The organism is Paralteromonas sediminis (genome assembly GCF_003820355.1).
GTDB classification, from domain to species: domain Bacteria; phylum Pseudomonadota; class Gammaproteobacteria; order Enterobacterales; family Alteromonadaceae; genus Alteromonas_F; species Alteromonas_F sediminis.
The window spans coordinates 346,030-461,372 of record NZ_RPOK01000002.1; the positions used below are offsets into that span (position 1 = coordinate 346,030).

Annotated in this window: 101 protein-coding genes and 3 tRNA genes (2 of these 104 only partly in view); 67 read left to right on the forward strand and 37 right to left on the reverse strand. The window is 45.7% G+C overall.

Going from position 1 to position 115,343, the window contains the following annotated elements:
- Both DRW07_RS06820 and DRW07_RS06825 read right to left on the reverse strand, forming a co-directional pair.
- Positions 1-809, reverse strand: partial view of a sigma-54-dependent transcriptional regulator gene (locus DRW07_RS06820; RefSeq protein ID WP_124027144.1) — the 5' portion only. 526 nt of this gene lie to the left of the window's left edge; 809 of the gene's 1,335 nt are visible here — the first part of the coding sequence; the start codon lies at positions 807-809; the stop codon falls past the left edge of the window.
- Positions 810-877: 68 nt separating this feature from the next.
- On the reverse strand, positions 878-1,861 hold the full coding sequence (locus DRW07_RS06825) for a DUF3080 family protein (protein WP_165870437.1): 984 nt from the start codon (positions 1,859-1,861) through the stop codon (positions 878-880).
- 159 nt (positions 1,862-2,020) lie between these two features.
- On the opposite strand from DRW07_RS06825, the gene thrS reads away from it, so the two are divergent.
- The 9 genes from thrS (at position 2,021) to DRW07_RS06870 (ending at position 10,502) form a co-directional block, all read left to right on the forward strand.
- The gene (thrS, locus tag DRW07_RS06830; protein ID WP_124027146.1) at positions 2,021-3,931 is read left to right on the forward strand and encodes a threonine--tRNA ligase; all 1,911 of its coding nucleotides are present in this window, start codon (positions 2,021-2,023) and stop codon (positions 3,929-3,931) included.
- A 61-nt stretch (positions 3,932-3,992) separates the two neighbouring features.
- Positions 3,993-4,544: a translation initiation factor IF-3 gene (gene infC, locus DRW07_RS06835; RefSeq protein ID WP_124027147.1), complete on the forward strand. Its 552-nt coding sequence runs from the start codon at positions 3,993-3,995 to the stop codon at positions 4,542-4,544.
- 113 nt (positions 4,545-4,657) lie between these two features.
- The gene (gene rpmI, locus DRW07_RS06840) at positions 4,658-4,855 is read left to right on the forward strand and encodes a 50S ribosomal protein L35 (RefSeq protein WP_044056810.1); all 198 of its coding nucleotides are present in this window, start codon (positions 4,658-4,660) and stop codon (positions 4,853-4,855) included.
- 18 nt (positions 4,856-4,873) lie between these two features.
- Complete coding sequence (gene rplT, locus DRW07_RS06845) at positions 4,874-5,230, forward strand: 50S ribosomal protein L20 (protein WP_124027148.1); 357 nt, start codon at positions 4,874-4,876, stop codon at positions 5,228-5,230.
- A gap of 457 nt (positions 5,231-5,687) precedes the next feature.
- Positions 5,688-6,668, forward strand: a complete 981-nt coding sequence (pheS, locus tag DRW07_RS06850; RefSeq protein WP_124027149.1) for a phenylalanine--tRNA ligase subunit alpha — start codon at positions 5,688-5,690, stop codon at positions 6,666-6,668.
- A 45-nt stretch (positions 6,669-6,713) separates the two neighbouring features.
- Positions 6,714-9,101: a phenylalanine--tRNA ligase subunit beta gene (gene pheT, locus DRW07_RS06855; RefSeq protein WP_124027150.1), complete on the forward strand. Its 2,388-nt coding sequence runs from the start codon at positions 6,714-6,716 to the stop codon at positions 9,099-9,101.
- Positions 9,102-9,104: 3 nt separating this feature from the next.
- A complete protein-coding gene (ihfA, locus tag DRW07_RS06860; RefSeq protein ID WP_124027151.1) occupies positions 9,105-9,404 on the forward strand; it encodes an integration host factor subunit alpha in 300 nt (99 codons plus the stop codon).
- A gap of 5 nt (positions 9,405-9,409) precedes the next feature.
- Positions 9,410-9,964 carry a hypothetical protein gene (locus tag DRW07_RS06865; protein WP_124027152.1) on the forward strand — a complete coding sequence of 185 codons (555 nt, stop codon included), beginning with the start codon at positions 9,410-9,412 and terminating at the stop codon, positions 9,962-9,964.
- A 13-nt stretch (positions 9,965-9,977) separates the two neighbouring features.
- Complete coding sequence (locus DRW07_RS06870) at positions 9,978-10,502, forward strand: DUF1993 family protein (protein ID WP_165870438.1); 525 nt, start codon at positions 9,978-9,980, stop codon at positions 10,500-10,502.
- 4 nt (positions 10,503-10,506) lie between these two features.
- On the opposite strand, the gene DRW07_RS06875 is transcribed toward DRW07_RS06870, so the two are convergent.
- The gene (locus DRW07_RS06875; RefSeq protein ID WP_124027154.1) at positions 10,507-12,795 is read right to left on the reverse strand and encodes a penicillin acylase family protein; all 2,289 of its coding nucleotides are present in this window, start codon (positions 12,793-12,795) and stop codon (positions 10,507-10,509) included.
- Between the two features lie 73 nt (positions 12,796-12,868).
- Between DRW07_RS06875 and nagZ the strand changes: the two genes are divergently transcribed.
- Both nagZ and DRW07_RS06885 read left to right on the forward strand, forming a co-directional pair.
- Positions 12,869-13,831: a beta-N-acetylhexosaminidase gene (nagZ, locus tag DRW07_RS06880; protein ID WP_124027155.1), complete on the forward strand. Its 963-nt coding sequence runs from the start codon at positions 12,869-12,871 to the stop codon at positions 13,829-13,831.
- Positions 13,832-13,875: 44 nt separating this feature from the next.
- Positions 13,876-15,192, forward strand: a complete 1,317-nt coding sequence (locus DRW07_RS06885) for an SLC13 family permease (RefSeq protein WP_240630549.1) — start codon at positions 13,876-13,878, stop codon at positions 15,190-15,192.
- On the opposite strand, the gene DRW07_RS06890 is transcribed toward DRW07_RS06885, so the two are convergent.
- From DRW07_RS06890 to DRW07_RS06905, 4 genes are read right to left on the reverse strand one after another with little or no spacing between them, the layout of a single operon-like run.
- On the reverse strand, positions 15,189-15,734 hold the full coding sequence (locus DRW07_RS06890) for a cob(I)yrinic acid a,c-diamide adenosyltransferase (RefSeq protein ID WP_124027157.1): 546 nt from the start codon (positions 15,732-15,734) through the stop codon (positions 15,189-15,191). The two genes, DRW07_RS06885 and DRW07_RS06890, sit on opposite strands and share 4 nt — an antisense overlap.
- Positions 15,731-16,891, reverse strand: a complete 1,161-nt coding sequence (locus DRW07_RS06895; RefSeq protein WP_124027158.1) for a CsiV family protein — start codon at positions 16,889-16,891, stop codon at positions 15,731-15,733. The genes DRW07_RS06890 and DRW07_RS06895 overlap by 4 nt, the downstream gene beginning before the upstream one ends.
- The gene (gene mfd, locus DRW07_RS06900) at positions 16,888-20,385 is read right to left on the reverse strand and encodes a transcription-repair coupling factor (protein WP_124027159.1); all 3,498 of its coding nucleotides are present in this window, start codon (positions 20,383-20,385) and stop codon (positions 16,888-16,890) included. Before mfd ends, DRW07_RS06895 begins: the two co-directional genes overlap by 4 nt.
- Positions 20,382-20,966: a PilZ domain-containing protein gene (locus tag DRW07_RS06905; protein ID WP_124027160.1), complete on the reverse strand. Its 585-nt coding sequence runs from the start codon at positions 20,964-20,966 to the stop codon at positions 20,382-20,384. The genes mfd and DRW07_RS06905 overlap by 4 nt, the downstream gene beginning before the upstream one ends.
- 92 nt (positions 20,967-21,058) lie before the next feature.
- Here DRW07_RS06905 and DRW07_RS06910 point away from each other — a divergent pair, with 92 nt between their 5' ends.
- Entirely contained in the window at positions 21,059-22,255 is a 1,197-nt protein-coding gene (locus DRW07_RS06910; RefSeq protein WP_124027161.1) for a lipoprotein-releasing ABC transporter permease subunit, read from the forward strand.
- On the opposite strand, the gene DRW07_RS06915 is transcribed toward DRW07_RS06910, so the two are convergent.
- Together DRW07_RS06915 and xthA are read right to left on the reverse strand one after the other, a co-directional pair.
- On the reverse strand, positions 22,256-22,897 hold the full coding sequence (locus tag DRW07_RS06915) for an energy-coupling factor ABC transporter permease (protein ID WP_124027162.1): 642 nt from the start codon (positions 22,895-22,897) through the stop codon (positions 22,256-22,258).
- A gap of 12 nt (positions 22,898-22,909) precedes the next feature.
- Positions 22,910-23,719, reverse strand: a complete 810-nt coding sequence (xthA, locus tag DRW07_RS06920; RefSeq protein ID WP_124027163.1) for an exodeoxyribonuclease III — start codon at positions 23,717-23,719, stop codon at positions 22,910-22,912.
- Positions 23,720-23,792: 73 nt separating this feature from the next.
- Between xthA and DRW07_RS06925 the strand changes: the two genes are divergently transcribed.
- Both DRW07_RS06925 and DRW07_RS06930 read left to right on the forward strand, forming a co-directional pair.
- A complete protein-coding gene (locus DRW07_RS06925) occupies positions 23,793-24,167 on the forward strand; it encodes a DUF2750 domain-containing protein (RefSeq protein WP_124027164.1) in 375 nt (124 codons plus the stop codon).
- Positions 24,154-24,558 (forward strand): SufE family protein, encoded by a 405-nt coding sequence (locus DRW07_RS06930; RefSeq protein WP_124027165.1) that lies wholly within the window; start codon positions 24,154-24,156, stop codon positions 24,556-24,558. The genes DRW07_RS06925 and DRW07_RS06930 overlap by 14 nt, the downstream gene beginning before the upstream one ends.
- On the opposite strand, the gene DRW07_RS06935 is transcribed toward DRW07_RS06930, so the two are convergent.
- Positions 24,541-25,695 carry a glycosyltransferase gene (locus DRW07_RS06935; RefSeq protein ID WP_124027166.1) on the reverse strand — a complete coding sequence of 385 codons (1,155 nt, stop codon included), beginning with the start codon at positions 25,693-25,695 and terminating at the stop codon, positions 24,541-24,543. The two genes, DRW07_RS06930 and DRW07_RS06935, sit on opposite strands and share 18 nt — an antisense overlap.
- Before the next feature lie 203 nt (positions 25,696-25,898).
- Between DRW07_RS06935 and DRW07_RS06940 the strand changes: the two genes are divergently transcribed.
- Entirely contained in the window at positions 25,899-26,744 is an 846-nt protein-coding gene (locus tag DRW07_RS06940) for an HDOD domain-containing protein (RefSeq protein ID WP_124027167.1), read from the forward strand.
- A gap of 7 nt (positions 26,745-26,751) precedes the next feature.
- Here the strand turns inward: DRW07_RS06940 and DRW07_RS06945 are convergent, their stop codons facing one another.
- Positions 26,752-27,567, reverse strand: a complete 816-nt coding sequence (locus DRW07_RS06945) for an acyl-CoA thioesterase (RefSeq protein WP_124027168.1) — start codon at positions 27,565-27,567, stop codon at positions 26,752-26,754.
- A gap of 102 nt (positions 27,568-27,669) precedes the next feature.
- Here DRW07_RS06945 and DRW07_RS06950 point away from each other — a divergent pair, with 102 nt between their 5' ends.
- Entirely contained in the window at positions 27,670-28,470 is an 801-nt protein-coding gene (locus tag DRW07_RS06950) for an alpha/beta fold hydrolase (protein ID WP_124027169.1), read from the forward strand.
- Position 28,471: 1 nt separating this feature from the next.
- Here DRW07_RS06950 and glgC read toward each other — a convergent pair whose 3' ends face one another.
- Complete coding sequence (gene glgC, locus DRW07_RS06955) at positions 28,472-29,758, reverse strand: glucose-1-phosphate adenylyltransferase (RefSeq protein WP_124027170.1); 1,287 nt, start codon at positions 29,756-29,758, stop codon at positions 28,472-28,474.
- 138 nt (positions 29,759-29,896) lie between these two features.
- On the opposite strand from glgC, the gene DRW07_RS06960 reads away from it, so the two are divergent.
- Complete coding sequence (locus tag DRW07_RS06960) at positions 29,897-30,439, forward strand: SRPBCC family protein (RefSeq protein ID WP_124027171.1); 543 nt, start codon at positions 29,897-29,899, stop codon at positions 30,437-30,439.
- On the opposite strand, the gene DRW07_RS06965 is transcribed toward DRW07_RS06960, so the two are convergent.
- Genes DRW07_RS06965 through DRW07_RS06990 form a run of 6 tightly spaced genes read right to left on the reverse strand, consistent with a single transcriptional unit; the run spans position 30,436 to position 37,319 of the window.
- Positions 30,436-31,338 carry a hydroxymethylglutaryl-CoA lyase gene (locus tag DRW07_RS06965; RefSeq protein WP_124027567.1) on the reverse strand — a complete coding sequence of 301 codons (903 nt, stop codon included), beginning with the start codon at positions 31,336-31,338 and terminating at the stop codon, positions 30,436-30,438. The genes DRW07_RS06960 and DRW07_RS06965 overlap by 4 nt on opposite strands.
- On the reverse strand, positions 31,331-33,334 hold the full coding sequence (locus DRW07_RS06970) for an acetyl/propionyl/methylcrotonyl-CoA carboxylase subunit alpha (RefSeq protein WP_124027172.1): 2,004 nt from the start codon (positions 33,332-33,334) through the stop codon (positions 31,331-31,333). Before DRW07_RS06970 ends, DRW07_RS06965 begins: the two co-directional genes overlap by 8 nt.
- Positions 33,335-33,337: 3 nt before the next feature.
- Complete coding sequence (locus DRW07_RS06975; protein ID WP_124027173.1) at positions 33,338-34,144, reverse strand: enoyl-CoA hydratase/isomerase family protein; 807 nt, start codon at positions 34,142-34,144, stop codon at positions 33,338-33,340.
- A gap of 10 nt (positions 34,145-34,154) precedes the next feature.
- Positions 34,155-35,762: a carboxyl transferase domain-containing protein gene (locus DRW07_RS06980; RefSeq protein WP_124027174.1), complete on the reverse strand. Its 1,608-nt coding sequence runs from the start codon at positions 35,760-35,762 to the stop codon at positions 34,155-34,157.
- 1 nt (position 35,763) lies between these two features.
- Positions 35,764-36,933, reverse strand: coding sequence for an isovaleryl-CoA dehydrogenase (locus DRW07_RS06985; RefSeq protein WP_124027175.1), 1,170 nt, complete (start codon positions 36,931-36,933; stop codon positions 35,764-35,766).
- A gap of 2 nt (positions 36,934-36,935) precedes the next feature.
- The gene (locus DRW07_RS06990) at positions 36,936-37,319 is read right to left on the reverse strand and encodes a MerR family transcriptional regulator (RefSeq protein WP_124027176.1); all 384 of its coding nucleotides are present in this window, start codon (positions 37,317-37,319) and stop codon (positions 36,936-36,938) included.
- A gap of 142 nt (positions 37,320-37,461) precedes the next feature.
- On the opposite strand from DRW07_RS06990, the gene DRW07_RS06995 reads away from it, so the two are divergent.
- Together DRW07_RS06995 and DRW07_RS07000 are read left to right on the forward strand one after the other, a co-directional pair.
- Positions 37,462-38,649, forward strand: coding sequence for a thiolase family protein (locus DRW07_RS06995; protein WP_124027177.1), 1,188 nt, complete (start codon positions 37,462-37,464; stop codon positions 38,647-38,649).
- A 109-nt stretch (positions 38,650-38,758) separates the two neighbouring features.
- A complete protein-coding gene (locus DRW07_RS07000) occupies positions 38,759-40,147 on the forward strand; it encodes a transporter substrate-binding domain-containing diguanylate cyclase (RefSeq protein WP_124027178.1) in 1,389 nt (462 codons plus the stop codon).
- 81 nt (positions 40,148-40,228) lie between these two features.
- On the opposite strand, the gene DRW07_RS07005 is transcribed toward DRW07_RS07000, so the two are convergent.
- Positions 40,229-41,887, reverse strand: a complete 1,659-nt coding sequence (locus tag DRW07_RS07005) for a DUF342 domain-containing protein (RefSeq protein ID WP_124027179.1) — start codon at positions 41,885-41,887, stop codon at positions 40,229-40,231.
- A gap of 89 nt (positions 41,888-41,976) precedes the next feature.
- On the reverse strand, positions 41,977-43,404 hold the full coding sequence (sbcB, locus tag DRW07_RS07010) for an exodeoxyribonuclease I (RefSeq protein ID WP_124027180.1): 1,428 nt from the start codon (positions 43,402-43,404) through the stop codon (positions 41,977-41,979).
- A gap of 84 nt (positions 43,405-43,488) precedes the next feature.
- Here sbcB and DRW07_RS07015 point away from each other — a divergent pair, with 84 nt between their 5' ends.
- The 4 genes from DRW07_RS07015 (at position 43,489) to DRW07_RS07030 (ending at position 49,499) form a co-directional block, all read left to right on the forward strand.
- Positions 43,489-44,535: an isoaspartyl peptidase/L-asparaginase family protein gene (locus DRW07_RS07015; protein ID WP_124027181.1), complete on the forward strand. Its 1,047-nt coding sequence runs from the start codon at positions 43,489-43,491 to the stop codon at positions 44,533-44,535.
- A 98-nt stretch (positions 44,536-44,633) separates the two neighbouring features.
- Positions 44,634-45,053, forward strand: coding sequence for a CBS domain-containing protein (locus DRW07_RS07020; RefSeq protein ID WP_124027182.1), 420 nt, complete (start codon positions 44,634-44,636; stop codon positions 45,051-45,053).
- Positions 45,054-45,243: 190 nt separating this feature from the next.
- Positions 45,244-49,089: an ATP-dependent RNA helicase HrpA gene (gene hrpA / locus DRW07_RS07025; protein ID WP_377923185.1), complete on the forward strand. Its 3,846-nt coding sequence runs from the start codon at positions 45,244-45,246 to the stop codon at positions 49,087-49,089.
- 107 nt (positions 49,090-49,196) lie between these two features.
- The gene (locus DRW07_RS07030; RefSeq protein WP_124027184.1) at positions 49,197-49,499 is read left to right on the forward strand and encodes a PilZ domain-containing protein; all 303 of its coding nucleotides are present in this window, start codon (positions 49,197-49,199) and stop codon (positions 49,497-49,499) included.
- 12 nt (positions 49,500-49,511) lie between these two features.
- Here DRW07_RS07030 and DRW07_RS07035 read toward each other — a convergent pair whose 3' ends face one another.
- Positions 49,512-50,699, reverse strand: a complete 1,188-nt coding sequence (locus DRW07_RS07035) for a class I SAM-dependent methyltransferase (protein ID WP_124027185.1) — start codon at positions 50,697-50,699, stop codon at positions 49,512-49,514.
- Positions 50,700-50,794: 95 nt separating this feature from the next.
- On the opposite strand from DRW07_RS07035, the gene DRW07_RS07040 reads away from it, so the two are divergent.
- A complete protein-coding gene (locus DRW07_RS07040) occupies positions 50,795-51,760 on the forward strand; it encodes an NAD(P)H-quinone oxidoreductase (RefSeq protein WP_165870439.1) in 966 nt (321 codons plus the stop codon).
- Here the strand turns inward: DRW07_RS07040 and rnhA are convergent.
- A complete protein-coding gene (gene rnhA / locus DRW07_RS07045; RefSeq protein ID WP_124027187.1) occupies positions 51,742-52,215 on the reverse strand; it encodes a ribonuclease HI in 474 nt (157 codons plus the stop codon). The genes DRW07_RS07040 and rnhA overlap by 19 nt on opposite strands.
- A gap of 49 nt (positions 52,216-52,264) precedes the next feature.
- On the opposite strand from rnhA, the gene dnaQ reads away from it, so the two are divergent.
- The 7 genes from dnaQ (at position 52,265) to DRW07_RS07080 (ending at position 56,761) form a co-directional block, all read left to right on the forward strand.
- Positions 52,265-52,987 (forward strand): DNA polymerase III subunit epsilon, encoded by a 723-nt coding sequence (gene dnaQ / locus DRW07_RS07050; RefSeq protein ID WP_124027188.1) that lies wholly within the window; start codon positions 52,265-52,267, stop codon positions 52,985-52,987.
- A 51-nt stretch (positions 52,988-53,038) separates the two neighbouring features.
- Complete coding sequence (locus tag DRW07_RS07055) at positions 53,039-54,358, forward strand: TIGR03503 family protein (RefSeq protein ID WP_124027568.1); 1,320 nt, start codon at positions 53,039-53,041, stop codon at positions 54,356-54,358.
- 155 nt (positions 54,359-54,513) lie between these two features.
- Positions 54,514-54,590, forward strand: a tRNA-Asp gene (locus DRW07_RS07060).
- 26 nt (positions 54,591-54,616) lie between these two features.
- A tRNA-Asp gene (locus DRW07_RS07065) sits at positions 54,617-54,693 on the forward strand.
- A gap of 17 nt (positions 54,694-54,710) precedes the next feature.
- Positions 54,711-54,787: transfer RNA gene (locus DRW07_RS07070), tRNA-Asp, on the forward strand.
- A 43-nt stretch (positions 54,788-54,830) separates the two neighbouring features.
- On the forward strand, positions 54,831-55,532 hold the full coding sequence (locus DRW07_RS07075) for an ABC transporter ATP-binding protein (RefSeq protein WP_124027189.1): 702 nt from the start codon (positions 54,831-54,833) through the stop codon (positions 55,530-55,532).
- On the forward strand, positions 55,532-56,761 hold the full coding sequence (locus tag DRW07_RS07080; protein WP_124027190.1) for a lipoprotein-releasing ABC transporter permease subunit: 1,230 nt from the start codon (positions 55,532-55,534) through the stop codon (positions 56,759-56,761). Before DRW07_RS07075 ends, DRW07_RS07080 begins: the two co-directional genes overlap by 1 nt.
- On the opposite strand, the gene DRW07_RS07085 is transcribed toward DRW07_RS07080, so the two are convergent.
- Positions 56,753-58,093 carry a dicarboxylate/amino acid:cation symporter gene (locus DRW07_RS07085; protein ID WP_124027191.1) on the reverse strand — a complete coding sequence of 447 codons (1,341 nt, stop codon included), beginning with the start codon at positions 58,091-58,093 and terminating at the stop codon, positions 56,753-56,755. The two genes, DRW07_RS07080 and DRW07_RS07085, sit on opposite strands and share 9 nt — an antisense overlap.
- Positions 58,094-58,210: 117 nt before the next feature.
- On the opposite strand from DRW07_RS07085, the gene DRW07_RS07090 reads away from it, so the two are divergent.
- Complete coding sequence (locus tag DRW07_RS07090; RefSeq protein ID WP_124027192.1) at positions 58,211-60,811, forward strand: Ig-like domain-containing protein; 2,601 nt, start codon at positions 58,211-58,213, stop codon at positions 60,809-60,811.
- Positions 60,812-60,880: 69 nt separating this feature from the next.
- Here the strand turns inward: DRW07_RS07090 and astB are convergent, their stop codons facing one another.
- Complete coding sequence (gene astB, locus DRW07_RS07095) at positions 60,881-62,218, reverse strand: N-succinylarginine dihydrolase (protein ID WP_124027193.1); 1,338 nt, start codon at positions 62,216-62,218, stop codon at positions 60,881-60,883.
- Positions 62,219-62,486: 268 nt separating this feature from the next.
- Between astB and topA the strand changes: the two genes are divergently transcribed.
- Complete coding sequence (topA, locus tag DRW07_RS07100) at positions 62,487-65,114, forward strand: type I DNA topoisomerase (RefSeq protein WP_124027194.1); 2,628 nt, start codon at positions 62,487-62,489, stop codon at positions 65,112-65,114.
- A gap of 9 nt (positions 65,115-65,123) precedes the next feature.
- Complete coding sequence (locus tag DRW07_RS07105; RefSeq protein ID WP_124027195.1) at positions 65,124-65,669, forward strand: DUF2058 domain-containing protein; 546 nt, start codon at positions 65,124-65,126, stop codon at positions 65,667-65,669.
- A gap of 64 nt (positions 65,670-65,733) precedes the next feature.
- Here DRW07_RS07105 and rne read toward each other — a convergent pair whose 3' ends face one another.
- The gene (gene rne / locus DRW07_RS07110) at positions 65,734-68,556 is read right to left on the reverse strand and encodes a ribonuclease E (RefSeq protein WP_124027196.1); all 2,823 of its coding nucleotides are present in this window, start codon (positions 68,554-68,556) and stop codon (positions 65,734-65,736) included.
- 431 nt (positions 68,557-68,987) lie between these two features.
- On the opposite strand from rne, the gene rluC reads away from it, so the two are divergent.
- Both rluC and DRW07_RS07120 read left to right on the forward strand, forming a co-directional pair.
- The gene (rluC, locus tag DRW07_RS07115) at positions 68,988-69,929 is read left to right on the forward strand and encodes a 23S rRNA pseudouridine(955/2504/2580) synthase RluC (RefSeq protein WP_124027197.1); all 942 of its coding nucleotides are present in this window, start codon (positions 68,988-68,990) and stop codon (positions 69,927-69,929) included.
- Positions 69,926-70,597, forward strand: a complete 672-nt coding sequence (locus tag DRW07_RS07120; protein ID WP_124027198.1) for an HAD-IA family hydrolase — start codon at positions 69,926-69,928, stop codon at positions 70,595-70,597. Before rluC ends, DRW07_RS07120 begins: the two co-directional genes overlap by 4 nt.
- On the opposite strand, the gene DRW07_RS07125 is transcribed toward DRW07_RS07120, so the two are convergent.
- Positions 70,580-71,197, reverse strand: a complete 618-nt coding sequence (locus tag DRW07_RS07125) for a Maf family protein (protein WP_124027199.1) — start codon at positions 71,195-71,197, stop codon at positions 70,580-70,582. The two genes, DRW07_RS07120 and DRW07_RS07125, sit on opposite strands and share 18 nt — an antisense overlap.
- A 65-nt stretch (positions 71,198-71,262) precedes the next feature.
- Here DRW07_RS07125 and yceD point away from each other — a divergent pair, with 65 nt between their 5' ends.
- The 14 genes from yceD (at position 71,263) to DRW07_RS07195 (ending at position 82,184) form a co-directional block, all read left to right on the forward strand.
- Positions 71,263-71,784, forward strand: coding sequence for a 23S rRNA accumulation protein YceD (yceD, locus tag DRW07_RS07130; RefSeq protein WP_124027200.1), 522 nt, complete (start codon positions 71,263-71,265; stop codon positions 71,782-71,784).
- 3 nt (positions 71,785-71,787) lie between these two features.
- Positions 71,788-71,958, forward strand: a complete 171-nt coding sequence (gene rpmF / locus DRW07_RS07135) for a 50S ribosomal protein L32 (protein ID WP_124027201.1) — start codon at positions 71,788-71,790, stop codon at positions 71,956-71,958.
- 21 nt (positions 71,959-71,979) lie between these two features.
- Complete coding sequence (gene plsX, locus DRW07_RS07140) at positions 71,980-73,017, forward strand: phosphate acyltransferase PlsX (protein WP_124027202.1); 1,038 nt, start codon at positions 71,980-71,982, stop codon at positions 73,015-73,017.
- A complete protein-coding gene (locus tag DRW07_RS07145; RefSeq protein WP_124027203.1) occupies positions 73,014-73,979 on the forward strand; it encodes a beta-ketoacyl-ACP synthase III in 966 nt (321 codons plus the stop codon). The genes plsX and DRW07_RS07145 overlap by 4 nt, the downstream gene beginning before the upstream one ends.
- A gap of 12 nt (positions 73,980-73,991) precedes the next feature.
- Positions 73,992-74,918: an ACP S-malonyltransferase gene (gene fabD / locus DRW07_RS07150; RefSeq protein WP_124027569.1), complete on the forward strand. Its 927-nt coding sequence runs from the start codon at positions 73,992-73,994 to the stop codon at positions 74,916-74,918.
- Positions 74,919-74,929: 11 nt separating this feature from the next.
- Positions 74,930-75,667, forward strand: a complete 738-nt coding sequence (gene fabG, locus DRW07_RS07155) for a 3-oxoacyl-ACP reductase FabG (protein WP_124027204.1) — start codon at positions 74,930-74,932, stop codon at positions 75,665-75,667.
- A gap of 188 nt (positions 75,668-75,855) precedes the next feature.
- A complete protein-coding gene (acpP, locus tag DRW07_RS07160; RefSeq protein WP_012518211.1) occupies positions 75,856-76,095 on the forward strand; it encodes an acyl carrier protein in 240 nt (79 codons plus the stop codon).
- Positions 76,096-76,173: 78 nt separating this feature from the next.
- Positions 76,174-77,412: a beta-ketoacyl-ACP synthase II gene (gene fabF, locus DRW07_RS07165; protein WP_124027205.1), complete on the forward strand. Its 1,239-nt coding sequence runs from the start codon at positions 76,174-76,176 to the stop codon at positions 77,410-77,412.
- 78 nt (positions 77,413-77,490) lie between these two features.
- Positions 77,491-78,291, forward strand: a complete 801-nt coding sequence (pabC, locus tag DRW07_RS07170; RefSeq protein ID WP_124027206.1) for an aminodeoxychorismate lyase — start codon at positions 77,491-77,493, stop codon at positions 78,289-78,291.
- Positions 78,288-79,304 (forward strand): endolytic transglycosylase MltG, encoded by a 1,017-nt coding sequence (gene mltG / locus DRW07_RS07175; RefSeq protein WP_124027207.1) that lies wholly within the window; start codon positions 78,288-78,290, stop codon positions 79,302-79,304. Before pabC ends, mltG begins: the two co-directional genes overlap by 4 nt.
- The gene (tmk, locus tag DRW07_RS07180; RefSeq protein WP_124027208.1) at positions 79,301-79,930 is read left to right on the forward strand and encodes a dTMP kinase; all 630 of its coding nucleotides are present in this window, start codon (positions 79,301-79,303) and stop codon (positions 79,928-79,930) included. Before mltG ends, tmk begins: the two co-directional genes overlap by 4 nt.
- A gap of 35 nt (positions 79,931-79,965) precedes the next feature.
- Positions 79,966-80,826 carry a DNA polymerase III subunit delta' gene (gene holB / locus DRW07_RS07185; protein ID WP_165870440.1) on the forward strand — a complete coding sequence of 287 codons (861 nt, stop codon included), beginning with the start codon at positions 79,966-79,968 and terminating at the stop codon, positions 80,824-80,826.
- 15 nt (positions 80,827-80,841) lie between these two features.
- Positions 80,842-81,618: a TatD family hydrolase gene (locus tag DRW07_RS07190; RefSeq protein ID WP_124027210.1), complete on the forward strand. Its 777-nt coding sequence runs from the start codon at positions 80,842-80,844 to the stop codon at positions 81,616-81,618.
- The gene (locus DRW07_RS07195) at positions 81,615-82,184 is read left to right on the forward strand and encodes a pyridoxamine 5'-phosphate oxidase family protein (RefSeq protein ID WP_124027211.1); all 570 of its coding nucleotides are present in this window, start codon (positions 81,615-81,617) and stop codon (positions 82,182-82,184) included. Before DRW07_RS07190 ends, DRW07_RS07195 begins: the two co-directional genes overlap by 4 nt.
- 12 nt (positions 82,185-82,196) lie before the next feature.
- Here the strand turns inward: DRW07_RS07195 and DRW07_RS07200 are convergent, their stop codons facing one another.
- From DRW07_RS07200 to DRW07_RS07215, 4 genes are all read right to left on the reverse strand, one after another.
- Positions 82,197-82,649, reverse strand: a complete 453-nt coding sequence (locus DRW07_RS07200; protein WP_124027212.1) for a YchJ family protein — start codon at positions 82,647-82,649, stop codon at positions 82,197-82,199.
- A gap of 5 nt (positions 82,650-82,654) precedes the next feature.
- On the reverse strand, positions 82,655-83,983 hold the full coding sequence (locus DRW07_RS07205; protein WP_124027213.1) for a DEAD/DEAH box helicase: 1,329 nt from the start codon (positions 83,981-83,983) through the stop codon (positions 82,655-82,657).
- Positions 83,984-84,090: 107 nt separating this feature from the next.
- Complete coding sequence (locus DRW07_RS07210; protein ID WP_124027214.1) at positions 84,091-84,750, reverse strand: CoA transferase subunit B; 660 nt, start codon at positions 84,748-84,750, stop codon at positions 84,091-84,093.
- Positions 84,750-85,463: a CoA transferase subunit A gene (locus tag DRW07_RS07215; RefSeq protein WP_124027215.1), complete on the reverse strand. Its 714-nt coding sequence runs from the start codon at positions 85,461-85,463 to the stop codon at positions 84,750-84,752. Before DRW07_RS07215 ends, DRW07_RS07210 begins: the two co-directional genes overlap by 1 nt.
- Positions 85,464-85,577: 114 nt before the next feature.
- On the opposite strand from DRW07_RS07215, the gene DRW07_RS07220 reads away from it, so the two are divergent.
- Positions 85,578-86,462, forward strand: coding sequence for a LysR family transcriptional regulator (locus DRW07_RS07220; RefSeq protein ID WP_124027216.1), 885 nt, complete (start codon positions 85,578-85,580; stop codon positions 86,460-86,462).
- Between the two features lie 38 nt (positions 86,463-86,500).
- On the opposite strand, the gene yfbR is transcribed toward DRW07_RS07220, so the two are convergent.
- From yfbR to DRW07_RS07235, 3 genes are all read right to left on the reverse strand, one after another.
- Positions 86,501-87,106, reverse strand: coding sequence for a 5'-deoxynucleotidase (gene yfbR / locus DRW07_RS07225; protein WP_165870441.1), 606 nt, complete (start codon positions 87,104-87,106; stop codon positions 86,501-86,503).
- Positions 87,107-87,160: 54 nt separating this feature from the next.
- Complete coding sequence (locus DRW07_RS07230; protein WP_124027218.1) at positions 87,161-87,925, reverse strand: hypothetical protein; 765 nt, start codon at positions 87,923-87,925, stop codon at positions 87,161-87,163.
- A 67-nt stretch (positions 87,926-87,992) separates the two neighbouring features.
- Positions 87,993-88,700, reverse strand: coding sequence for a sensor histidine kinase (locus DRW07_RS07235; protein ID WP_240630532.1), 708 nt, complete (start codon positions 88,698-88,700; stop codon positions 87,993-87,995).
- Between the two features lie 189 nt (positions 88,701-88,889).
- Between DRW07_RS07235 and cysB the strand changes: the two genes are divergently transcribed.
- Complete coding sequence (gene cysB, locus DRW07_RS07240; protein WP_124027219.1) at positions 88,890-89,864, forward strand: HTH-type transcriptional regulator CysB; 975 nt, start codon at positions 88,890-88,892, stop codon at positions 89,862-89,864.
- Between the two features lie 3 nt (positions 89,865-89,867).
- Here cysB and DRW07_RS07245 read toward each other — a convergent pair whose 3' ends face one another.
- The 3 genes from DRW07_RS07245 to pabB all read right to left on the reverse strand — a co-directional run bounded on the left by DRW07_RS07245 (position 89,868) and on the right by pabB (position 93,364).
- Positions 89,868-91,253: an L-serine ammonia-lyase gene (locus DRW07_RS07245; RefSeq protein ID WP_124027220.1), complete on the reverse strand. Its 1,386-nt coding sequence runs from the start codon at positions 91,251-91,253 to the stop codon at positions 89,868-89,870.
- A gap of 132 nt (positions 91,254-91,385) precedes the next feature.
- Positions 91,386-91,952: a CoA pyrophosphatase gene (locus tag DRW07_RS07250; RefSeq protein WP_124027221.1), complete on the reverse strand. Its 567-nt coding sequence runs from the start codon at positions 91,950-91,952 to the stop codon at positions 91,386-91,388.
- A complete protein-coding gene (gene pabB / locus DRW07_RS07255) occupies positions 91,949-93,364 on the reverse strand; it encodes an aminodeoxychorismate synthase component I (protein WP_124027222.1) in 1,416 nt (471 codons plus the stop codon). Before pabB ends, DRW07_RS07250 begins: the two co-directional genes overlap by 4 nt.
- Positions 93,365-93,444: 80 nt before the next feature.
- On the opposite strand from pabB, the gene DRW07_RS07260 reads away from it, so the two are divergent.
- Positions 93,445-94,971 carry a fumarate hydratase gene (locus tag DRW07_RS07260; RefSeq protein WP_124027223.1) on the forward strand — a complete coding sequence of 509 codons (1,527 nt, stop codon included), beginning with the start codon at positions 93,445-93,447 and terminating at the stop codon, positions 94,969-94,971.
- A 126-nt stretch (positions 94,972-95,097) separates the two neighbouring features.
- Positions 95,098-96,375, forward strand: a complete 1,278-nt coding sequence (locus DRW07_RS07265; RefSeq protein ID WP_377923184.1) for a DNA recombination protein RmuC — start codon at positions 95,098-95,100, stop codon at positions 96,373-96,375.
- A 37-nt stretch (positions 96,376-96,412) separates the two neighbouring features.
- Here DRW07_RS07265 and DRW07_RS18510 read toward each other — a convergent pair whose 3' ends face one another.
- Positions 96,413-100,366, reverse strand: a complete 3,954-nt coding sequence (locus DRW07_RS18510) for a S8 family serine peptidase (protein ID WP_124027225.1) — start codon at positions 100,364-100,366, stop codon at positions 96,413-96,415.
- 359 nt (positions 100,367-100,725) lie between these two features.
- On the opposite strand from DRW07_RS18510, the gene DRW07_RS07275 reads away from it, so the two are divergent.
- The 13 genes from DRW07_RS07275 to nhaC form a co-directional block, all read left to right on the forward strand.
- The gene (locus DRW07_RS07275; RefSeq protein WP_124027226.1) at positions 100,726-101,913 is read left to right on the forward strand and encodes a thiamine pyrophosphate-dependent dehydrogenase E1 component subunit alpha; all 1,188 of its coding nucleotides are present in this window, start codon (positions 100,726-100,728) and stop codon (positions 101,911-101,913) included.
- Positions 101,913-102,890, forward strand: a complete 978-nt coding sequence (locus DRW07_RS07280) for an alpha-ketoacid dehydrogenase subunit beta (protein ID WP_124027227.1) — start codon at positions 101,913-101,915, stop codon at positions 102,888-102,890. Before DRW07_RS07275 ends, DRW07_RS07280 begins: the two co-directional genes overlap by 1 nt.
- Before the next feature lie 10 nt (positions 102,891-102,900).
- The gene (locus DRW07_RS07285; RefSeq protein WP_124027228.1) at positions 102,901-104,484 is read left to right on the forward strand and encodes a dihydrolipoyllysine-residue acetyltransferase; all 1,584 of its coding nucleotides are present in this window, start codon (positions 102,901-102,903) and stop codon (positions 104,482-104,484) included.
- Between the two features lie 68 nt (positions 104,485-104,552).
- On the forward strand, positions 104,553-105,392 hold the full coding sequence (rlmJ, locus tag DRW07_RS07290; protein WP_124027229.1) for a 23S rRNA (adenine(2030)-N(6))-methyltransferase RlmJ: 840 nt from the start codon (positions 104,553-104,555) through the stop codon (positions 105,390-105,392).
- A gap of 5 nt (positions 105,393-105,397) precedes the next feature.
- Complete coding sequence (locus tag DRW07_RS07295; protein ID WP_124027230.1) at positions 105,398-107,266, forward strand: protein kinase domain-containing protein; 1,869 nt, start codon at positions 105,398-105,400, stop codon at positions 107,264-107,266.
- A 55-nt stretch (positions 107,267-107,321) separates the two neighbouring features.
- Positions 107,322-108,149, forward strand: a complete 828-nt coding sequence (locus tag DRW07_RS07300; RefSeq protein WP_124027571.1) for an acyl-CoA thioesterase — start codon at positions 107,322-107,324, stop codon at positions 108,147-108,149.
- 364 nt (positions 108,150-108,513) lie between these two features.
- Positions 108,514-109,227 (forward strand): SIMPL domain-containing protein, encoded by a 714-nt coding sequence (locus tag DRW07_RS07305; protein ID WP_165870442.1) that lies wholly within the window; start codon positions 108,514-108,516, stop codon positions 109,225-109,227.
- 13 nt (positions 109,228-109,240) lie between these two features.
- Positions 109,241-109,699, forward strand: a complete 459-nt coding sequence (locus DRW07_RS07310; RefSeq protein WP_240630533.1) for a GAF domain-containing protein — start codon at positions 109,241-109,243, stop codon at positions 109,697-109,699.
- Positions 109,696-110,007 (forward strand): hypothetical protein, encoded by a 312-nt coding sequence (locus DRW07_RS07315; protein WP_124027232.1) that lies wholly within the window; start codon positions 109,696-109,698, stop codon positions 110,005-110,007. The genes DRW07_RS07310 and DRW07_RS07315 overlap by 4 nt, the downstream gene beginning before the upstream one ends.
- Entirely contained in the window at positions 110,008-110,637 is a 630-nt protein-coding gene (gene proQ, locus DRW07_RS07320; RefSeq protein ID WP_124027233.1) for an RNA chaperone ProQ, read from the forward strand.
- Positions 110,638-110,641: 4 nt separating this feature from the next.
- Entirely contained in the window at positions 110,642-112,672 is a 2,031-nt protein-coding gene (prc, locus tag DRW07_RS07325; RefSeq protein WP_124027234.1) for a carboxy terminal-processing peptidase, read from the forward strand.
- 44 nt (positions 112,673-112,716) lie between these two features.
- A complete protein-coding gene (locus DRW07_RS07330) occupies positions 112,717-114,051 on the forward strand; it encodes a sodium-dependent transporter (RefSeq protein WP_124027235.1) in 1,335 nt (444 codons plus the stop codon).
- A 10-nt stretch (positions 114,052-114,061) separates the two neighbouring features.
- Positions 114,062-115,343 carry the 5' portion of a Na+/H+ antiporter NhaC gene (gene nhaC / locus DRW07_RS07335; protein WP_124027236.1) on the forward strand. Its footprint extends 167 nt past the window's final position, so the window shows 1,282 of its 1,449 coding nt (coding positions 1-1,282); its start codon is at positions 114,062-114,064; the stop codon falls past the right edge of the window.

Consider the following 115,343-nt stretch of genomic DNA (forward strand, 5'->3'; position numbering starts at 1 on the left):
ATCACTCTGCAGTTTACACTTATTGATTGTGTCCCGCCCACACGAGTCAGTTTTTTGCTCTCAAGCACTCTCAATAACGAGGGCTGCTGCTCAAGTGGCATTTCTGTGAGTTCATCGAGGAACAAAGTGCCGTTATTGGCTTGTTCAAATACGCCAATTTTCCGGCTTATTGCGCCGGTAAACGCCCCTTTTTCATGACCAAAAAGCTCGCTACTAATAAGATCTTTCGCTATCGCACCACAATTTGTAGCGACGAATGCACCACTGGCGCTTGATTGATTATGGATAGCCTGTGCAACAAGTTCCTTGCCTACGCCACTTTCGCCAAAAATCATCACATTGGCCTTAGTGTTGGCAACCCTTTCTATTTGCTGATAAAGATGCTGCATTGCCTCTGTCTCTCCGACGAGTGACCCAAAATGCTTGTTAATTGCGTTTTCACAGGCTGCTACATTATTGTTATTGTTGCCCAGCACGCGAGAGAGACTGTCTTTGTCAATTGGCTTGACCAAGTAGTTGGTATTGTCATCACACAGGTCTGCAATGATAGATTTGATAGCTGGATGACCGGTTATGAAAGTCACCTTTGGCGGTGAACTTATAGCCGTTATTTCATCCACAACATGCATACCACTGCCGTCAGGTAACATGAAGTCAATGAGTATGTGGTCAAAAGTCAGAGAACTGAGCCATTTTCGCGCTTCTGCCAACGTCGAAGCTACTTTCACATCGCAGTCCATGTGCTCTAACAGCAAGCATGCAATATGGGTGAATTCTGGATCGTCATCCACAAGTAAAACAGTCAGCACTTAACGCTCTCTCTTTAATAAAACCCGCGCATGCTACCACTATTTAATAACAACCCGAAAGGCATTGATTAAGCACAGTAAGCAAAAAGTGCTTGCCAGTTCATTTTGTGCTCATTTTTTGCGGTCTGTAGTGCCGTTTTTGCCATGTTTAATTTCCCTTGTAAAACTTCTGAATACGCAGCGTTCAAAGGCATCTCCAGCCATGTACTTAGGTGGTTATCAAGCCTCTCATGAATGGTTTGCATTTCATTGAGTTGTGGGGAGAGTGAATTAACATAGAAGTGCTCATACGAGGCGCTAAGTCGGGCAATGTCTGCCTTTACGCTTTGTTTGCTGCAATCAAGCGATGCAAGAGTATTCGCAAGGCCGGAATTAATGGCGGATAAGGTTTCGATACTTAGCTGATAGGAGCGCCAAAGTGTCGCGGGTAGCCTGACCTTGGCCAATAATTGTAATCTTTTTTCCAAACGTTCGGCACTATTTGTATTGTTTGCACCCAGCTTACGGAGTGAGGTGATATATGCGATATCAGTGAGGGCGTCATTATAAGCGTCTCGATCCTCCATCCTAAAATAGCCGTTCGCACGCGTTAACATGGCGTGGATCTCACCACTTTGCTGCACCAGATTGACCCATACCAGCGGAAATTGCGACATTTTGTGAGCTTTCCATTCTAACAAACGTGCAGCGGTGTCGGTATCCTGACCCTCTATCTGGTTAATACATTGGTCAAACGTATTCAAAAGTCTGAGCTCATATAAAAAGCGTTGTGATGGTAGGTGAGTTTTGCCCAAGGCCGTATTTCGCTCGGCGACTATCCCCGCCAACGGGCAGCTGTTGATTCTGTAAAAGACCCGAAGATTCATTTCTGTAGCGGGAATAGTGAGCTTTGTCTGTGATTTTTCGGGAAAAGACACACGCTGAAAACCAACGTTTGATGCGGAGACTTCAGGTAAACGAATGATTTGACTGATTTCTGACTTGTATTTATGCAACACCTCATCGACACCGGTGCGTTGACCACACCCGTGCAGGCCTATCAATAATGCCAAAACAACAGCAATTTTGCATGAGTAGCTAATTTTCATAGTGTTAGGTACGAAATAAGACGTCTTTTTGGTTTGTTTGTCACAATATTGCCGCTATAATCCGGCGCTTATTTTTGTTTTTCAAGTGGCACAGAGTAGGTGTCACCACTGTAAGGAATATTCATGCCTGTAATTACGCTCCCTGACGGTAGTCAACGCGCTTTCGAAAACCCGGTATCTGTACTGGATGTAGCAAACGATATTGGTCCTGGTTTGGCCAAAGCCACCATCGCCGGCAAGGTAAATGGTGAACTCGTTGATGCGGTAGATATGATTGAGTCAGATTCAGTGCTTTCTATTATTACCGCGCGGGATGAAGAAGGGTTGGAAATAATCCGTCATAGCTGTGCCCACCTGTTGGGTCATGCCATCAAGCAGCTTTTTCCTGACGTGAAAATGGCGATTGGGCCAACAATTGACAATGGGTTTTATTACGATATCGATTTGGACCATTCGTTGACGCAAGATGACTTGCAAGCGCTAGAGAAGCGCATGCTTCAGTTGGCGAAGACCAATTATGATGTTGTAAAGAAAAAAGTAAGCTGGCAAGAAGCACGAGACACCTTTGAAGGTCGTGGTGAGCCTTACAAAATAGAAATACTTGACGAAAATATCGACAGAGATGACCGCCCGGGTCTCTATCATCACGAAGAATACGTTGATATGTGTCGTGGTCCTCACGTGCCAAACATGAAATTCTGTCATCACTTTAAAATCATGAAGGTGGCGGGTGCCTACTGGCGCGGTGACAGCGACAATAAAATGCTGCAACGGGTTTATGGCACAGCGTGGGGAGATAAAAAGCAGCTCAAATCGTATCTCACACGTTTAGAAGAAGCGGAAAAGCGTGATCACCGCAAAATTGGTAAAGCACTCGACTTATTCCACTGGCAGGAAGAAGCGCCGGGAATGGTATTTTGGCACAACGACGGCTGGACTATTTACACTGAGCTAGAAAAATTCGTGCGTGAAAAGTTGCGCGAATACGGCTATGACGAAGTGAAAGGGCCATTGATGATGGATCGTTCGCTATGGGAAAAATCTGGTCATTGGGATAAATATGCAGAAAACATGTTTACAACCGAGTCAGAGAAACGCGAATACGCCATCAAGCCAATGAATTGTCCAGGGCACGTACAAATCTTCAATCAGGGCTTAAAGTCCTACAGAGATTTGCCTTTACGTATGGCTGAATTTGGTTGCTGTCACCGAAATGAGCCCTCAGGTGCGTTGCATGGCCTAATGCGTGTAAGAGGGTTCACGCAAGATGATGCTCATGTATTCTGTACTGAAGACCAGATACTGGATGAAGTAAGAGCTTGTATTGATATGGTGTATGACACCTATTCAGCATTTGGCTTCGAGAAAATTGTCGTGAAACTCTCTACACGACCAGAAAAGCGCGTCGGCAGTGACGAGATTTGGGACAAATCAGAAGCGGCACTGGCAGAAGCACTTAAATTGAGTAATATCGAATTTGATTACTTACCCGGAGAGGGCGCTTTTTACGGCCCCAAAATTGAATTTACCTTGCATGATTGTCTAGACAGAGCATGGCAGTGCGGTACGGTTCAACTGGACTTTTCTATGCCAGGTCGTTTGGGATCAACGTATGTTGCTGAAGACGGTGAGCGCAAAGTGCCCGTTATGATCCACCGTGCTATTTTGGGTTCATTAGAGCGCTTTATTGGTATTCTTACAGAAGAATACGCGGGTTTGTTCCCACTTTGGTTAGCGCCTCAACAAGTCGTGGTAATGAATATTACCGACAGTCAGGCCGAATATGTGCGAAATGTTGTACAAAAATTGAAAGAAATGGGTATTAGGGCCAAGTCTGACTTGAGAAATGAGAAGATAGGCTTTAAAATCCGCGAGCACACATTGAAGCGTGTACCATACATGTTGGTTGTCGGCGACAAAGAAAAAGAAGCCGGCGCCGTTGCTGTTCGTACAAGAGGCGGTGAAGATTTAGGCTCCGTTGCACTTGAAGACTTTATTGAAAAGGCTAAAAGTGAGATTGCGAACAAGCAGTAGGCTAGGTAGTAGGTCAAAAACAAAGCAACTACACCTAGTATGTTATTAATTGCTGGAGGAAATGCACATTAAAGGCACCAATAATAAGGCTCAGGGCAGCAAAGATAAGGCCCGGATTAACGAAGAAATTACGGCTAGGGAAGTTCGTTTAGTCGCTTTCGACGGATCACAAGTAGGTGTAGTAAGTTTACGCGAGGCGATGGACGCCGCTTTTGAAGCCAATGTTGATTTGGTAGAAATTAGTCCAAACGCAGAGCCGCCGGTGTGCAAAGTAATGGATTACGGCAAGTTCTTATTTGAGAAGAGTAAAGCTCAAAAAGAACAGAAGAAGAAGCAAAAGCAAATTCAGGTCAAGGAGGTGAAATTCCGCCCTGGCACTGATGAGGGCGATTACCAGGTAAAACTGCGCAACCTGCGTCGCTTCCTCGAAGGGGGTGATAAAGCCAAGGTCACAATCCGTTTCCGCGGACGTGAAATGGCCCACCAAGAAATCGGCATTGAACAACTAAACCGGGTCAAATCGGATTTAGCAGACATTGCCAACTGCGAGTCTTTCCCTAATCGGGTAGAGGGTCGTCAGATGATTATGGTGCTTGCCCCAATTAAGAAGTAGTAGCGGTCTAAAGTTTTCGAAACTGCACATCGAAACACCCTGCTGCACAATGTAACGAGCTCAGACTGACTGCACAGTTGAAGGCTCATATTAAACAATGCGGAGTTTTAGCAATGCCTAAAATGAAAACTGTTAGCGGAGCCGCGAAACGTTTTAAGAAAACGGGTTCGGGACGCTTTAAAAGCAAACAGTCTCACTTGCGTCACATTTTGACCAAGAAGAGCACTAAGCGTAAACGTCACTTACGTGGCAAAAAATTGGTCCATGACTCTGATACTAAATTAGTTCAGCGCATGTTGCCTTACGTTTAAGCTATAGGAGACTGAATAATGGCTAGAGTAAAACGCGGCACGATTGCTCGTGCTCGTCACAAGAAAGTCCTCAAGCAGGCAAAAGGTTATTATGGTGCACGCAGCCGTGTTTATCGCGTTGCTGTCCAAGCCGTAACTAAAGCTGGTCAATATGCTTATCGTGACCGTCGTCAGCGCAAGCGTCAATTCCGTCAACTGTGGATTGCACGTATTAATGCTGCTGCTCGTCAAAATGGTATGTCTTACAGCCGTTTCATTAACGGTTTGAAAAAGGCATCTGTTGAGATCGATCGTAAGATCCTTGCAGACATCGCTGTACACGACAAAGCCGCTTTCACTGCATTAGTAGATGCAGCGAAGGGCGCATTAGCATAAATTTGAAATAGCTTAAGTTCTTTATGAAAACGGCGGGCTCGGAAGCTCGCCGTTTTTATTTATGCAGTGTAAACTGCGTTGTTATTAGCTGGGTATTCAATTTTGAACCTACTGGTAAGGACCATGTCGCCAGACACGCCGTGAACCCATCCTTGGGGGCTCTGCTCAGGCATCCATGCCTTCGAAGGTCTACCGACATGGTCCTTACCAGTAAATTCCAAATTGATAGCCTACCACTTGTGAATTGAACTAAAGAAATTCAGTGAGCAATTGGTGGAAGTACCAATTGGACTATAGGAAGGAGGATTTATTTGTAGACTCTCTGAGGCATGGATGCCGAAGTGAAGCCCCCATGGATGGGTGCACGGCGTGTCTACAAATAAATCCTCCTTCCTATAGTCTAATTGGCACAGTGCTAAAACAACTAAACACGTCATAAAGAAGGGTTCAAACAACAATGGAACTTGACGCAATTGTCGAAGAAGCCAAAGTGCGGATCGACGCTGCAGAAGATGCGGCAACACTCGATGCAGTTCGAGTAGAGTTTATGGGTAAAAAGGGCAGGTTAACCGACCTGCTTAAAGGTTTGGGAAAATTGTCTGCAGAAGAGCGACCTGCTGCTGGCCAGAAAATTAATGTAGCCAAGCAGGCCATTCAGAAGGCAATCGGCGAAAAAGGCGATGCACTTAAGCGCGCGGCCCTGGACAAGCAACTTGCTGAAGAAGCTGTGGATGTCACTTTGCCTGGGCGTACTGAGTTTCCCGGTAATCTTCATCCGGTGAATCGCACCATTGAACGTATCGAAAAGTTTTTTGGTGAGTTAGGTTTTGCAGTGAAGACCGGGCCTGAAATTGAAGACGGCTTTCACAACTTTGATGCCTTGAATATACCGGCTAATCATCCCGCACGGGCTGATCACGACACCTTCTATTTTAACCCTGACATGATGTTGCGTACGCAAACATCTGGCGTACAAATCCGCACTATGGAAACTGAAAAACCACCATTGCGAATTATCTCTCCTGGTCGTGTTTACCGTAATGATTACGATCAGACCCACACGCCTATGTTTCATCAGGTCGAAGGCTTAATGGTCGATCGCAACGTGAGCTTTGCACATTTGAAAGGAATTCTGCACGATTTTCTGCACCACTTTTTTGAAGAGTCACTGCAAATCAGATTTCGTCCGTCTTATTTTCCATTTACAGAGCCTTCCGCTGAGGTAGATGTAATGGGCAAAAACGGTCAATGGTTAGAAGTACTGGGCTGCGGTATGGTCCATCCTAATGTACTTAAAGCGGTCAATATTGACCCTGAAGAATTTACTGGCTTTGCGTTTGGAATGGGCGTTGAACGTCTTACTATGTTGCGCTATGGCGTGACTGACTTACGCGCATTCTTTGAGAATGACCTTCGTTTCTTAAAGCAATTTAATTAACCCATTTTAAGAATCAACCAATAAGCAAAGTTTAGGTAATCAAGAATGAAATTCAGTGAAAATTGGTTAAGAGAGTGGGTTAATCCGGCTCTTAGTACAAATGAATTAAGTGAACAGCTAAGTATGGCTGGACTAGAAGTTGATGACCAGCTTCCGGTGGCTGGTGACTTTACCGGCGTTGTTGTAGGTGAGGTGGTAGAATGTGGACAACATCCTGACGCCGATAAGTTACGCGTAACTAAAGTTGACGTTGGTGAAGGTGAGTTGCTTGACATTGTCTGTGGTGCGCCTAACTGCCGACAGGGTATTAAAGTAGCAGTCGCCACTGTGGGTGCAGTGCTTCCAGGCAACTTTAAAATTAAAAAAGCTAAACTGCGTGGTGCGCCCTCTTTTGGCATGTTGTGCAGTTTTTCAGAGCTGGGTATTAGTGATGACCACGACGGTATTATCGAATTGCCCACTGATGCGCCTATCGGTAAAGATATCCGTGAGTATCTGAACTTAGAAGACACAACCATCGATATTGACTTAACACCTAACCGCGCTGATTGCTTGAGCATTCGTGGGATCGCGCGCGAAGTCGGTGTGCTCAATAAATTGGATGTGTGTGAGCCGCAAATATCGGCTGTTTCTGCAACCTGTGATGACAAGATCGCAATAGCGTTGTCGGCACCAGAGGCTTGCCCACGTTATCTTGGCCGTATCATCAAAAATCTAAATTTGAATGCAAGCTCACCCCTTTGGCTTCAAGAGAAGCTCCGTCGCAGTGGTATTCGCAGCATCGACCCTATCGTTGATGTAACTAATTACGTATTGATAGAGCTTGGTCACCCCATGCATGCATTTGATCTCGCGGCGATTTCTGGTGGCATTGACGTTCGTTTGGCTAAACCCGAAGAACAGATTACCTTGTTGGATGAGTCTACCGTGACGTTAAAAGAAGGTACTCTGGTCATTGCTGATGACGAGAAAGCCGTGGCAATGGCGGGTATTTTTGGTGGTCTCCACAGCGGTGTGACGGAATCAACCCAGTCTATTTTGTTAGAAAGTGCCTTCTTTTCACCCGACGCTATTGCTGGTCGTGCTCGTCAATACGGTTTGCATACTGACGCGTCCCATCGCTATGAGCGCGGCGTTGACCCGCAGTTACAACACGATGCCATGGAACGTGCTACTGCACTAATTGTAGAGATATGTGGCGGTGAAGTAGGGCCTGTGGTTGAAGCCGTATCCGATGCACATATACCTGTTAGGGAAACTGTCACTCTGCGCCATGATCGCTTAGAAAAAGTCATTGGCGATAACTACAGTGCTGAGACGGTAATTGATTGTCTGACTCGATTAGGTATGAATGTTGAGTATGACGGTGCTAACTACAAAGCTCAGGCACCAAGCTATCGCTTCGATATCGCAATTGAAGAGGATTTGATTGAAGAGGTTGCTAGAGTAAGCGGATACAACGGCGTACCGACTACTGCACCGTTAAGCCAGTTAAATATTATTGCGGGGCAGGAGGCTAGTAGATCGCTTTCTAATATCAAGCAAGTGCTTCTTACTAGGGGGTACGATGAAGCGATTACCTATTCGTTTGTCGACCCGGATATTCAAACACTGTTGTTTCCTGAAATGGAAGGCATAGTGCTGCCGCATCCAATCGCATCTGATATGTCAGCAATGCGCGTAAGTTTATGGACCGGGCTTCTGGCCGCCGCTTCATACAATCAAAAACGCCAACAATCGCGCGTTCGCCTATTTGAAACGGGTTTGCGATTCATTCCAGATAACAATGCTGTGCAGGGAATTCGCCAAGAGCCTGTTATCGGTGGCGTGTTAGCCGGTAATAGAAACAATATCCACTGGGATAGCAAAGAGTCTCCTATTGATTTCTTTGATGCCAAGGCTGACGTAGAAGCGTTGATAAAAGGAACGGGTAAGCTGTCAGACGTTACGTTCAAGAAGGCACAACACCACGCATTACACCCTGGAATGAGTGCCGAAATATTCATCGCTGACGCGTCAATTGGCTGGTTGGGTGCCATACACCCACAGTTTATGAAAAAGCTTGGCTTGAACGGTAAAGTGTTTGTCTTTGAATTAAGACAGGATGCACTCATTGACCGGTTGTTGCCTGATGCACAGCCAGTTTCACGTTTTCCGTCAAATCGCAGAGATATTGCAATTACCGTTAAACAAGACGTGGCTGTAGGTGATATGCTTTCTTACATAGAAAAATTTGGCGTAAATCAATTAGTTGGCCTAAACTTATTCGATGTATATACTGGTCAGGGAATCGACGCTGGTTATAAGAGCTTAGCGTTGTCATTAACCCTACAAAATGTGGAAAAAACATTGGAAGAGGCAGAGATTCAGGCTGCCGTTGACACTGTTTTGAAAGCATTGGCTGACAAATTTGGTGCATCGTTAAGAGAGTAAAGTATGGCATTGACCAAAGCCGAGATGGCAGAACACTTATTCGATAAGTTAGGGATGAACAAGCGTGATGCTAAAGATTTAGTGGAAGCGTTTTTCGAAGAGATTAAGCAGTCTCTCGAGTCCGGAGAACAGGTAAAACTGTCTGGCTTTGGTAACTTTGATCTTAGGGACAAGAACGAACGACCAGGGCGGAACCCGAAAACGGGGGAAGATATACCCATCAAAGCAAGACGGGTAGTTACTTTCAGACCGGGTCAGAAGCTCAAAAGTCGCGTAGAAAACGCAAAGCCAACTGATCACTAGTCACTATGAATAGATTTATTATAGCCGGACTGGCTTTTGTCAGTCTGGTTGTTGTGTTGTTACTTTTTCTAGCACCAAAGGCGCCAACACCAGCTCACACTTCAATTAGCAAATTCGACTTACTTCACGCTACAGACGTTATGTCTATCGCTATTACAGGCGTTGAACAGCAAAATAACGATATGATTAAGGATAAGTTGAATGATGTGGTGCGTGTAGCTGAAGAAATGGGGTTAGCAAGTGATGATCTTGACTATTTGGCGAGTGACCAGGCATTAAATTATCTGCGTTTTCACGCCAAACGGCGGTTATTTGATGAGGCTGTCGTAAATAGCTATCGAAACCTAACTTCAATTTCTCCCCATAAAGCACGTTATCCTGAGGCGAAAGACAGGTTTGCTAAGGCTGATGAAATTATTGCACAACGCAACCGTTTATTTTCAGAACTGGTTGCAACGCTGAAATCAGAAGGCATGGATCAGCAGCAAGCCGAACAAGGTGCTAAAGCCTTGTGGTTAGAGCGTTTTGCACAGGCTGATCTTGGTCAACTACTGGAATAAGGAGTGCTGGACCTTGTTAACATTATTTGAATTGACTGTTCCTAACTATCTTCGAGTAATTAACGCGACGATAAAAGTGATGGAAAAGGGCGCTGAATACCTGCAAGGCAAAGGGGTTGACTTGGATGAGATAGTCACTATGCAGCTCGCCGATGATATGCAACCGTTTAGCTTTCAGGTAACCATTGTTTATCATCAGGCTGTAAACGGGATGAAAGGTCTGCTTGAGGGCGAATTTAGCCCACCTCAACCTGTGGAAAAGATGAGCTATTCTGAACTCATTGATTATTTAAAGACCGGTGTAACTGAGTTGTCTGGGTTTTCTGAAGGGCAGATCAACGCACGTTCAAACCAGCCGATGTACTTTAAGTACGCTGACAAGTCCATTCCTTTTACTACAGAAAACTTTGTCTTAGCATTCACATACCCAAACCTCTATTTTCATGCTACCACTATATACGACATGCTAAGAATGAAAGGCGTTCCTCTAGGAAAGCCTGATTTTATGGGACGTTTGCCAATAGGATTACCTGAGTAGCGCGCTACTCTTGCGGATAAAAATGCAGTTCATGCACTATTTCCTGTGGCAACAAAGGCGTTGCATTGTGTTGGATGTAGTCGCTAAAACCCGCGGTGTAGAAAGGCGAAAGTGGGTGAGCTGACTGCCCACCTGGCAGGGTAAGAATTGCCTTGTCTAGGTCGCCAGGACGCACGAAAAGCCGTTGCGATGCACCAAATCTAGGAGCCTGGACGGCAGGCATGTAGCTGTCTCCATAGCCTGCTTGTGTGGGCATATTCAACCGAGTACCAATAAATGGAATGACAGAAGACAAAGGATGTTTGACTGCTAGACGATTTACTTCACCCCAAGCAAGCTGCTGCAAATTAGCGTTGTTGCCAAATTCGGCCTTCAATGAGGTCAGTGATTGTTCAAATGCACCGAGTAGAAATGCGTCCCAACTCCCATGACCCGGAGGAAGCCAGTCATCGGGCTTCTGGTTTAATACATCCCAAGTAGAAGGTTCAATATGACGCATTATGGGAGTAAAACGCACGTGTTCGGCGCTTAGCTTGGTTGCGATAGGATCAAAGAGCTCAGAGATAACCTGAGAGCGAAATCGTCTGACCAGCGTATAACCCACCGAATCCGGACAAGCACAGGAACGCCAGTTTTGCACATGTTCTAGTGCAATAGGGTGTACATCCTTATGTGAAGCCAATGTTTTGTAGAGCAATGCATGCCAGGGAATAAGAAAGCGGGCTTCATTGTCGAGTTGTATCGCGTAAAAATCGGATTCACCAAAGCTATTGTGTTCAAATAATCGATCGCGAATTTGTTCCCCTCTGGCTCCTATGGCATACCCCCCGTCGCCAAAGCGCTTTAAATCATGGCTTGAGATCACACGCGCATTGGCCGTCCATAGTCGATGATTGGCCGGATTTACTACATAGGGAAGCTCAGTTTCAAAATGACGCCAGTTGTCATCATAGTCCTTTTCATTTAGGGCAAGGTTACTCGGTGTTTTTCGCGCTGATACTGCACCGGCTGGTGTCCAGGCAATACTGCCTGCAGAATCAGCAAGCATTAGGTTTTGTACGGGGATGCCAAAACCACTGGCGACGGAGAGGGCGTCTTTCACTGACTTTGTTCGGGCCAGTTGCACTAGGTTTAAGTTAGTTGCATAGGGTTGTAATGCTGCCCAGCGCAGCGCGTAATTGATACCTTCAACGGTACGTACAGGACCAAACTGGCTTTGCTGTAATTCTATCTCTATCGGGTCTGCGTTAGCTACCTGAATTACGGCAGTTACAGGCTCAATATCGGTATCATTGTTCAGTTCTATCCAGTCGGTATTGTCCAGATTAGCGTTTGTAAATCCCCAAGCAATATATCCGTTAGTACCGACCACTACCCCTGGGATCCCCGGTAAACTTACTCCCGTAACCGATATTTGCTCGTCACCCTCGACGTAATTTAATTGGGTCCGGTACCATATGATAGGGACGCGCAAACTCAAGTGCATATCGTTGGCCAGCATGGCGCTGGTTGAGTCTGTAAGCTGGCCACTGACCGCCCAATTATTACTGCCAATATCTAGTGGCTCTTCCAGAATATGCCTAGAGCGTGCTACCTGTTGAGGCAAGCGGGGAACTTGCGCGCTGTCTACCACTCGGCTGCCGTCTAATGCTGCCTGATGATGAGAAGGCTGCAGAATAAAGTCAACCATATTGCGGCCAAAGTGATGCGCAATCCGCGTAAAAGCGAGATCGCGGTTTACCTGTCCAAGCTGAAGGTCTAAATACATACTGTAAATAACCAATAAACTATCTTTGGGTTGCCAAGGCTCGAAGGTACTTTGCGTAAGCAGGTATTCAAAGGGAAGAAAAGAAAGTTCATCAACGGCATCGTTTACCCCTGCTGAATAGTGCGCAAGAAGATTGCGTTGACTTTCGGGTAGCAGCTTTATGATTTCATTTGCTCGAGCTTCAAATTGAAAAAAGCGAGTCTGCTTGTCGATTTCTATAGTGGCTGCCCCTACAATTTCTGAAAGTCTGCCGGATGCTGCTCGGCGTTGCGTGTCCATCTGAAAAAGCCTGTCTTGGGCGTGGGCATAGCCGAGTAGATAGGCGGTATCCTCATTGGTTTGAGCGGTTATTACGGCGTGCCCCAGTCTATCTCGTGCAATCGTGCCGGGATAAGTTATCTCAACACTACTTTTTTGCCCGTCAAGGACAGGTAAACTGCCTGTAAAACTGTAGTAGGCGAGACCACACGCGCAAACGATGAGGGTAAGCAGAGTGATCAGTGCAAATTTAATAAGTTTTAACACGTGTTAATCTCCTTATTTTTCATTATCCTACCCGTATAAAGACTTTATTTATAGGATTAAAATACGCGTTGTCATGCAACCACTTGTTATAGATTTTGCTGGTACAAAACTCACTTCTGCCGAAATTGCGCACTTACAACATCCTTTGGTGGGCGGAGTGATATTGTTCACTCGCAACTTTGAAAATGGGCCGCAGCTCAAGGCCCTTACTGCGCATATCCATAAAGTCAGACCGGATATATTTATTGGGGTCGACCACGAAGGGGGGAGGGTACAGCGTTTTCGGGATGGGTTCACCGCGTTGCCCGCTATGGGCTGTGTAACAGAAGAAGAGGCGTTTGCTTGTGGCATCATAATGGCCTATGAGTTACAGGCACATGGCATAGACTTAAGTTTTGCGCCTGTATTGGATCGCGATAATGGCAGTCGTGTTATCGGTGACAGAGGCTTTAGTGAAAGTGTTGATATTATTGAAAACAGAGCTTCCGCCTTAATCAAAGGACTTCATACCATGGGTTTCCCAGCCTGCGGTAAACACTTTCCAGGCCATGGTAGTGTTGAGGCTGATTCACATATCGACTGCCCGGTGGACAATCGGACAGCGTCTGAAATAAAAATCGACATGCAACCCTTTCATCGGCTGATCAGCAAGGGGATGCTTGACGGTATAATGCCGGCACATGTCATATATTCACACTGTGATGCGTTACCTGCAGGCTATTCACCGTTTTGGTTGCAACAAACACTTAGAGATGAATTGAATTTTAAAGGTGTCATCTTTTCAGATGACTTGTCAATGGAAGGCGCGAGTGTGGCGGGTAGCTATGCCCAGCGCGCTGAAGCGGCGTATGAAGCTGGCTGTGACTATCTATTATTGTGCAACGCACCGGAGCAAGTAGAGCCAGTATTGACGGCGCTAGAGAAGCTGGTGCTTCGACCCAGTCCTAGTTTAAGTAAATCTGATTTATCTCAATGTATTAACCGCCAGCAGTATTACGATGAAGCGCTAAATGTATTAAGAAGGAACCAGCAATGATTAAACCTCTGTGGCTAGGGATAGGTTTGTTTAATGGCCTATTAATGGCGTTGGTTTGCACAATGGCAGGTGCGCAACCGCAAATTACCTCAACAGCGGCAATAACCGTAGTCGTTGCGACCCTATGGGTAAGTGAAGCATTACCGATACCGGTAACGTCCATTATTCCGTTTTTTGCATTTCCCTTTTCGGGTGTGTTGTCAGTTCAAGAAGCCTCATCGGCGCTGGGCAGTCATGTGATTCTGTTGTTAATGGGCGCCTTTATGCTGTCTAAGGCGTTGGAAAAATCCAATGTCCATGAACGACTAGCACTTAATGTGATCCATTTTACTGGCGCTAAGAATGCCAGAACGCTAGTGCTAAGCTTTATGTTCACCGCCGCCTTTTTAAGCATGTGGATATCCAACACGGCTACGGTACTCATGTTATTGCCTATTGCACTTGCTGTTTTAACTAAGTTGAACGCGCCGGCATTGGCACCTATGTTGTTACTGGGTATTGCTTATGCTGGTAGTCTCGGCGGTGTTGGCACACCCGTGGGTACGCCCCCCAATATTATCATGATCAGTATTTACGAAGAGACGTTTGGGCAGGGTATTAATTTTATTCAATGGATGAAAACAGGCGTGCCTATTGTCATTGTGGCTATTCCTATTATCGCATTGTGGCTAACACGTAAAAACTTTACCATCGCTCCCCCTTCGTTGCCCAAGCCTGGCAATTGGCAATCTGCTGAAATACGTGTGTTAGTGGCTTTTCTTATTGTTGTACTCAGCTGGATAACGCGTCCCTATTGGACTGATGCACTGGGTATTTCCGGTGTGAATGACAGTACAGTAGCGTTGGCCGGCGTGGTGTTGATGTGCCTGATCCCCGATGGGAATAAAGAAAAGCCAGGGCGATTACTTGATTGGGAAACGGCCCAAGATATTCCATGGGGAATGTTGCTGCTATTTGCGGGGGGAATTTGTTTAGCGAAGGCATTTACTGCGTCAGGTTTGAGTGTTTTGCTAGGGGAACAGTTTGCCAGTCTTGCTGGGTTATCAGTCATCCTCATTATGCTACTGCTGTGCATTGGTGTGAGTTATTTAACGGAAATAACGTCAAACACCGCCACTGCAACCTTACTGATGCCTATATTGGCAAGTGCAGCGGTTGCTATGGATATTGACCCACTACTGTTGATGATGCCGGCTGCAATCAGTGCCAGTTGTGCCTTTATGATGCCTGTTGCGACTGCACCAAACGCCATTGTTTACGGCAGTGGACTTGTGCCAATTAAAGTCATGGCAAGAGAAGGCGCCATACTAAACTTGATCGTAGCATTTGTGGTGAGCGGTGTAGTATGGCTAACCGTTTAATCGGGGCGAACCAGCACATCTCCCTCGCCGATCAGGTGATTTTGCAAACGGGCAAATACAAACAACCAGTCGGATAAGCGATTGACAAAAGCCATAGCAATATCACTGACCTCATGTTCGCTCGTCAGTGCTACCATCGCTCTCTCTGCGCGTCTGCATACGGTACGGCATACATGCGCCTGACTTGCTAACAGAGTACCTCCGGGCAATATAAAGGCGGTTTGTTGAGGAAGCTTGCTTTGCATGTGATCAATGCCTTCCTCCAGCCAGTCGATGTGCTGCTGCGTTAGCTGACTGGTTGCCGATAAAGCGTAGCCCGCTTCAAAAATTGCACGCTGTATTAACAACAAAGTTTCACTCGTTTTATCATCAGCGTTCGTTCTACTTTGTTCAAGCTGCGCACGCAATAAACCCATCTGAGCATTAAGTTCATCGAGTGCACCATAGACCTCTATGATGGCATCGTCTTTTGTGACGCGTACAGCTTTGTTCACGTAAACGTGTGTGGCTCCTTTATCGCCACCGCGGGTATAAATCTTCATGGTTTTTTGTATCGCCTGATTTCAACCAGCACCCCAAACATGGGGTGATCAAAGTAATGAAGTTGTGTACTAATCACTCTTCGCAGCTGGCTAAAGGGAATATTTGCCAATCGTGCTCGCTCGCTCGAACTGTTGCGCTCTTTAATGGGCTGACGATATAAAAAGTCATTTTCGATATGTAAATAGGGCACGCGATTGACATATTGTAAATACACTTTCATTGCGCCTTCAATTTGCCACAATTCATTTAAGGTCGTTGCTTCGTCCTGAATAGATTGCCGCGGTATACGCTGAATAATCTGCTCGGGCGTTAAACGGTCGGATGTGGCCAAAGCATAGGTAAAGGCTTGCAACGAAGATTCCATCTCCGATGCTACGTCGGTAATGGGAGTCTCTGTTAGCGCATTCCCGAAAGCATCAAAGCGATCAGCATAATTTTGGCCGCCATAAAGACGAATGGTTTTGGCATTATCTTTACCAAATGCTACGGGCTGGCGCCATGCCATATGCAACAGTCTGGTCAGCTTTCTTTCTCGTCTGATGCGCTGGCTCAGTTCAGTGAGGCTATGTTGCTCTGCATCAAGGATATGTGCGCCCCAGGATTCATCCTTGCCAGTACCGTCTATCACCACGGGTAATTGCTCTAACTTTGGATAGCTTGACGTATTGTGAAACAGTGCGTGTGTATCAAAGCAATCAGTCCTCGGTATCTGGGCATCGAACGCCGGGCCTAACACCTCAGGGGCAAAAGCATCTAACCATACTCTAACCGGGTCCAGTTCCACAGGTTGCGCGCTTTCTTCTTCCGTGGATCCTGCGAGCGGAACATAGTCTGGCAGTGTTGGTAAAGGGTAAACCTCTTCAGCGGATATCAGGCGCCAATCTGGCTCCGGATTACATACAGGCAGGCTTTGTAGCAACCAGCTAACATTAGGTTTTGTGACCGTGTTAATAATATCCCAATCCGTCTTTTTGGGGGTAAACTCAGTGCTTTCGACAAATTTCTCTGCAATCTCCTGCAAGCCCTGTCCGCGATCAAAGATGACCACCTCAACATCAAACCACCAGTCTTCCTCTGCCAACACAACAAAGGAGGGGAGAACGACTGAAAGTAACAAACCCACATGAGCTGCTGAGCGACCTATGGCTGCAATCATACTGCGATCAGCTCCTTTTCAAATTTATCCAAGAGTGCTGATACTTTTTTCAGGCGCTTTTCGGCACTATCTGTTTTTAATAGCCATTTGAGCTTTGTACTGCCCTCAAAACGAAACTCTTTGTTGTTTTGTTGGACCAGTTGAATGATAAAACCAGGGTCTACTTTCATTTTTTCATTAAATGCAATGACGCCACCTTGGGCATTTATGTCTATTTTTTCAATGCCAAGTTGTTTCGCTCTGACTTTCAATATTGTGGTCTCTACCAAGTTTTTAGCTTGTGTAGGCAGTAAACCAAAACGATCAATGCATTCAATCTGCACTTCGTTTATCTCGCCCTGAGTCTGACAATTAGCGAACTTTTTGTACAGCGATAATCGCTGATTTACATCATTTATATAGTCATCAGGGAGCAGCGCCGGTATACGTAACTCTACTTCTGTCTGTTTTGCCAATGCGTCATCAAGCGAGGGTTCCTTACCCTGTTTCAAAGCTTCAACAGCCTGGTCAAGCATGTCCATGTATAAGGAAAAACCCACACTGGTTATTTGGCCTGATTGGTCATCACCAAGTAATTCGCCCGCTCCCCTAATTTCTAAGTCATGGGTTGCCAAAGCAAAGCCTGCACCGAGATTTTCAAGTGAGGCAATGGCTTCGAGACGTTTGGTGGCGTCTTTTGTCATACGGCGGGGGTGGGGGGTCAACAAATACGCATAGGCTTGATGGTGCGATCGGCCAACGCGCCCTCGTAACTGATGCAATTGAGCAAGTCCTAAGTGGTCAGCCCGATCCATAATAATAGTGTTAGCTGTTGGTACATCTATACCGGTTTCGACTATGGTGGTGCACACGAGAACATTAAATCTCTGGTGATAAAAATCACTCATTACACTTTCTAATTCTCGCTCCCGCATTTGACCGTGACCAATAGCAATCCTGGCTTCAGGCACAATATCGGCGATTTCCTGCGCGGTTCTCTCTATTGTTTCTACTTCATTATGCAAAAAGTAGACTTGTCCTCCGCGCAGTATTTCACGCATGATAGCTTCGCGTATCACTGCCTCATTACGTTGCTGTACAAACGTTTTAATGGACAGACGTTTGGCCGGTGGGGTAGCGATTATAGAAAGGTCACGCATCCCTGACAGCGCCATATTCAACGTCCTAGGTATTGGCGTTGCAGTAAGGGTAAGAATATCCACATCGGTGCGAAGTGCTTTAAATTTTTCTTTTTGTCTTACGCCAAACCTGTGCTCTTCATCAATTATAACTAAGCCCAAATCAGCAAAACGCATATCGTCCTGAAGCAGCTTATGGGTACCCACCACAATATCAACCGTGCCCTGTTCAATACCGTCCATTACCTGGTTTTTAGTTTTCCCGCTGACAAAACGCGACATCACTTCTATTCTGAACGGCCAACTAGAGAACCTGTCTTTAAAATTTTCATAATGTTGTTGTGCTAACAAAGTGGTAGGGACCAGTATGGCGACCTGTTTGCCTTGATTTGCGGCAATGAATGCTGCGCGCATAGCAACTTCTGTTTTACCAAAGCCTACGTCGCCACATACCAGTCTGTCCATGGCAGTGGCCGTGCCCATATCATTTAATACAGCGGCAATTGCTTGCTGCTGATCGGGCGTTTCCTCGAACGGAAAACTATCGGCAAATTGCTCGTATTCCTGCCAGTTAATGGCATAGGCAAAACCGGGCTTGGCTGCGCGCTTGGCGTAAACATTGAGCAATTCTGCTGCCACATCCCTGACTTTTTCCGCCGCTTTCTTTTTGGCTTTTGCCCAAGCATCTGTGCCAAGGTGATTCAGCGGTGCGGTATCTACATCGCCACCGGTATATCGGGAAATAAGGTGTAATGAGGCAACGGGAACATACAACTTGGCAGCATTGGCATATTCGATATGCAAATACTCAGTAGACACACCTCCTGCATCAAGCGTTTGTAGGCCTTGATAGCGGCCGATCCCGTGGTCAAGATGCACCACAGGCTGACCGATGGATAGCTCCGCTAAATTTCGGATAATCGCGTTTTCGTCGGTCGCTTGTTGTTTTTCTCTTCGACGTCGCTGACTGACTTTGTGACCCAGTAATTCGGTCTCGCTGATCACATACAATGGTCGCTTGTTTTCATCAACAACAAAGGAGCTATCTAGCCAACCAATGGTGATTCCAATCGGCTGCTTACTTTTGATAAATTCGGAGAACGTGGAGAACAGGGTTGGTTTAATGTTGGCTTTGGCCAAAATTTCCAACATGTTTTCCCGTCTACCAGTCGACTCGGCGACGAACAGCATTTTACCCTTCGCCATCTCAGCCTTACTCAATAACGCCACTATGCCGGAATACGGCTGTTTTAGCGCTGAGTTGACGGTGATATTCGCAACAGGAGCAATGTCTGCGTTGACTGTGCCAGCTTTTTCATCGAAATGAGCGTCGGACAAAGAAAGTCGAGGCCATTGCTTAAAGGCCGACAAGATACTGTGTACATCAATAAACACATCATCAGGTGAGAGCAACGGCCGAGACAGGTTATAACGAAGTTGCTCAAAACGATTGTTAATATCTTCCCAATGGCGTTGTGCTGAAGTCTGAACATTACCATGAATAATTAGCGAGGCATTTGGGTGTAGGTAATCAAAAAGTGTTGCTGTCTGTTCAAAAAACAGAGGCAGATAATACTCTATGCCGCCGACCAATGTACCTTTACTGATAGACGGTAACACGCTGTCTTTTGGGTTGTCAGTACCGAACTTATCCAAGTAGCGTTGCCGGAAGTGCTTTAACGCCTCTTTATCGGTAGGAAACTCTCTGGCAGGCAGGAGTCTTATTTTATCGACAGTCTCGGCACTTCGCTGTGTGTCGGGATCAAAGTAGCGAATAGTGTCTATTTCATCGTCAAATAGGTCGAGTCGAAAAGGTTGCTCACTGCCCATGGGAAAGAGATCAATAATGCTGCCTCTGACACTGAATTCACTATGGCTCATTACCTGATTAACGTGCAGGTAGCCCGCTTCTTCCAATTGGCGCCTAAAATTATCTCTGTCCAGCGATTGCCCTTTTTCGAACATGATAACTTCATGAGCCAGGTAGTCAGTGGGAGCAACCCGTTGCATTAAGGTGTTAACAGGAACAATAAATACGCCTTTGTCTGCCCGTGTAAGCTGATACAGGGTTTCTAGACGCTGAGAAACAATATCCTGATGCGGTGAAAAGGCGTCATAGGGCAGCGTTTCCCAATCGGGGAAAAGCGTAATAGCCAAGTCTTTATCTTCAATAAAAAAACGCAGGGTCCGCTCAAGCCGCATTGCAGACGGTGTATCCGCTGTGATTACGACTAACGGGCCTTGGTGTTGTACCAATAAAGCAGTGATTGCGAGTGCGTCACTGCTACCGGAAAGCGCTCCCCAGCGTTTGTGGTCTTGAATGGCTTTATTGGTCTTGGACTTGGGTAAAGGAAGTTGTTGTAAACTTAAATTCATGAGGTTGATGTAGATTGATTCCTGGCTCTTAATTGCTGAGTCTGTAAGTGCAAGCTGGCCCGCACGAGCAGTTCCTGATCGCTTTCGCGAATGCGGCTAAACAAAAACGATGTATGGTACGCATCTTCAACCTGTTCGCAAGCAATGACCTCACCGTAACAGAAAATGGCACTGTGTTCGGTAGGTACAAAAAGCTTTAGCTGGGCAACATCGCCTACTGTCATGGGCCTACTAAGTTTTACCACCATGCCTGCGCCGCCGAACTTAATAGTCGAATGGCGGTATTTTGGATCGTCTTGCTGCTCCAAAATATAGGAGAGCATCCAATCCAGCTTTTGTGCCTGAGCCTGAAAGTACTCAACCAAAACATCCGCTTGATCACCGAGGTTTTTTAGACTGCGTAATAGCGACGTATCGGCCGACGAAAATTGTCCAGCCAGTTTAAAAGCATGAGGCATAAGTGCCTCAAATTCATCACTGTCTGGCAGGGCGGTGTCTTGTGGGATAACATTAACGCTCAATGGGTGCGCAATCATAAAAAAGGCATCAAATTGTTCTTGTTTGTCTGCACTGACACTCATTGCCACTCTACCCCGGGTTTTGGCTTGTTCGCTGTTAAGCTTACACGTATTATGCTTGCAGCTTAAGTCTTCTACTAGTTTTCTATCGACCGATGTTACCGACTCCTTCACTGTTTATCGCAATGCGTTATGCCAAAAGTAGACAAAGCAACAGTTTCGTGGCTTTCATTAACGGCTTTTCGGTTGCTGGGATCACCCTCGGGCTAATGGCATTAATCACTGTGGTTTCAATCATGAATGGTTTCGAAGCTCAATTAAAGCAGCGCGTGCTGGGTGTCGTTCCCCATATTATCACCGAATCTGCAGTAGACAGCACAGTGTTAAGTGGACGGGAAAACGTAAAGGGTGTCATGGCTTTTGAAGAAGGTGAGGCCATTGTGCAATCCTCCACTGAGTTACGCGGTGTCATGTTGCAAGGTGTGTCAGAAGAAGGAATGCGCCAGCATAGTATCGTGACCCAAAATATGTTTCTGGGCGATTTTGTTTTTACCGAGGGGCAATTTCACGCTGTGGTAGGGCGCGCTCTAGCCAGTCAGCTAGGCATTTCAGTTGGTGACAATGTCAGGGTAATGATTGCTGGTAAAACGGTTTACACGCCATTTGGTAGAGTACCCAGTCAGCGTTTAGTGACTGTGTCAGGTATTTTTGACTTGGGATCTCAAGTCGATGACACTGTGATATTCATGCATTGGCAGGATGTGCAAAAACTTAAACGTACCGTGAGTAATGAGAGCAGCCAATGGCGAATCTTTTTAGACGATGCGTTTCAATTTGAATCTGTTGAAAACTGGTTAGTCTCTAAAGGGTATACAGCTACCTCATGGAGAGATAGACAAGGCACCTTATTTGATGCTGTGAAAATGGAAAAAAACCTGATGTTTGTGATGCTGTTGCTGATCATTGCTGTCGCGGCGTTTAATATCGTGTCAGCGTTGGTGATGGTGGTGTCAGAAAAACAGGCAGATATCGCTATTTTGCAAACACAGGGCATGTCACCAGCAAGTATCATGAATATATTTCTAATCAATGGGCTGCTAAATGGAGTCAAAGGGGCAGTGCTAGGCTGTTTGCTTGGTGCGCTGTGTATTATTGGCATCAACCCACTCTTGGCCGCGCTTAACGTACCCTTGGCATTGTCAGTAAATGGCGATGCTGTTCCTATTGTTGTTGACTACGGCCAAATTATGCTTGTGGTAGCGTTATCCTTGGGCTTGTGTTTACTGGCAAGCTTTTACCCTTCAATTAGAGCGATGAGGCTTCAACCCGCTATAACACTGCACAATGAATAACTATTTGTCTAAGTAAAACTTATCGTGAAATGTGTAAACCCAGTCTGGCTTATAAATAACCAGGAGCGTCATCGTCATACCGTTTAACATGGCTTCAGGGAACAACATAAGCGGGGTCAATATTAGGTAATTGTCAAAAGCGACTTGCCAAGTATAAAGGCCATCTAATGTGTAATACCCGGTCAGAAAAAACATTTTTGAGGCGATGCCCAAAGCGCCAGGGAAAAAAGCGCAAATAAAAATATAGACGAATAAGTGCCGAGGCAGTTTGTGAAAGGCGAGCATGAGCACCAGGTAACTAAGGCTCATGGGCAAGACTATACCCAAAAGGCCGTTTACTCCAAACATGGACCAGGACTCTATACCGACTGCCGTTACACCCAGCAGAGCCATAGTCGCGCAGATGATGCCCCATCTCAGCCCCAAAGTAAGCGCTAGGGCAGGCAGCCACAAGAAGTGTACACTTAACCCTTCGTAAATACCTGCTCTGAAAAGCCACAATGTAAAGACCGCGGCTGCACACCCAAAGACCAGGTGTTGTTGCCTGTTATTCTGCAATAAGTCGTGCAACGGGAGATGCCGTGAAATATAAAACAACAAGCCACAAAAACCGGCCAGTGTGGCAATTTGTAATAGGGTCAAACCAAAACCTTTTTAAACGTCAAACCGCGTCCATACCGGTGCGTGATCAGAGGGCTTTTCGATGCCTCTGAGCTCATAATCAACACCAGATTCTACGGCTTTAGCCATTAAAGAGTTTGTTGCCATAATCAAATCAATGCGTAAACCTCTGTTGTCATTAAACCCTTTTGAGCGATAATCAAACCAGCTGAACTTGTCATCAACACTGGGATTTAGTTGTCTAAAGCTGTCAGTAAACCCCCAGTCAAGCAGGGTATTTAACCAAACTCGTTCTTCAGGTAAAAAGCTACACTTTCCTGTTCGTAACCAGCGTTTGCGGTTTTCTTCTCCAATACCAATGTCTTTATCTGTATGTGATATGTTGACATCACCCATCACAACAATATTGTCTTCAGGTGAATGGTAGGTGGTTAAATAGTGCTGTAAATCAGCGTAAAACTTTTGTTTAGCAGGAAACTTTGTTTCGTGATTTCGGTTTTCGCCTTGTGGGAAATAGCCGTTGAGAACAGTAAGAGTCTCGCCATTATCTAATTGCGTTTTTACCATGATCATGCGCTTTTGCGCATCAGCATCGTCAGTAGGAAAGCCATAGGTTATGTCAATCGGCGTTTTTTTGCACAACATAGCCACACCGTAATGTGCCTTTTGCCCATGATAAAAAACCTGATAGCCCATGGCTTCTACAGCCTCAACAGGAAAGAGTTCATTGTGTACTTTTGTCTCCTGCAGGCCGATAATATCGGGCTGGTGAGATGTGATAAGCGCTTCTAGTTGGTGAAGACGCGCACGAATGCCGTTGATATTAAATGAAACCAGTTTCATACGACCCTGTAGTAATGATGTAATTGTGCATCACTGAATAGTAACAAATGAGAAGCAATAAAAGGAATAAACTATGGCACTTACCCTCACTGACACGTTAGCCCAAGAGTGGATGACGCTGGATGCAGAGACCCGACAACAGGGCTTTTTCGACTATTTAAGCAGTACACTGTGTGTATGGGGCTTAAAGGGAGACGACGGCTGGGTAATGCTAGAACAACAGGATAGTGTGTTTTTACCCTTGTGGTCACATGAAATTCTTGCGCAAATGTGGGCGCAACAGCACCATGCCTCCACCACACCGGAGCGTATAAGTTTACATGAATTTAGAACAGCGTGGTTGCCGGGCCTCATTCAGAACGGTGTAGGGGTAGTAGTGAGCCCGAGCGATAAGCATGAAGATGCCATTACCATGTCAGCACAAGAGGTAATGGATGAACTGGGCTGAGCAGGTTAAAAATTCGCATGGCTGGGATGCGGCTACGCGCAAATTAATGCTCGCGGGTAAGGCATTGCCGATTCTGGATGAACAAGACCGATCAGATAGCCATTATATAGAAGGTTGTGAATCACCCGTTTGGCTTAAAGTCAGTATTGATGAGCAGTCTGACCAAGTGTCGATTGAGGCATATTCACCGGGGAAAATTGTCCGTGGATTATTGCAGCTGGTAATAGAGCCGCTTCAGGGGCAACCAGTTCAAACATTCTGCAATTTTGACTTGCTTATGTACATTAGTGAGCTCGGTCTTACGCGCCTACTTAGCCCTTCAAGAAATAATGGTGTATTGAAAGTGATCGAGCGATTGCGTGCCCTGCAACGATCATTGGGTAGCTGCTAATTTCGTTTTGGCTTCAATCCATTGCGACATGTATTGATGGCTTTTCAGTGTTTGATGATTCACGATGCGGGATAGAACATGAGCTTTTCTGTGTTCATCCAAGTGTTGATGAAGGCCTTCTAGCTGGTCAAATACTTCACTAAAGCGACGCGTGTTGACCTGCTGTGACTGGGACAGTATTTTCGCTTTGTCACGGGCCTGTTCCCACGTATGTTGGTCGTTATACAGTTGGGCGACTGCATCAATAAATTCTCTGTCATCTACGGCTATTGTGCCTGGCCAATCTTTTGGTTCAGCAATACCCTGACAACCTATTGCCGTTGTAACACTCGGAGTAGAATAGTGCGTTGCTTCAATAAGTTTGCCTTTGATCCCCGCACCGAATTGAAGGGGGGCGGCAAATACGCGGTAGGGAGTAAAAGCGTCTTCAACAGAATCAACCCAGCCCTTAACTAAGAATCCGGTTGCAGTATTACTCAGTTCTGTGGCTTTTTTGGGCGGGTAAGCACCATAGATATGACACTCTTCAGTCTTACCAATACGTTTGCGTATCGCAGGCCAGAGGCTTCTTAGCTTTAATACGGCATCCCAGTTTGGCGCGTGTTTAAAATTGCCGATAAAACTAATATGCCGCGAAGACGTGAAATGCTTATCTGCGCCATGCGGCATGGGCATACATAATGGGGCCAAGATCATCTGGCTGGCTGGCACGGAAAAATGTGCTTCGAGCCATCGCATTTCATAGTCGGAAATCACTAAAGTTACATCACTTCGCAGGATAGCGGCTGCTTCTCTGAGCGCAATATCCAGGCTGCTCACGTCTTTGTCTTCATCAAGATGTTTTTGCCTGATACTTCTCAAACTATGACAATCCTCGGTATTCAGTACTTTGAGAGCATGTGGTGCAGCATGTGTGACCCGCCACGCGTACTGCTCTTCCGTCATAAAGCGATCAAATATCACAATATCGGGATTCATTGTCTGTACCCAAGTGTCAAATTCACTATCGTTCAACGCGATTTCTTTTATTTGAACACCCAAAGCCATTAAATCAACCGCATGGGTGCTAGCTTGTGCCGCGCATGCAAAAACGACAGACCATTGTTTCTGTTTACACTGTTCAATGATGTTGAGCATATTGCGTCCAGCTGCGGACGATTTTGGCTCTGGCCATACACAGCCAATTATGAGAACGTTCAACTTCTATTTTTAGCTATCCAAACACTGGGCGCAGAATACCATGAAATTAGCCGTTAATTTTAACAATATTGATGCAAAAAACTTGGCATAATCGTCACCTGTGAACTATTTAATAATGAGTAGCGTCCTCAGAGGTTAGCATGAAGTTAGAATCCTTAGTTGCAGAAGCCGAGTCATTGTTTGTGTTACCTGATTCAGTAACACGGCTCAAGGCGTGCATGGATGACAGTGCCAGCAGTATTGAAGATATGGGCACTATTATCTCTACGGATCCAGCGTTAGCCACTCAGTTACTGAAAATTGCAAACAGTTCTCTGTACCGTTTCCCCAACAAGATCGAAACCATTCCTCGAGCATTACAGGTAGTAGGAACGCGCTCTGCTTACGACATGGCACTGGCGTACGGCGTTAGCCATGCTTTCAAAGACATCAGTGGCACACTAATAGATTTGGATAAGTTTTGGGAACAAAGCGTGAGTTGTGCCTTATTGGCTAAACACCTAGGGGAGCGGTATCGGATAAAAGATGCTGAACGGCTTTTTGTTTCTGGCTTATTGCACAACATCGGCGAGTTAGTCGCTATATCTGTTGTGCCCGAACAAGCGAAGAAGTGTCTGAAATTTAATAAAGACATTACACCAGCCAACCTGCAGCATGCAGTATTAGGTTTTCATTACACTACCTTATCGGCACTGCTTATAAAAAAATGGGGGTTGCCAGAACCTATTTGGCAAGCTATCCGCACAATTAATTATGACCCTGCAGATATCACCGAACTTGAGGGGCATATTCTTCAACTGGCTTATAGTTTAGCCCTGGATAACATCAACTCAGATATTTACCCTGCCTACAGCAACGTCAATCCTCACACACAAACACTGCTTGATTTAGAGCGGGCTGATTTAGAAGAAGCATTAGATATCAGCAATATCCAATGCTTGGGTATCTTGTCACTGTTTAATCCCACTGCCTTTATGATGTATTAGGGGCTGGCTAGTCGAAAATTGCCACTGTCTGACGGCTGATAGCAATGGCTTGGTGAGTCTGACTCCAGATAGTCGCTTCCGTATGCCCATAACCATCGTTTGCCTGTCGGGTGTCAGCCTGATAAGCCAGCCAAGCATCGCCAGCAATGTCAGGCATAGGGTGTAAGAAATCAATATGCCAACTAATCGTGCTGGCTGGTGCTGGCCATTTGAGCATCTGCAAAAGTGTTGGAGGCCAAGCATCAATAATGGTGATGAGATGTGCCATTTGAACACTTTCAGGCGCTTCTTTGTAGCGCATCCACCCGTGATAATGACTCGTTTTTTTACGTGTAAAGGGCATACCGCCACCTTCAACACTCAGGTCAAAATGGCGTAAGAACTTTGGCGTCACCTTGGGAATTTGAGGAATGAAATTGCCTTTTTTCGGTGGTGTCATATCGTGACTGTCTTTGTTTGCAACCGTCACATTTGAGGCTCTCGGCGTACCAAAAACAGCCTGGCAGATAACACAGGTTTTCCCGTCTTGCACAATCTTACCCAAAAACTGGGCCACGTTTTTCCCCACTCTCAAGCTTTCAACAACAATATCAAAAGGCGTCTCTAATGCTATCGGACCAATGAAGTTAGTGGTGTAGGCGCGCAAGCACTGCGCGTCGTCGGCATGCTCTTGAATTGCACTAAAGACCATACCTGCACTAATTCCTCCATAGGACGTTCGTCCTTGTGACCAGTCTTTTGGTATAGACAGATTGTTATATAGCCATGATGTTTCGGAAGTTGCCTTGTTTTCTGGCATGCTGAGTAATTGATTTACGTGCATCTGTGGTCCGATGAGTTGTATACTATGGCACCATATTAACGCAATTCTCATATCAAACAAATGTCTGCAAGGTAATTAATCTAAACAGGAGTACGAGTGGATATGTCGAAGCAGTCAGCAAGAGTTCAAATGCATTTTGCCCATGCAAATGGATTTCCATCAGGCAGCTATCGTGCGGTGTTTGACGCTCTTGATAATCAAATCAAGGTGCTGTCAAAGCCCCATTTTGCCTCCGAGCAGACATTCAAACATGATAGAAATTGGCACACATTGGTAAATGAACTGATTCACTACTGTGAACAATTTAAACATGCTGATATACCGTTATGGGCAGTGGGACATTCCATGGGCGCAATCGTTTCATTTAAAGCCTGTTGTGAGAGGCCTGACTTATTTGACGGACTTATCATGTTCGATCCTCCCTTAGTAACAGGGCCATTTGCCCCCTTACTCAGAGCGGCCAAAAAAACTGCCGCCATTGACAAAATAACACCTGCTTCACTATCCGCAGTACGCCGGTCCTACTGGCATAAGTCAGAAGATCCGGTGGCTTATTTCAAGTCAAAGGCCCTGTTTAAAAACATGGACGATAAGTGCATTGCTGATTACGTCGACAGTGGTTTGGTCAGCAAAGGTGAAGGCCGTGAACTAGTAATAAAGGCCGCTACAGAAGCGCAACTATTCAGGCATGTTCCCGATGATCTGAATCGCTTGAATGGCATGTTGCAATGTCCAGGGGTGCTAGTTACTGGACGAGCGAGTGATGTGTGTCGTCCAATCATGTACAGACGGTTTGTAAAACGGCACAACATGCGACACACCGTTGCAGAGGGTGGCCATATGTTTCCACTTGAACACCCCAAAGCAACGGCTACTTTACTTAACCAATTATTACTTGAATAAGTTACTCATGCATGTGGTGAACAATGTTACTGGTTAAATGCTGCCCAAGCATTTCTCGTGTAACAAGCACAACGCCTCTGCTGGATACCCGGAACCCTCTGGCTCTGTCCTCATCGTGGTCATAGCCAATAACAGTACCTTCTGGGATTACGCAACCGCGGTCGATGATGACTTTCCTGAGTTTGCAGTGCCGTTTAATTTCAACGTTAGGCAAAATGACGGCTTCTTCAATCGTGCCATAAGAGTGAATGCGCACGTTAGAAAAACACAGACTACGTCTGAGCGTAGAACCTGAGACTATACAACCTCCTGAGACAACCGAGTTAATAGCTTCTCCACGACGGTTTTCGTCCTCCCACACGAATTTAGCGGGTGGCAGTTGTTCTTGATATGTCCATATAGGCCATTCTTGGTCATACAGGTTGAGCGCGGGTACAGGTGCCACTAGTTCCATATTGGCTTCCCAAAATGAATCAATAGTACCTACATCGCGCCAATAAACTTCGCCCTCGTCACCGCTTTTAAAGTTAAACGCATAGACAGGATGGTCTTTGATAATAGCGGGTATGATGTCTTTACCAAAATCTCTTTCAGAGTTAGCCGTTTCTGCGTCTCTGGCGAGCTGCTCGAACAAAAACTCAGTATCAAATACATAATTACCCATAGAAGCAAGACAACGCGATGGGTCATTGGGTAGCGGGGAAGGGTGTGCGGGTTTTTCTTCAAAGCCCAAAATCCGGTTGTTTTCATCCACTTTCATTACGCCGAAAGCACCGGCAGCTTCTTCTGTTGGCACAGCCATACAGCTAACTGTCATTTTGGCACCTGATTCAACGTGCTGGGCTATCATTGAGCCGTAATCCATGCGATAGATATGGTCACCAGATAAAATAATGACATATTTAGGGTTTTCGTCTCGGATAATATCAATGTTTTGGAATACAGCGTCTGCGGTTCCTTCATACCAGTTGTCGGAAAAACGCTGAGAGGCCGGAAGTACTTCTACCGATTCCCCTAGTTCCTTTTTAAAATGTCCCCAGCCTCTACGCAGATGTCTGATCAATGAGTGCGATTTGTATTGCGTTACTACACCCACTCGTCTGATACCTGAATTTATACAATTTGAAAGAGGAAAATCGATAATGCGAAATTTGCCCCCAAAATACAGTGCGGGCTTGGCGCGCCACGTTGTCAGTTCATGCAGTCGAGATCCTCTTCCTCCGGCCAATATAAGCGCGTAGGTATCTTTAGTTAAATTACTGATATAACGTGACGGGCTTTGATTCATTGCCTCAACTCCGAAAAGATCAAAATAATGTTAATAACATGTGTTAAAAAGGTAACAATAGCTGAAAATTTGATGTAGTTTTAATCGTTCTTCAAATACTTGCACTTTTTCACACGCGACACAATGGAGAGAGGTCAGATGACAGTATTAAAAAATACGCTGCTTGTAGTTTTGGGGGGAATTGCAACGTTACTACTTGTTGGATTGCTTTTACCTTCTGAGTATAAGGTAACCAGAAGTATCGTGGTTGACGCCGCGGCGGCAGATGTGTACGAGCAAGTAGTCGACCTAAAGAAGTGGCAGAGTTGGGGCGTATGGTTTAAGCGTGACCCAAATATGCAAGTGACTTATTCAGGGCCTGAGAAAGCCATTGGTATGAAATCAGTCTGGCAAAGTGAAACCCAGGGAAATGGTGAAATGGAAATAACCGATTTGCATTTCAACAAAGAAGTGGTTTATGACCTCTACTTCCCTGACATGGATATGCGCTCTGAAGGTCGTGTAACCATCACCGAGACAGACACCGGCGTGACTGTAGAGTGGAGTGACAAGGGCGACGTTGGGAGTAATCCTATCAATCGCTATTTCGTTTTATTTATAGATAGTATGCTTGGTCCAGACTTTGAAGACGGGTTAAACAACTTAAAAACCATCGTTGAAAACCCCGTCGCTATGCGTTAATGAGCTGCAAGAGCCAGTGCGCTTTTAGATTGACTTATACGGCCCAATTCAGCCGTAATCATCTGGCCAGCTGAGACCACTTTGTGTAAATCAATGCCTGTTTCAATATTCATACCGTTGAGCATGAAAAGCACATCCTCAGTGGCAACATTGCCACTGGCACCTTTGGCATACGGGCAGCCTCCGAGGCCGGCAACCGCGCTATCGATTACTGCAATACCGTGCTGCAGCGCAATAAGGATATTGGCAAGTGCTTGTCCGTAAGTGTCATGAAAGTGAACCGCGAGTTTAGATGCGTCAATGTCCTTTAATAACACATTAAGCAGATTTGTTGTTTTAACCGGGGTACCTGTGCCAATGGTGTCCCCAAGGGAGACTTCATAGCACCCCATATCAAGCAGAGACTGGGTGACTTCCAAGACGCTCTGAGGAGAAATGTCTCCTTCGTAAGGGCAACCCAATACACAGGATACATAACCTCGCACTGGAATATTGTTTGCTTTTGCTGCGTCGATTACCGCTTCAAATCGCGCCAAACTCTCGGCGATACTGCAGTTGATATTTTTCTGTGAAAACGATTCTGATGCTGCACCAAATATGGCCACTTCATCAACGTTTACGGCCAGTGCACTGTCAAAGCCACGTAAATTTGGTGTGAGCGCGGAATACACCACAGAGGGCAACCGCGTTAACTGTTGAAAAACAGCCTCCGAGTTTGCCATCTGAGGTACCCACTTTGGTGAAACGAAGCTGCCTGCTTCAATCCGCTTGATACCTGCTTGAGCAAGTTGCTCTATTAATGCGACTTTAGTTTCAATGGAAAGTGCCGTAGGTTCATTTTGCAATCCGTCACGCGGACCCACTTCGACCAAAGTTACCTTGTCTGGATACTTAATCATGGTTTCCCTCAAAAGCAAGTAGTGTGCTTCCTCCTTCAACCAGTTCTCCTGGCGCAAAGAAAAACTCTGTGACCATACCATCGCAAGGTGCATTTAGCGTTTGTTCCATTTTCATGGCTTCGATGACGATTAGTCCGTCACCTTTTTTGACTGACTGGCCGGTTTCTACTAATAGCGTAACGACAGTACCATTCATGGGGGCTACAAAACTCTCGCCTTGGCTGCCATTGTCACTGTCACCATAATCTGGCACTACCTTTTGAAAAGACAACGCTTGGTCGGGCTTAAATAACTTGTAGTCATTTTCATTGTGAGCAAATGAGGCACGAATAAGGTGGCCATCAATGTTGGCGCTTAGTTCATTGCCTTGCAAACTACCCGATACAAGCCACTGACGGGCATTGTGCTCAACAAGCCATGACGAAGGTTGCAAAGGGGAGGGCTGACCAATGCGAATGTCCAGTTCCTGTTGCGGTGTTTTCAGTGTCATCAACTGAGTGTGGACACTATTTGCACGCCAGCTAGTATGCAGCGCCCAGGGGGATGTCATGTCTTGGTCAAAGATTGGGGTTTCCATGGAATCTTGCAGCAATACCCCCAATGCCATCAAAGGTATTGTATTTCCCTCTAGTGTCGCGTCACCATCAAATAGCAAATCGTTGTGTTTTTCGATAAAAGTGGTCGATAAATCTGCATTTACAAACGGTTGACTGCACGCCAGGTTGTAAAGAAAGTTGATGTTCGTAATCACGCCATCAATATGATATTGACGAAGGGCCCGCTGCAGTCGCAGTAAGGCTCGTTGCCTGTCAGTATCCCACACGATGAGCTTGGCGATCATTGGGTCGTAGTAGACTGACACCTCATCACCTTCAACAACGCCAGTATCTACTCTTACATTCTGTGTTTCTTCAGGCGGACGAAGTAATGTGAGCCTGCCCGTTGCGGGGAGAAAGTCGTTATCGGCATCTTCCGCATAGATTCGTGCTTCAAATGCATGACCATTAAGAGTTAACTCTGACTGCTGTTTTGGCAGTGGCTGACCGTTAGCAACTTTTATCTGCCAGGCAACTAAGTCTTCGCCGGTTATCATTTCTGTTACCGGGTGCTCAACCTGCAAACGAGTATTCATTTCCATAAAGTAAAATGAACCGTCAATATCCAGCAAGAATTCAACGGTTCCTGCACCCACATAATTGATTGCCTGAGCGGCTTTGAGTGCCGCTTCTCCCATGTGAGTGCGTAGCTGGTCGTTCAAGCCAGGTGCGGGTGCTTCTTCAATCACTTTTTGGTGGCGTCGTTGAACCGAACAATCGCGTTCAAACAAATACACGCCGTTGCCCTGCTGATCACAAAATACCTGTATTTCTACGTGTCTAGGCTGGGTTAGGTATTTCTCTACCAGCATGATGTCGTCGCCAAAGGCACTTTGTGCTTCGCGCTTAGCCGCGGCTAGCGCTTGGTCAAATTCGGACTCAGAGTGGACTTGACGCATGCCTTTTCCGCCACCACCAGCGGCGGCCTTTAGAAGAACGGGATAGCCCATGTTTGCGGCGTGTTGTTTCAGTGTATCTGGTTTTTGATCATCACCATGATAACCCGGCACTAAAGGTACACCAGCCTGTTCCATAATGCGTTTTGCCGCAGATTTAGAGCCCATGGCTCTGATCGCGTCGCTTGGAGGGCCAATGAAAACAATATTTGCTTGTTCACAGGAATCTGCAAAAGCCGCATTCTCCGAGAGAAACCCATAACCCGGATGAATAGCGTCAACGCCAAGACGCTTTGCTTCTTGTAAAATCAAATCTGCCTTGAGATAGCTATCTTTTGCTGGCGCTTTACCTAGGTACACCGCTTCGTCAGCCATGTTGACGTGCAGCGCGTTTTCGTCTGCTTCAGAATAAACGGCAACCGTCGCTATACCAAGTGTTCTGGCTGTTTTGATCACCCGACAAGCAATCTCTCCACGGTTAGCAATGAGTATTTTTTTAATCATGGTTTATCCTTGACTGTCATTTCGCCATGTTGGCGCGCGCTTTTCTAAAAAGGCTGACAGGCCTTCCTGTCCCTCTTCAGAGACACGGATATGGGCGATTCGCTCACTGGTTTCTATTAGCATGTCTGCGTCGATGGTTTTGCCTGCTATATCATGAGACAGTGCCTTAGCGGCAGACACAGCATGTGGGCCGTTTTTCAGCAAAGCCGACACGATTTCTTCTATCGTCGTGTCTAATGAATCTTCTGTTACCGTTTCACTAATTAAACCAAGCCGTCTTGCCCGTCGTGAAGAAAATACTTCGGCTGTCATAAAATAGCGTCTGGCAATGCGTTCACCCATCGCTTTCATGACATACGGACTGATGGTTGCTGGAATCAGTCCTAATTTCACTTCACTGAGACAGAATTTACTGAGTTTACTTGCAACAGCAATGTCGCAGCAGGCAATAAGCCCTACCGCACCACCAAATGCAGCGCCCTGTACCCGGGCTATAGTGGGTTTGGGTAGCCTGTACAAAGTATCCAGCAACTCGGCCAACCTGTGAGCATCATCTTTATTTTCTTGCTCGCTGTACTTAACCATTCGTTGCATCCAGGTTAAGTCAGCGCCTGCACAAAAGTGCTTCCCTTCTGCCTGCAAGACTAATACTCTGACGTTATCGTCGCCTGCAGCCTGCTGTAGGTACACTGTCATCTTACTGATGAGTACGTCATCAAATGCATTGTGTTTTTCTGGGCGGTTTAGTGTTAAGTAGGCGACACCGTTTCCGTCCACACGGTAATCCACACCAGTTTCTTTATCTAGCATGTCTTTATCCTTACATTCTGAAGATGCCAAATTTAGTTGGCTCTATAGGCTTATTCAAAGCCGCTGAAATTGATAGGCCCAGTACCATTCGCGTATCGGCAGGATCGATAACGCCGTCGTCCCAAAGTCGGGCAGACGCGTAGTAGGGATGGCCCTGGTGCTCATAGCCGTCGATAATGGGTTGCTTAAAGGCAGCTTGTTCCTCGTCTGACCAGGCTTCTCCCTGACGGGCCTTCTGGTCTGCTTTGACTTGTGCAAGCACGCCGGCAGCTTGCTCTCCACCCATGACAGAGATACGTGCATTTGGCCACATGAAAAGGAAACGCGGGTCGTAGGCGCGCCCACACATACCGTAATTACCAGCACCAAAACTGCCACCAATAAGAATGGTAAATTTAGGCACATTAGCACAAGCTACCGCGGTGACCATCTTGGCACCGTGCTTGGCAATACCACCCGCTTCGTACTGTTTTCCTACCATAAAACCAGTGATATTTTGCAGAAAAACCAGAGGTATGCCACGTTGAGCACACAGCTCAATAAAGTGCGCGCCCTTTTGTGCAGACTCACTAAACAAAATCCCATTGTTTGCCACTATACCCACTGGATAACCGAAAATACGAGAGAAGCCGCACACCAGTGTCGTTCCATACAGGGCCTTAAATTCATCAAAATCTGAATCATCCACAATGCGTGCAATAATTTCCCTGACATCATAGGACTTTTTATTGTCTGCAGGTACGATGCCATAGATTTCTTCCGCACTATAGCGCGGTGCAAGGGTTGGCTTTATGTCCAGAGTGAGTCGTTTGGTTCGGTTGAGTCGGGCTACAGCTTCTCTGGCTAGTTGCAGTGCATGATGATCGTTATTGGCAAGATGGTCTGCAACACCTGAAGTACGCGTATGCACATCACCACCACCGAGTTCCTCAGCGGTAACGACTTCACCGGTTGCTGCTTTTACCAGCGGAGGGCCGCCCAAAAAGATGGTACCCTGTTCCTTAACAATGATGCTTTCGTCTGCCATCGCCGGAACATAAGCGCCACCAGCGGTGCAGGACCCCATCACCACGGCAATCTGAGGAATATTCTTGGCTGACATTCTGGCTTGATTAAAGAAAATGCGTCCAAAATGCTCTTTGTCTGGAAAAACTTCATCTTGACGGGGTAGGTTGGCGCCACCTGAATCAACTAAATAGATACATGGAAGGTGGTTTTCTTCAGCGATCGCCTGCGCCCGCAGATGCTTTTTAACGGTAAGCGGATAGTAAGTTCCGCCCTTTACCGTCGCATCATTGGCGACAATCATACATTCCACGCCACTGACGCGGCCAATCCCTGCAACAACGCCAGCACACGGGACATAATCGTCATATACATCCCATGCTGCAAGCTGACCAATTTCTAAAAACGCGGAACCTGGGTCAAGTAAGGCATCAATACGGTCTCGCGGGAGTAACTTTCCCCGTGACTGATGACGTAGCGCAGCACTCTCGCCACCACCTTGTTTGATTTGTTCTACTTTTTGCCTAAGCGCCTCAAGCTGTGTTGCCATCGCACTTGCATTGGCAACAAACTCTTTAGACTTTGTATTAATTGCTGAGTGTAAAATAGTCATATCAGCAGGACTCTGTAAATAGCTCTCGGCCAATCAGCATACGGCGTATTTCAGACGTGCCTGCACCAATTTCATATAATTTAGCATCGCGCAATAATCGCCCGGTGGGGTATTCATTAATGTAGCCATTTCCGCCCAATATCTGAATTGCATCAAGTGCCATTTTGGTCGCTAGCTCTGCAGAGTATAAAATGGCACCCGCTGCGTCTTTACGCGTTGTTTCGCCTCTGTCACAAGATTTGGCTACGGCGTAGACATACGCTCTAGCCGCATTCATTTGAGTGTACATATCGGCCACTTTGCCTTGTACTAATTGGAATTGACCTATTGGCTTGCCAAACTGTTCGCGATCGTGAATATACGGTACAACGGCATCCATGCAGGCTTGCATGATACCCAGTGGACCACCAGACAAAACCAGTCTTTCGTAGTCGAGACCACTCATCAAGACACGAACACCTTCACCGATATTTCCCATTACGTTCTCTTCAGGCACTTCACAATCTTCGAAAACAAGTTCACAAGTGTTTGAGGAGCGCATGCCTAGCTTGTCTAGCTTTTGAGCACGTGAGAAACCGGGAAAATCTCGTTCTACGATAAATGCTGTGATACCTTTTGAGCCGCCTTGTGGGTCGGTTTTTGCGTAAATAACAAATGTGTGAGCGTCAGGACCGTTTGTTATCCACATCTTATTGCCATTGAGGATATATTTGTCACCTTTCTTTTCAGCCCTGAGTTTCATACTCACCACGTCAGAACCTGCATTGGGCTCACTCATGGCAAGGGCACCGATATGCTCACCGCTCACCAGCTTTGGCAGATACTTCTCTTTTTGTGCGTCACTGCCATTGCGATATATTTGATTCACACATAGGTTGGAGTGTGCGCCATAACTCAGGCCAATGCCCGCAGATGCCCGGCTTACTTCTTCCATGGCTACAGTGTGGGCAAGGTAACCCATCTCACTACCACCGTATTGCTCTCCAACAGTCACACCGAGCAAACCCATCTCACCCAGTTTAGGCCATAATTCATTGGGAAATTGGTTGCTCTCGTCTGAAGATTCAGCCAATGGTGCGATTTCTGCCTGTGAAAACTGATACACTTGGTCGCGCAGCATATCGATATCTTCGCCCAAGTCGAAATTAAGGGTTGGGTAGGGTACGTTCATTATCACTTTCCTCGGGTTAATTCGGCTAATTCTTCTTTACAGCGATTTTCCACTTCATCCAGCTCGTTCATTAACATCTGAATGTCATCAAGTTGCTGTTCCAGAACCGCTCTTTTTTGTTCAGTAAGGGTAAGCATAGTTTGTAGTTGAGCAATTGAGTTATTACTCGTATCGTAAAGCTCAAATAACGTTTTTATTTCTGCAAGGGAAAAGCCCAGTCTCTTGCCGCGTAGCACAAGTTTTAATCTTACCTTGTCTTTATTACTGTAGACACGGTTCTGGCCTGTGCGTTTGGGGCTGAGCAACCCTTGCTCTTCATAAAAGCGAATGGAGCGTGGCGTAATATCAAAGTCTTTAGCCAGCTCACCTATAGACATAGTTGCCATAAGCGCCTCTTTACAACTAATGTGATGCTAAGTGATAAGCGCATTGACATTTTGCACTTAGCACTTTACGTTAACGTTAATGGGTGTTTACGTTAAGGTAAAGTTGCCTAAACGTCAATTAGATTCATAGGTAGGAAATAAAATGAGTAATTCACTGCGTAAAGAAGTGGTTATCGTGGCGGCAAAAAGAACGCCGATGGGCAGTTTCATGGGCAGCCTTTCTAGTGTATCAGCACCGGAATTAGGTGCTGTTGCGATCAGTAGCGTAGCGGACAAAAAGGTTCAAGATCATGTAGATGAAGTGATTATGGGCTGCGTATTACCCGCTGGCTTGGGTCAATCACCTGCTCGCCAAGCTAGTTTGCGCGCGGGACTACCTTTAAAAGCCGGCGTGACAACTATCAATAAAGTCTGCGGGTCAGGTATGAAAGCGCTAATGCTGGCAAACGATCTCATTGTTGCAGGCTCAGCAGATGTCATAGTCGCCGGAGGTATGGAGAATATGAGTAGTGCGCCTTACCTATTGCCAAAAGGCAGAAGCGGAATGCGCATGGGACATGGTCAGGTGCTCGATCACATGATGCTGGACGGTCTCGAGAACGCCTATGATGGCAAAGCAATGGGGTGCTTCGCTCAAGATACCGCAGATTCAGAGGGTATTTCCCGTGAAGATATGGATAATTTTGCTCTGCAGTCTTTGTCACGGGCGAATACAGCGATTAAAGAGGGTCTTTTTGATAATGAAATTGAACCAGTAACAGTCACCTATAAGAAAGGCGATGTCGTTGTTGATACAGATGAGAGCCCACTTAACGCCAAACCAGATAAAATTCCCTCTTTGCGCCCTGCATTTAAACGAGATGGCACCGTTACCGCCGCCAACTCCAGTTCGATTTCCGATGGCGCTGCCGCGTTGTTAGTGATGTCAGGCGATAAGGCAACTGAACTTGGCTATAAGCCCATTGCCCGTATCGTTGCGCATGCCACCAATGCCATCGCGCCGGAAGATTTTACTGTTGCACCCGTAGAGGCCATTAATAAAGTGCTTGAAAAAGCAAGTTGGCAAAAAGAAGACGTCGATCTTTTTGAAATTAATGAAGCTTTTGCCATGGTTACCATGCTAGCCATTCAGAAATTGGGTTTAGATGGCACTAAAGTGAACGTTCACGGTGGTGCATGTGCGCTGGGCCATCCCATTGGTGCATCTGGCGCGAGGATCATCGTTACCCTGTTACATGCGCTGAAGCTGCGAGGATTAAAGAAAGGGGTTGCTTCACTGTGTATCGGAGGGGGCGAGGCAACTGCCATTGCTCTTGAATTAACCGATTGATAAATATGATGAAATGGCGTTGCTATTGAAAGTATAATAGCAACGCGAGATACTGAGCGCAGGATAAAATAATAAAAGATTAAACTGGGTGAATCGCGCTTTTTTCATAATGTTTTTGTTATGTGTTTCTTTTTCATCGCAGGGACAGCAACAACCTGATACAGGAGTGAGCTTACGCTACTGTATCAACCCAGAATGGATGCCCTTCGAAGCTATTCGAAATGGCGAGCATATCGGTATTTCCAGCGATTATCTTGAACTTTTGTCTGAGCTTTCAAATATACAATTTGAGTTTGTTCCTACCCAAAGCTGGACGGAAACATTAGAAATACTGCAGAGTGGCGCTTGCGACGCTATTCCAATGATACGTCCGAGTCTTAAGAAGCAAGATTTCCTCCTATATACTGCGCCTTTCTTTGAATCACCCAATGTATTGGTTTCGCGTAGCGACGATGATGTCATTCCTGGGTATTCAGCCATTGATGATCGTGTGCTCGGGATAGAAAAGGACAAGCGTCATGTAGAGTATATCGCTAGGTATTATCGGAATATCGAAACCTACTATGTAGATAGTGAAATTCAAGGGTTAACCTTGCTCAGCGAGGGTAAAATAGATGTCTTTCTCGCGTCGCAGTTAAGTGCTGCCATGATTATCAAAAGTGAAAAGCTGGAAAACCTAGTGATTAGCGGATTTGCCGAGCCACATGACTCTATGGCTATGGGGATAAGCCCGTCTGCAAATGAACTACTACCCATTATCAATGAAGCAATAGCAGCCATTCCTGAAAGTAAAACTGTAGAGGTATACAGGCGGTGGTATCAAGTCAACTCTGTTACTCATCACCACAGCATATGGCTTGTTTTTACAGGCGCGATTTTCATATTTGCTGTGCTGACGGTCATATGGATAAAGCGCGCTCAATTAAACGTCAATAACGAATTGCAAAAACGCGATGCAGAGTTAGAAGCACTGCAGGCTGCATTAGTGGAAAAAAATAGAACGGTAGAATTTTTAACCACGCATGATGATTTAACCACTCTACACAACAGAAATTACATGGTGCAAAAAGTCGATGAAGAGATGTCGCGATTTCGGCGCTTTCAGTCGCAAGTTACGCTGTTGCTAGTTGGGGTGGACAACTTAACTCGCGGTTCACAAGATGCCGTTAAGGCCTCTTCAGATCAGATTCTCCAGCGTCTCGCAGACATCACGTTGCAGAAAATTAGAGAAGTCGATATCGCAGCGAGGTGGACCAATGAACAAATCCTTATTTTATGCCCTCAGACTTCTGCGTTATCAGCACAAATTCTGGCAGAACGGATCCTCACTGAAGTTGAGCTACAGTCTCTGCAGTTATTTGAGGGAGTAAAAGTCAGTATTGGTGGCGCCTCCATGCAGGAAGGGGATAGCTTTGTAGACTGGTTTGACCGCGCGCATCATGCCATGAGAAATGCCAAGCGAAGGAGTACTCATGCCTATGAACCGGCACAAAGTTAGCGCAAAATCGTTGCACAGTACCATGCTGGTCAATGGCTAAAAGACTGCCATAGCTACCGCAGTCTAGGCCTGCTTAATAATTTAACTGACGAGTGGCTCAAAATGCCACTGGTGGTCGCGAAATTTTACCTCTGAGCGGTCATATTCTCTGTCTGAACGCCAGTTACGTTTATTGAGTTTGAGAGTTACACCTGAATACAACTTTTTAGTGGCGACGATGCGGATCCTTTCTTGGTATTGTTCTTTTGCTGCTCTCATTTCAATCGCTTTCATTTCGATCCAGTTGAGCATAGCCGTTTCATTTTCGAATAATTCTTGGGCCTCATTGACTCTGCGCAGCATCTCTTTAGGCACCGCTTTTTGAGCGATGATATCCATTTTTTCTTTATGTCTCAGGTTATTATCACGTAACTGCTTGACCAAATCTTCGATGATATCGATGCGCTCAACCAGCCTGTTAAAACCATCGCTAAAATCAACACTTAAGCTGCTACCCGACACAGCGCCAAGCGTACCTGCAATAACGACATCCTGTGACTCAATTTCACAAGCAAATAAGTTACCTTTAGGATTGTCGATTTGACCAACGGTAACGGAACCACCGCATTGAATATAGCTGTAGGCTAGTTGACGTCCTATGGAAACGTTGCGACCACAATTGATTGACAGACCTTGTCCGTGTTGAACGTGGATATTTCCGCCAGCTTTTAATATACAGGAGCAACTGTTGGCGTCATTAGACTCTTTCCCCATGGCGCCTTCAGTAATAATGATGTCACCACCGGCTTCGATGTAAGCCGATTCAACAAAACCGTTTATCGTAATGTCGCCAGTAGCTACTACACGCATTTTTTCAGTGACATCACCGTTGACCAATACAGCGCCGTCGTAATTAACATGCCCGGAACCAACATTAACGCCCGTACAGGTATAGGTATCATCTACGCTCATGACCAAATCAAGAAACTTAGGCATGCCCGAATGACTGGCGATGAGCAGGTTTTCATCTTCTTCACTGACTTCCACACCTGAGCCCATTTTAATTGGCAACCAGTCACCCGGTTTTGCTTCTAGCGGTGCCCCTTTTATGGTGTAACCAACACGGCCTTTCGAAGGCGATACACGTTTAACGACAGGGGTTTTTGCTTTAACACAAATTACATCGCCCAGATTTCTCAGGTCAGTTTTGCCGTCAGGGTTGGTTTGCGGGCGCAGTACTCTGTCCAGTGCATTTGGCACTAAAGGTTTCATGTAGGAGGAATGCCCGTCTCTCGGAGGTAAGCCTTTAGCAACAACCGCATCTATAGTTTCGCCAGCATCTGCGAGCTTTACCTTCTCAAGCAGATTCATGATATGTCTTTTTCCTAACCCCCTGACAATGCCACTTTTCTTGGCAAGTGAGAGAATCGCTTTTAAAGATGGGTGTTGTCCGCCATAGGGGGCCGTGACAGATAGTACCGCTTGCATATCATCTTCAGCTATTCGAAAAGAGACCTCCGCATTGCGGCGCTCACCAATACTTTCGGTGACCGGTGTGGTGTCATTAGTTTTAAATAGATGGTTGGCTTTATCGCAGGCAGACTTGATTGTGTTTCTGGATAAGTACACTTCACCAAGCTCGGTGTTGCGTATTTCATTGAACAGGGCTGTTGAGTCAAGTTCTTTATCAAGCTCTGCCGGATTTATTGTCAGATTGACATTGATTAAATCGTCATCAAACCCGTACGTTACGCCATTCATGTATCACCACCTTTACATCTGAGTAATCTTGTATCGGCATGCCGTTCGCCTTCTTAAGAACTACACTGTAAATCTGTTAATTTTTGTGGTCAAAGGTTTTGTGCGTATTGGTATAACACCTGAAGAAATTTCAGCGTCGCTGGCTGGTTAGCATAGGTCTCTGCTAGGTTCTCTAGCTCTAGAAGATAAGCCTGTGCACTCATAGTGCCACTACCATCTTCTAGGCGTGCCATTCTGTGTTGTTGCCACTGCATAGCCTCCTCATGAGATAGAGTCTGGGGAAAGTTTCTTGCGCGGTAACGGTACAGTAAGGTGCGAAGCCTAATGTTTTGACACTGATTTTGTAAATTAACCAACTGATGTTCAGACGACTCTCTGACCGCCTCACACCAATATTTTTCTTCCTGTGTAAGAAAGCCACCCGAATACAGTGACTGTTCAACGTCCTGTTCTTCACCGTCGTAATCGGTATCAAACAGCGCTACAAGCTTGGCCATGTTCAGTGGGTTGTCTTTTAACTTTTTATAATTCTCCAGACAATAGTGTCGATCGAGACCAATCTGTTCCGCTCGCTGCTCCGATAATGCTTTTGCTGAGGTAATAAAGGGGCTTTTATTTACATGGATCAACTTAATGCCCGGGCGCGACTGCGGCGTTACCAGGCCATCGCTGCTAGCATAAAGCGATGTGCGCAACGCTTCGACATCTAACTCATAGAGCGGTGTAAGATCTTTGCTCAGGTCGATACAGATAACTGCATTAGGTTGTTTGGGGTGCACCGCCACGGGAAGTATATAAGTACAACACCCTTGTGATGCAGGCACTTTCGACGATACATGTAGTATTGGCGTAAGCGTATCCAACGAGATTTGTTGCCATACATGATGTTTATTTTTAAGCTGAAATGCATAGTCAAACAATTTTGGCTGTGCGGATTTCAGCTTTTTTGCCAATCCTATAGTGGCATACACATCAACTAAAGCGTCATGTGCGCCTTCATGATGAATATCGTTGGCAACAGTAAGGTGCTCCAACTTAAAACTGGGAGTGCCCTTATCGCTAACCGGCCAGTTTATACCTTCAGGGCGAAGCGCGTAGCAGGCCCTTGCGAGATCAATCAGGTCCCAGCGAGAATTACCATTTTGCCACTCACGCGCGTAAGGGTCATAAAAGTTCCTAAAAAACAGATGTCTGGAAACCTCATCGTCAAAGCGAATACTGTTGTAACCAAGACTGCATGTACCTGGCTGTGCCATTTGTTGATAGATTTGCGCAGCAAAATCAGCCTCAATTAGTCCTTTTTGCAAGCTCTTTTGTGGCGTGATACCTGTAACCAAACACGCCTGAGGAGAGGGCAAATAATCGTTTGGTATTCGGCACATAATATCAATCGGGGCTTCAATGGGCTCAAAGTTTTCATCCGTTCGAATAGCCGCAAATTGACAAGGGTAATCTTGATTGGGCTTTACGCCCCAAGTTTCATAATCGTGGAATAAAAACGTGTTTGCGTGAGCCATATGAGACAATAGTTGAAATAGTGGAATAGCAAAAGACAACAGGGTAGTGTATCCCTAATGGGATCACAACAGGAATACAAGAATATGAAAAATGGAATCCGAGTACTCTTTGCTGTTTGTCTATTGACGGTTACTCAACTTCCACAGGCTGCTCCTTCAGATAATAGCTCAGTCGCTATCGCTATTCATGGCGGGGCGGGCACGTTGTCGCCGGATGATATGACCGATGCACAAAGAGCTGAATATATCAGTACGTTGCAAACCGCTGTAACGGAAGGGTATAAGGTGTTATTGGCAGGTGAACCCGGTGAAGCTGCGGTGATCAGGGCTATTCAAATTATGGAAATGTCGCCCTTATTTAATGCTGGTATCGGTGCCGTATACACCTTCGATGGAGAGCATGAGCTTGATGCCTCCATCATGAACGGACGTGAGTTAAACGCGGGCGCTGTATCAGGCGTTAAAACAATAAAAAGTCCAATAATGGCCGCTTACCGTGTAATGACCGAGTCTCCCCATGTCATGCTGAGTGCTGAAGGAGCTGAAGCATTCGCCAGGCAACAAGCACTGGAGATGGTAGACAATACGCTTTTTAATACGCAACGTCGTTATGAAGCATTACAAAAAGCAAAAGCCCGCATGCAATCAGAAACCAGTGCTGTGGAGTGGCGTCAGGGCAATGAGCGATTCGGTACCGTAGGGGCAGTAGTGCTCGATAAACAAGGTAATCTTGTGGCAGGTACATCCACAGGCGGAATGACAGCCAAACGGTTCGGACGTATCGGTGATTCGCCGATAATTGGCGCCGGGACTTATGCCGATAATACAAGCTGTGCGGTTTCAGCAACGGGCCATGGTGAATATTTTATACGCTATCATGTTGCATCAGACATTTGTGCCCGCATGAAATATGCCAAGATGAGTCTACATGATGCAGCGAATACCGTTATTCACGACGTGCTTTTACCTGCAGGCGGAACAGGCGGCGTGATAGCAATAGATGCTGGCGGAAATGTGGCCATGCCGTTTAACACATCAGGTATGTATCGAGCTTCTATAGATAAACACGGCAATGTGTCTATTGGGATTTACAAAGAAATAGCGTTAAAAACAACTTTTAGCGCAAATTGATACAATTTTTGCGCAAAACAGTTGGAACAGGTCTACGCTTAAAAATAAAGGGTAGCCCCTTTAAAACCAACGATTTCTAGTGCGATTTTGGAGGCTTAATGGAATCATTGCTTGTAACTGACTACATGTCAAAGCGCCCAGTGAAACTAAAAATAAACATGCCTGTTGCTGAGGCGGTTGAGCGTTTACTCGACAGCCACCAAACGGGGGGGCCTGTTGTTGATGAAAACAACAAGGTCGTTGGGTTTTTGTCTGAGCAGGACTGTATCCGGATGATGATTGAAAGCAGCTATTACCGAGAACAAGTTTGTCGGGTGGAAGAAATCATGCATACCGAAGTGTTAACAGTAAAGCCTTACTCGTCAATACTGGAATTGGCACAGCAAATGCTTGAGCTTAAACCTAAGGTTTATCCGGTTGTAGATGATGATGGGTATTTGTTAGGCAACATCAATCGTTCAGATATATTGCGTGCCATTGATAAACAATTAAGGTCAGGTTACAAAGAAGCAAGCTAACAGGGCTTAAACCACTGGAAATATGCTGTCGGTTCTTCTAGGATCGGCGGCCTGTTTTACAACTGTGGTTCTTCTTTTGTTACGCACCAGTGATTCTCTTCCTGTTATATCAGACACTGAGCAACAGCGTCTGGACGATGCCGTAGCCGCCCAGAATGGTCTGCAGATTGCTGCGTTTATTGAACGCAACATCGCTTTGTGCATGTTAAAGGATCGCTTCCCTCTTTTACGACAAGTCCAAGTCGCAAAACGTCAAAAAGCTATGCCTTTCGAGAAGGCCATGTCGTGGTTTGCCCGCTTTGAGAAGTCTGTCTCTAACCGGAAAATACGCTCTGTCAACGTGCCTGAATGCGAGTATCCTGCGCTCCCGGTAAGTGACCGAAAAGAAGATATTGTGCAAGCCATCAAGGCAAATCAGGTTGTGATTATTGCCGGTGAAACCGGTTCAGGGAAAACCACACAGTTACCAAAGATGTGTCTTGAAGCCGGGTTAGGGCAGGCGGGGATGATAGCGCACACCCAACCTAGGCGACTTGCAGCACGAAGTGTAGCGAACAGAATTGCCGAGGAGCTCAATACGCCGTTGGGTGAAAAGGTGGGTTTTAAAATCCGCTTTTCAGACCAAGTGAGTGAAAACAGCTACATCAAGTTAATGACCGACGGCATGCTGCTTGCTGAAATGCAACAGGACAGGTTTCTAAATGGTTACGATACCATCATTATTGATGAAGCCCATGAGCGCAGCCTCAACATTGACTTTTTGCTTGGTTATTTAAAACAGCTATTACCAAAGCGCCCCGATCTTAAAGTCATTATTACCTCTGCAACGATAGATCCTGAGCGTTTTTCAAAGCACTTTTTCGGTGCCCCTATTATAGAGGTAAGTGGACGAACCTACCCGGTTGAAATTCGCTACAGAGACCCCGCAGGGGCAGATGTAGAACTAGAACAAGTGGACGCTATTACTGCTGCTGTTGATGAACTACAGAGCGAGGGCAAAGGCGATATCCTGGTTTTTTTAAGTGGTGAACGTGATATTCGCGACACCCAGGAAGCTCTGTTAAAAAGGCAATACAGACATACTGAAATAGTTCCTTTATTTGCAAGGCTTTCCGCGGCTGAGCAAAATCGAGTGTTTCAGCCCCATAGTGGCAGGCGAATAATCCTTGCCACCAACGTAGCTGAAACTTCGCTGACTGTGCCAGGCATCAAATATGTTATTGATACGGGAGTGGCAAGAATCTCTAGGTATAGTCCAAGAACAAAGGTGCAGCGATTGCCCATTGAAGCTATATCGCAAGCCTCTGCCAATCAACGAGCTGGTCGATGTGGTCGAGTATCTGAAGGAATATGTATTCGCCTGTACAGTGAAGACGACTATCTTGGTAGGCCCGAGTTTACTGATCCCGAGATTTTACGTACTAATTTAGCGTCAGTCATTCTTCAAATGACCGCACTTGGATTGGGTGATATTAGTCGTTTTCCTTTCGTTGAGTCTCCTGATAATCGCAATATTACCGATGGCTTTAGGCTTTTAGACGAGCTCCAAGCGATCACCTCAGTAAAAGGCAAACCCAAGCTGACAGAAATAGGAAGAAAGCTTTCCAGGTTACCCGTTGATCCTCGCTATGCACGCATGGTGTTGGCTGCAAATGAAGTCAATGCAGTTCGGGAAGTACTGATTATTGCGGCGGGATTGAGTATTCAGGATCCCCGAGAACGGCCACAGGATAAAAGACAGCTTGCAGACGAGAAGCACGCAGAATTTATAGACAAGCACTCTGACTTCGTAACACTGTTAAATGTTTGGCAGGCTTTCTCGGAAAACCAGCAAAAGTTGTCTAACAATCAATTGCGAAAATGGTGTAAGCAACACTTTATCCATTACCTCAGAATGCGTGAGTGGCAGGACATAGTGAGCCAAATAAAAAAATCTCTCAGCGAGGTAAATGTAGGGCTAAATACAGCCGCTGCAGACGGTGACAGCGTTCACAAGGCTATTTTAACCGGGTTGTTGTCACATATAGGAATGAAAGATAAAGACAACCAGTTTTTGGGGGCCCGTAACAGTCATTTTCACATTTTTCCCGGATCGGCATTATCGAAAAAGCCACCCAAGTGGTTGATGAGCGCGGAGCTTGTTGAAACTTCACGCCTTTTTGCGCGCCTAAACGCAAAAATAGAACCAGAGTGGATTGAACCCAGAGCAAAACATCTTACTAAGTCATCGTACAGCGAACCACATTGGTCAAAAAAGCGTGGCGCTGTCATGGCCTATGAAAAGGTAACGCTATTTGGTGTACCTATTGTCGCAAAGCGGCTGGTAACCTATTCTTCTATTGAGCCTGCGCTATGCCGCGAGTTATTTATACGGGAAGCGCTCGTTAACCAAGATAATAAATTACGTATTAGTGTGCTCGATGAAAATGCGTCATTAATCGCTGAAGCGGAGGATGTTGAGCAAAAAACCCGGCGCAGAGACTGGTTAGTTGACGAAGATGCTCTCTATGACTTCTACGCCGAGCGAATACCCGATCATGTATTGTCTGAGCCCAGTTTCAAAAAGTGGTGGGGCAAAGTTAGTGACAAATCAGTGCTGCAGTTTACCCACGAAGATGTGTTCAAGCAGCGTCCAAGTCAGCAGGTGGCTAACGCGTTTCCTGAAACGTGGCAGCAGGGTAGGCTTAGCCTAAGGTTGCGGTACCAGTTTGAACCAAACGCTACAGATGATGGTGTCACCTGCCAAATACCCCTTCCTTTGCTCAATCAGGTTTCACCGCAGGGGTTTGACTGGTTGATTCCTGGATTACAGCAGGAAAAGGTGATTGCGCTTATAAAAAGTTTACCTAAAAAGTTACGTAGAAACTTTGTCCCAGCGCCTAATTATGCTGATGCTGCCTTAAGCGATATTGAACAGTTTGATAAAAATGGCGCACCCACAACACTTCTCGATGCGCTTTCAACAAAGCTATTTCGCATGACAGGTGTAAAAGTTGAAAAGGAAGACTGGCAAGTTGAGCTGTTGCCCTCGCATTTACATATGCACTTTGAGGTTGTTGATGAAGATGGAAAGGCGCTAGCCTTCGACAATGATCTGGTTGAACTGCAACGAAAAATGCAAGGTCATGTGAAAGAGACCTTTGAGCAAGCTGTTACCCCAGAACTAGAACGAAAGGGGTTGGTCTCATGGGATTTCGAACAGTTGCCAACCCGCTTTACTCAGCAGCATGGAGGGTTTGAGGTTCAAGCCTTTCCAGCCCTGGTCAGCAAAGGCAATCAGGTTGATATCGAGTTGCTCACCACTGAAGAAAAAGCAGAAAAGGCGCACCAACAAGGGGTCGCAACCTTGCTTAAACTCGCCATGCCATCGCCTCTTCGTTATTTGCAGGAAAAGCTGCCTAATAAGGCTAAGTTAGGGCTGTATTTTAATCCTTTTGGCGAGGTTAAAGCCCTTATTGATGACTGCATTATGGCAGGGATTATCCACTTGATGCATGAATTTGCGGCGCAATACGATGCAAGCCTAAGAGATCAGCGTCAATTCGTTGAGTGTGAAAAGTTTGTGCGTGGTCGGATTAATGAACAGGTGTTGGACATAGCAAAAACGGTTGAAAAAGGACTGACACTGGCGCACACAATACAGAAGCAATTAAAGGGTAAAGTACCTTTGCAACTTATTCAGGCAATGGGTCACATTAAAACCCACATGGATAGTCTGGTGTATCCCGGTTTTGTAAGTGAGATGGGAACACATAAGTTGCAAGACTGGCTAAGGTATGTAAAAGCGCTAGAGAAGCGAGTTGAAAAGGCAAAAGTTGATCCGCAAAGGGATAAATTGAATCAAATGTCGATAGATAAGGTTGAAGCTGCTTATTCAAAGACCCTTCAAACTTATCATCAATCGGTAGCGCCTGCGTCATTATATGATACTCAGTGGATGATTGAAGAGTTAAGGGTGTCTTTGTTTGCTCAGCAACTGGGAACAGCTTATCCAATATCTGCCAAGCGGATTTTAAGTCATTTGACACAGTTTTAGCGGTGGTGAGGTGATGCTTTTCTGCAAAGGTTAGTTGACAAGGTGAGTCTTGCACCCTATAACGAATGTGAATCTGTATTTTTACCTTTTTTAGGGAGTTGTATTGGATGTTGGGCTACGACGATAAACGCAATTTTTTCCGTATGATGGTGAACTCTCCATGTATCATTCAAATTGATGACGCTGAGTCCAGTCGGACTGTACAGGCGGTTTGCCGTGATATTAGTGCAACAGGCATGTCCCTAGAAATTGACGAGGCGTCAATTGAGATGGGTACTGAGCTAACAGTTCAGATTGAGTCAACGAGCTCACAAATTCCGTCGCTGTCGGCCTCGGCAAAAGTTGTAAGATGTGACCCCGCGTCAGAAAACAGCTGCATCGTGGGGGTTGAAATCACGCAAATGCGCTGAAGCGCGCTTTTGCTATCGATTGCTTACCTGGCACACAAAGCCTCTGAGATACTCTCCTTGTGGGTAAGTAGCCAATACAGAATGGTCCGTGGCTTGGCCAAGCCGTTGGATAAATCTGACATCTTTGCCGGCATCAAGGGCTGCGTCTGCAATAATTTTTTGAAACAAGTCAGTTGGCATTAGGCCAGAACAGGTAAAGGTTAGCAACAACCCTCCCTCTCTAACCACGTGCATCGCGTACATATTAATGTCTTTGTAACCCCGAGCGGCTCGGTTTAGCGTGGACTTGCTATCCACGAATTTTGGTGGATCGAGAATGACCATATCAAATTGCTCGCCATTGGCATGATAGTCCCTCAATGCGTTAAATACGTCGGCTTTTTGCTGCGTAAACTGAGTATCTTTAAAATAATTCCTTAACAGGTTTTCCTTGCCTCGGGCGAGGGCATCTTCTGAAACATCAATGTTGGTTACATGGGTTGCGCCGCCTGCCAGAGCTGCACAGGCAAAGGTGCAGGTATAGCTAAAACAATTGAGCACGTCTTTATTACTAGCCAGACGCTTTGCGACTTCTCTGCTGTCGCGTTGGTCCAAATAGAAGCCGGTTTTATGGCCCTTTTTAACGTCAACGGTCAAGCTAAGGCCGTGTTCTTGGATTATTACCTCATTAGGAACATCTCCTTTGACCACGCCTGTTTTTTGCTCAAGTCCTTCTTTTTCTCTGACATTGACATCACTGCGCTCATAAATAGCTGCCTCCGGAAATACCCTTTCAATGGCAGAAATTATCTTTTCCCTTTGTTTCTCTGCACCAGCGCTCAGTAGTTGCATCACTACAACATGGTCAAAAACATCAATGGTGACGCCTGGCAATTCATCTGATTCACCGGCTATCAGGCGATAGGCGTTCGAAGGAATACCAAGCAATGCTTTTCTTGCTTGGGCTTTTTGTAATCGGTTTATAAAAAACACATGATCAACAGATTCACCCTGATTAAACGTCCATACCCGCGCCCGAATTTGCGATTCAGGTGAGTAGGCCGCGCGCGCAAGCCACTTGCCGCGGGATGACATTACATCCACTGTGTCGCCTACATTGGCTCTGCCAGAAATTGACTTTACAGCCTTAGAAAAAATCCATGGATGACGCATGGTTAGGGATTTTTCTCGTCCTTCGTTGAGTATAATTTTGGCAGCCATTATGCGCTCAGCAGGTAATCGTAAAAATGGGGCGCAAGTATAGCGTTTAGTGGGCATTTATGCGACATTCAAACAGTGTTAATAAGGAGTCTTGTGTGCACTACATCGATAATAATTTAAAGGTAGTTAAAACTCATCCACCAACACATGCCGCCCATCAGGTACTGATTGCTGTGGAGGCGTTTGGTGTAAATCGGGCAGATATTCTGCAGCGGCAGGGTAAGTATCCACCGCCACAAGGGGAAAGTGAAATACTGGGCCTAGAAGTGGCCGGTGAGGTTATCGGTTGTGGTCCTTCAGTCACACGTTGGAAGCTTGGTGACCGTGTGTGTGGTTTGGTCGCAGGGGGCGGTTATGCTCAAAAAGTGGTTGTGAATGAACAGCATCTGATGGCATTGCCTGACAGCCTCACTATGTCTGCAGCAGCAGGTCTTTCAGAGGTCTTTTTAACCGCTTATCAAGCCTTGTTCACTATTGCTAATATTCAGGCTGGAGAGCGTGTGTTAATTCACGCTGGAGCAAGCGGCGTTGGGCTAGCAGCTATACAATTGGCAAAGCTACATCAGTGTGATGTGGCTGTGACTGTGTCAAGCGAGAAAAAAGGAGCAGTATGTAAAGCCTACGGAGCGAACCTTATTGTCAATTACCAGCAACAGGATTTCGTCAATGAAATTAAAAGTAAGTGGCAGCATGGCGTTGATGTTGTTGTTGATGTAGTAGGCGGTGACTACATTCCCCGCAACATGAATGTACTTAATATGGATGGAAGAATAGTGTGCCTTTCCATGTTGGGAGGCAGAATGGTTGAACAATTTGACCTGGCGCGTTTACTAGCAAAACGTATTACCCTTTTTGGTTCAACGCTTAGGAATCGCTCACAGCAGTACAAGGCAAAGCTTACGCGTGAGTTTGAAGCTTTGTACATGAAAAAGTTTGCCTCTGGTGAGTTAAAAGTGCCCCTCGATGCCGTGTTTAAAGCTGAGCAAGTCGCCGACGCGCACGCAAAACTAGAAGCCAATGATTCGGTGGGTAAGTTAGTGTGCTATTGGGACGACAAATAGCCCTTATCATCAGGGAGGTTTTCTCCCTGAGCTGCTGTGCGCGCGAGTTGATCACAGGCCTCGTTCTCTGGATGACCACTGTGGCCTTTTACCCATTGCCAATTAACCACGTGTCTGCTAACTGCTTTATCTAAGCGCTGCCACAAATCTGCGTTCTTGACAGCTTTTTTATCTTTGGTCCGCCAGCCATTTTTTTTCCAGTTATGGATCCATTGATTGATGCCATTTTTGACATACTGGCTGTCTGTAGTAATTGTCACTTCACAGGGTTCTGACAGCGCTTCCAATGCCAAAGCGGGCGCTAGGAGTTCCATCCGATTATTAGTGGTTAGCGAAAAACCGCCAGACATAGCCTTGCGATGCTGACCGAATATCAAAATGGCGCCATAGCCACCTGGGCCAGGATTACCCAGACATGAACCGTCGGTAAAAATGTTTACGTGTTTTTTTTGCATAGGCGTGTGAGTATACTTATACCAAAGCGGTAAAGAAAGAGACGAATCTGTGCGTCAAATTGTATTAGATACTGAAACAACGGGTATCAACCCCAAGGAAGGCCATCGAATCATCGAGATAGGTTGTGTAGAGCTGGTCAATCGTCGATTAACGGGAAATCATTTTCACGTATATATAAATCCTCAACGAGAGGTAGAGCAGGAAGCCATTGAGGTACACGGCATTACCAATGAATTCTTAAGAGATAAACCTGTTTTTGAGCATGTTGTTGCCGAATTTGTGTCATTTATCCGCGGTGCCGAGCTGGTTATTCATAATGCACCCTTCGATGTAGGCTTTATGGACCACGAGTTCTCAATGTCTATCGCAGGCAAAGACACAGTAACTGCAGATATATGCAGTGTGCTGGACACCTTGGTGTTGGCGAGAAAAATGCACCCAGGCCAAAAGAATAATTTGGATGCGTTGTGTAAACGATACGGTATCGACAATGGACATCGTGAACTGCATGGCGCTTTGTTAGACGCTGAGATCCTAGCAGATGTTTACCTAGCCATGACTGGCGGTCAGACTAAACTGAATCTGTCATCTTCAAGTGCATCTCAACAACAGGGCGACGGCACAGAAATTGTCAGGCTTTCACCACGCGATAAACCGCTAAAGATCATCCGCGCCAGCGCCGATGAACTACAAGAGCATGAAAAAAGGCTTGATATCGTAGAAAAAGCGGGCGGTAAATGCTTGTGGCGAGGAAATTTAGGTGAAGGCTAACGTGTGAACATATTCAAACTGGGTGCAACTCTCATTTATTTTGTTGTGGGAATGTCACTGGCGCAAAGTGAGCCAGATATTGAAACAACAACTGAACCCTCGCCCTTAGAGCAGTTGGGTAGTGAGTATCACAACAGTATTAAGCTGTTGAGTAACCGGTTTCGCATAGATTATGAAGTGGAAGAAGTCACTATGGTGTTCTTCCGTAAGTACGGCTCAGCCCCGGTCGTATTAGTAAGGCCTGACGGGTCGAAAATCTTCCAGATCAATGCTGATGGTGAGAGTGTGGCGTGGTTTGACTCCGAAACGTACGACATGATCAGTATCAAAAATCCAGTTCCTGGACCTTGGCAGGCTGTCGGGCAAATTTTACCAAACAGCCGAGTGATGGTGTTGTCAGACATTCAGTTACAGGCCGATCCGCTACCTCCCATTATTTTTTCAGGTGAAATACTCAAACAAACTGCCAGACTCACGAATGGTGGTAAGTTGATTGATTATGGCCCTTTTCGGGATGTGGTAAGTCTCAATATAGAACTCTCCAGTACCAATAACCCCAACTACGATAATTTTGGTGCTGCTGCACAAGAAGTGGCGCGGTTCGAAGACAATGGCAGAGGAATGGACGAACGTCCGTTGGACGGGGTATTTACCGGTCAATTTAATCTGGCGATTGCTGCAGGTGAATGGAAGCCGGTATTCCGAGTAACAACACCTATGTTTACCCGAGAACAAATTGACCCGCCAATTCAGCTTTATCCAACGCCCATTTACACTGATGTTGAACTAAATGGGGGGGGGAATAATTACCACAAATTGGTAATCGATGTGAATCGAGAACTTGTCGATATAAACAGCTTGTTGATTGACGGAAAGGTCCGTTTTCCAAATGGTGATATACAAAACTTCTCATTAACTGAAGCCAATGCTGAGCCTCGTGAGCACATGATTATCGCATTTGAAGACGGAATTTTTCGAATTAAGCTTACGGCCTATGGGAAGACAGTAAACGGGCGTGATTTTATTTTAGATGTGCCCGAATTTACGTTTTTAGCGAAAAGTGAAGAGCCAGAACCCGAGGTTGTTAACCCTGAAAATACCGATGATTCAAACACTGTCACTGCTACCGGTGATGAAACAAGCGAACTGGTGCCTACACAGTCCATTGATGAAGCAATAGAGCCAACACAAAACGAGCCAGAAGAGCAGGAGTCTGTAGTAACACTGGTTTTATTAGTCAACGGTATTATTTTATGTTTTGGTATCGTCGTCATTGTGGCATTGATGTGGCGAAAGCATGGCGCTCCAGCCGCTTTAAAAAATATACGTTTTAAGTTACCGCGCAAAGAAAAAGACCCTGTATCAGAGTAGGGTGCGTTTAAATAATGAGCGAACAGTCTGCTTGTCACAGTTTTGTCAAAAAAAACCGTTGACTGAATGAAAGCGAAACCGTATCATCTGCGCCGCAGTTTGGGGGAGGGAAACAAAGTCTTCTTCATAAGTGCATGAATTGTAAGCGATTTTTTGGAGCGGTAGTTCAGTTGGTTAGAATACCGGCCTGTCACGCCGGGGGTCGCGGGTTCGAGTCCCGTCCGCTCCGCCAATTTCGTAGTCAGTTCTCATCATCTTGGAGCGGTAGTTCAGTTGGTTAGAATACCGGCCTGTCACGCCGGGGGTCGCGGGTTCGAGTCCCGTCCGCTCCGCCATGATGATGCCTACCGTTGGAGCGGTAGTTCAGTTGGTTAGAATACCGGCCTGTCACGCCGGGGGTCGCGGGTTCGAGTCCCGTCCGCTCCGCCATTTTTATGTATCATCTCAGTAACACATTTATTATCATGTAGTTATGGATACTTCTATTTCAAATTCGCCAGTGCTGTCATGTCGGAATATTGTCAAACGTTACGACGACGGCGTTGATGCCGTGACCGTACTACGTGGTGTATCTCTGGACATAGCGCCAGGTTCACAAATCGCAATTGTAGGGGCGTCTGGTTCCGGTAAAAGCTCCTTGCTACACATACTAGGTGCTTTGGATACCCCCAACGAAGGTGACGTGTTTTTCTTAGACCATTCCATTTTGTCACTTAATCGCACGCAACAGGCACATTTACGCAACAAGTATTTGGGGTTTGTTTATCAATTTCACCACCTGCTTAATGAATTTTCTGCATTAGAGAACGTAGCTATGCCGTTGCTAATCTCGGGTGAAAAGGCTGCCGTTGCAATGGAGAAGGCAAGTAGTGCATTGGATAAGGTGGGGTTGTCACACCGAAAAAAACACGCACCAAATGCATTGTCTGGCGGCGAGCGCCAACGCACAGCAATTGCCAGAGCGATTGTTAATAGTCCAAAGGTTGTACTTGCCGATGAACCTACAGGGAACCTCGACGCAAAGACGGGCGAGCAGGTTTATGAACTTATGCTGTCTTTACAAGCTGACTTAAATATGGCTTTTGCCGTTGTTACACATGACCTAACGCTGGCCAAAAAAATGTCACATCAATATCAGCTTCATGATGGGATGCTTCAGGAGTATAAGTACTAATGGCTCTGGCGTTTACGCTGGCTGAAAGATTTAGAAAGCGTCGTCATCAATCGGGATACCTCTCTTTTATGTCAGTGACATCCATCTCAGGGATTGCTCTGGGATGTTTTGTACTCATTTTGTTATTAAGTGTGATGAATGGGTTTGAACGGGAATTGACACAACGGTTACTAGCGGTAATACCACATGGCGAATTGTTTTCTGTTGGTAACGAAGGGATCGAAGACTGGCAATCCTTGCAAAGTCAAATAGCCTCTGATCCTCGCGTGTCAGCAGTCATACCGTTCACACCTGTAACAGGGCTTATTCAAAAGAAAGGTAGCCTCAAAGCTGTTTCTGTCGCCGGAATTGCCCCCCAAGACGCGCAGCATACTCTTGCGGGGGTGTTAAGTGACAACGCTGCAGAAGCATTGAAAAACAAAGACAATGGGGTAGTGCTAGGTCAAAATATTCTCGACCGGTTAGCGTTGTCAGTCGGTGATAATGTGAGCTTATTGTTACCCCAGTCAAGCAATATACAGCAGATGCGCGCGCCAAAACGCTTGCAGTTAGTGGTGGTGGGGGCCATTCAGCTGGGTGGTGAAATCGATAGCCAAATTGGCATAATGCGACTGGACACAGCATCAACGGCAATGAATATTGTAAGTGGTGCAAAAGGGCTCAGGATCAGTGCTCATGACCCTTTTGATGCACCTCGTATTGTCAGAGATTATGGCTATGCCTTTTATCAGCCAGTGTACATGTCAGACTGGACACGGACTCATGGGCATATTTTCCAAGACATCCAACTTGTGCGCGTTGTTGTTTACATTGTACTGACGCTTGTTATCGCTGTTGCCTGTTTTAATGTAGTTTCTACGCTGGTAATGTCCGTAAGAGCCAAACAAGCATCTATTGCCATTCTGATGAGTATGGGGGCAACGCCGTCGCTTATTAAGAAAACATTTTTATTGCAGGGGCTCATGAACGGCGCGATAGGAACGGCGATTGGCACGCTATTGGCTGTGCTTATTACACCAAACTTAACGGGGATAGTGTCTGCGGTGGAAGATGTTTTTCACGTTAAAGTGTTATCTTCTGATGTGTATTTTATCGACTTCTTGCCCACAGAGTTACACGTCACTGACGTTGCGGTTACAGTTTTAATCAGTCTTACGCTTTGTGTGGTTGCAGCTTGGTACCCGGCAGCAAACGCTGCCAGGGTTCAGCCCGCTCAGGTATTAAGTTGACTTTGGAAACTCAATTTCTTCTTCTTTGATGCCCGCGTTTGGGTCGTTAAAGACGTCTTCATTCAACTCACCTTCGCTTTTGGCCACGATACAGGCCACCGTGCAATCGCCGGTGATATTGACGACAGTACGCGTCATGTCCAACAAGCGGTCAACACCTATGATTAGGGCAATGCCCTCAACAGGCAGGTTCACTTGTGTTAAAACCATGGCCAACATAATCAAACCCACACCTGGAACGCCCGCTGTACCTATGGAAGCGAGTGTTGCGGTCAATACTACCATCAGGATATCAGAGCTGCTTAAATCCACGCCGTATACCTGAGCGATAAACACAGTAGCCACACCCTGCATAATGGCAGTACCATCCATATTTATCGTTGCGCCAAGTGGCAGCGTAAATGATGTTACTGACTTACCGACACCCAACTTATTCCTCGCGGTTTCCATAGTTACCGGCAGGGTTGCGCTACTGGATGAGGTTGAAAACGCGAATAAGGCAGCGTCACGCATTTTTTTAAGCAGCACCACCGGGCTCAATCCAGTGAATAACTTCAGTAGGGTCGGGTAGGTGATAAGTGCATGTGCAATCAGTAAAGCCAACAACAAGAAGAAATATTTTGCCAGTTGGACAATAGTTTCCATACCCGTTGAAGCAAACAGTTTTACCATCAACACAAACACGCCGTATGGGGCCAGGTTCATTATTATGGTAACCAAACGCATAATGATTACGTTCACGTCTTCAAAAAAGCTGTTGAGGCGTTTTCCTGCATCACCGCTCAATGACATAGCCACACCAAACAGAACAGCAAAGATAATAATTTGTAGCATGTTACCCTCTGCCAGTGAGTTAATGGGATTAGAGGGGAACATGTTAAGGATGACATCACTTAGGCTAGGGGCAGAATTGGCGGAAAATTCTGCATCAGTTGCCAGTGCCTCCTGACCACGGCCAGGGCCTACTAACATCGCAAAGCTAATCGCAAAGCTAATCGCAATACCTGTGGTAAAAACATAGAGGCCGACTGATTTTGCGCCGAGTCGCCCAAGCTTCGTTGGGTCGGCTAATGCACTGGTGCCGCAAATTAACGATACAAATACCAAGGGCACTACTAGCATCTTTAAACTAGAGATGAAAATAGCGCCTAAAGTTGAAAATATACCGTCGATTAATATTCCATACGCAGAAAATTCCATACCAAATATAATGAAGGAAGATTCTTCTGTACTATGAAATAGCGCTTTAAAAACAAGCCCAAAGAGGATGCCTAACAGCATCCCAATAAAGATTCTTACGGTGAGTGAGTATTTTTTATTGTCGTTTGACATAGAAATCCCTGTATTTTCTTGTCATTATTGGAAGAACAAACGCTAGTTTGCCAGATTTCCGCTGGTTTTGAACGTGTTACTGACCCAAATACTAAGAAAAAGAGGTCTAGGAAGGCAATGATGAAAAGTGTAGCTAAGTTATTTTTCGTGGTAAGCAGTTTATTAATTCTTGCCGCGTGTGGCGGTGGTGGCTCAATCGAACGCGACGATTCCGGTGGTGGCGGCGGTGGCGGAACACCTTCTCCAGACCCGAACGAGTATTCGATTACACTGACAACCGTCGATTCGTCGGGTGGCGCGTCATCAACACTGAGTGAGGGTAACAATCTCATTGTCAGGGCAACGGTTATTGATAGCAATAACAGTCCTGTAGTGAATGAGTTGGTCACCTTTGCCATTGAGCCTGCTGGGTTGGCAAGTTTTGTTGACAATACCACCAGTACTGCGCGGACTGATTCGGACGGAGTGGCAGAAATCACCATGCGAGTAGGTTCAGAAACGGGCAGTGGCTCTGTGACAGCAAGTATTTCGGCTGGGGCAACAGCATCAACAGCGTTTGATGCTCAAGGTTCAGATTCAGCGTCAGGGCTGTCTATGCGATTTGTAGACCTTGACGGAAATGAATCAACGAATTTAACAGAGGCGTCTTCATTGACGTTGCTTGTGACATACACGGACGCGAGCAACAACCCTATTTCAGGTGAGGTACTGTCATTTACAGTATCGCCCGAAGAGTTGGCCGTGTTCAGTAACGACACTGCTACGGCATTAACGAACTCCGAGGGCGTGGCCCAAATAGGCATTTCAGTGGGCACCATTTCTGGAAGCGGAGAAATAACGGTAACCGCACCTAACGGACAGACAAACGCGATTGGTTTTACTTCCGAAGGACCTGTATTGACCGTTGCAACGCCCGATACACTTGGATTATTTGCCAGTCAGTCTCAATTGTCCTCAGGTGGCTCAGACAATATAGAGCTAACAGCGATTGTGAAGAATGCCCAAAACGTTTTATTAGAAGGCATTGAGGTGTCTTTTAGTGCAGATAACAATGCCTCGATTGGCAGTGTCAGCGGTACGACAAATGAGAACGGTATTGCGTCTGCCCGGTTGTCTACGATCAATGAACCTGAAAACCGCGTTATTACCGCGACAGCTTCAGTGGTGAATAACCCCAACAATAATCCAAATTTAAAAGGTGAGGTAGAAATTGCCGTTGTTGGTACTGAGTTAAGTATTGTTGGGCCCAACTCTGTGATTGTGGGTGATACCACCAACATCAATGTGTTGCTGGCAGATTCAGAAAATAGGGGAATATCAGGTGAATCTATCGCATTAACCGTTCTGGATGACTCAGGGATTGATGTAACTGACACAGTCATTACCGCTGATTCTTTAGTAACAAGTGGAGACGGACGTATAACCTTTGCGTTCTCTGCTAATGCGTCAGGCACCTATACAATTGCGGCGAGTGCACTCAATACGGCATCTGTGTTTGATATAATTGTGCAGCAAGATCAGTTCACGTTTGTGAATGCGCCTGATATTAACAATATTGAAGAAGATTTGGCGCTAAACCAGTTCCATCCAATTACTGTGAGATGGCTTAAAGAGAGCAGTCCGTTTGTTGGCGGTACTGTTGAGCTGAGTATCTCACGCGGTGAAATTCAAAATAATGTTCAAACTACAAATTCTAGTGGTACTGCACTGTTCAACATCCGTTCTGACAATGCAGGCCGTGCGAGTATTCTTGCAACAGGCACTGATGGCAGTGGAAACGAAGTCTCAGCCAGAATTGAAGTGTCATTCATTGCGACAGAAGTAGACAGTATTATTGTTGATGCGACACCTGATGCCATTGGCCCAGACGGACAAACCAGTACCATTTCAGCTGTTGTTCGCGATGCGGCGGGCAATCGGGTTGGGAATAAACGCGTAAACTTTACCGTCAGTGATGTCTCTAACGGTAGTCTTGAGCTAGCGCAAGTTGCAACTGACCGTCGTGGTATAGCGTCTACGGTCTTTATCTCTAACGCCGTTAGTTCAAATGAGGCTGTGCGCGTGACAGCATCTGTTGGTAACGTGTCGGGTGAAGCAACGCTTACCGTAGGTGACAGACCCTTTGATATTTCTTTGGGAACGGGGCGTCTTATTCAAACGCCAAACAACTCTTCATACCGAAAAGAATTTAGCGTATTCGTTACCGATGCTGACGGCAACCCTGTGCCTAATGCTAATATTTCAATGAGTGTAACACCCTTAAAAGTGTCAGAAGGCAACACGTTCTATAAAGGGACTTGGTACTGGAACGAAGATGCGGGTGTGTACGTCGATACTATTCTCGACCCCCAAGATAACTCTATCCTGGTTGCACCAACTGGTTGTGATAACGAAGACATTAACTTCAACGGTATTCTAGATGCTGGCGAAGACACTAACTCTGACGGTCAGTTAACGCCAGGAAATGCTGCTAGCATTACACCGGCAGAGGTGACAACTGACGAAAATGGTCAGGCACTGGTGTTTGTCGAATATCCACGACAGTTTGGTAACTGGGTGCGTACGAAAGTGACAGCAAGAAGCCAGTCTGGTGGCTCAGAGTCAAGAGAAAGCATGTTCTTTACCTTGTCTGTTGCGATTGACGACTTGAACATAGAGGGTTCACCTCCACCTTCAAGCCCTTATGGTGTTGGCACAAACTGTGCTGATATCAACTAATCAGAGAGTAGAATAAAAAAACCTGCGCACTGCGCAGGTTTTTTTTAACTGGATGCTTAGAATACGGTGCTACCGTTGGAATGGGTAAACGGAACCAAGGTTCAGTAGTTGGGTAAGTTCATCCAATGCGGTTCTCGACTCAATCAGTAACTGTGGGTCGCGAAGATCGTTTTCACTCAAACTGTCCCGGTAATGCTTCTTCACCCAGTTAGTCAGCCCTGCGTACGTATCATCATTAATTAAAACATTGGGGTTAACCGCACTCAGTTCTTGTGCTTTCATGGCTACCCTTAATCTTAAGCATGCTGGACCACCACCATTGCGCATACTTTCTTTTACATCAAAGTAGTGTACTTTTTTTATAGGGGTGTCAAGCGTGACCAGTTCGTCTAAATATGCCGATACAGACGCACTGTCGCGACATTCAGTGGGCGCAATTATCGCCATTTCTCCATTGGGAAGTGTAATAATCTGAGTATTAAATAAGTAGGTTTTTACCGCTTCCTGTACGGAAACAGCCTGAGTTGGCACATTAATAAAGTGCAGGGGTGAATCGCCGAATTTTCGTCTGATTTCGTCAAGTTTGGTTTCTGTATCGTAGAAAGCCTGTTCATGATAAAAAAGCACATTCTGGTTGCCCACAGCTATTACATCATTGTGGAAGACACCTTGGTCAATCACATCTGGATTTTGCTGAATGTAAACCACGCCTTCATCCGACAAGCCGTGAAGCCTAGCTACCGCCTCACAAGCTTCGTAGGTATGTCGTGCTGGGAATCGCTTGGGGGCTGGCTTAGTGCTGTCGAATGCGTGACGTCCGTATACGAATAGTTCAAGGCCAGGTGCGCCGTATTCACTACAAAGGCGAGTATGGTTGGCCGCGCCTTCATCACCAAAATGTTCGTTATCTGGTAAATGTTTGTGATGGGCAAAACAAGCATCATCATTGAATGTTGCCTGCAGGATACGTCCGGTGACTTCAGGTTCCAAAGAGCGATGGAATTTATTGGTTAGGTTTGCGGGCGTAAAATGGATCTTGCCGTCTTGTGTATCCGCACTGGGAGACACAGTAGCGGCATTTGCCGTCCACATGCTAGAAGCGGAGCAACATGCCAAAAAAACCTCTCTGGCTTTCTTTGACGCTTCTTCTAGTACATTTTTAGATGAACCTGTGAAGCCAAGTCGCCTCAGCGTCTCCATATCTGGCCTTTCTTGAGGGGCAAGCACACCTTGCACCATACCCATGTCAGATAATGCTTTTGCTTTGGCTAAACCTTGTAAAGCAGCGTTTTTAGGACTACTTATAGCATTGGCATTATTTAAAGAGGCGACATTGCCAAATGAAAGGCCGGCATAATTATGAGTAGGGCCAACGAGTCCATCAAAATTTGCTTCGAACTGCTGCATGTATTCTCTCCCTTCTTTTATTTTTGGGGTTGTGTTCGGCAGATTGGCCCGCATTATACGTGTTTAAATTTCGCTGCCAATGCGTCTGTATAAAATATAGTCAGTGTGTGGCATGGCAGATCGAATAAGTATGAATAAGAACTTGTTTTCCATTCATATTGTAGATATATGTAAAAAAGGAATTCGTCTTTGTTTTACCAGTAAAGACACGTAAAGATATCAGGTGTAGATTAAAAAATACCTATAAATCAATAGGATATATTACTAAATGGCAAAATCACTGGTCATTGTTGAGTCACCAGCCAAGGCAAAAACAATAAATAAATATCTTGGTAAAAATTTTATTGTAAAATCAAGCGTGGGGCACGTTCGTGACCTGCCAACGAAGGCTTTAGGAAAGGTAGAGCCCAAAAAACCGGCAAAAGAGCTCAAGCAGCTCTCCGATAAACAGCGCGAAAGTTATCTACAAAAGTATGAGTATAAAAAGCTAGTTGACCGCATGGGTGTCGATCCTGAAAACGACTGGCAAGCCCATTACCAGGTTCTTCAAGGCAAGGAAAAAGTAGTTAACGAATTAAAGAAGCTGGCTAGAGACGCAGATACTATTTATCTCGCAACCGACCTCGACAGAGAAGGGGAAGCGATTGCGTGGCATTTACAGGAACTGCTGGGTAAAAAAGATAAAACCTATCAGAGAGTCGTGTTTAACGAGATTACCAAAAATGCCATTCAGGATGCGTTCTCACATCCCAGTGACGTTAATGTAGACAGAGTAAATGCGCAGCAAGCCCGACGGTTTTTAGATCGTGTCGTTGGCTTTATGGTATCCCCACTGTTGTGGAAAAAAATTGCAAGGGGATTATCTGCAGGGCGCGTTCAATCTGTAGCTGTGCGACTCGTCGTAGAGCGAGAAAGAGAAATCAAGGCGTTTGTACCTGAAGAGTTTTGGGATATTCACGCTGACCTGAGCGCAGAATCAACAGCGCTTCGCATGCTGGTTGCTAAATGCCAGGGTAAAGCGTTCAAACCTACCAATGAAGCGCAGGCCTTGTCGGCAGTATCAGTATTGGAGCATGCAAATTACAGTGTAATTAGTCGTGATTCAAAACCAACACAGAGCAAGCCAAGCGCGCCATTTATCACTTCAACACTCCAGCAGGCAGCCAGTACTCGGTTAGGTTTTGGGGTGAAAAAGACGATGACACTGGCTCAGCGCTTATATGAAGCTGGTCACATCACTTATATGCGTACTGACTCAACGAATTTGAGCCAGGAAGCGCTGGAAGCCTGTAGGGCACATATAAGTGGTAACTTTGGCGATCAGTATTTACCTGATTCCCCTATTCGATATGGAAGTAAAGAAGGCGCACAAGAGGCGCACGAAGCCATAAGACCCTCCAATGTTGAAGTTAAAGCGTCGCAACTTGATGCACTTGAGCGTGACGCTCAGCGGTTATACGAGCTAATTTGGCGTCAGTTTGTTGCCTGTCAGATGACTAACGCCAAATACGATGCTACTACATTGCGCGTTGCGGCTGGTGATTACGAGTTGACCGCAAAAGGGCGGGTGTTAAAGTTTGACGGCTGGACAAGAGTTCAACCGCAATTGCGCAAGAAAGGCGAAGAAGAACTCATGTTGCCCGATTTAAGTCCGGGCGATACGCTTGCGCTCAAAGCTTTAGATCCTAAGCAACACTTTACCAAACCGGTGGCACGATTTAATGAAGCATCTTTAGTCAAAGAATTGGAAAAGCGCGGAATAGGTCGACCATCAACCTATGCCAGTATCATTTCAACAATACAGGATAGAGGATACGTCAAGCTCGAAAATAAACGTTTTTACGCTGAAAAAATGGGCGAGATAGTCAATGACAGATTATTGGAAAATTTCCAAGACCTGATGAGCTTCGACTTTACCGCTAATATGGAGCAGCAGCTTGATGACATCGCTGAGGGTAACAAAAACTGGAAGCAAGTGCTGAATGATTTTTATGGAGATTTTTACACCAAACTCCTAGTCGCTGAAAAATCATCAGAAGAAGGCGGTATGCGGCAAAATCAGGCAATACCCTCGGGTATTGAGTGCCCTACCTGCTCCCGTGAAATGAATGTTCGCACTGCTAGCACTGGAGTCTTCTTGGGATGCTCAGGGTATAATTTACCGCCAAAAGAGCGTTGTACAACAACCATGAACCTCACTCCGGGCGAAGAAGTGGTGCGTGTTGATGACGAGGATGAACTCGAAACTGAAGCCTTGCGAGCCAAACGCCGGTGTGAACAATGCGGTACAGCGATGGATAGTTATTTAGTCAATGAGACAAGTAAGCTACATGTTTGTGGTAACAATCCTGCCTGTCCGGGTGTGTATATCGAAAAAGGCACGTTTAAAATTAAAGGCTATGATGGGCCCATTATAGAATGCGACAAATGCGGCAGTAATATGGAATTAAAAAATGGCCGGTTTGGAAAGTATTTTGGTTGCACCAGCGAGAGTTGCAAAAATACTCGCAAATTACTTAAAAATGGTGAGCCTGCGCCACCAAAAGAAGATCCGGTCGATTTGCCAGAGTTACCATGTGAAAAATCTGATGCGCATTTCGTACTGCGAGATGGTGCCAGTGGTATCTTCCTCGCCGCCCATAACTTTCCGAAATCCAGGGAAACCCGTGCGCCGAAAGTGGCAGAGTTGGCACGCTTTAAAGACAGAATATCACCTAAATTTCATTATTTAGCCGAGGCGCCAGTGCAAGATCCTGAGGGTAATCCTAGTATTGTTCGTTATAGCCGCAAAACTAAGCAGCAATATGTCATGTCAGAAAATGACAAGGGCAAAGCAAGTGGGTGGAGTGCTTTCTATCAGGATGGCAAATGGGTTGAGCAAGATAAAAAGAAGTAGACAAAAGCAATGAAAGGCTCTTTACAAGATCAACTGTTGAAAGCAGGTTTGGCTGACAAAGGCGCAGCCAAGCAAGTCCGTGCAGAGAAGCGAAAAAAGCAAAAGCAAAAGAAAAAGCAACCTGAGGTGTCTGAGGCTCAGCGAGCCGCTCAGCAAGCAGCTGAGGAGAAGCGTGCCCGCGACCAAGCACTCAATCAGGCTCAGCAGGCCGAGCGAGAGAAGAAAGCCATTGCGGCGCAAATTAAGCAATTGGTGACTATTAATAAACAGCCTACCGGTGGTGGAGACACCTTGCTTAATTTTACGGACGAAAATGTCGTCAAGCGAATGTATGTGAGTGGTCCGGTGCATAGCCAAGTGCTTAATGCCAGGCTGGCAGTCGTCAAAGACGGCAATGACTATGCGCTAGTGCCGGTGCCTGTAGCTGATAAAATAGCTGAGCGCAATCCGGCCATGGTGGTATTTAGGGCAGATGATCGGCCCAAGGAAGAGCAGGATAGCGAAGAAGACGACTGGTATGCTGACTATGAAATACCCGATGATCTAACCTGGTAGGTTATTGTTTTCAGATACAAAAAACCGCTCATAAAGAGCGGTTTTTTTTACGAGAAGGGGCGACTTAGTCACCCACAGCAAGCTCTGTTTGTACAGGCTCTGCTTCAGGCGCATCTGATGATACGTCGTCGTTTACAGAGGCTGGTCTTGTCATTGCCGCCGATGCGGTAGACGTTGCGCATATAAGCGTTGCTTGTTGTCCAGAACGCTTTATTTCTGGTCTAGCGTCATTACTTATAGACACTAATGCAATATCACCGAAGGTTGCATCAATTTCGGTAGGCTTTGCGGCTTCGCAAGAAGCATGCGAGCGACGGGCTTTGACAACTGTCACAGTGCGCGCAGTTGCTGTTTCCGCTGGCGTGTTGGTTTTTTCCGTATCGGCGGTTTCCGTAGCTGGTGCCTCAGGTGCTTCAAGAGCTTCAGGAGCTTCTGTCACCTCAGACGGTGTTACCGTGTCTTCTACCCAGTCCAGTTCAGCTTGTTTGGGTTGTTCTTGTACTGAACCAGCTTCAGCGGTAGCTTGCGTGCTGTTTTCTCCATCAGCACTGCTGTCTACATCAGCTTGCTCTTTACGCTTCCTTTTTTGACCAGCCGCTCTCACATGACGAGGACTTCTGCGGTTTCTTCCGCGTTCGGTCTCATTCGTGTTCTCACTTTTTGTGTCTGACTCAGCAGTTCCAATTGCGGCATGCTCATCGGCGCTTGTCGTTTCAGTAGCTAGGGGCTCTGCGGCAGACTGTGCCGTCTTGCGCTTGTTTTGACGCTTAGGCTCGGGAGCTTTTACATCGGCAGCTGGCTCAATATTGTTGTTTTCAATATTCTCGCTCTCTACCGCATTACTCACGCGAACAGACTTTCTGGCGTCCCTGCGTTTACGTCGCTCTACGACTTTCTTTTTGCGTTGCTGTGGCTTTTGACTATCGTCGGTTTGCACATCTGCAACAGGAGACTGAGTAACTTTCTCGGACCTTTCTTTACGCTTATCGTTGCGTTCTTGATTGTTAGTCCTTTTGGGTTTGTTCGCTCTGTTGTCACGATTTTCTTTGTCGTTGTCTTGTTGACCACGGCGTCTGCCGTTGCGCTGATTACGTCTGTTATCACCGCGATTGCGACTTTGACCTTGGCCTTTTCTGCCTCTACCTTTGCTATGCTTTGATGGAGCAGGTTTTTCTTCCTCTTTGCCAAATAAGCCGCTCCACCATTCAGCCAGCTTTTTAAATAAACCAGGCTCAGCATTGTTGACCGAGTTAGTGTTGGTGGCTTTTTGCGGTGCAGAAGGCGCGGGGGCTGGCGGTGCTGTAAGACCTTGAAGAGCTGGTTGCTCTGATGCTGCCACAGGTGCTGCTGATTTCACTGGCGCTTGTTCAGCAGTCTCTGCCAATTCTACGTTGTAGCTGGCATCAGAAATGACGTCATCAGGTCTGCGACGTACAACTTCATACCGCGGGGTATCAAAGTTAGGGTTGGGTAATATAAGCAAGCCTACATTATGGCGTTGCTCAATATTTTGTATTGCTTTTCGCTTCTCATTCAGTAGATACGTTGCCACTGGTACGGGTAACTGAGCTTCTATCTGACCGGTGTTATCTTTAATTGCTTCTTCTTCAAGAATGCGAAGTACTGATAAGGCAAGCGATTCAGTACCGCGTATGGTGCCGTGACCTGAACAGCGTGGACAGACTATATGCGCAGAATCACCCAGACTTGGGCGTAAACGTTGTCTGGACATCTCCAGCAAACCGAAACGCGAAATACGGCCCAATTGAACGCGTGCCCTGTCCGTTTGCACGGCCTCCTTCATTCGGTTTTCCACTTCTCTTTGATGACGAACTGGTGTCATATCGATAAAATCGATAACAACCAGACCACCAAGGTCACGCAAGCGGAGCTGTCTTGCTATTTCATCCGCTGCTTCTAGGTTTGTGTTGAGTGCAGTTTCCTCAATATCACCACCTTTGGTGGCGCGGGCAGAGTTAATGTCAATAGAAGTCAGCGCTTCAGTGGGGTCGATAACGATTGATCCACCCGATGGTAACCTCACTTCGCGTTGGAAAGCCGATTCAATTTGACTTTCAATTTGATAATGACTGAATAAAGGTACATCACCGCGATAGAGTTTTACTCTGTTTGCAAAGTCTGGTCTCACGAGTTGAATATGCTGAAGAGCCTGATCATAAATTGCTGTTTTATCGATCAGGATTTCACCAATATCACGACGCAAATAATCGCGTATAGCGCGAACAATAACATTGCTTTCTTGGTGAATTAAAAAGGGCGCTGGCCGTTCCTCTGCTACTTGTGAAATTGCTTCCCAGTGATGTAACAGTACGGTTAAATCATGTTCAAGCTCTTCGTAAGACTTGCCAACACCGGCAGTGCGCACAATCAGCCCCATTCCCTGTGGAAGGTCGAGTTTATTTAATGACTGCTTTAGTTCAGTACGCTCGTCACCTTCGATACGGCGTGAAATGCCACCCGCTCTTGGATTGTTGGGCATGAGCACTAGATAGCTACCGGCGAGCGAAATGAAGGTGGTTAAGGCTGCGCCTTTTTGTCCGCGCTCTTCTTTGTCGATTTGCACGATGACTTCTTGGCCTTCATTAACCACATCTTTGATGTTGGGGCGGCCTTCAAATTTATAACCTTTGGGGAAGTATGTTCTGGCAATTTCTTTAAGAGGGAGGAATCCGTGACGGTCGGCGCCGTAATCAACAAAGGCGGCTTCGAGACTTGGCTCTACGCGGGTGATTTTACCTTTGTATATGTTTGCTTTCTTTTGTTCGTGTCCAGGACTCTCTATATCTAAATCATAGAGGCGTTGCCCATCAACTAGGGCAACACGCAACTCTTCTTGCTGAGTTGCGTTAATTAGCATTCTTTTCATTGTATCTAGCTCTGTAATAAACAGCCGCCATCGATACACAATTAAATGACGTGTACACCTAAAACGTGCAGTCTCACGACTGGAACAATGTGGATGTATTGTGACCGTATTACCTCATCGAGGTGTCGGGAACGGTAGCCCTTACTGTATAACTTACGTAATCACAAAGCAGCGTTGCTCTGTGTGGTCAATTCAATTCTGTATAAAAAGCGGTCTGAAAAATAACGTTTATTTTTGCAACTGTTGATTTTTTCTGGTGCTTTCTCTGCACTTATAAGTGAAAAAATCCAGTCAGTATTAGCACATTTCTGCGTGCTTCACCGCTTTAGTGTCGTTTTTTACGAAACTCACCAAAACGCCGGTATTATCGCATTAACTGCCTATTATTGACAAGTCGCCATACGTAATAAAAAAGGATAGAATGCGCGCCTATGACACATATCATTCAAAAATCCGTCGAATTTGTCACCATTGGTGATGATCATCACTTACAACGCATTGACAATTTTCTGATCACTAAGTTAAAAGGCGTACCAAAGAGCTTAGTATATCGAATATTGCGAAAAGGCGAAGTAAGGGTCAATAAAAAGCGAATTAAGCCTGACTATAAACTTCAGTCCGGAGATGTCGTTCGTGTGCCGCCGGTGAAAGTCAACGAGGAGAATACCTTGCCGTCAGTAAAACTCGACAAGGTGTCTCAACTCACTGACCACATATTATATGAAGACGATCGCATTATCGTGGTCAATAAGCCTTCCGGCCTAGCTGTTCACGGTGGCAGTGGGCTACAGTTTGGTTTAATTGAAGGATTACGTGCTTTAAGACCTGAGTCGACGTTCATGGAGCTTGTGCACAGGCTGGACAGGGATACCTCCGGTTGTATTCTTATTGCGAAACGCCGATCTGCATTGCGCCATCTTCACGATCAACTGCGTGAAAATAAGATGAATAAGGTGTACCAAGCGCTGGTTGTGGGGCACTGGCCAAAAAACCGATTTAAAGTAAAAGCGCCATTAAAAAAACATCAACTGCAGTCAGGTGAACGTATTGTCAATGTACAGGCCGATGGCAAACCATCAGAAACTCATTTTCGCATTTTACGAACCTTTGAACAGGCAACCTTAGTAGAGGCGAAGCCGATAACGGGCAGAACACATCAAATAAGAGTACATTGTAAACATGCTGGTCACAGCATTGCTGGTGATGATAAGTACACCGAAAAATCAGATAACGCCTATTTTGCGGAAAAGGGGTTGAAGCGACTGTTTCTGCATGCAAGTGCTATTAGTTTCATCCATCCTAAAACAGATCAGCCGGTGACATTTAAAGCGCCGCTAGCGCAAAGCTTAGAAAAAATAATGGAGAACCTATGACGCCGTATAAGCTCGTCATATTTGACTGGGATGGGACCCTAATGGACTCGGCCGGTAAAATTGTGAGTTGTATGCAACACGCAGCACAAGCTACCGCCATGTTTGTACCCACTGCCGACGCAGTCAGGCACATCATTGGAATAAGCCTGAAGCCTGCTATCGCTCAATTATTCAACCTTAAACTGGGCAACCCTGTTGAAGAAAAACAGGTTGATCGCATTGTTGAAGCCTATAAAACTGCCTACCTTGAGGTTGACCAAACGCCGTGTCCGCTTTTTGATGGCACTATGGGTATGTTAACAGCATTACAAGCGTGTGATACCAAAATGGCGGTGGCAACAGGAAAAGCGCGTAGGGGGTTAAAGCGGGCGTGGGATAGCACGAATACCTCGCATTTTTTTGTTGATTCACGGTGTGCCGACGAAGCTGAATCAAAACCTTCCCCTGATATGCTTGAACAGCTACTCAAGGCCAACGGTTTAAAAGCATCAGATGCGGTCATGATTGGTGATACAAGTTATGATATGCAGATGGCAGAGCAATTGGGTATGGATAGAATTGCGGTAAGTTATGGTGTGCACGACGTAACCGCATTAAGAAAGCATAGTCCTGTCTTTGTTGCCGATTCAGTGAGCTCACTTCAGGGTTTTTTACTTAGACCGTTTTAACAAATCGAAGATATCCACTTCCAGCAAAGTTAGACACTCGCGCAATGCGATCATCGGTATACCTATAAGTGCGTTTGGGTCTTCTGACAGTATTTTTTTAAACAGAAAAATACCAGCTCGTTCCATCATAAAGCTGCCGGCACACTGAATGGGGTTGTCGGCGTTGATATAAGTGGCTATCTGAGACGGGGTCAGTGTATTGAATATCACTGTTACGGTTTCTGTTTGAGTGACATCACGCTTCGACTCTGCGTCTACTACCGTCAGTGAGGTGTGAAACTTCACAGTGCGACCGCTACACAGCGCCAGTTGCTCCTGTGCCTTGAGCTTACTTCCTGGTTTCCCCAGGCGTTCACTGTGCGAATCGAGCAGAACTTCAGCAACTTGGTCAGACCCGATAATGAAGCCATTTTGATAATGGGCAGAAACTGCATATGCTTTTTCCTTACTCAAACGAGCCGACAGTGTTAATGCATCTTCATGTTTTTGCGGAGATTCATCAATATTGGCTGCGTGTACCAAAGGATCTAAGCCCGCTTCTTTAAGGCGTTGTAACCGGTATGGCGAGCCAGATGCGAGTATAAGTTGTCGTACTAACAAAAATTACTCCTTAATCGCTGTTATACTTTGACAGTAAAGGGATTGACGTATATTATGCGCGCGCTATGCAGAAAGTGAAACTGCCACATCAAATAGATCCCGTGAAAAGCGCTGTGAAACGATCAGATTACTCTGGTGTTATTTCAGCGAAGGAAATGGAGAGGTTAACGGACCTAGTCGTAAGCAGTGACGACTGGGTGGACGCGAATGTTCAGTTTTTAAAAGACGAGCAGGGTCTTACTGTCTTTCGCGGCACGTTGACATTGACCGTGGTACTTATCTGCCAAGCGAGTAATGCGCCATTTGAGTATCCACTTAATGTGGATTTCTGTTTCAGCCCCGTGCAGGGGGAAGAAGAGATGGCACTGTTACCCGAAGCTTATGATCCCGTTGAAGTAGACGACCATGGAATGGTAGATTTACTACAATTGTTTGAGGACGAGCTGATTGTATCGATACCTCTAGTACCTCGCCAAGCAGAAAGCGAGTGTCCTGTTGTTGATGTTCAGTTCGGTAAACTTAAGCCGGAAGAAGAGCGACCCAACCCGTTCGCGGTGTTGAAAGAACTTAAGCGAGACCAGGAGTAAGTTATGGCAGTACAACAAAACCGTAAAACACGTGCAAAGCGTGGCATGCGTCGTTCACATGATGCATTAACAGGCTCATCTTTGTCTGTCGATGCAACTTCAGGTGAAACGCATCGTCGCCATCACGTGTCTGCTGATGGTTACTATCGCGGCAAAAAAGTTATCCAAGGTTAATTACTGACCGGCGATAATACATTGTCCGAACTAACCATTGCGTTAGATATGATGGGGGGCGATATTGGCCCCCCAGTTACTTTTCCTGCCGCATTAAAAGCCGCTCAGGCCTACCCAGATGTTACTTTTCTTTTGTTTGGCCACCAAGACGCCATTCAGCATGAGTTTAAAAAACGCAATATAAGTGAATCAGACGGCATTATGAGCCGAATGCCTATCGTGCATTGCGAAGAAGTCGTAGGAATGGGTGATTCGCCTGCTTCCGTATTGCGCAATAAAAAGCAGTCCTCCATGCGCAAGATGATAGAGTCTGTAGAACAGAACAACGCGCAAGCTTGTGTGAGTTCAGGGAATACGGGTGCATTAATGGCGCTGGCATATTACCGGCTAAAAACCCTATCAGGGATAGACAGGCCCGCCTTGGTATCTCGGATGCCAACAGCCGGTCAGCACAGGGTCTTTTTACTCGACCTTGGTGCAAATGTCACCTGTACTGCCGAAACCCTCTTTCAATATGGTGTAATGGGCAGTGTATTAGCACAGCAGGTTGCACAAATAGAAAAGCCGAGAGTGGCGTTGTTAAACGTGGGCGAAGAAGATATCAAAGGCAATGCCCAGGTTAAGATGGCCGATCAAATATTCAAAAATGCCAATAGCGTCAATTATATTGGGTATGTGGAAGGAACGGAGATATTCTCTGACGCAGCCGATGTTATCGTCACCGACGGCTTTACCGGCAATATAGCGTTAAAATCCAGTGAGGGTTTAGCTAAGCTTGTTATTAATGAAGTGAAGCGTCAATCTCAGAAGAGTTTTTTGACCCGAATGATGGCTAGAGCTGCCATGCCACTTCTCAAGAAGATCTACAATCGCGTGAACCCCGACCAGTATAACGGCGCCAGTTTGATAGGATTGCGCGGCACTGTGATAAAGAGTCACGGCAACGCATCCTCAGACGCGTTTTATTACGCCATTGGGCTTGCTATTCAAGAAGCCAGGATGCAAGTCCCTGAAAAAATAAAAGCGTCCATAGAGACCGTATTACTGGAGCAAATTTGAAAACATATTCGCGCTTTATTGGAACCGGGAGCTATTACCCGAGTGAAGTACGTTCTAACGCCGATCTTGAGTTAATGGTAGACACCAGCGATGAATGGATTACCGACAGAACAGGTATAAAAGAACGCCGTATCATTGGTGCAGATGAAACGGCTGCCACTATGGGTGTTGAAGCAAGTAAAAAAGCCATTGAGGCTGCTGGAATAGAACCGCACACTATCGATATGATTGTTTGTGCAACAACGAGCGGTCGCTATTCCCTTCCCAGCACAGCTTGTGAAATCCAAGGAATGCTAGGCATAGACAACATCCCGGCATTTGATGTCGCCGCAGCATGCGCGGGGTACTGCTATGCCTTGAGTGTGGCAGATCAATACATAAAGTCTGGCATGGCTAAAAGAATCCTGGTGGTGGGTACTGATTGCTTGAGCCGGTTAGTTGATCCTGCAGACCGTTCCATGGTCATTCTGTTTGGTGACGGGGCAGGGGCCACTATTATTGAGGCCAGCGAAGAGCCGGGTATATTATCGACGCACATTCACGCTGCCGGTCAACATGGCGATTTACTATACGTTGGCAACCCGACGCGTGGCAACGAAGCCTCAATTCACGAAAATTGGGGAGTAATGAAAGGCAATGAAGTGTTCAAAGTTGCTGTCACAAAACTCAGTGAAGTTGTAGAGCAAACACTGGCTGCAAACAACATGCAAAAATCTGATCTCGATTGGCTGGTACCTCATCAGGCGAATTTCAGAATTATCAAAGCAACGGCCAAAAAGCTGAACATGTCACTAGATCAGGTTGTTATTACGCTTGAAAAATACGGTAATACTTCTGCAGCGACCGTTCCCACAGCGCTGGACACAGCTATCAGAGACGGCAGAATAAAACGCGGCCAAAATCTTTTACTTGAAGCTTTTGGTGGTGGATTTGCTTGGTCGTCGGCACTTGTGCGTTATTAAGGAATCAATATGATGAACTCAACAGCATTTGTGTTCCCGGGGCAGGGGTCACAATCAAAGGGGATGTTAGCTGAGCTGGCGGCCCAAAACGAATCTGTAAAAACAACGTTTGACCGAGCGTCTTCTATACTAGGTTACGACCTATGGCAAGTTGTGCAGGAAGACTCACAACAGACGTTAAATCAAACCCAGGTCACGCAACCCGCACTGCTTACTTCAAGCTATGCCATTTGGCAATTGCTGCACGAACAAGGTCATACGCCCGCCTACATGGCTGGACATAGTCTGGGTGAATATAGCGCCCTGGTTTGTGCAGGTGTGATGACATTGGAAGATGGTGTCAGTTTGGTTAAACAGCGCGGTGAGTTTATGCAACAAGCCGTACCCGCAGGCGAGGGCGCCATGTACGCTATAATCGGGTTGGCAGATGACAAAATTGAAGACATTTGTGCTCAAGTTCAAGGTGACCAAGGTGGCGTGATTGCGCCTGTTAATTATAATTCGCCTGGTCAGGTGGTTATTGCTGGCAGTGCGTTAAGCGCCGAAAAAGCAGCCGAACGCTGTAAAGAAGCGGGTGCCAAAAGAGCACTTCCTTTAGCCGTGAGTGTTCCATCGCATTGTGCGCTGATGAAGCCCGCGGCAGACAAACTAGCAGAGGTGCTCAGTGCAATCTCTCTCAATACACCGAATGTGCCTGTCATCAACAATGTAGATGTAGCGCAAGAGACTGATCCTGAAGCCATTCGTTCTGCACTGATAAGACAGTTATACAAGCCAGTTCAGTGGACCAAAACAGTGGAAACGCTCCATGCCAAAGGTATAACTCGCCTGATAGAAGTGGGCCCAGGCAAAGTATTGACCGGTCTGAATAAACGAATTGTTAAATCGTTGCAATGCAGCGCAGCGAATACACCAGACACCATTGTGTTGGAAAACTAACAGGAATAAATATGACACAATTAAGCGGAAAAGTTGCGCTGGTAACAGGCGCAAGTCGAGGTATCGGTAAGGCCATAGCCCAGCAGCTTGTTGAGCAAGGTGCGTTTGTAGTTGGTACGGCAACCTCAGAGGCTGGTGCGGCGGCAATCAGTGAATACCTTGGTGACAGCGGACAGGGCAAAGTACTCAATGTAATGCAGCAAGATAGCATTGAAGCGTTGTTGTCAGATATCAACAACGACCATGGTGGTGTTGATATTCTTGTCAATAATGCGGGTATCACGCGAGATAATCTTCTTATGCGGATGAAAGACGCAGAGTGGGATGACATCATTGCCACCAACTTGACATCTATTTTCAAACTATCTAAGGCAGTACTTAGAGGTATGATGAAAAAGCGCCATGGTCGCATCGTTAATATAGGTTCTGTTGTAGGCAGTACTGGTAATCCAGGACAGGCAAACTATGCGGCAGCAAAAGCTGGCGTTATTGGTTTCACCAAATCAATGGCCAGAGAGGTGGCATCGAGAGGCATTACAATAAATGTGGTCGCACCGGGCTTTATTGATACAGACATGACACAGTCGCTTACAAATGAACAAAAAGAGGCGATTTTTAAGGACATACCTGCCAACAGACTGGGCGCGCCAGAAGAAATCGCATCAGCGGTGAGCTTTTTAGTGTCTGATTCTGCTGCCTATATTACTGGTGAAACATTGCATGTTAACGGCGGAATGCATATGGTATAAGCCTGCTTAAACAGGCAATTTAAAACACATCCTGCTATTGAATGTTAACAGGATGTTGATTACTATTTTCAACTGGTTGCTGGTTCGACCTTTGAATAGATGACGTTAGGTACTTGCATAGCGGCATTTTGACAAATAAACTAGCGACAATTTTTACTATCTAGTGACGTTTAAGGGAAACCTAGAATATGAGTAACATCGAAGAGCGCGTTAAGAAAATTATCGTTGAACAGCTTGGCGTTAAAGAAGAAGAAGTTAAAGCCGAAGCTTCATTTGTTGATGATTTGGGCGCTGATTCGCTCGACACTGTTGAGCTTGTCATGGCTTTAGAAGAAGAATTTGATACTGAAATTCCGGATGAAGAAGCTGAAAAGATTACCACTGTCCAGTCAGCTATCGACTACATTAACGCTAATAAAGACGCGTAAATCCTTTTGAAAAAGCGGCTCATTCAGAGCCGTTTTTCTGTTTCAAGCACTACTACTCTTTACTAACGAGGACAAAACGTGTCAAAACGTCGTGTTGTTGTTACCGGGCTGGGAATGTTATCCCCTCTCGGTTTGGACGTGGATACTACCTGGAAAGCGTTGCTTGAAGGGACAAGTGGCATCGGTCCAATTACCCACTTTGATTGTGCTAACTATGGCACGCGATTCGCTGGCGAAGTAAAGGATTTCGACCCGTTGGCGTATATCGACAAAAAAGAAACCAAAAAGATGGATCGCTTTATACAGCTTGGTATTGCTGCTGGTAAGCAGGCACTGCAGGATTCCGGTCTGCAAATAAACACTGACAATGCGCACCGCATTGGTGTTGCTATCGGTTCTGGGATAGGCGGGCTTGCTCAAATTGAGCAAAACCATGACAAGCTTGTAAACAGTGGTCCAAAGCGCGTTTCACCTTTTTTTGTGCCCTCAACTATTACCAATATGATTTCCGGCTTTTTGTCGATCATGGAGGGAATGAAAGGGCCAAATCTTAATGTAGTGACCGCTTGTACTACGGGTGTTCACAACATAGGTGTGGCGGCACGCACCATTGCTTATGGCGACGCAGACGCTATGTTAGCAGGTGGTGCAGAGGCTTCAATTACGCCATTGGGTATTGCCGGTTTTGGTGCGGCAAGAGCACTTTCAACCAATAATGAAAACCCCCAAGCCGCAAGCCGCCCCTGGGATAAAGACAGAGATGGTTTTGTGATGGGAGAAGGTGCCGGTGTGGTAATGCTCGAGGAATATGAGTCTGCCAAAGCGCGTGGTGCGACGATTTATGCTGAGCTTGTTGGCTTTGGTATGAGTGGTGACGCATATCACATGACTTCGCCGCCTGAAGATGGTGAAGGTGCTGCTGCATCGATGAAAAATGCCATATCTGATGCATCAATTGATGCCGCTGAAATCGGCTATGTTAATGCGCACGGTACATCAACACCGGCAGGTGATGTTGCAGAAGTGTCTGCGATTAAAGCGGTATTTGGTGAGCATGCTGGTAAGGTAATGGTGAGTTCGACTAAATCAATGATCGGTCACTTGTTAGGTGCGGCCGGTTCGGTGGAAGCTATTTTTACCGTGTTGGCACTGCGAGATAAGATGGCACCGCCTACCATAAATTTGGATAATCCAGGTGAGGGCTGTGACTTAGATTTCGTCCCTAATAAAGCCAAACCATTTGCAGAAGAGTATGCACTTTGCAATTCCTTTGGGTTTGGTGGTACGAACGGATCATTAATTTTCAAGCGTATTTAACGCTACCTGAATTGTTTCTTTTTGAGACCATGTTAACAGTGTTAGCATGGTCTTCTTTGTTTTATGTCTTAAAAAAACGTGTATCAAATTATTGAACATTGGTCGGACTGTGATCGAGCCATTTATTACGGTGATGGCATCTTTACCACCATGCGGGTGACTTCTGGGAAGGTATCTTTGCTTGAATACCATCTGACCAGGCTGGATCGCGATGCGCAAAAACTGGGTTTACCTCCGGTCAATGAAGAAATTGTAAAGGCTATCACTGATCGAGCAGGACAATTAAACAATGGCGTTTTAAAAGTTACCTTATCCTGCGGTGACGGGGGGCGTGGTTATGCCAGGCCTGACACGCTGACTCCTGTAGTATTTTTCTCACAAGGGCAGATCCCACTAAACTATAGTCGTTGGGAAAAAGAAGGGGTTTCACTTGGTGTGAGTCAGATTCGCCTCGCTAAACAGCCTCTTTTGGCCGGTATTAAGCATTTGAATCGGCTTGAACAAGTACTGATAAAACAGCACATGCCAAAAGAGTTCGATGATGTTTTGGTGTTAGACACTGACAACCACATTGTTGAATGTAGCAGTGCAAACGTATTTTGGTATAAAAATGAGACTTGGTACACCCCGGAGCTAACCAATAGCGGTGTCAGTGGTGTTATGCGAGCACATATAGTAAATTTTTTCAGGGCCAGTGCGATCCCTCATGCCGAGGTATCAGTAAGTGTAAAAAAAGTACTCGATTGCGAGGCCATGTTTATATGCAATGCGCTTATGGGCTTAGTTCCTGTCAAAAGGCTCCATGCAGAGCAGCGTCAATATCAAAAAGAGATAAAACGAGTGTGTGAATTGCGGGCAAAGGTATTGGAAACCTTATGATTGCCAGAATATTGCTAGGTACTGCGGGTATCCTTGTTATGCTTAGCCTTCTTACAGGGTTATGGTACAAGAGCCAGATAGCGCATCCACTAGGCATAGACAATGGTACGCTGTTGGCGGTGAGCGGTGGAGACACCCCCCATTCAGTGCTTAAAGATTTACTAGCAAAAAGTGATCATGACCTACCTGTACTGGTTGGCAAAATTTGGATAAAAACGGCGTTGGGTAAAAAGCCGATCCAAAAAGGCATCTACGAAATAGATGCCACTATGACTATTGAACAAGTTTATGCATTACTGCAATCAGGCAAGCAAAAACAATTTTCTATCACATTAGTTGAAGGTCTGACTTTCAAAGACTGGTTAGGTCAGCTAAAGCAAGCACCCTATTTACACGATGACTGGAATGAGGAAACTTCTGAGCTTTTAATGGACAAACTTTATAAAACGTTAGAGTTGGAAGTGTCGTCCTGGGAAGGTTTACTGTTAGCTGAAACCTATGCCTATACAGCTCACAGTAAAATCAGTGATATTGTTGTTCGCGCCGCGAATGCGCTTCACAATGCGTTAGGTCTCATCCAGTCATCATTTCCGCTGCCAAACGAGTTAAACTCCCAATACGAAGCATTGATCCTTGCTTCTATCGTAGAAAAGGAAACGGCGCAACCCGATGAAAGAGCATTAATCTCAGGGGTTTTTCTCAACCGTTTAGCGCTTGGCATGAAGCTACAAACCGACCCTACTGTTATTTACGGCATAGGGGAGGGATTTGACGGCGACATCACCCGTGCACATTTGCGTCAAGCCACTCCTTACAATACATACGTGATTAAAGGATTGCCTCCCACTCCCATTGCTATGGTAGGAAGAGAAGCGCTACAGGCCGTCTATCAGCCAATGCCCACTGAATTTTTGTACTTTGTTGCTAAAGGCGATGGCACGCACCAGTTTTCAAAGACCTTAGCTGAACATAATAAGGCAGTTAGAAAATACCAATTAGGAATAAATGAGTGATTAAACCGATCGGAAAGTTTATTGTGGTTGAAGGACTCGAAGGAGCAGGAAAGTCCTCCGCCATCAACGCGATTACGCACGTTTTACAAACCAACGACATCGACCATATTACAACTAGAGAGCCGGGTGGAACACCGATGGCAGAGCGTATTCGCGAATGTGTCAAACACGATTGGGAAGAGCGTGTTGATGAGAAAACGGAATTGCTTCTAATGTATGCAGCAAGAGTTCAGCTGGTTGAAAATACGATTAAGCCAGCGCTAGAGAGGGGCGTATGGGTGATTGGTGATCGTCATGATCTCAGCTCACAGGCTTATCAAGGTGGTGGCAGAGGCCTTGATAAAACCGTGCTGGGCCAGTTGAAGTCGTTAACACTGGGAGACTTTGAACCTGACTTAACCTTGTATTTGGATATTGACCCGGAAGTCGGATTGCGCCGAGCAAAAGGCCGGGGCGCACTGGACAGAATAGAGAAAGCTTCTCTAGATTTTTTCATCCGGACACGTGAACGATATCTTGAATTAGTTAATCACAATGAGAAGGCGGAGGTTATTGATGCCATGCAAGATATGCCGCTAGTGCATCAACGTCTCAAAGATATCATGCGGAGCTATGTCAGTTCATGAGGCTAACCTGGTTTACCCCCTTATTTGAAAACATTATGAGACGGGCGCACGATGAAAACTTACATCATGCCCTTTTGCTTGCCGGGCCAGAAGGTATTGGAAAGCAAGAACTCGCCCATGACATTGGTCAAGGCCTATTGTGTCAATCGCCTAGCATTCAGGGCGCCTGCAATCAGTGTTCAGCTTGTGATTTGTTTAACGCGGGAAGCCATTCAGATTTTTATCTGGTAGAAAGTGAAAAACAGATTGGCGTTGATGCCATTAGAAGCGTTATCAGTGCTTTGTCGAAAACCGCACAACACGGATCGCGTAAAGTATGTATCATACGCGCGGCACATTCTATGACAGAGTCAGCGGCAAATGCGCTGTTGAAAACGTTAGAAGAGCCGACCAAAAATACATACTTGGTACTCATCGTTGATGAAATTCATCAGATTTTACCAACCATTCTTAGTCGCTGTGAAAAGTGGTCTTTACGTTCGCCTGAGCCGGAACAGGCCATTTCATGGTTACAAAGCTATTATCCTGACAAAGGGCCTTTCGACGTTAACCTAGTACGCGCCTATGGTGGCGCCCCCTTGCGGTTGGTTAAAGCCTTGGAGCAGGAAAATGACAAGGTATTTAGTCGTTTCGACTCTGATCTAAACGATGTTATTACAGGTAATAAAACATCGTTGAAAATGGCACAGGAGTGGCAGGATTCAGGTAACCGGTTGATCAATTGGTGTCAGATGAAGTGTCTAAAGGCCTATAGAAATAATACCAGGCAAGACATACTCAGGGCTTACCAACTGTGTATAGAGGCAGCCACACGAATGACACATCCAGGTGTTAACAAGGTGCTTGTCTTAGTCGATGTTATTCACAATGTTAGCCACGCCGTTAAGCAAAAATAATAAGAGGTATTGCGAGTGTTTGTTGATTCACATTGTCACCTAGATCGCCTGGATCCCAACTCAGGTAGTGTGGATGAGGCTTTGAAATTTGCTCAGTCCCGTGGCGTTAAGCATTTTTTGTGTGTGGCCGTTTCAGTCAAAGAGTTCGATGCCATGATGGATGTAGTCTCAGCCTATGACAATGTTTCTGTGTCTTGCGGTGTACATCCGCTTCACCAGGAAGATGCCTGCTCGAGACAAGTATTACTTGAGAAGGCAAGTGATCAACGGGTTGTCGCCATTGGTGAAACTGGTCTTGATTATTATTACAGTGAAGAGTCAAAAGCGGTGCAGATGACCTCTTTTATCGATCACATACACGTTGCCAATGAATTGAAGAAACCTTTAATCATCCATACCCGCGGAGCAAAAGAGGATACCTTAGGGCTCCTTGAAGCCCATTTGGCTGATCATACGCAAGGTGTTTTGCATTGTTTTACTGAAGACTGGGATATGGCTGAAAAAGCCATGGAGATGGGGATGTACATCTCGATCTCTGGTATTGTGACTTTTCGCACAGCTGATGCACTGCGCGATGTGGCCAAGCGGGTTCCACTTGATAAATTACTTATCGAAACAGATTCCCCCTGGCTTGCGCCTGTTCCGCATAGAGGCAAACCCAATCAACCTGCTTATGTTGTAGAGGTGGCTGAATATATTGCCAATTTACGGGGCATATCTGTTAACGAGCTGGCAGAAGCGACGACGGATAATTTCTACCGCCTGTTTGCGCTTTGCAACAAAACCTCATGACAAAGGACGTCAGACCTTCCTGGCACCAAAGGCTAAGCCGCAGTCTGCACCTTTCCAGAAGTAAACCCGAAAGTCGATATGTCCAACTCGCAACGGTCGGTGCTGACCATAAACCTCAGAATCGGACAGTGGTATTTAGAGGGTTTGACACAAACGGAGGGGCACTTCGATTCATTACCGATAAACGAAGCGCCAAGTTTACAGCCCTTTATAACAATCCAAATGCTGAAATATGTTGGTACTTTTCAGGTAGTAGAGAGCAATATCGTTTATCTGGGTGTTGCAAATTTGCTTCAGAGAAAGAGAAAAACAGCGTGTGGAAAAGCCTATCTGAGTCATCCAAGCGCCAATTTTTGTGGGGTGAGCCGAAATCGAAGCTTGTCGATACCTACACGCCTTTATCCATTACCGATGAAACCCCACCAGCGCATTTTGTCTTGGTTAATGTTGTAATTGAAAATGTGGATTATTTAAATCTTAAGCACGGTGATCAAGGGTATCCACACACTCGTGAAATTTACCTGAAAATAAACAATGAGTGGCATTGCGAAAAGGTTATCCCCTGAATGTCATTATCTTTATATTTTGGCTAAACAACACTTTTTAAATTTGTTTCCGCTTCCACAAAAGCAGCTATCATTGCGCGATAGTTTTGCTGTGCCAAGGTGCGCTATATCACCACGCAGATACCGCCACTTATTGTTTTCAATAACAAATAGAGAGGTTTCTTGTAAGCACTTAAGTGTGTTGGTTTCCTTAAAATAAGCGGCAAAGGTGACCAGATGATCACGGGTGGCCACTATCCGTAGACCAAGCCACTGAGTATTTGCAGCACTTTCTCTTAGCTGCAATACCGAAAGCGAAGCTCTGGGAGAATGAGCATATGTGTTTAGAATATAGTCATAGTCTTCAACACAATAGGCAGAGTAGCGCGAGCGCATAAGCTGCTCTGGCGATTTCGCAGTGTCACATTGGATAACAGGGCCACAGCATTCGGCAAATGTACGCTTAGAGCCGCAATAGCATGTCACTGAACTTACTCCTCTGGCGTATTTCGTCGCTTTTTACGCATAACGGGCATGTTGCCTGCTTCTGCACCATCCATTGTTTTAATACGCTTTTTAATCGACGGAGAAGGAGCCGCATTGGTGGTTTTCTTTCTATTGACCTGCTTTGAATGCTTACGCTTGCTTTCGGGGGCAACTATGCCAGTGAATTTTGTAGTGTGATCAGGATGTGCAACCGGGGTGATATCATAATCAATGTGTGACTTTATATGCGTGTAGTTGCGCCAGTCTCTTTTTCCAAGTAAAGAAACCGCAACACCGGAATTACCCGCTCTTCCTGTTCGCCCAATGCGGTGTATATATTCATCAGGTGAAGGAGGAAGGTCAAAGTTTACAACCAAGCCTACTTTGGGTAGGTCCAGTCCCCGTGACGCTACATCGGTAGTAACAAGCACACTGTGCTGCCCCTTGGAGAAAGCGGTCATGACATTGTTACGTTGGCTTTGAGGTAAGTCACCGCGCAATCCGATTGCTTGCAATTTCGCATCATTATGCGCATTGAGCAGTGCAACGAGACGATCCGTATCTTCTCTTGTCGCAGTAAACACAATAGCCTGATCGTAAGCAGTTTCACGCAACACTGTATTTAACAACGCGTCTTTTTGTTCAACGTGATCGGCAAAATAAAAAGACTGTTTGATGTTCTCATGTTTGGCCGTAGACACACTCACGTTAATCCTAACTGGAGACTGTACCATATTGCTTGCAAGCTGCTTGACCGACACATGCTCTAGTGTGGCAGAAAACAAAAGCGTCTGTCGTTTGCGATGGTCGGCTTGTTGATTGATTTGCAAAAGGGCATCGGCGAACCCCAAATCTAACATCCTGTCGGCTTCGTCCAAGATCAGCATTTCTAAACCATTGAGGAAAAAACTTCTACTGGCAAGGTGATCGGCTATTCGACCCGCGGTGCCGACAATCAGCGCTGGACTCTTTGCTAATAGCTTGCATTGATCATTGTAGTTATCACCGCCAATGACAAGGGCTGGACGAATATTAAGCCCATTACACAGCGATTTTGCTTCCTGAAAAACTTGCTTTGCTAATTCGCGGGTGGGGGCAATGATGAGCGCTCGGGGATCTTTTTTACTCAGGGCTTTTGTTGTTAGCAACCTTTGCAGCGTAGGGATGAGAAAAGCCAGTGTTTTACCTGAGCCTGTTTGTGACTGCACCAGAACATCATTACCCTGAAGTGTGGGCAATATACTTTTTTGCTGTACGTCTGTGAGTTGAACAAACCCTTTATCAAGTAGGGTTTTTATTAGTTTGTGGTGTACGGGAAGATCAGAAATTTGCAATGTGGCTTCAGCTATTAAAACATAAAGTTCATATTATGAACCATGCGCTTAATGCATGCCAAGAAAATCTCTTTGGGCATGTAGCCCAAAGAGTTCGATGATGGAGGTTACGCAATAACCATTTCTGGCACATTGTCAGGTACAACAAGCTTTCCTGCTGTTTTTTCCTTAATTTCTTCTACCGTTACACCAGGCGCGCGCTCAGTCAGCACGAATGCACCGTCTTCTATCTTCAACACGGCAAGGTCGGTAATGATACGGGTAATACAATTTACACCTGTAAGCGGTAGGGTACACGCAGGCAGAAGCTTTGAATTACCTTTTTTATCAGCGTGCGTCATGGTCACTATGATGTTTTTTGCACCGGCTACCAGATCCATAGCGCCACCCATGCCTTTTATCAATTTTCCTGGAATCATCCAAGACGCAATATTGCCATTCACATCAACTTCAAATGCACCTAGCACAGTGAAATCCACGTGCCCTCCGCGAATCATTGCAAAACTTTCAGCAGAGCTAAATATGGAAGCGCCTGTAATCGCGGTAACGGTTTCCTTACCTGCATTGATCATATCAGCGTCGACTTCATCTTCGGTGGGATAACGTCCCATTCCTAGTAAGCCATTCTCTGATTGCAACATGACGGATATGCCCTCAGGGACGTAATTAGCCGCAAGGGTTGGGATGCCTATGCCCAAGTTGACATAGTCTCCATCTTTAAATTCCTGAGCAACACGCATAGCGATTTGATCTCGGGTTAAGGCCATTATGCTGTCTCCTCATTTTTTGCTAACACGCGGCGTTCAATGCGCTTTTCAAAATCACCTTTGATTACGCGGTTTACATAGATACCTGGGGTATGAATATGTGCTGGGTCCAGCTCTCCGGGTTGAACAATTTCTTCTACTTCTACCACGGTGATTTTTCCCGCTGTGGCTGCCATAGGATTAAAGTTTTGCGCTGTGTGGCGGTATACACAATTACCAAATGGATCAGCTTTCCATGCTTTAACAATGGCAAAATCGCCGGTGATAGACTCTTCCATAATATAGGGGCGACCGTTGAATTCTTTAACTTCTTTACCTTCACCTACGGGGGTTCCGTATCCTGTAGCAGTGTAAAAAGCGGGTATGCCAGCACCACCGGCCCGCATTTTCTCAGCGAGCGTGCCTTGGGGCGTCAGTTCAACTTCTAATTCGCCGTTTAGTAACTGCTGTTCAAAAAGGGCGTTTTCGCCCACGTAGGATGAGATCATTTTTTTGATTTGCTTGTCTTCCAATAAAATCCCCAAGCCAAAATCATCCACACCACAATTGTTCGATACTACTGTAAGACCTGTGGTACCCATTGCCTTAATTTGTGTAATTAGCCCTTCTGGGATACCACACAAACCAAACCCGCCAGCAATGATTGTCATACCGTCTTCCAGGCCCTTCATTGCGTCGCTGTAACTATCAACTACTTTATTGAAGCCAGACATGCTCATTCCTTTTGTAAATGAATTGTTAGCATTTCAGTCTATCCGTCTTGTTTCAAAAGTAAATTTGAATTAATTTAATTATTATTAAATTTAATTTATTAATAGGTGTAAGCTGTGAGTGTGTCTTACAAACAAATTGTGGCGTTTATTCAGGTTGCCAAAAGTGCAACCTTTGCAGAAGCGGCTGACCATTTGCATATTACCCAGCCTGCCTTGTCAGTCACTATCAAAAAGCTGGAGCAAGCGCTAGGCGGTGCATTGTTTGTAAGAACAACGCGTACTGTGGAACTGACACCGGAAGGGAAGCACTTTTTTGACGATGCCAAAGCGCTATTGTCACATTGGGATACTGCAGTTTTAGACATAAAAAATCGTTTTGCGTTGCGCAGGGGAACATTGTCTGTTGCCAGTATGCCTGCCTTTGCTGAATCATATCTGCCAGAGCTTCTAAGGCGCTTTAATAGTATTTATCAAAACGTGTTTTTGCGCATTAGAGACGAAGTCATGGAAGAGGTAATTGACAGTGTGCTAGCCGGAAAAAGTGAGTTGGGGTTTGTGTTTGAGCCTGAGCGTAAGGAGGGGCTTATTTTTACCCCTCTGTTTGAAAACCGTTTCGTTGTAGTGATGTCAACCAATCACAGGCTGGCACAAATAGGTGAATTAGACTGGCAGAATGTGCGAGATGAGGCACATGTCATCATGCATAAAGAGACGTCGGTCAGAACATGGATTGATGAGGCTCTGCCTGCCGGATTACAATTAAACATTGTTGCTGAAACCAGCCAATTAGGTACGGTTGGGCAACTGGTCGCGAAATCGTTTGGTATTGCTATCGTGCCGGAGTTATGTCGTTATCAAATGGAGCAGAAGGGGCTGGTGTGCAAGCCCTTTAATGAACCAAAACTCCATCGGGCAGTAGGGATAATACACTCTTCGAGAAAACCCTTATCCATGCCCGCAAGGTTTCTGTTGGAAGACAGTAAAAATAGACTATCTTGAAGCCCTTGAGGCTTTCAATTCGGCATACTTACAGGGCTCTATCCAGGCTGCATTAGCTTATCGATTGTCTTTGTGTAGCCACTTTCGAAATTATCCAAAAACCATTGTACACAGGGTAGATTGCTGCTGTGTTCGTTGACTTTTTCCTCAAGGTTAATCAAGGCATCTGTAAAATCGATATTGCCCGATTTTTCCACCTCTTCCTTACACTTAAACCAGGCGACGATGTCATCAGCTGCCTTTATAATGCGCTTAGCATCAGCATCAACATTTTTTTGAATAATATAATTGTCAAATACGGGCTGTAAAAACATGGGTAGCGATCGTGCACAAGTGCGCTCAATTTCATCTTCCATCTGCTTTATTTCACGCGTGATTGTGGGAGAGGCGTACTTGATCGGGCTAGGTAAGTCGCCGCTCACGCCTTCGGCGCATTCGTGGTAGATACCCAATAACGCAATGCGTTCAGCGTTGTGGCTCCGGCCAAAACGCCGGTTATCTATTTCAGCTAAAAGATGCGCAACAACGGATACGTTAAGGCAATGACTGTGAAGGTCAACGTCGGTTTGTACCGAGTTATCCATACGGTTCCAGCGCTTTATGAAACGCTGGCGATAAATCCATGCTAAAAAATTACTTTTCAATGTAGCCTTTCCTGCTTGGTACAAGGTTGGACGATGTAAAATGGGGGAGGTGATTTACCACTTTTTCTTAGGAGCAAACAATTCGTCCAGTTCGTCCCTTTCTTCTTCTTTCTTCTTCGCTCTGTCTTGCGCATTCGCATTTTTTAGCTGGTCCTGGATTTCGGCAAGTTGGTCACGAAACTGAGCGAGTCTTCTTATGGTGTAATCATCGGGATGGTTTTGATTTTCCATCGCAGCGATGGCTTTTTCCAAATACTGCCTTGCAGAGCCAAGCATATTCGTTTTCAGTGCCGCTGCAGCTCTTCTACCCAGGGTTTCTACATTTACTTTTAGTTGCAATCGTTCGAGTTGCTTGTCTTCTTCAATGTAGGTCTTTGTATCAATTTTACCCTTACTGTGCTCCGAGCGAAGGAGTATACGTAGCTTTTTAACACCCTGAATATATTGAATAATAAGTTTATCTGTGTCGGGCAGGGTGAATTCGTTAACAGCGGGACCCGCTTCAGGATCGGTTTCGCTAAGTACCTTTTCCTGGTCTTTAATGCGCTGTTTAATATCGCTATTGTCTGAATTGACTTCATTAATAGCCTTAAGTGCACTTAAAATGCGGGTTTGTAAAATAACAATCAACTTTTGAGAAACGGGAAACTGGCCACACGCCATTATCACATTTTCTGTTTCATCGATTATCGCTTTGTGTTTAGCTACCTCAGCGCGTTTTTCCGCCTCAATTTTTGCCCTGTGCTGTTGCACAGCATTGAAAAAAATAGCAGCGATAAATAAAACAACCACCAAAATAACAATGATTTCAAATGACATAGTGTGATCCTACGGCATACGCCAAAGCGCACGATCCTATTTTATTATTATCTGATATCGACCTGTTTCAGGGTAATTTTACCCTAAACACGCTCCCACCAAGCGTACCACCATTTTCCAGTGAAATCTCGCCTCGTCTGCCATTGTTGTCATGGGCATCAGCAATCATGCTCGCGAAGAACAGTCCCAGGCCAGTTCGTCCCTCTTTGAGATTTGGTTTGTGCACTTGTTTATTCGTGGTAGACAACATAGATTCAGGGTAGCCGTCGCCATCATCAGAGACGGCAATAAGCAGCTGTTCCCCTTCTTTTGTTAATTCGATAGAGGCAGACATAACTACTTTCGTTTTCCCATACCTCAACGCATTGATAACGGCGTCATTCAACAGTAAATAGATGAGTTCTGAGTCAAAAAACCAGCATAGTTCAGGCTCACATTGCCACTGCAACTCAATTCCCTTTTGGTCGCAATAGTAACGATTGGAGGCTTCTATATCTGCCAATATGTCATTGATATTGTGTTCATCAACAGTAAGTGGCAAATCGGACATCCCAGAGCGGTAAAGTGACAGCATTTGTACCAGATTGGTATTTAATCGCAGCGCTTCATAATGGGTACTACTGATTTGGTCGTGTGCCAGTTTGTTTTCTAGCGGTACATGCAGACTCAGTGTTTCAATTGACTGTATAAGTAGACTCAAAGAATTTTTCATATCGTGGACTGAGGCTGCCAGTACAGCTGAAAAATCTAACTCATCGCGTTCAAATTTGCTCAAAACTGATGTACCTGCATACAATTGGAGAGAAATGGCAATACCTACATAATAAGTGAAAAAAATCCGTCTAGCCAAATGCTTATCTTGTCAAAGTCATAAATTGCGCTTTTTTTTATTGGCTGTTTTGGGTAATGTCTTAAGATTAGTGGCTAAACCTTGATGTCACTTTCGCTTTGGAACCTGTTCATTATGAAATTACAACAGCTTCGATATATCGTTGAGGTGTTAAACAACAATCTGAATGTTTCTGCTACTGCTGAGAGTCTGTACACATCACAGCCAGGCATAAGTAAGCAGGTGCGCATGCTAGAAGATGAGTTGGGCGTACAAATCTTTGGACGCAGTGGAAAACATCTCACACATGTGACCGACGCGGGTGAGCAAATCATCAAGTTATCCAGAGAAGTGCTTAACAAAGTTGAGAGTATTAAGTCTGTGGCTCGGGAGCACACGTTGCCTGATGAAGGTAAGCTGAATATTGCGACTACGCATACGCAGGCGCGTTACGCGTTACCTGATGTTATCCAGGGCTTCATGCATAAATTCCCTAAGGTTTCACTACATATGCATCAAGGCACACCTTCTCAAATCAGTGATTTGGCAGCGAAAGGTGAGGCTGATTTCGCCATCGCGACTGAGGCATTGCACCTGTATAACGACTTGGTGATGTTGCCTTGTTATCATTGGAACCGCAGCGTTATCGTTAACAAGGATCACCCACTAGCAAAGAAAACCAGTATTACAATTGACGATATTGCAGATTGCCCACTGGTAACGTATGTATTTGGCTTTACCGGCCGTTCAGAATTAGATCAAGCATTTGAACGCGCAGGACTTACACCAAAAATTGTATTCACTGCAACAGACGCTGATGTTATTAAAACCTATGTGCGTTTAGGTGTGGGAATAGGCGTCATTGCCTCTATGGCAGTATCGGAAGAGACCGACAAAGATCTGATAAAAATTGACGCTAGTCACCTGTTTGAGTACAGCACAACAAAAATCGGTTTTCGCAAGGGAAGCTTTCTGCGCAGTTACATGTTCGACTTCATCGAGCGTTTTGCCCCTCATCTCACTAAAGATAAGGTAGAGAAGGCAATGATGCTGAAGAATAACGACGAAGTCGAAAAGATGTTTAAAAACTATACATTGCCAGTCAAATAGGCATTAACACTCGATAATATTGACCGCAAGACCGCCTCGAGCAGTTTCTTTATACTTGGTTTTCATATCGTTACCCGTATCGCGCATGGTTTTGATCACTTTGTCTAGAGACACTTTGTGATCACCGCTACCACGCAACGCCAATCGCGAAGCATTGATCGCTTTTATTGCCCCCATGGCATTGCGCTCAATACAGGGTACTTGTACTAATCCGCCAACCGGGTCGCACGTTAACCCTAGGTTGTGTTCCATGCCAATTTCGGCCGCATTTTCTACTGCCTGGACACTGCCACCTAAAATCTCGGTAAGTGCACCCGCAGCCATAGAGCACGCCACACCTACTTCTCCCTGGCAACCTACTTCTGCACCAGAAATTGACGCGTTTTCTTTATACAGAATACCGATAGCACCCGCTGTCAGCAGAAAACGAGCTGCCGTTTCTTCGTCTAAAGGGCGAACAAATTTATTAAAATACGCCATAACAGCTGGGATAATACCTGCAGCACCATTGGTGGGTGCAGTCACAACACGACCGCCAGCCGCATTTTCTTCATTCACCGAAAGCGCAAACAAGTTAACCCAGTCCATGGTTTGCATAGGATCATCCGAGTGCTCACATTGCAGTCGTCGATAGAGCGCAGGCGCTCGCCTTACCACTTTGAGCCCGCCTGGTAATATACCTTCTTGCCCCATGCCCCGTTCAATGCAGGCTTTCATGGTTTTCCATATATCATGGAGCTTTGCTGTTACTGACTTTTCTTCGTGTTTGCCTCCTGACACCAGTGCCACTTCATTTTTTAACATCAATGAGCTGATTCGCATGCCATTCTCTTTGCATAAACTGAGTAATGTTTCAGCTGTTTTAAACGGGTAGGGAACCTGGCCAGAGGCGGATAGCGCGTTTTCTTTTACTTCGTCAAAGTCTCTATCATTAACGATAAATCCACCGCCAATGGAATAATAGGTGTCACTCAGTTGGCTTCCGTCTTCGAGTGTAAAATGGAAGGTGAGTGCATTGGCGTGTTTGGGTAACGACTTTCTTCTGTGAAATACAATCGCGCCCTGTTTTGGAAAGGGGACTGAGTGGCAATCGTTGAGCCGAATACTTTCGGTGTTATCTACCTCAAGCAGTAAGCTGTCGATTTGCTCTACGTCTACTGATTCTGGTAATAAACCCATTAATCCAAGTATTACTGCTTTTCCTGTTCCATGGCCTTTTCCTGTTTGGCCTAAAGAACCATATAGCTCAACCTGAACCTCTTTAACGCGCGTTAGTTGACTGTTATTGTGAAGGTTCAGCACACTTATCGCTGCGGCTCGCATTGGCCCCACGGTGTGCGAACTGGAAGGCCCAATGCCAACACTAAACATGTCAAATACACTTATCATCGTTATTACCTTATTCTAATCGGTCTAGCATTTTTAATGACGAGCAGGGTCCACTCAAGCAAGAAATCCTAATGCTTCGCATTAGTTTAGTTAATGGAATGTAAAAAAGTCACGTACTATTGTTGCAGTTTTTTAACGCAAATGATGTGAGAGATTGCGAATAATAGCGGCAGTAGCACCCCACACCATATAGTCTTTATAAGGGATAAAAAATACCGTCCAGTTACGACCGCGTTTACTGAACGGGTAGGTAAGATGGTTTTTTTGATCAACCATATAATCAAGGGGGACTTCAAATACGTCGGCAACTTCATTTGCGTCAATGGTGTAGTTGTCCTGCGGATGAATAAATCCTAGCAAAGGCACAATTTCATATCGCGTGATAGTACGGTAGTTAGGCAAAGCGCCAATCCATTCAATACGTTCAGGATGCAGGCCAATTTCTTCAAATGCTTCTCTTTGCGCTGCCTGCTGCGCGGTTTCTCCAGCTTCAAGTTTCCCGCCAGGAAAGCTTATTTGTCCAGGGTGGTGTCGAAGGTGGTGTGCGCGTTCAGTTAAAAGGAGTTGTAACCCCTCGGGCCGAATTACAATGGGAACAAGCACTGCCGCAGGTAGTCCTGGCTTGCGGAGGGGATAATCTGGCTCTGCATCAATGTTTCTGATGTGATGGAATCGAGTTAAAAATTCGGTGCGTGTCATCCTTTTTCCAGCAAGGGTAATATTTTTGCCACTTTGTCCAAGGTTTCTTGATACTCATCTTCGGCGATAGAGTCAACGACAATGCCACCACCGGCCCAGCAGTAAAGTTGCTGCTTTTCCGCTAGTAGCGTGCGAATGCAGATACTTGAGTCCATGTCCTGCTTCCAGCCAATATAAAAAATGCTACCACAGTAAATGGCTCGCCCATGAGGTTCCAGTTCATCGATAACTTCCATGGCGCGTACTTTGGGCGCGCCTGTGATTGAACCGCCAGGAAACGCGTCTTTTAGTAGTGTTAAGGGTGTTGTATCGTCACACAGTTCTCCGGTGATTGTGCTGACCATATGATGAACGGCTTCATAGCTCTCCAGTGTAAACAATTTAGGCACTTTGACACTGAAGGGTTTACAGTGCTTACTCAGATCGTTGCGCAATAAATCGACAATCATCAGGTTTTCTGCACGGTCTTTGTCTGCCGAAAGCAGCGCATCAGCCTGTTGTTTGTCTATAACCGGGTCGGGATGCCGTGGTCGAGTTCCTTTTATAGGTTTTGTTTGTACGACACCGTCTTTATGTGACAAAAAGCGCTCAGGTGATAAGCTTATGATAGCGCCCTCACTTAATCGCATGAACGCAGAGAATGGCGCGTTGTTATTGTCTTTCAGCCGCATGTAAGCAGCAAATTCATCGCCGGTATAAGGTGCAGAAAAGCGCTGAGCAAAATTAGTTTGATAGCAGTCGCCAGCATTTAAATAATGGTGTATGGCATCAATACTTTTTAGATATGCCTGTTGAGTTAGGTTACTGGTCCACGGCTGGGTAAGTGTCAATGGGGATTGATCCTCACTAATGCCAGTACAGGGTAACTCAAGTGCATCGTCATCAAAGGGCTCTGAGTGGTTTGTGACATAACAAAAATAATGGGAACCCGACTCGTGATCAACAATTATGGCTTTTTGATATAAGCCTATGCAAAGGTCGGGGGCGTGATAGCCAGTGTGTAAATCTCCAATATGCAAATAAAGTCGACCATAATCATAGCCAATATAACCTGCGATACCAGATTGAAATGGGAGGATAGCAGATAAGTCTTTGCTACCTTCACCAATAGTCAGGGACTGAGAATACATGGCTAATAGATCGTCGCTAGTATCAATAGCGTTTCCTCGAACAAACGTTCGTTCATTGCTCTGAGGGCAATGAATAATGGTACGTTTACTTTGACTGAGTACCACATGGCTGGGATGCCAGAACATAAAAGAGAAGCGATTACTGTCTGATTGTGACCCGGCAGAATCCAGTAAGAGCGCATAGGGACTTTTGGCAACACTTGCAAACCTATCATGCAAAGGCAAAGTTTGGGCTTTCGTTAACGCTCTTATGTGCAGGTATCGCTTAGTTTCTGGTAGCATGTATAAGTAAAAACAACAGTCGCTGGCGTGCTTAATCCAAGTTGCGCTAGTATACGCTGAAATAATATTAAGGAAACATCATGGCTGAGATCCGTCAACAAGATTTCATTGATAGCATTGAAGATGCTCTGCAATTCATTTCTTTTTATCACCCCTTAGATTACGTGAAAGCTGTCGAAAAAGCGTATGAAAATGAACAAAGCCAAGCGGCAAAAGACGCAATGGCGCAAATTCTTATCAATTCGCGTATGTCGGCAGAAGGTAAGCGTCCGCTTTGCCAGGATACGGGGATTGTGACCTGCTTTGTTAAAGTAGGCATGGGCGTGACTTGGGATAAAACCGACATGACGGTACAAGAAATGGTTGATGAAGGAACCAGACGCGCATACACAAACAAGGATAACCCTTTGCGGGCATCCATCGTGGCGGATCCTGCTGGCTCGCGCAAAAACACAAAAGACAATACGCCAGCAGTCGTGCACCTGGATATGGTACCGGGTGAAAAGGTTGAAGTAATGATAGCAGCCAAAGGCGGCGGTTCTGAAAATAAGTCAAAGATGGTGATGTTGAATCCTAGTGATGATATTGCCGCATGGGTAGAAAAGACGCTCCCAACAATGGGGGCAGGCTGGTGTCCGCCGGGCATGCTAGGCATAGGTATTGGCGGTACGGCAGAGAAGGCAGCAGTGCTAGCGAAAGAAAGCTTAATGGACCCTGTGGATATACAGGAGCTGATTGAACGCGGTCCTGAAACAACGGAAGAAAAACTCAGAGTTGAAATCTTCAATCGAGTCAACGCGCTAGGCATTGGTGCGCAGGGACTCGGTGGTTTGACGACCGTTGTCGACGTAAAGATTAAGTCGATGCCGACTCATGCGGCGTCGAAGCCCGTTGCGATGATCCCTAACTGTGCAGCAACACGTCATGCACACTTCACCTTGGACGGCAGTGGGCCTGCGAATTTAAAAGCGCCTAAACTGGAAGACTGGCCAAAAGTGACGTGGGAAGTGAGTGAAAACACCCGTCGCGTAAACATGGACGAATTGACCAAAGACGATATTCAAGAGTGGAAGGTCGGTGAGACCATTTTGCTCTCTGGGAAAATGCTGACAGGCAGAGATGCTGCGCACAAGCGCATCCAAACGATGCTTGACAGTGGTGAGGGGATGCCTGATGGCGTTGACTTCACCAACCGTTTTATCTACTACGTGGGGCCTGTAGACGCTGTCGGTGATGAAGTTGTAGGTCCGGCTGGTCCAACAACGGCTACCCGCATGGACAAGTTTACTGACATGATGCTCGAACAAACAGGTTTGATTGGAATGATCGGTAAAGCTGAACGAGGGCCTGCGACGGTGAAGTCGATTGCTGAACACAAATCAGTCTATTTAATGGCTGTAGGTGGCGCTGCTTACTTGGTGTCTAAGGCAATTAAAAATGCCCGTGTAGTCGCATTTGAAGATCTGGGGATGGAAGCCATCTACGAATTCGACGTCGAGGACATGCCGGTCACCGTAGCCGTTGACAGTACAGGTGCTAATGCCCATGAGACGGGCCCGGCGATATGGAAGGCCAAAATTGCCGATTTAAACGAGGCATTAAGCTAAGTTTTTATGCCTGAACTCTCACAAGCGCTTTTGCTTGCCATGTTAGTTGGCGCCCTTTTGGGCGCTGGCAGCATGGCGATAATATTGCTGGTACAGCGCAAAAAACACACACAGCAAATAGTTACTATGGAAGGGCAGCAACAATTACTGTCCGAACAGGTTTTATCACTAACAGAAAAAGCCGCGCTATTACCTGAAATAACCCGTCAGCGTGATAACCTGCAACAGGCTTTACTTGAACAACAACAGGCCTTTGCACAGTTAAATGCCCGTTCAGAGGCTGATAAGGCCAGTTTTGCACAACAAGCACAGGCTAATGACGAAAAGCTTGCCCTGATGCATGCAACGGAGAAGAGACTGGCTGAGCAATTTGAAAACCTTGCAAACCGGATTTTTGAGCAGAAAAGTGAATCTTTTACCAAGTTAAATCGCACTGGAATGGATGCCTTGATTGGGCCTTTGAAAGAACAACTTGAAGCGTTTAAACGGCAAATTAATGATCAGAGTGTCAGGGAAGGTCAGGAGCGAGCCAGCTTAAAAACAGAAATCCTCAGCCTAAAAGCCCTCAATCAAAGGATCACTGAAGAAGCCGCTGCTTTAACTATGGCGCTTAAAGGTGATAATAAAAAACAAGGTAACTGGGGGGAAGTTGTACTGGAACGGATCCTTTCAGAATCGGGGCTTCGGGAAGGCCATGAATTCAATACCCAGGTTTCAGTGACGTCAGACGAGGGTAAACAACAACAGCCGGATGTTGTGGTACATTTGCCTAACGATAAAGATGTGGTTATAGATTCTAAAGTGAGCCTATCGGCCTATGAAAGGTACTTTAATAGCGATGACGAAGACGAACGAGCCGTGTATTTAAAAGAGCACGTTGCATCGCTTAAGAATCACATCAAAGGGTTGAGCAAAAAAGATTATCAATCGCTTCCCGGTTTGAAGACACTCGACTATGTGTTGATGTTTGTGCCTGTTGAACCTGCTTTTTTACTCGCCATTGACAATGATCCTGATTTAGTCGGTTTTGCACTGTCGCAAAACATCATGCTGGTGAGTCCAACGAATTTGCTGGTTGCACTACGCACGATTAACAATATATGGCAGTACGAGTATCAGAATCAAAATGCGCAAAAGATTGCCACGCACGGCGCTAAGCTCTATGACAAATTTACCGGTTTTATTGCTGATATGGAAAAGCTGGGAAAAACGATAGATACCACACAAAAACATTTTGATTCAGCATTTAATAAGTTATCTCAGGGCAGAGGCAATATTGTAAGGCAAATAGAGCAGTTTAGAGAGCTTGGGGTGCAGCCCAATAAGCGCTTGCCCAATGAGCTAGTGAGTGACGAGGATGTGACTTCGGTAGAACACAGCGTCGCCGATAAAGACGACGCTTAGCAAAGATTAAACAGTGCCTACAGTAAAATGATGAGGCTTATTTCTGGGGACGTCGTCTGAACAAAAGCGACAAACACAGCAATGAGAGCCAACTCAATGCGCCACCACCGCCACTGTCACTAGCAGTATTGTTTGTTGCAACGGCCCTGGCATTAACGGTGATTGAGACTGTGCGGCTCGTGGCATTAACGCCGTCACTGGCTTCGACGTCGATCACAATGGTACTGCTGCTAACGCGATTGGGTGCTGTGAGTGTCAGTGAGGTTTGTTCAACACCATCAATAGTAATAGTGACGTCGTCACCGTCTGGGTCTGTTGCAGACGCACTGACTGTCACAGATTCCCCTTCTGTTACACTGGAAGGGGCCGTCACCGTTAAAATAGGCGCATCTTGAACGCCCTCAATATCGAGGTTCACTCGTCCTGTACCGTAAAGGTTGCCACTGGTGTCATTGACCGAATAAGAGAAGCTGTCTGTGCCAAAAAAATCTTGATTGGGGGTATAAGTGATTGCGCCATCACTGCCTACGGTTACACTGCCACTTTCAGGGCTCTGAGATATACTGACAGAGGTGACATCGAGTTGAGGCACTTCAATTTCAACCGGCGCTACTGTTCTTAAGGTATCAGTAAGCGTGCGCATCTCAGACACATTCAGTATGTTGGTATTAGCGTCGTTCGCAAGAACCGTGATCGTGGCACTAGTGTCTTCACTGAGGCTGGCTGTATCGTCCATAAAATCTGCTGGATTTAACACCGTCCCAGTGAATGAAATGTCAATCATACCACCCGTATCGCTGGTTAGTTTCAGCTCTAAGCCCTCTGCAGGTAGAACACCGGTTATGGACTGTGAAGTTTGTGATGCATAAGTGACGCCCACATTGCCCACAGCATTTTCTGCTCCAACGATTATCCCTTGGCTGGCTTCCTGTAGAGTTGGGCTGGACATAGGTCCATAAACAAAGTTAACTGCGCCAGTTTCAAAGTTAAACCAGAGTTGCACATTGACTGTGAGGTCTGGGTGTCCTTTAATTTGTGCATTTTTCCACTCCACCACAAAGTGACCGGTCGCTAATTCAACCGCGTACATCTCGCCACTGCCCGAGTCTCCTTCGTCAGTGCCGTCCAGATCTAGGTCTACCCAGAACGGTGCCACTACGCCATTCGGCTCAGCGCCATTGGGAAGCGGCGTTGCCTCCGGAGAAGTCACAGAGCCTGAACTTCTACCCATTGAGACAAAGCCGTTAGATGAGACTTTCATACTCGTATAGGTAGAACCAAAATAAGTAATGGGCGCATGAATGACTTCGACTTCGGCGTCGTCACATTGGCCTGAGCAGACCAATGGCTGAGTCACCTCTGACATGGAAAAGTAGCCAGTCACATCAAAATCGGCCAAAGCTTGCGCAATGTCGTTAGAGGGCGAAAATTGAAGTGAACCGAGCGCAAGATCGCCCTGCCAAATAATTTCGCGCGTGTCGCTGTCCCAGGTAACAGGTAACGCAGTCCCATTGCTTTGTGCAAAGAGCGATTCGGGTGCGAGTTCATATTTGTTGTCTATGCGGGTTTTAATTTCAATTGCGCCGGAGAACTCTTCATTAATGCCAGTGACAGAAAATGTAATAGCTTCACCTGGGGCTGCTGAAGATACAGAAGCGTTGGCTGTAAATAAGCGGTTTTCGTCATTGGTTACGGGAAAAACGGCAACAGGAATAAAATAATCTGACGTGGCTGAGTCGGTATCTTGCCAGTTTATTCCCCCGAGCACCCACTCCGAGACCGTCGCCAGTGACACATCCACAGTGAGTGTAATTTGGGATGACTGTCCCGGCGCTATTGTTAGATTATTAGGCGTAACTCTGGCAATTACAGTGGGGTCATCAAAGAATGTTTCAGGAGACATGACCACCGGTGAATCGCTGGTGTTGGTGGCAGTAAACGTTAAATCACAGGCTAAAAAGCATTTTGCCTCGACCAGACTTATTTCATCAAATGTAACTTCAACAGTACTTGCCCGTTCTACATCCAGCCTGCCAGCTCCCATATCAAAATTATCAGCGGGCGTGACCGCATCTTCTTTGAGTATGCTTCTGACTGAAGACGAGACCAGTGCGCTTTCAATTTGTCTGACGCTCCAGTTGGGATGCAATTGCTTCAACAAAGCGGCTGCACCAGCAACGTGTGGCGCAGCCATTGATGTGCCGGTTTTAAACGAAAACTGTTCACCAATGTGGTCTGGGGCATCGGGCGATTCAGCTGAAAATATTCTGCTGCCAGGGGCGACTAGGTTAGGTTTAAGAAATGATGAATCACCTCCTGGCCCCCTTGCGCTCGACTCCGCCATAATATCACCTAGTGCATCAGACGTCGTTCGGATAACCTGATTACCAATCGTTGCTGAAACACTCTCATTGGTTTGTCTCAGGTATGATGCCAGCTCAATACCGGGGGAGGCTGGCATCATGAGCGAGGGGATAGTTTGAGAAGGGCTCAGCCCTCCCATAACAAAAGGAGCTTCGCCACGGCCTGCCTGATTATAGATTAACACTGCTCTGGCACCGGCCGCTTCTGCATTGGCAATTTTTGTGGCGAAGGTACATGTGCCCCTGCTGATCAGTGCGATGGCACCCGAAAAAACCGTTGAACTGGAAAATGGTTCGCACCCTTCAAGGTTTGCAGGTGAAATTTCTGATGAAGAAATAATGGGAGCGGTAATAGGAGATGTCACCGCAACAGGGCCGGAAAATATCGCCGGTATGGGGGCTAAACCACTGCCAAGAATACTGACTTCATTAGCAAATAATCTGTCAGTAGTCGTATTACCCACGGTGAGAACATCATCAGAACACGCTGGGCAGCCGATAGTCACTGGACTTGGCCCTGAGTTTCCTGCAGCAAATACATTCACTATGCCTGCTTCACGAATAGAGGCTAATACTGTTTCGTACACTGAACCTGCGGGTGATTCTCCCGCGCCACTTCCCCATGAGTTGTTTATGATATCAGCCCCATCTCGCAGTGCGGCTTCCAACATGCTGAGTAACATAGAGCTGGTGGCACTGGAGCGGGTAGGGTTGTCATTGGTGGCATAGAGTCCTTTGTATACCATCAGATAGGCAGCCGGCGCTACACCACTTATCTCAGCGATGGAACCATCGCGCCTGGCGGTTACACCATAGTTCCCCACTGCTGTGCCTGCCACATGCGTACCGTGCCCATTGAACCCTAAGGGGCTGTCAGTGTATTCATCGACATGCACATCAAACCCATTGGCGATCTGCGCGAAACGCGCCACGATCAATTTATTATTACAAAAGCTGGGTTCAGATGAGCAATAGTCATCGTCTGGTAAGGTATTTGACGCAGGGGCATCAAATCCTTCTCCGCTAAATAGTGGGTTTTCCGGGCGAATACCACTGTCGATAATTGCGACTCGAATACCTTTCCCTGCCTGTTCTCTTCCGCCCAACTGCTCCCAAACAGGCATACTATTAATCAAATCGAGACTGGCATCCATTTGAGAATGGTACATAATATCTGGGTGTACAGCTTTTATACCGGGTAAGCGAATTAATTCGTCAAGCGCGCCATTATCAATGGCACCTGAAAAACCATTAAAAGCCGTAAAATACTGAAAATCGGCTGAGAAATCAGTGTCGATACTTTTTATGTTGGTTAACACAGCCTGATGCTGATCCTGTAACAGTGATTGATAGGCCTGTGCGGTTGAAGAGGTATACACTTCATCATTTTTCAGTGATAAGTTTGATGCGAATGCCAATGGCGCTCCATCGAGCTCGATGATCACTCGAATAGAATTTCTGCCTGCAGATTTTGAGTACTTCCTAATCACATCTACGTCAGACATGGCTTCAAGCGCATCGCTTTGCTCAACAGTGTGGCCACGAATTGAACTAGCTTGTGTGGTTGGCGACAGCAATTGTCCTATTGATACCGCGATTACCAGTGAACGCAACAAAGTTTTTCTCATACTCTTTACTACCAACTTTTTTGGTTTCGCTGACCATACCCTACATCAAAATGATGTGAATATGCCATGTAAGCAAATGAAAGTTATAAAATTGTTATTAGTGATACGTGCTTCAATGACATAGTGATTGCTTGTAACAAGTTTAGCGGTATGTCTGTCAGCTTTGAATGTAAAGAAAAAGGAACAAAATTAACATCCATAAAACAAATTAGGATAGTTATCCTAATGTTGTAGAAACAACGAATTTGCAGATTTCGTCTTCCCGTGGTTAGAGATAAAAAATAGCAAGGTCATTGATCTCACTATCGACTAGGATTTGTATATCTCAAAATGGTGAAAAGCCCTACACGAGGATGGCAATGATAAGTCGAAATCACTTAGCCGATATAAAAACAACAAATCAAGTCAATATTATCCGCAATGGGATAGTAGATATCCCAATGTTACAAGTACTTTCCCCTGACGGCGACATAGTTTCAGGCGCTACAGTACCAGACATACAAGAAGAAACGGCCAGAAAGATGTTTGATGCCATGCATTACGTCAGAGTGTTAGACGAACGTATGGTTGCTGCGCAGCGTCAGGGCAGAATTAGCTTTTACCTTGCCTGTACGGGTGAAGAAGCGTCTACGGTAGGGAGTGCTGCGGCTCTTAGTGATAATGACATGATCATGAGTCAGTACCGCGAACAAGGCGCACTGGCTTTTCGTGGCTATACAACCAAACAGTTTATGAACCAAATGTTCAGTAATAAAGCCGACCCCAATAAAGGTCGACAGATGCCAATCCACTATGGTGATAAGCCGCTCAATTTCATGACAATATCGTCTCCGTTGGGGACGCAAATCCCGCAAGCTGCTGGCTATGCCTATGGGCAAAAAATGGCTGGCAAAGAAGCGGTTACAATTTGCTACTTCGGCGAAGGTGCTGCTTCTGAAGGGGATTTTCACGCGGGTGTTAATATGGCTGCCGTTCTCAATTGTCCGGCAATCTTCTTCTGTCGAAACAACGGCTACGCCATTTCAACGCCTGCTGAAGAGCAGTTTGCTGGCGACGGCATAGCGTCTAGAGGGATCGGCTACGGCGTGCCTACGCTACGGGTAGATGGCAATGACGTACTTGCCGTATATCAGGCAACCCGAAAGGCACGGGAACTTGCATTGGCAGAAAATACGCCTGTATTGATTGAAGCTATGACCTACAGGCTTGCAGCACACTCTACTTCGGATGATCCAACGGGGTATCGTTCGAAAGAAGAGGAGGAGGCATGGAGCAAGAAAGATCCTATCGCACGGTTTGAAAAATGGTTATCCGGCAAGGGGTGGTACGATGCACCAGCCTATGCCAAACACTTGGATACCCTCAGACAAGAGGTACTCGCTGAACTGAAATTGGCTGAAAAAGTGCCCGTATGTGATATCGATGAGATTGTTGAAGACGTCTACGACACGCCGCCTTGGCATTTGCAGGAACAGCGCGATCAACTCAAGGCGCACATTGCTAAATACCCAGGGGAGTATCCAAAAACAGCAGGAGGCGTGAAGTAATGACACAAATGAACTTACTGCAAGCAATAAATAATGCACTGATTACTGCCATGACTGAAGATGAAAAAGTCATGGTGTTCGGCGAGGATGTTGGTCATTTTGGTGGTGTTTTTCGAGCGACAAGTAATTTGCAAGAGAAGTTTGGCAAAGCGCGGTGTTTCAATACCCCCCTTACTGAACAGGGGATCATTGGATTTGCCAATGGTCTAGCGTCACAGGGCAGTGTGCCGGTGGCAGAGATTCAGTTTGGCGACTATATTTTTCCGGCATTTGATCAAATCGTTAACGAAACAGCAAAATTTAGGTACCGCAGTGGTGGCCAATTTTCATGTGGCACCTTGACTATCAGAACGCCTTACGGAGGTGGTATTGCCGGAGGGCATTATCATTCTCAATCACCAGAGGCCTTCTTTGCTCACGTGCCAGGAATGAAGATTGTGATCCCCAGAAACCCTTATCAGGCTAAGGGATTACTGCTGGCGTCTATACGAGACGATAATCCTGTCTTATTCATGGAACCCAAAAAGCTGTACAGAGCATCAGTATCAGAGGTACCTGATGAGGATTATGAGTTGCCACTTGGCAAAGCCGATATCGTGCAGGAAGGTAAGGATATAACCTTATTGGCATGGGGCGCGCAGGTAGACATAATCAAGAAGGCGGCTGATATGGCGCTGGAAGATGGTGTGTCATGTGAAATCATTGACTTACGCAGTATTTTGCCATGGGACAGAGCTACCGTCTGTGAGTCAGTCATGAGAACAGGCCGATTGCTGATCAATCATGAAGCGCCGTTAACAGGAGGCTTTGCGAGTGAAATCGCTGCGTCTGTACAAGAGCAGTGCTTCTTGTATCTGGAAGCACCTATTGCCAGAGTGTGTGGACTCGATACGCCCTATCCGCTGGCCCACGAAAAAGAATACATGCCTGATGAGCTTAAGACCTATGAAGCTATCAAGCGCACAATGAATTATTAAGGGTAATCTCATGCAAACAGAATTTATATTACCTGACATAGGCGAAGGCATTGTTGAATGCGAGTTATTGGAATGGCTGGTAAAAGAAGGCGACACTATCGTTGAAGACCAGCCCGTTGCGGAAGTGATGACTGACAAGGCGACAGTTCAAATACCAGCCATGCATGCTGGTGTTGTCGTTAAACTTCATTATAAGGAAGGCGACATAGCCAAGGTCCATGCCCCTCTATTTGCTATGTCAGTAGATTCTTCAGATACAGCAACCACAACTGAAGAAACGTCATCCAAACCGCACGAGGTTCAACAAGAAGACAAAAACGAGGAAGTAACCTCAAGCGCTGGCCATGAAGACTTCCTATTACCGGATATCGGTGAAGGTATTGTTGAATGTGAAATCGTCAAATGGCATGTCGCACAGGGTGACAAGGTTGAAGAAGATCAACCTGTCGTAGAGGTGATGACCGACAAAGCCGTGGTTGAAATTCCGGCCAAACACGCCGGCATGATAGTTAAGCTTTATCATCAGGAAGGTGAAATTGCGAAAGTCCATGCCCCTTTGTTTGCCATTTCTGGGGGCCAGGATGAGGGAGCTAATCCAGCAGCAAAGCCATCTCAAGATTCGCAAGGTACTGCTCGCACTCCAGCATCTGGCAATGCATTCACTGATGGTGCATTTGAACCGCCGGTGGCTATTCCCGGAAAAGTATTGGCGAGTCCAGCAGTAAGACGCTTGGCGAGAGAACAACAGATTGATCTGAGTACCATTGAGGGAAGCGGTAAAAAAGGGCGTATTCTGAAAGTCGATGTTTTAAGCCAGAGTCACTCAATTGATCAACAGCCTCGTACTGAGCGCGACAACTCTTCGGTTTCAGACTCTGAGACTAAAGGAGCCACCAGAACGGAAAAGGTTAGGGGTATTCAGGCTGCAATGGCCAAACAAATGGCGGCGTCAGTCTATACCATCCCTCATTTCTCTGTCAGTGACGAACTGGATATGGATGGCTTGATCGCGCTGCGCAAAAAGCTAAAACCTGAATTTGAAAAACAGGGTGTGAAACTGAGTTTCTTACCGTTTTTTATCAAGGCCATGTCGTTAGCACTGAAAGAGTTTCCAATTATTAACGCACAGCTCAATGATGATGCTACCGAATTGACGTATTTTGACGATCATAATATTGGTGTGGCAGTGGATTCTAAAGTAGGGCTGTTAGTTCCCAATATCAAGCAGGTGCAGAATTTGTCTTTGTTGGGTGTTGCAAAAGCGTTGCAATCTCTTATCGAACTAGGCAGAGAAGGTCGGTTGGGCGGTGAAGCTCTTAAAGGCGGAACGATTAGCATATCCAATATTGGCGCACTTGGTGGCATAACTGCCACGCCAGTGATCAACAAACCTGAAGCGGCCATTGTCGCCTTAGGTAAAACCCAGCAGTTACCTCGATTTGATGCTGAAGGGAATGTGTATGCCGCTAATATTATGACAGTAAACTGGTCTGGTGATCACAGAATAATCGATGGTGCGACTATGGTGAAATTTAATAACACCTGGTGTGACTATTTGCGTGATCCAAGCTCAATGCTTATGCATCTTGTATAATTGCGCTCATTGCACTGGCGCTGATTTGGGATTAAAGTCAGCGCCACCCCCTAAACTAGGCGTATGCAATGCTGAGCTACCAACATTATTTTCACGCGGGAAACCATGCTGATGTACTTAAGCATCTGTGTTGGTACTTAACGATTGATTATCTCAATAAAAAAGATAAACCTTACACGCTTATCGACACACATGCAGGAGAGGGCGTTTATCCTGCCAATGATACTCGTAATACAGAGAGGCTGACCGGTATTGCCAAATTGGCTAGCAGCGATACCAATTCGGCATTGCTTAATGACTATTTGGCCTTAGTCTCGAAATATTCAGACGCGCAACAATTTCCAGGCTCTCCCGCTATTGCCCACGCACTTATGCGCACAACAGATAAGCTGCATGTAATCGAAAGGCACCCGTCAGCCTATAAAGCCTTGCAGTATTGGGCAAAATCATTGAAAACAGATTCGATTCATTGTCATAACAGAGATGCTTTTGAAGGAGTAGTGGGCTTGTGCCCGCCGAAGGTCAAGCGCGGCGCCATTATTATTGATCCCCCCTATGAACAAGTAGATGAGTACACGTGGGTGGCAAATGCCGTATCACACATCATTAGACGGTGGCCTCAAGCTCACCTGTTAATTTGGTATCCATTACTGGGTGCTCGTGCTGCTGCAAAAGCAAAGGCCTGCAACACCATGACCGAAAGGCTTATTCACATAGCTCAAGGTAACCAGCTTGAATGGTGTAATAGTGAGCTGTGTTATACTTCGTCAGCCAATGAACAAGGCATGTACGGATCTGGTGTGCTTTGCCTGAATCCTTCCTGGGTGTATGCAGATACAATGAGAAACACACTCCCAAACGTGGTTGATTACCTTGGTTCTGGTGCCACTTGGTCAGTAACTGAGTGACAGGCATGACTACAGCAAAACCTTCTGGATTAAAGCATTTTTATATTCCTGAAGAGCAATCCGTATATTTGCTCTCTCATGCTGATGCAAAAAAATTAAAAGACTGGGTGTCACTGTGTATTTCACAGCTAGAGCAACTCGGCTACAGCAACATTACGATGATAGGAAAGGGCGCTTTTGGCTTTGTCTTTGGTGGTATTGATCGAGAAAACCATGAACTGGTGTTTAAGTTTTCCAGAATTACTTTGCCTCAGCATGTACAGGACAGACTGGAAGAAGAGGCGTTTATGCTCGGTCAGGTGAGGCATACATTGGTTCCCGCCTTAGTAGAGTTTCAGCAAATTAGACGCCAAGCCATACTGGTTATGCAAAGAGCGAAAGGTGAAGATTTAGAACAGGTATCACTAAAAAAAGGCCCTTTGCCCGCAGCCATCATTTGTAAAATAGCAGTACAAATGGGCGAAATTTTACTCGCGCTTCGTTATACAGGGGACGAAGGCTCCGAAAAAATCATCGTTCATGGCGATATAAAACCTTCCAATTTGGTTTGGGACGAAGACAATCAACAGGTTGCTTTGATTGACTGGGGCTCGTCTGTACATGCCCAGCTGGACGCCCAGGGGCAGTACACAGCAAATAACGTAATGGATTTGATGTCGGGCGAGTTGCAGCAAACGAATGCCAGGCTCGGTGATGTATACTTTATTGGTGATGACCAGCTAAATGGCCATCTTTCTTCACCACGCTTTGATGAGCAAGGGCTGGCTAGCACCTTATATGCACTTGCGTCCGGCCAATCCAGCCGATTCGGAAGAAAAGTGATCACACCGTTATCACTGGGGCTGCCCAAAATGTTGGCCGACATTCTTAATGCCATGCTCAGTGATGACAGAAAAGAGCGAGAGCTTGGTGGCGATTACTTTTTTAAACATCTTCGCGTACTGAAAAATATCGTATTCGCAGAGAGTAAAAACACATCTTCTCCTGTTAGTCCTTTGCTGCCCACCTGGGTAGCCAACGAGCATAAAGAAATTGAGTCTGTGGTCTACAGTTCACGAAAATCATTCTTACGCGAGGAGGATGAAAGTATCAGTGAGCAAATTAAATATCTAAACGATGCGCAATTTGATCGCTACTACAAAAATTATTTGCAAGGTATGGGAGAAACTGAGAAAGGCTTTATTGCCGCAGTGAGCCGTTTGGGTAACTATCCTGTTGTAGGTGGTATGGCTATTCGCTGGGAGGTGGATGGGATTTATGTTGATTCGAGTCTGCAAATTTATGATCAGGCCCTAAAACCTGCTTTTGATCATGCAATAAATAATGTCGTTACCCTAGCAAGAGCTATTCACAGAAAAGGTATTTTTAAATGTTGCTTGTTTAACGCTAAAGACACCTTGCATTTTGAACGTGAAGAGGCACATACACCCTTTTATCCGAATGATGATACCCATATTCCTTATGACGTTAGCTCGGTCTCATTACCTGTTGACCCCAATAAAAATATTGAGCGAATGCACAGCTATTTTGAAGATGGTGAAGACCCGGATGAACTGCTTTCACTTCCCAAGGAAATCATTGCTATTATTGCTCAACTCAATCATATTCATCATACAGGCTGTATAATTTTTGAAGCACTACCAACCCATTTAAAGCTTCACAACTACTACCGTCTGCTCGACCATGCTAAGAAGCAAGATTTTGAGATGTTGTTAGACAAGCTGGTAGCATTAATTCCCAAGATACAAGGCGAGGGTATCTCCGGATTTATGAAGTTGCCCTACAAGGACACTCGTTATTTCTCTCATTTGGCTGAACAGCCTGAAAGATATTATCCTCGTGATCCCCGGCAAAGAAAAACAAATCAAAGGTAAAAAAACAGTGACAAATAACACTGATATCAAACTGGCAACATTGTTTGATCTGGAAATGATAGAAAAAGGACTCTATCGAGGCGAAAGCTGGGATTTAGGGTTTCGTGCTTTATTTGGTGGGCAGGTGCTCGCTCAATCTTTAACAGCGGCAAGTAGAACGGTAGATAACGCTCGCTTTTGTAATAGCTTTCACAGTTACTTTTTATTGCCTGGTGATGCGTCTAAACCCGTCGTTTACGATGTTGAAAATGTACGAGATGGAAGAAGCTTTTCAACACGACGTGTAAAAGCTATACAAAACGGCAAAAATATATTTTATATGACAGCATCGTTTCAAACTGTTGAAAATGGGTTGGTGCATCAATATGCAAATATGCCAGAGGTTCCTGCCCCTCATGACTTAGTCTCTGACATAACGCATTATGAAAAAAACAAACACAAGTTGTCTGCAAAAATGCAAGAAGTTCTGGCGTATCATAAACCTATCGACTTTCGTTCAGTCAAGGCTGTTGAAGGTGATGTACAGCAGGAACAAGCGCCCGTCAGGCATATATGGCTAAAGGCCAATGAGAAACTGGGGCAGGACATTGCACTTAACCAGGCTGCATTGGCTTATGCGTCAGATTATCATTTTTTAACTACTGCACTTATGCCACATGGCATTCATCCTAGTGATAAAGAGTTGGCGATCGCAACGATTGATCACGCTATGTGGTTTCATCGCCCGATCCAATTTGATGAATGGCTATTGTATGTGATTGACGCGCCGTCAACAGGAAATGCCAGAGGATTCGTTAGAGGTGAATTTTTTGACCGCGAGGGCAACCTTGTCGCTTCTGCAGCACAGGAAGGCCTGTTGCGTTTGCGGAAAAATAAAAATTAGATACGCACAATAAAAAATGCCCAGAACCAAAGGTTCCGGGCCTAGGGGAATGGCCCATTGCTGAGCCGTGCGCTAACTTTTGCAAGGGAGAAGTTCAAGCAAATTCATAAACGGATCCTTATGATAGAACATTTACGTTCACTTTATAAACAATTTTTTTATTTTTTTGTTGTCGCGAGCAAAAAGTGTTAAAAAACGATTAACAATTAGTCAATTATGGAAAAGTGGAGATCAGCTTATCCACTGCTAATAACGCGCTTTTCCACAGCTTATTACCATGATTCTGTGAATATTTGATTCATCGAGTATTCAGTTTAATGAATGTATAAACTCAATGCAGTTCACAGATAACAACGCAGGTTCTATGAAAAAACATATCACATCCGTACTATTCACTTTTGCGCTTTTTACCGCTTCTATTAGTTTACCGGCTTTTGCAGATGACAGTAATATCCGGACCATCACGGTATCCGGCTCTGCTGACAGACAAACCGTTCCTGATGCTTTTGAATTAAGTGTAATACTTGAAGAGAAAGGTCCCGTTGTCAGTAAATTGAATAAGTCACTGCAGGCTAGGCTCACCGCTATCGTGTCTTTTTTAACGGCCCAGGGAATTGATGAAAAGGCTATTCAATCACTACAAATAAACCTTTTTCCTCATTATGAGTCTTCGCCACAAGGGCGTCGGCAAAACGGTGTCGTACTCAGCCGAGAGGTGCGCATTACAGGCCTTGATATTAGTAAATATGACCTAATCCTTGATGGATTGCTGAGCAGGGGCATCGACCGCATTAATCAGTTTGCTTTTTTTAGTACCCAGCGTGATGCATTAAAGACTCAGGCTTTACAATCCGCCGTTTCTAACGCTCGTGATAAAGCAGAAATGCTTGCCGAGCAGCTCAATCAGGATATCGTAGGTGTTTACAGTGTCGTTGAGCAAGGTGCTTCTGCGCCACATAACTTTGCTGCAATGCGCATGATGGCGGCTGAATCAAAGAGTGGTACTATGCCAGGCACAATGAAGGTAACCGCACAGGTTCAGGTTTCATTTTTATTGGCCCCCAGAATAAATAATTGATGGAGTTTTATTTTTGGATAAACACAGTTTTTATGAGCAATTAAACGCTCAAGCTTTTAGCTTGATAGAAGGTGAAAGCGATCTTATCGCCAATATGGCTAATATTAGCGCACTTTTATTCAATCAGATGGACGATGTGAATTGGGCTGGCTTTTACCTTTATAAAGAGGAACAGCTGGTATTGGGGCCTTTTCAAGGGCAGCCAGCATGCATTCGCATTCCCATGGGTAAGGGGGTATGTGGTACAGCCGCTCAAACGCGAATAACGCAAAGAATTGATGATGTTCATGTATTCGAAGGGCATATTGCCTGTGACGCCGCGTCTAATTCTGAAATCGTTATTCCTGTAGTCAAAAATGATAAATTGATTGGGGTGCTGGATATCGATAGCCCAGTTTTTGCGCGATTTGACGAAATTGACGAAAAGGGACTCAGTGATGTGGTTGCAAATTTGGTAACGCGAATACTATGAACCCATTTATTGATGTCCATACTGTCCTTGCGACGCCCGAAGACCTAGACGATTGGCATGATGATCCGTTTGAAGCAACTGAAAAACTTAACGTTATGCTTCATCATCTTGCTGATGGTTGTGTAGAGGATGAGGGGAGTAAACGGTTCGATAGCTTATGCCAAATAATATGGGAGCATTGGCATAAAGACCCTCATTTGGCGGATATAGACGAATCAGATTTAACGGATTGGGTTGACCAGCAGCTTGCATCTTGGGATGATGCCGAATCAGACAATCTAATAACTACCGACGACGTGCCGGAATAAATGGAATCGACAGAAAAATTTACAAGTAGCAAAGAAGTGATTGCTTTTCTTTGCGAATCATTCCCCGAGTGTTTCTCTTTGCAGGGAGACGCAAAACCATTAAAAATTGGAATCTTTCAAGACTTGGCAGAAAAGCTGACTGATGAACCTAGAGTAAGTAAAACATTACTTCGTTCTTCACTGAGGCACTATACTAATAGCTGGCGCTATCTTCACTCTGTGAAAGAAGGGGCATTCCGCGTTGACCTTGAAGGTAAACAAGGTGAGGCAATTGAAAAGGAACACGCCGAACATGCTGCGCAACAGTTAAAAGAAAGCAAAGCTAAAGTGGCTGAGAAAAAACAGGCTGAACAAAAGCTAAAAGGCGATGACGAAAAGCCTAAACGCAATAAGGGAAAATCTTTCAAGGGAACCAAAAGAGCAGATAAACACTCGAAGAAAGTCGTACCAGCTAAACTTTCAGAAAGTGATCTTCAAACAGGGACGAACGTTACTGTTAAGTTGGGTAAAGTTCCCATGCATGCTGTTATTACTGAGGTGGCCAAAGAAGGCGTACACGTGCAGTTAGACAGTGGCATGACAATGAAGGTTGATGCCAATACCTTAAGGTTGGCGCCAACGAAGAGGTAGTCTTATGAAAAAATTTCTTTGTACATCTATAGCCAGTGCGGTTTTTGCCTTAGGCGCAATTGCAGGTCCATCGACAGAAAGCGTTGATACACTGCCCATTTTGCAACAAGAGTCTCAGCATGCAGCTGCCGCTAAGCGCGTTTCAGCGCTTTTCACACGGGCACATTACAAAGAAATTATGCTGGACGATACTTTGTCGGAAAAGGTGTTTGAGCGCTTTTTAAAGTCTTTAGACAGCAACAAATACCTTTTTTTGGCATCTGATATCGAACAATTCGAGTCCTATCGCCAATATTTCGATGAAGCCTTGATAAAAGGCAATTTAGACATTGCCTATGAGATATTCAATAAAAGCCAGTCATTACGTGTCGAACGGTTTGAATTTGCGCTGACATTATTGGACTCTCCGTTCGATTTTACCCGTGAAGGCGACAAGTTTTATTATGACCGCTCAGAGGCTGACTGGCCTAAGACAGCACAGGAACGGGATGAATTATGGCGTCAGCGCATCAAGTATGACGCGCTGAACTTAAAGCTTGCTGATAAAAGTCAGGAAGAAATCAAAGAGCTTCTTACAAAGCGCTATAACCGTGCAATCAAGCGCATCAAACAAACCAAAAGTGAAGATGTTTTTCAAACAGTTATGAATGCGTTTGCCCGGAGTATAGAGGCGCACACCAGTTATTTGTCTCCGCGCAATGCAGAGCGTTTTCAGATGGAAATGAATCTGGAGTTTGAGGGAATTGGTGCTGTTTTACAAATTGAAGATGACTACACGGTTATCCAAAGCATCGTGCCAGGTGGTCCCGCAGACAAATCAGATGCGTTGAAGCCTGAAGACAAGATTATTGGTGTGGCTCAAGAAGACGAAGAGTTTATCGACGTAATCGGTTGGCGTTTAGACGAGGTTGTTGAACTCATCAAGGGGCCCAAGGGCAGTACGGTTCGGTTGCAGGTTCAAAAAGGCTCGTCAAGCACAAAAACCATTGCCGTTGTCGATTTGCAAAGAGATAAAATAAAACTGGAAGATCGTGCTGCCAGTGCCGAAGTCTACGTCCCCGAGACGGGTCCGAATGCAGGCGAAAAACTGGGTGTTATCAGCATACCGAGTTTCTATAATAACCTTCATGCAGACGTGAAAAAGGAATTAACCAAGCTCAAAGAAGAGGGCGTCAAAGGCATGATTGTTGACCTCAGGGGGAATGGCGGAGGTTCATTAACAGAAGCAACCTTGTTAACTGGACTTTTTATTGACAAAGGTCCTGTGGTTCAAGTTCGCTACGGAAACCGCATCAGCGTTAACAGGGATACTGACGGTCTTGTTCACTATGACGGCCCACTTACAGTGCTTGTTGACAGGTACAGTGCTTCTGCGTCTGAAATATTTGCGGCAGCCCTGCAGGATTATAACCGAGCATTGATTATCGGTGAGCAGACATTCGGCAAAGGAACGGTTCAACAGCACCGTGGTTTAGGTCGCATTTATGACTTATATGAGAACCCCCTAGGCAGTGTGCAGTTCACTATTGCTAAGTTTTATCGCATTAATGGCGGCAGCACCCAGCACAAAGGGGTAGTGCCAGACATCAAGTTGCCTTCCGCTATCGACCCGGACGAGTGGGGTGAAAGCCAGGAAGAAAACGCGTTGCCTTGGGACAAAATTGAAAGGGCAAACTACACCACTTTTGGTGAGACTACCTCTACGCTAGACGTTCTTGCTGCGAAGCACCAAGCACGAACGATGAAAGATCCTGAGTTTGGGTACATCTTCCAAGATATAGCCAGATACAATGAAGAAAAAGACAAAAAGTTTGTTTCTTTGGTCGAAGCAGAGCGACTAGAAGAGCAAGATAGAAACGAAAAAGAGCGCTTGCAACGAGCGAATGAAAGACTTGCCCGCATGGGTAAAGAACCTGTTGAAAACTTGGATGATCTACCTGATGAATTAAGTGAGATAGACCCTTTTTTAGCAGAGGCAGCTAACATAACCTACGATTTAGTTGAGACTGGAAAATACGCGTTTAGCCGGAGCTAAACGCGTCTTTATTATAAAAACAATAAAAATAAGGAACACATCGCATGGCGGTCAGAGGCGAGTTCTCTTCCCGTATAGGGTTTATTCTTGCAGCGGCGGGATCAGCCGTTGGTCTAGGTAATATTTGGGGTTTCCCTACGCAAGTAGCCAGCAATGGTGGCGCAGCATTCGTATTTGTGTATGTGCTGCTCGCCTTTGTATTGGCCTATCCCGTATTAATGGCTGAACTGATTATTGGACGTTCCCAGCGCGCCAACATGGTGGACGCACTAGGCAATATTTCACATAAGAAGTGGGGTCGATGGGTTGGTATTTGGGGTGGTGTCACAGTTGCACTTATTTTGGCTTTTTATGCCATTGTAGGCGGCTGGATGATCGCCTATCTTACCGATTCAGTTTTCAGTGTGGTCCAGTTCACTTCTGGGTCTGAGTGGGTGCTGGGCTTTGCGCCGGAGAGAAATATCCTGTTTTGTTTGCTTTTCATGGCATTGACTGCGGGTATTGTTACTGGTGGCATTCAATCAGGCATTGAAAAGTGGTCGGTCCGTTTAATGCCTACGTTAATTTTTCTCATCATTGGGCTGATTGTGTATGTTAGCTTACAACCCGGTGCTGTAGACGGATGGAAAGCTTATTTAGTACCTGACTTTTCAAGGATTGCCGATCCTGATTTGCTGGTCAGTGCAATGGGGCAGGCTTTTTTCTCTATGTCATTGGGTGTTGGCACTATGCTGGTGTACGGCTCTTACATGGCCAAACACGAAAACTTGCCGACGGTAGGGGTATCAGTAGCCTTAGTTGATATTGGCGTAGCAGTTATCGCAGGTATGTTAATTATTCCTGCTATGTATGTTGCGCTGGCCAATGGCGTAACCATATTTACCGAGCAAGGTGCACTTATTGAAGGGGACCAATTGATTTTCAACGTATTACCCGCTTTATTCGATACGATAGAAGGAGTAGGTGTGTATGTTGGTTTGGTATTTTTTGCCTTAATGGTGATTGCAGCGCTTACATCGTCTATTTCAATGCTTGAAGTACCCGTTGCTTTTTTGGTGGAAAGTAAAGGTGTTGCCAGAACTAAGGCCGTTTGGATTATGGCCAGCATTATTTTTGCGCTAAGCGTAATAATAATCTTTAATTTTGAATCTCTGTTTGGTTTGGTGATCGCCCTTACCACAAAATACAGTCAGCCGTTGCTTGGTCTCGTGCTTTGTGTGTTTGCGGGTTGGATATGGAACAGACATGCCATTCTGTCAGAATTGCGCTCTGGAAACGAACAGGCTGAGCACGGTCTGTTTTGGAAAATTTGGCCTTGGTACGTTAAATTTGTGTGCCCTGTCGTCATTCTTTTCATGTTCATTCGTTCACTAACATAAGGGGTTTTCCGTGAATAAATCTCCGTCGCTGCTTGACGCGTTAATCCCTATTGTTTTGCTCATCGTGATGATGGGCAGCGCTGTTTATTTTTTTGGTGATAGCTCATCCTATGGTCCTAACCAGGTCGCTTTACTCATCGCAATGGGTATTACTGCTATCATAGCGATAAAAAATGGTTATACCTGGTCAGAGATTGAACAGATAATCGTAAAAGGCATATCGATGTCACTTGGTGCCTGTTTAATCCTCTTGGCAGTAGGTTCGTTAATAGGTACCTGGATGCTGGCGGGTACGGTCCCAACACTTATCTATTACGGGCTTGAGCTATTAAACCCAAGTTATTTTTATGCAGCGACTTGCCTGATCTGTGCAATAGTTGCATTGAGTATAGGAAGCTCTTGGACAACCGCAGCTACTGTAGGTGTTGCGCTTATGGGGATTGCGACAGGGATGGATTTATCTCCCGCAATTACAGCCGGTGCAGTGATCTCAGGTGCATACTTTGGTGACAAAGTTTCCCCTTTATCCGAAACAACCAATCTAGCGCCAGCCGTTGCTGGTACAGATTTGTTTGAACATATTAAATATATGTTGTGGACCACCATACCCAGTTTTGTCATAGCGTTGATTTTATTTCTTGTTTTGGGACTGAGCGAAGACATAACGCAGTCTTCTGACCGCATTGCAGACATGCAGTCTTTACTTAGTAGCTCGTTTTCTCTGGGTCTCCATCTACTTGTACCTTTATTTGTGCTATTAGCACTAGCCATTAAAAAAATGCCTGCTTTTCCAGCTGTCTTTATCGGCGCATTGTTGGGCGGTTTGTGGGCGGTGTTATTTCAGTCTGACGTTGTGATGTCTATGGGCAGTGAGGGCGTACACAGCGCTATAACAGCGTTGACAGTTGTGTGGACCGCGATGTTTGACGGTGTATCATTTTCTACCCCAGATGAAAACCTGAATAGCTTGCTGAGCCGTGGCGGTATGTCTTCAATGCTCAATACAATCTGGCTCATTATATGCGCGATGGCGTTTGGTGCAGTGCTTGAAGGAACCGGGCTGTTAAAACGTGTGGTTAATGCGGTACTAAAAGGTGCCCATAGTGCAGGGGCCATGGTAAGCCGAACTATTTTCACGTGTATCGGTACTAACTTGATCACCGCTGATCAGTATATGGCTATTGTGATGCCGGGAAGAATGTACAAAGAAGAATTTGAAATGCGTGGGTTGGACCAGCTCAATCTGTCGAGAAGTCTGGAGGATGGCGGAACGTTAACTTCGCCTCTTATCC

Coding starts and splice junctions, on each gene's coding strand:
- thrS (WP_124027146.1), top strand. CDS start 2,021: ATGCCTGTAATTACGCTCCCTGACGGTAGTCAACGCGCTTTCGAAAAC.
- infC (WP_124027147.1), top strand. CDS start 3,993: ATGCACATTAAAGGCACCAATAATAAGGCTCAGGGCAGCAAAGATAAG.
- rpmI (WP_044056810.1), top strand. CDS start 4,658: ATGCCTAAAATGAAAACTGTTAGCGGAGCCGCGAAACGTTTTAAGAAA.
- rplT (WP_124027148.1), top strand. CDS start 4,874: ATGGCTAGAGTAAAACGCGGCACGATTGCTCGTGCTCGTCACAAGAAA.
- pheS (WP_124027149.1), top strand. CDS start 5,688: ATGGAACTTGACGCAATTGTCGAAGAAGCCAAAGTGCGGATCGACGCT.
- pheT (WP_124027150.1), top strand. CDS start 6,714: ATGAAATTCAGTGAAAATTGGTTAAGAGAGTGGGTTAATCCGGCTCTT.
- ihfA (WP_124027151.1), top strand. CDS start 9,105: ATGGCATTGACCAAAGCCGAGATGGCAGAACACTTATTCGATAAGTTA.
- DRW07_RS06865 (WP_124027152.1), top strand. CDS start 9,410: ATGAATAGATTTATTATAGCCGGACTGGCTTTTGTCAGTCTGGTTGTT.
- nagZ (WP_124027155.1), top strand. CDS start 12,869: ATGCAACCACTTGTTATAGATTTTGCTGGTACAAAACTCACTTCTGCC.
- DRW07_RS06885 (WP_240630549.1), top strand. CDS start 13,876: ATGGCGTTGGTTTGCACAATGGCAGGTGCGCAACCGCAAATTACCTCA.
- DRW07_RS06890 (WP_124027157.1), bottom strand. CDS start 15,734: ATGAAGATTTATACCCGCGGTGGCGATAAAGGAGCCACACACGTTTAC.
- DRW07_RS06895 (WP_124027158.1), bottom strand. CDS start 16,891: ATGATTGCAGCCATAGGTCGCTCAGCAGCTCATGTGGGTTTGTTACTT.
- mfd (WP_124027159.1), bottom strand. CDS start 20,385: ATGAATTTAAGTTTACAACAACTTCCTTTACCCAAGTCCAAGACCAAT.
- DRW07_RS06905 (WP_124027160.1), bottom strand. CDS start 20,966: ATGAGTGTCAGTGCAGACAAACAAGAACAATTTGATGCCTTTTTTATG.
- DRW07_RS06910 (WP_124027161.1), top strand. CDS start 21,059: ATGTTACCGACTCCTTCACTGTTTATCGCAATGCGTTATGCCAAAAGT.
- xthA (WP_124027163.1), bottom strand. CDS start 23,719: ATGAAACTGGTTTCATTTAATATCAACGGCATTCGTGCGCGTCTTCAC.
- DRW07_RS06925 (WP_124027164.1), top strand. CDS start 23,793: ATGGCACTTACCCTCACTGACACGTTAGCCCAAGAGTGGATGACGCTG.
- DRW07_RS06930 (WP_124027165.1), top strand. CDS start 24,154: ATGAACTGGGCTGAGCAGGTTAAAAATTCGCATGGCTGGGATGCGGCT.
- DRW07_RS06935 (WP_124027166.1), bottom strand. CDS start 25,695: ATGCTCAACATCATTGAACAGTGTAAACAGAAACAATGGTCTGTCGTT.
- DRW07_RS06940 (WP_124027167.1), top strand. CDS start 25,899: ATGAAGTTAGAATCCTTAGTTGCAGAAGCCGAGTCATTGTTTGTGTTA.
- DRW07_RS06945 (WP_124027168.1), bottom strand. CDS start 27,567: ATGCACGTAAATCAATTACTCAGCATGCCAGAAAACAAGGCAACTTCC.
- DRW07_RS06950 (WP_124027169.1), top strand. CDS start 27,670: ATGTCGAAGCAGTCAGCAAGAGTTCAAATGCATTTTGCCCATGCAAAT.
- glgC (WP_124027170.1), bottom strand. CDS start 29,758: ATGAATCAAAGCCCGTCACGTTATATCAGTAATTTAACTAAAGATACC.
- DRW07_RS06960 (WP_124027171.1), top strand. CDS start 29,897: ATGACAGTATTAAAAAATACGCTGCTTGTAGTTTTGGGGGGAATTGCA.
- DRW07_RS06965 (WP_124027567.1), bottom strand. CDS start 31,338: ATGATTAAGTATCCAGACAAGGTAACTTTGGTCGAAGTGGGTCCGCGT.
- DRW07_RS06970 (WP_124027172.1), bottom strand. CDS start 33,334: ATGATTAAAAAAATACTCATTGCTAACCGTGGAGAGATTGCTTGTCGG.
- DRW07_RS06975 (WP_124027173.1), bottom strand. CDS start 34,144: ATGCTAGATAAAGAAACTGGTGTGGATTACCGTGTGGACGGAAACGGT.
- DRW07_RS06980 (WP_124027174.1), bottom strand. CDS start 35,762: ATGACTATTTTACACTCAGCAATTAATACAAAGTCTAAAGAGTTTGTT.
- DRW07_RS06985 (WP_124027175.1), bottom strand. CDS start 36,933: ATGAACGTACCCTACCCAACCCTTAATTTCGACTTGGGCGAAGATATC.
- DRW07_RS06990 (WP_124027176.1), bottom strand. CDS start 37,319: ATGGCAACTATGTCTATAGGTGAGCTGGCTAAAGACTTTGATATTACG.
- DRW07_RS06995 (WP_124027177.1), top strand. CDS start 37,462: ATGAGTAATTCACTGCGTAAAGAAGTGGTTATCGTGGCGGCAAAAAGA.
- DRW07_RS07000 (WP_124027178.1), top strand. CDS start 38,759: ATGTTTTTGTTATGTGTTTCTTTTTCATCGCAGGGACAGCAACAACCT.
- DRW07_RS07005 (WP_124027179.1), bottom strand. CDS start 41,887: ATGAATGGCGTAACGTACGGGTTTGATGACGATTTAATCAATGTCAAT.
- sbcB (WP_124027180.1), bottom strand. CDS start 43,404: ATGGCTCACGCAAACACGTTTTTATTCCACGATTATGAAACTTGGGGC.
- DRW07_RS07015 (WP_124027181.1), top strand. CDS start 43,489: ATGAAAAATGGAATCCGAGTACTCTTTGCTGTTTGTCTATTGACGGTT.
- DRW07_RS07020 (WP_124027182.1), top strand. CDS start 44,634: ATGGAATCATTGCTTGTAACTGACTACATGTCAAAGCGCCCAGTGAAA.
- DRW07_RS07030 (WP_124027184.1), top strand. CDS start 49,197: ATGTTGGGCTACGACGATAAACGCAATTTTTTCCGTATGATGGTGAAC.
- DRW07_RS07035 (WP_124027185.1), bottom strand. CDS start 50,699: ATGGCTGCCAAAATTATACTCAACGAAGGACGAGAAAAATCCCTAACC.
- rnhA (WP_124027187.1), bottom strand. CDS start 52,215: ATGCAAAAAAAACACGTAAACATTTTTACCGACGGTTCATGTCTGGGT.
- DRW07_RS07055 (WP_124027568.1), top strand. CDS start 53,039: ATGTCACTGGCGCAAAGTGAGCCAGATATTGAAACAACAACTGAACCC.
- DRW07_RS07075 (WP_124027189.1), top strand. CDS start 54,831: ATGGATACTTCTATTTCAAATTCGCCAGTGCTGTCATGTCGGAATATT.
- DRW07_RS07080 (WP_124027190.1), top strand. CDS start 55,532: ATGGCTCTGGCGTTTACGCTGGCTGAAAGATTTAGAAAGCGTCGTCAT.
- DRW07_RS07085 (WP_124027191.1), bottom strand. CDS start 58,093: ATGTCAAACGACAATAAAAAATACTCACTCACCGTAAGAATCTTTATT.
- DRW07_RS07090 (WP_124027192.1), top strand. CDS start 58,211: ATGATGAAAAGTGTAGCTAAGTTATTTTTCGTGGTAAGCAGTTTATTA.
- astB (WP_124027193.1), bottom strand. CDS start 62,218: ATGCAGCAGTTCGAAGCAAATTTTGATGGACTCGTTGGCCCTACTCAT.
- topA (WP_124027194.1), top strand. CDS start 62,487: ATGGCAAAATCACTGGTCATTGTTGAGTCACCAGCCAAGGCAAAAACA.
- DRW07_RS07105 (WP_124027195.1), top strand. CDS start 65,124: ATGAAAGGCTCTTTACAAGATCAACTGTTGAAAGCAGGTTTGGCTGAC.
- rne (WP_124027196.1), bottom strand. CDS start 68,556: ATGAAAAGAATGCTAATTAACGCAACTCAGCAAGAAGAGTTGCGTGTT.
- rluC (WP_124027197.1), top strand. CDS start 68,988: ATGACACATATCATTCAAAAATCCGTCGAATTTGTCACCATTGGTGAT.
- DRW07_RS07120 (WP_124027198.1), top strand. CDS start 69,926: ATGACGCCGTATAAGCTCGTCATATTTGACTGGGATGGGACCCTAATG.
- yceD (WP_124027200.1), top strand. CDS start 71,263: ATGCAGAAAGTGAAACTGCCACATCAAATAGATCCCGTGAAAAGCGCT.
- rpmF (WP_124027201.1), top strand. CDS start 71,788: ATGGCAGTACAACAAAACCGTAAAACACGTGCAAAGCGTGGCATGCGT.
- fabD (WP_124027569.1), top strand. CDS start 73,992: ATGAACTCAACAGCATTTGTGTTCCCGGGGCAGGGGTCACAATCAAAG.
- fabG (WP_124027204.1), top strand. CDS start 74,930: ATGACACAATTAAGCGGAAAAGTTGCGCTGGTAACAGGCGCAAGTCGA.
- acpP (WP_012518211.1), top strand. CDS start 75,856: ATGAGTAACATCGAAGAGCGCGTTAAGAAAATTATCGTTGAACAGCTT.
- mltG (WP_124027207.1), top strand. CDS start 78,288: ATGATTGCCAGAATATTGCTAGGTACTGCGGGTATCCTTGTTATGCTT.
- holB (WP_165870440.1), top strand. CDS start 79,966: ATGAGACGGGCGCACGATGAAAACTTACATCATGCCCTTTTGCTTGCC.
- DRW07_RS07195 (WP_124027211.1), top strand. CDS start 81,615: ATGACAAAGGACGTCAGACCTTCCTGGCACCAAAGGCTAAGCCGCAGT.
- DRW07_RS07210 (WP_124027214.1), bottom strand. CDS start 84,750: ATGGCCTTAACCCGAGATCAAATCGCTATGCGTGTTGCTCAGGAATTT.
- DRW07_RS07215 (WP_124027215.1), bottom strand. CDS start 85,463: ATGTCTGGCTTCAATAAAGTAGTTGATAGTTACAGCGACGCAATGAAG.
- DRW07_RS07230 (WP_124027218.1), bottom strand. CDS start 87,925: ATGTCATTTGAAATCATTGTTATTTTGGTGGTTGTTTTATTTATCGCT.
- cysB (WP_124027219.1), top strand. CDS start 88,890: ATGAAATTACAACAGCTTCGATATATCGTTGAGGTGTTAAACAACAAT.
- DRW07_RS07245 (WP_124027220.1), bottom strand. CDS start 91,253: ATGATAAGTGTATTTGACATGTTTAGTGTTGGCATTGGGCCTTCCAGT.
- DRW07_RS07250 (WP_124027221.1), bottom strand. CDS start 91,952: ATGACACGCACCGAATTTTTAACTCGATTCCATCACATCAGAAACATT.
- pabB (WP_124027222.1), bottom strand. CDS start 93,364: ATGCTACCAGAAACTAAGCGATACCTGCACATAAGAGCGTTAACGAAA.
- DRW07_RS07260 (WP_124027223.1), top strand. CDS start 93,445: ATGGCTGAGATCCGTCAACAAGATTTCATTGATAGCATTGAAGATGCT.
- DRW07_RS07265 (WP_377923184.1), top strand. CDS start 95,098: ATGGAAGGGCAGCAACAATTACTGTCCGAACAGGTTTTATCACTAACA.
- DRW07_RS18510 (WP_124027225.1), bottom strand. CDS start 100,366: ATGAGAAAAACTTTGTTGCGTTCACTGGTAATCGCGGTATCAATAGGA.
- DRW07_RS07275 (WP_124027226.1), top strand. CDS start 100,726: ATGATAAGTCGAAATCACTTAGCCGATATAAAAACAACAAATCAAGTC.
- DRW07_RS07280 (WP_124027227.1), top strand. CDS start 101,913: ATGACACAAATGAACTTACTGCAAGCAATAAATAATGCACTGATTACT.
- DRW07_RS07285 (WP_124027228.1), top strand. CDS start 102,901: ATGCAAACAGAATTTATATTACCTGACATAGGCGAAGGCATTGTTGAA.
- rlmJ (WP_124027229.1), top strand. CDS start 104,553: ATGCTGAGCTACCAACATTATTTTCACGCGGGAAACCATGCTGATGTA.
- DRW07_RS07295 (WP_124027230.1), top strand. CDS start 105,398: ATGACTACAGCAAAACCTTCTGGATTAAAGCATTTTTATATTCCTGAA.
- DRW07_RS07300 (WP_124027571.1), top strand. CDS start 107,322: ATGATAGAAAAAGGACTCTATCGAGGCGAAAGCTGGGATTTAGGGTTT.
- DRW07_RS07305 (WP_165870442.1), top strand. CDS start 108,514: ATGAAAAAACATATCACATCCGTACTATTCACTTTTGCGCTTTTTACC.
- DRW07_RS07315 (WP_124027232.1), top strand. CDS start 109,696: ATGAACCCATTTATTGATGTCCATACTGTCCTTGCGACGCCCGAAGAC.
- proQ (WP_124027233.1), top strand. CDS start 110,008: ATGGAATCGACAGAAAAATTTACAAGTAGCAAAGAAGTGATTGCTTTT.
- prc (WP_124027234.1), top strand. CDS start 110,642: ATGAAAAAATTTCTTTGTACATCTATAGCCAGTGCGGTTTTTGCCTTA.
- DRW07_RS07330 (WP_124027235.1), top strand. CDS start 112,717: ATGGCGGTCAGAGGCGAGTTCTCTTCCCGTATAGGGTTTATTCTTGCA.